The sequence below is a fragment of the Sphingobacterium sp. UME9 genome (assembly GCF_014170215.1).
Lineage (GTDB): Bacteria > Bacteroidota > Bacteroidia > Sphingobacteriales > Sphingobacteriaceae > Sphingobacterium > Sphingobacterium paramultivorum.
Genome location: NZ_LZZP01000003.1, coordinates 634,387 through 749,729, shown reverse-complemented (window position 1 = coordinate 749,729; position 115,343 = coordinate 634,387). Strand labels below are relative to the sequence as shown.

Here is a 115,343-nt window from a genome sequence, read left to right as displayed (position 1 = left end):
AAAATTCAATTGTGTAAGGGATATATTACGTATGCACCACAAGAATAGCGCTAATTTCTTCCGAACAGGGCAAGTCTAATGCCTTAATCCGTGGCAACTAAAGTAAATAGCGATATACAAATAATAAATACGAGGATAATCAAGGTTTTGGCTTATTCCTTATTTAATTGATGTCTATTGGTATTGGATATAAACGCAAATTTATCTAAGTTTGGAGGGTATGATCGAATTATATACAGATGGGGCTTCAAGTGGAAATCCGGGCCCTGGAGGTTACGGAACCATCTTAAGAACTATTTATACAGGCGATAATGAAGCCTTTAAAGGCAAGCTTATCGAAAAAGAGTTTTCGGGCGGTTACCGCAAAACAACTAACAACAGGATGGAATTGATGGCTGTGATCGTTGGCCTTGAGGCACTGAAAAATCTACAGCAGCAAGTTACCGTATATTCTGACTCCAAATATGTCATTGATGCCATCGATAAGAAATGGGTATATGGTTGGATACAAAAAGGTTTTGCGGGAAAGAAGAATAAAGATCTTTGGTTGCGTTTAATGAGTGCCTATAAGCTTCATACCGTACGCCTTGTGTGGGTAAAAGGTCACGCTGGGCATCCGTTAAATGAGCGTTGTGATCGCTTAGCTGTAGCGGCCTCCAAAGATAAGGCAAATTGGAAAATCGATAGTGTTTTTGAGATTGAAGAAGGCAAATAAAAACGGGGCATTGTACAATGCCCCGTTTTTTTATGCCAATGCGATTATTCGCCGCTTTCTTTAGCTGCCAAGTATCTTTCAGCTTCCAATGCTGCCATACAACCTGTACCTGCAGCAGTGATTGCTTGACGGAAAATATTATCCTGAACATCACCACAAGCAAAAACACCCGGTATGTTTGTCGCAGTACTATCTGGTTTTGTGATTAAATAACCTGTTTCATCCATATCCAGTACACCTGTGAAAAGCTCGGTATTAGGCTTATGCCCAATAGCAACGAAGAATCCTGTTACTTCTAGATCTTTTTCAGACTGGTCTTTATTGTTAATAACACGTATTCCGGTCACCACTTGACCATCTCCTAAAACCTCTTTTGCCTCAGAATTGTAGTGAACTTCAATATTTGGCGTATTCATGACGCGATGTACCATTGCTTTAGAAGCACGAAACTCGTCACGACGAACCAACATATGTACTTTTGAGCATAGTTTCGCAAGGTATGTCGCTTCTTCTGCAGCTGTATCCCCAGCACCTACAATAGCAACCTCCTGATTTTTAAAGAAGAACCCATCACATACAGCACATGCTGAAACACCAAAACCGTTGTATTTTTGTTCAGATTCTAAGCCTAACCATTTTGCTGTAGCTCCTGTAGCAATAATGACAGTATCTGCGGTAACTTGTACTGTTCCATCGATCTCAACACGGTGTACCTCACCAGTAAAATCTACTTTAGTCACATATCCAAAACGTACTGAAGTTCCGAAGCGTTCAGCTTGCTCACGCAAATCTTCCATCATCACCGGTCCGGTAATACCTTTTGGATAACCAGGGAAATTGTCCACTTCAGTTGTTTGAGTCAACTGTCCTCCTGGTACAATACCGGTATAAACGACCGGTTTCATATCCGCACGTGCAGCATAAATTGCTGCAGTATAACCTGCTGGCCCCGAACCAATAATCAAACACTGTACATGCTCCACTTCTTGTTTGAATTCCATAATCCTTTTTCTAAGCTATTAATTAAAGTTATTTTTTAAATTTATCTTGCAATCCTTTCAACATATCTAAAGAAATGTTCTGTGGCGCTTCTTCTTTTTGCTGATTGAATTCCTTTTTCGCAAGTTTTTTATCTTCTACAGAATGGGTGGCTGCTGCTGCTTTCGCTTTTTGCTCACTCTTTTCCTTTTTATACCGATTCCAGATATTCTCTAAGACCTTCTTGGTATACAATGGAAAATCACCATTCTGCATCCAAGCGTAGTAACTAGGCTCCTGCTCAAATACTTCGATAATAGGTTTTCCTTTATGTTTACCAAAATTGATCGTTTCCAATCCTTCCGCATTATATACGAGACGCCCGGCAAAATCTACCGGCTTGCTTAGGTTGGTAAACGCATGAAGAGCCTCGACGTCGTTCACTACTGGATAAGATACGACACCATGTTTATCTTCAAATGCTGCCCCTTCATATTTCGTCAACTGTGCTTTCAATACTTCATATGTTGCGCGAACATCAGCTTCAGCCGTATGTGCATTTTCAAGATTTTCATTACAGTAAAACTTGTATGCCGCTTTCAACGTTCGTTGTTCCATTTGATGGAAAATGTTTTGAACATCTACAAATGCCCTTCCTTCCAATGAAAAATCAACGCCCGCCCGCAAAAACTCTTCCATAAGCATAGGGACATCGAATTTATTGGAATTATATCCCGCCAGATCTCCATTCTCAATAAAAGCCGCAAGCTCCACTGCAATTGCTTTAAAATTAGGAGCATCCTTCACATCTTCATCATAAATACCATGAAAAAAAGAGGATTCCGCGGGAATAGGCACTTCTGGATTGATCTTCTTTGTATAGACTGTTTCTTCACCATTGGGCATCACTTTCAAAAATGATACTTCGACAATACGATCGGTCGCCACATTAACACCTGTAGTTTCCAAATCGAAAAATACCAATGGTCTTTTTAATTTTAATTCCATGCTGGATAATACACTTTTTTATCAAAAACCAAAAATACAAAGTAGTATTCGATTTTTGTAGTCTAAGAAATTTAATTTACAACCGCCTGATGAACTGATTCTGCTTGACTGATTTTCCCAACAACAACTTTCACCATTGCATCAAAGTCCAGGTATTTATTGGCAAGATCACGCACCTTCTCTGGCGACATGTTTCTGATCTGTTCCATATAATAGGAATAATACGTTAATGTCATCCCATTTAACAAAACACTTTTAAACTTGTCTGCATGCGAAAAGATACTTTCCAATGAACCCAACATAGAACCTTCCATATAGGTTTTAACGAGATTCACCTCTTCCTCGGAGGCCAATGTTGTTTTCAACAAATTGATCTCCTTTTCTATTTCTGTCAAGGTTGCATGCGTTACATCTACCCCGACTTCGGTTACAATGGTCATAAAACCAGTATGCTTCAAGGTTGCGACTGCCGAACCAATACTATAGGTATACCCTTTTTCTTCACGGATATTGCGCATCAGACGGGAACCAAAAAAACCACCTAATAAAGTATTGACAAACTGTAGTGCAGGATAATCAGGATGTGTCCTTCCAATCGTCTGGCAACCTAAACGAATGGCTGACTGCAATGCATTTTCTTTTTCTTCGTAAACCAGATCATTAGATCCTTGTGCCAAAACAGGCTCATCCAAAGAAGAGTGAATAGCTGCTCCCTTCCAATCTACGCCAAAAATTTGTTCCAGCTCTTGCAATAGCTCATCCGAAACATTACCTGAAACAATTAAGGTACAGTTACTAGGAACAATTTCCTGTTGGTACAATTCGATCAACTGCGCACGTGTAATCGCATCATAATCTTCCAGTTTTGGTGTACGCCCGTAACGATTATTCTTACCGAAGATCAAGTTATAGAATTTACGTCGCGCCAGATAATCATTTTTCTGAATAGAAACTTGAAACTTTTGCTTGTTATTACGCAAATAGGTATCTAACTCCTGTTGCGGAATAGATGCCTCTGTCAGAATATCTTTTACAAGCGGCAAGAGGACCTGACTGTGCCTGTTCAATGTATAAAGCGACAAAGAAGTTACGTCAAAAGAGTATTCAGGGACAAGAAATGCACCATAGAAATCTACTTTATCTGCGATCTCTGCACTGGACATGGTAGTTGTTCCCTCTTTAAGTAAGGCGCTTAAGGCACTATTTAACAACGGGTTTTCAACCTGTCCATCAAGATAGGTATTCTCAAAGATCCATTCTATTCGCACAAGCTCTTGCTCGGGCGACTGGAAAACATAGACAGGCAATCCGTTTGCAAACTGCTTCTTGATTGGCTCTTTCAAACTTATATTTCCAATTTCACGGAACTCAGGTGCTTTTGTTCTATCCAACATGTACAGCCTCCTCTTCTTTTGATTTATACATTAATATAGAAGCATTCTCCGGTCTAAAAATAGCCTGAGCTTGCTGTTGAACTTCCTCCGCACTCACCGACAAATATTTTGAGACCTCCGTGTTAATGCCATCTGCATCACCCAGCAACTCATGGAAAGCCAAGTTCATGGCTTTATCCAAAATAGATAGTTCCGCAAAAACGTTTGTCGATTCGATCTTATTCTTTACTTTATCCAATTCAGCTGCTGGTACCAACTCGGATTTTATGACCTCCAATTCGGCCCAGACTGCACGTTCAGCTTCTTCTAGCGAGATGCCTTCCGATGGTTTTCCTTCAATGACAAAGAGGTTATTGTCAATACTTCCCATGACATAGGCGTTTATTTCACTAAATAACTGCCCCTCTTTTACCAATCGACGATACAAACGTGAGGAAGATCCTCTTGATAAAATATCCGACAAAAGGTCCATTGCGAAATACCCTTCTTCCAATCTTGCGGGGCCATGAAATGCCATGTAAAGTGCATCTAGAGGCACTTCTGCCCAAGTAGTCTCACGCCTTATCTCCTCTTGCGCCGGCTCTTTAGGCAATTGACGATTGTATTTTTCGCCAGCCTCAATATCGCCAAACCACTTTTGGGTCAAAGCCTTTACTTCTTCAAAATGTACATCTCCCGAAACAACCATAATTGCACTCTGTGGATTATAATGTAATTTGAAGAAAGCTTTTACATCTTCCATGGTAGCCTCCTCAATATGGCTTAACTCTTTTCCGATAGTCGCCCAGCGATAAGGGTGTACCTGATAAGCTAATGGCCGCAATTTTAGCCATGCATCGCCATAAGGTTGATTCAAATAACGCTGTTTAAACTCTTCGCTCACGACATTTCGTTGCACCTCAAGGCTCTGTGCTGAAAAAGCCAGACTTAACATCCGATCCGACTCAAGCCACAATGCTGTTTCGAGATTTGAAGAAGGCAAGGTGATGTAGTAATTTGTGATGTCGTTGCTAGTGAATGCATTATTTTCACCACCTACTTTTTGCAATTCGGTATCGAAGTTCGGAATATTGATACTTCCACCAAACATCAGGTGTTCAAATAAATGTGCAAATCCGGTCTGTTCCGGAGACTCATCTCTTGCGCCCACATCATACAAGATATTGACACAAGCCATGGCCGTATTATGATCCTCGTGTACCAATACACGCAGGCCGTTTTCTAACGTAAATTTTTGATAAGAAACCATCTGATTTTTCTTCGATGTTTTTAAATCCAGTTTATACCTTTTCGTAGTAAAGCTAAGGTTTTGGCTTCTTCTGAGCCTTCTTCAGGACGATAATCGTACACCCAATTGGCCTGGGCAGGTAGACTCATCAGTATCGACTCAATTCGACCATTCGTTTCAAGTCCAAATTTAGTCCCCGAGTCCCATACCAGGTTAAATTCGACGTAGCGTCCGCGGCGGATTAATTGCCAATTTTTTTGTTGATCAGTAAAGTCTTTATGTCGATTTTTCTCGACCAAAGCGGTGTAGGTTGGTGCAAACGTACGGCCAAGATCACACGAAAAAGCAAAAATATCTTCCATGCTCATCCCTGTTTTTTCCGTATTCAACTTATCGTAAAATACACCTCCTATTCCCCGTGTTTCCTCGCGGTGTCTGATATAAAAATAATCATCCGCCCAATTTTTAAACTTTTCATAGAATGTAGCATCATGCCGATCACATACATCTTTCAGCTGCTGATGAAAATAGCTGGCATCTTCTTCATTGACATAATGGGGCGTTAAATCGATTCCACCACCAAACCAACGAATCTGATCGTTTAGCTCAAAATAGCGGATATTCATGTGTATAATAGGGACTAAGGGATTATTTGGATGAATGACGATGGATACTCCTGTCGCAAAAAAATCATCTTCTTCTACAGCAAATGATTTTTTAATCGCTTCTGGTAATTTGCCATAGACAGACGAAAAGTTAACACCTCCTTTTTCCAAAATTTGACCATTCTGAATGATCCTGGTACGACCTCCGCCGCCACCTTCACGTTCCCACAATTCTTCTTCAAAGCGCGCCGATCCATCTAATTTCTCCAACGCCTGACATATTTCGTCCTGAATTTCTTTATAAGCTAAAGCAATCGCTTCTTTTGTTATCATCTACTCTATTGCTACTTTATTATGTTAATTTTTCGCTCAATGCTTGAATAATTTTAGATGCAGGAAGGTGTTCATACAAAATTTGGTGCACGGCATCGCATATAGGTAATTCCACTGCATATTTCTTTGCATATTCCTGAATACATGCCGAAGCGTAATACCCTTCTGCCACCATATTCATTTCCAATTGGGCAGATTGTACGCTGTACCCCTTTCCAATCATATTTCCAAAGGTTCTATTTCGGCTGAATTGGGAATAGGCTGTTACCAAAAGATCCCCTAAGTAAGCCGAAGTATTCACATCCCTGGAAGTATCACCGTCCACTTTACCTACAAAACGACGCATTTCGCGAATTGCATTGGATACCAACACCGCTTGAAAATTATCACCGTAACCTAAGCCATGGCAAATACCACCAGCTAACGCATATATATTTTTCAATACTGCACCAAATTCTATCCCTAGGACATCTTCCGACAGAATCGTCTTAATGACCCTTGACGATAGAAATGAAGCGACCAATGCTGCACTATCCAGGTTTTTACAGCCGAAAGTTAAATAAGACAATTTGCCTAAGGCAACTTCCTCCGCATGACATGGGCCACCAACCACACAGATCTGTTCAATATCTACCTCATATCGTTGCTCCAAAAACTCACCGATGATCAAATTATCTTTGGGAATAATCCCCTTAATGGCCGAAACAACAATTTTATTTCTAAAATCTTCCTTCGTAACATTCGCCAGTGCATCCTTCAAATAAGCCGCAGGCGTATTTAAAATGACAATGTCCGAATTAGTAATTATATTTTTTGCATCGGTATCAATCGTCGTAATACTAAGATCAACCGAAACACTACTCAGGTAAGTCGGGTTGTGTTTGAATTTTTGAATATATTCTGCATCTTCTTCCTTTCTTACCCACCAAAAAATATGCTTGTCTTGGTCATTTTCACATAGCATCTTGATCATAGCAGTAGCCCAACTTCCGCTACCAATTATACCAATCTTTTTCCCCTGCATGTCTTTAATTTGTTTTCGATAGCAAATATACTTATTTACTCATTAGATATACGATTCACGCGGTGAGATATGATACTTTCGTTACTTTCTAAGCAAATAAACGTTGCCAAAACCCTATTTCCAGACCAACATAATAGTCTTTATCTTCGAATTTTACGGGGTAAATAGCAATAAAATCATGCTGCTCTGGATTACCTCTTCCTGAAATTAGATCAAATTCATGACGATGAAAAGGACAGATTACTTTTCCACGTTCACACCAGCCATTTTTCAGTGGTGCTCCAGCATGTGGGCATTTTCGGGAGAAAGCATAGAGTTTGTCTTCAAACCACGTTATACAAATAATTTTCCCACCGAATTTATGTTCGCTGATGCCCTGATTTTTCAGAAAATCGGCATGTTCAATTTTGTACCAATGAACCATTCGACAAGATAGCTAAAAATTACAGTGAATTTTCTATCTTTGTGCAATTTCAAAAATTTGCACTATATATGGCTTTACAATGCGGTATCGTAGGTTTACCAAACGTTGGTAAATCAACATTATTTAACTGTTTGTCGAACGCGAAAGCGCAAGCGGCTAACTTTCCATTTTGTACAATTGAACCAAATGTTGGGGTAATTACCGTACCGGATGCCCGTCTCAATAAATTAGCTGAATTAGTCAACCCACAACGCGTTGTTCCAAATACAATCGAGATCGTCGACATCGCAGGTCTTGTAAAAGGAGCTTCGAAAGGTGAAGGCTTAGGCAACCAATTCTTAGGAAATATTCGTACAACCAATGCTATTATTCACGTTTTAAGATGTTTTGACGACGGAAACGTTATCCACGTTGATGGTTCGGTAGATCCGATCAGAGATAAAGAAATCATTGACACCGAATTACAGCTTAAGGATTTGGACACTGTTGTAAAACGTATCCAAAAGGTTGAAAAAATGGCTAAAACAGGCGGTGACAAAGAGGCAAAAAGAACATTTGACATCCTATCGATCGTTAAAGACCATCTTGAGGCTGGAAAATCTGCACGGACTGCAGCAATTGATGCCGAAGATTTTGAGTTTATTCAGGATTTAGCATTATTGACCGCCAAACCTGTACTTTATGTATGTAATGTAGATGAGGGCTCTGTCAACACCGGAAACGCTTATGTCGAACGTGTTAAGGAAGCTGTAAAGGACGAAAAAGCCGAAGTATTGATTATTTCTGCACAGATCGAATCCGAAATTGCACAACTGGAAAGCTACGAAGAACGTAAAATGTTTTTAGATGACCTTGGCTTAGCGGAATCTGGCGTTCACAAGCTGATCCGCGCTGCGTATTCGCTTTTAAATCTGGCGACTTACTTTACCGCTGGCGTACAGGAAGTTCGTGCCTGGACGATTGAGAATGGATTTACAGCCCCTCAGGCTGCAGGTGTCATCCACACAGATTTCGAAAAAGGATTTATCCGCGCTGAAGTAATTAAGTATGATGATTTCGTCACGCTTGGCTCTGAAAATGCAGTAAAAGAAGCTGGAAAATTATCAGTGGAAGGAAAAACATATATTGTCCAAGATGGCGATATCATGCACTTCCGTTTTAACGTATAACCATCCCGCCTGTTCAAACAGGTAAACATAAAAAAGAGGCGAACACTTTTGAAGTGTTCGCCTCTTTTTTATGTTTTATCATCGCCCTTTTTATTGTCAAAACTATGCCCCACCTAGCGGACGGGCTATTATCAAATTCGCCTTGTAAGCACAGTGAGTCCACCATGAGTCCACGTTGAGTCCACCTTTTTATTGTACAGTCACTGTGCGCTCACCGTAGTCGAACCCCGCTCACAGGGCGAAGTAAGTACCGCATTGTTGTCAAGTAGACCCCTAGAAGCCTCCACTAAAAACACTTTTACATTAAGCTAGGGATACAAGGCTTGCTATTTAACAAAATAGCGATGCTCAATCACCTCTACTTTTTTGATATCCTTATCTTCTAATACTTTCTTAACATCACAATGGCCGGTTACGCCACGATAGATCAAAGCTCCACCAAGGGTTAGTCCAGACAATCCAGTAAGTGGGGATTTAAACAGTTTTTTAACACCCAAGCCCAATATGAATCCGCCGGCAATCACCGACAAAACACGCTCAGAGGTGCCAATATTTTCTTCGATACAATCGTCTTCGATCTTCGTTTTTATCTTATCAAATGCAAAGTTTAGTAGGTTACTCATAATTATCTCTATTTTATTTATCGTACATGTTATAAACAAATGGTGCCCTAAAAAAGTTTAGGAATAGAATAATAGTTTTTTATGTTGTTTCTCCGACGACATCTCTTATATTCGTATTTAACAAATTAGAAATACATGCAAATCAAAAAATATTCTGGTGAATTAGTACCCTTTAATGGTGAATCGCTACGCCATTCGCTTTCTCGTTCCGGTGCCAATGCCGACCAGGTTAATCAGGTCTACGATAAGGTACTCAACGAAATATATGATGGCATTTCAACAAGAGAGCTCTATCAGCTGGCCTTTGATACTTTAAAAACAGTACGAAATTCCTTCGCCGCACGCTATAGCCTTAAGAAAGCCCTGCGTGAACTCGGCCCTGAAGGCTTCTACTTCGAAAAATACATTGCTCACCTATTGCGATCCATCGGTTATGAAAGCACCACGGGACAGACCGTACAGGGGCATGCTGTTTCGCATGAATTGGACGTTGTAGCCTATAAGGACGGCAAACTGATTACCGCGGAGTGCAAATTTCGAAACGATATTGACGCTAAAATATCCGTAACAACACCGATGTATTATCTTTCAAGATTCAAAGATATCAGCAATATCAATTATCAGTTTTTTGGAAAGCAGCTGCAGTTTCAAGAAGGCTGGCTGATTACCAATGCTTACTTCACTTCCGACTCGATTGATTTTGCTAAATATTATGATATCAACTTGCTCTCTTGGGATTACCCTAAAGAAAATAGCATTAAAAAAAGAGTAGATAAAGCCGTTTTCTATCCAGTCACTTGTCTAACAACTCTTTCAGACCTTGAGGAACAACAACTGCTCAAAAATCAGCTTATTTTAGTGAAAGATATCGTCAGTAATCCCGAAAAATTGGATCTTCTAAACTTAACAAAAGAACGGAAAGAAAAGGTTTTAAATGAGGCTCGCGAACTCATAAACTATCAAGTGGAAGAAGAGTATTAATAACATACTAAAAAAAGCATTATGTATATCTGTCCAAACAGGTATACATAATGCTTTTTTAGCAACCGATAGTACTCTTACAGCTTGGTTGGATGATAGATCTTGCCATATTTTGCAAGCGCGCTTAAATCTATTTTTTCCCAAAATATGCCATAAATAGCCGCTCCGGAACCTGACATAGAAGCGTAAATCGCTCCTTTTTGATATAAAGTTTCTTTAATTTCTTTCAACAATGGGTAATTCTCGAAAATACCATCCTCAAAATCATTTCGAATATGAAACTTCCATTCTTGGATAGGCAAACGAATCGCTTCTTCCAAATTAACTTCGGGTACTTTAGGTTGTACACCAGCATAGGCTTCAGCTGTAGAAATATGAATATTGGGCATAATGACTGCAATATGGTAGCCATCCAAATTTAGAGTTAAGTCTTTAAAATCAGTCCCAATGCCTGTTGCAAAAACAGGATTATTTGCAATAAAAAAAGGACAATCGGCTCCTAGCTTTGCGGCATACCCCGCTAGTTGCTCTTCTGTAAGATTCAATTGAAAGAGCGTATTGAGCCCTTTCAAAACAAAAGACGCGTCGGCAGAACCGCCGCCTAAACCTGCTCCGATCGGAATTTGTTTGATCAAATCAATTGAAACAGGCGGAATGCCATAATCTTTTTCCAACAATTCAAAAGCTCTTATACAAAGGTTATCACGGAGATTTCCTGGGATACGTTCCCCCTGAATATTTAGTGTTGTCTCCGTAGCAGTCGTATCCAATAATTCGATAATATCGTAAATTGGAAGTGGATAAAAAACACTGTTCAGCTCATGATAACCATCCGTACGCTTGGCAATTACTTGCAGTCCAATGTTTAGTTTAGCGTTTGCAAAAAGTATCATGTGAAATGCTCTAAATCGTATATTTTTAAATTAATAACTTACCAATGAAAAGATATTATCACTGAACCTAGATAATCTTCCTTTCGCCTTTAGGAAGTCTAAAGAGATGATAAAACTATAAGCGACGATCTCGCCACCAAGTCTTTCAATAAGTTTACTGGCAGCAACGACGGTACCCCCTGTTGCTAAAAGGTCGTCGTGAACCAATATGCGGCTTCCTTTTTGAAAAGCATCTTCATGGATTTCAATCGTTGCTTGGCCGTATTCCAGTGCATAAGATTCAGACACGGTCTTAAAAGGTAATTTACCTTGTTTTCGAATTGGAATAAAAGGCAAGCCCAGCCTATTGGCAAGTAAAAATCCAAATAGAAAACCCCGGCTCTCAATTCCAGCAATAGCATCTATCTCTATTCCTTGCAATTGATCAATAATCGCATCAACCATTTCGCTACACAATGCCGCATCTTTCAACAAAGGGGTAATATCTTTAAAGACAATACCAGGTTTAGGAAAATCCACAATATCCCGGATTTCCAGTTTCAATTTATCTTGAATCATTCTCAAATATTAAATAAGGCGCAATCTTCGCAATCGCAAGATCTGAAAGTGTTCCTATTTTTGTCAAATCTTCTATATTGACATAACTTCCATGTTGATCCCGATAATTGACGATTAGTTTCGCATCTTTAGGGCTAAGATACGGATGTTTAGCCAATGAATTTGCATCAACTTTATTAATATTGATTTTTTTGATTCCATCTAAATTAGCTACAACAATATAGTCTTTAATTAGATCATACGTTTCAGCCGTAACTCCATAAACCTCCTTTAACTGTTCTATACGATAGAAACCACCAAGAACATCTTTATATTTCAAAATGCGTTTGGATAGAATTGAGCCTATCCCTTTAAGACTGATTAGTGCCGTGGTATCACAGGTATTAATATCGATAAGTTCAGCTTTATTTCTCTCAAATTTATCATAAAGCAAAGGCGCTCTGTCTTGTTGTTTTGTTCGTTCCGAATCGGGAATTGTTTTTATTTGGATGTAAGGTTCTAATCTCTTGTAAAGTCGATCATTAATGGAGTAGATTTTCTTCAGATCGGTTTTTACCTTAAATCGTCCCCCTTTTTTTTCATAATTTTTCAGTACCGCAATCTGTTTATCAGAAAGTCCTAACTTATGCCAATCAGCGTGAGGTAAATTATTTGGATCAAAATAAAATAGCTTTTCATCATCTAAATCTGTAGTCGGCGAGATGGACACAACACTTTCGTTTTTATTGACATAGGGGCTACTAAACTCCTGTTTGTTGGGTGTACTGGAAATCTCTATAGAATCGTGAAAGGACTGTTCAAAAAGTTTGGCCTGATTTGGAATAGGATCTCTCGTATTACGTTTAATCAGCGTATAAATCGTCGCAAACAAAACGATAATCACCAAAATAATGAAAAATCCATTTTGTTCTGTTTTACTAAATTTAAAATAAGCCAATAGCCTTTTCATAAGCCGCTAACAATTGGGTTGTTTAAATTTAATAAATTATAAGGAAAATAAAAAGGGAATTATTAAAAAACAATTCCCTTTTTATTAATTATTATCTACAAAGAGATTTATAACTTTGACTTATCAACTTTTTCGACTTGACTACCGTCTTTTAAGGTTTTGGAAATCGCATCAAATGGTCTAGAAACGACCTCGTCCCCTTTTTTCAGTCCTGAGGTAACAATGATATTTTTATCATCCTGAATACCTGTCTTAACCAAAATCTGCTTAACTATTTTATCTTTTAGGACAAATACATATTCATCAACTTTCTTATTTGTATTTGTAGAGTCTTTATCATCAGAGCGCACGGTTACCGATTGAATCGGTACAACCAGTCCTTTATCGTGTTTTGTAAATATCTGAACTGTTGCTGAAAGTCCCGGTTTAAATGGCGATGCTACATTCTCTTTCATCAAGTCTTGATACGATTCTGCGCTGATGCGAACTTTTACATTAAAATTTGTCACCTGATCTGTCGATGATGTCGCCGTAGTTGTCGTTGCGATGTTTTTAGACGAGCTAGCGATTTCGGTCACAACACCTTTAAACTTTCTGTCCTTAAAAGCATCGACTTCAATCTCAGCTTGATTCCCTACTCTTACATTGTTAATATCATTTTCATTTACATCGACATTAACCTCCATCGAACTCATATTGGCAATACGCATAATTTCTGTACCCGCCATCTGCGCTGTTCCAACCACACGCTCACCCTTTTCAATAGACAAGAGAGAAATGATGCCATCTGATGGCGCATAAATTGTCGTCCGATTTAAATTGTCCTGTGCTTCTTTTACTGAGGCTTGTGATTGGTCAATACCATATTTTGTAGAACGTACGGTCTCTCTTTGTGCTTGGATAGAAGCCTGTGCTGCATGATATTCTGCCGAACTTTTATCCATTTCTGAGGCAGAAATAACACGTTTTTCAAAAAGCTCCTGATTCCGTTTATAGGTAGCAGCTACATTTTTGAAGTTTTCTTCCTGTTGTTTTAATTGCTGTTGTGCAGCGGCTAAATTGGCTCGCTGAGAATTCATTGCTGCAACAGAGCGATCATAACCAGACTGCAAGATATCGGGTTTGATCCGACAGAGTACTTGTCCTTTTTTAACAAAATCACCCTCTTTAATATTAAGCTCTACAACCTCTCCAGACACCTCCGAACTCAGTTTGACCTCCACTTCAGGCTGAATCTTCCCACTTGCAGAAACTAATTCATCAACATCAGTCTCTTTTACTACATCCACCGCGACTTTGGTAATCTCTCCTTTGCCAAACCAGCCTGCTTTAAAACCTATAAAACCAAGGACTACCAAGAGCACAACTATTATTAATATAATTTTTCCAATGCTACGTTTTTTCTTTGCCATTTCTTTTGTTAAATCAAATAGGTTAATTGTTATCGAATTGAATTGGATTTCCGAGGTAATAATCGATGATCTTTGATCTGAATATTACATTATATTTTGCTTGAATAAGGTCAAATTCGGCCTTATTTCGTTCCGTTTGAGCAGTAAACAGCTCCAATGAATTCGCCATACCAATATCGTAACGCTCTTTTGTCGCCTTAAATGCTGTTTCAGCACTTTCAAATGCTACGGTAGCCGAGCTATAGCGTTGTTTGGCCGCATTCACGTCCAATACAGCCTGATTAACGGCCTTGTTTAAGTTATTTTTTGCCAATTGCTCGGAGGCTTCAGCCTGTTTCAAACCGATCTTTGCCTTTGCCACATTTACTTTATTCTGATTTCTTGAAAAAATTGGAATAGCAAGAGATAAACCGGTAAAAAAAGACTTATTATCCGATATCTGCTGGCCAAAAGGCACCCTAAAAAGGGTCGCAGGATCCAATGGATCTGTTTGCCTTGTTGTTGCAGACGAGTAATTCGTTCCATAATTCACATTCAAATTGAGTGTGGGATAATAGCCCCCCTTTGCAATATCGATTTGTTTCAATGCGACCTCTTTATCCAATGCAGATTTGTGAATATCAGGCTGCAATGTGAGCGCTTTCTGGTAAACATCCACCGCATTTTTATCCACTGCATGAACCAATATAGATTCCAAGCTTGGGCGCTCCAAGGAAATAGGCGTTTCAGGAGGCATTTCCATCAACTGCTTCAAGGTCAACAAAGACATTTCGTATGAATTTTTTAAATTAACTTTGTTCAATTCATTTGTAGCAACCTGATTTTTTGATTTGGCAAGATCGGCAATCGTTTTATTACCAACTGCAAACTGGATGGAGTCCAATGAAAATTGCTGTTTCGACAAAGCGATCTGGTCTTCACTCGCAACCATCATCTCATGATTGGTAATAGCTTCCAAATAATTAACCAACACATTGAGCACAAGGTCATTCTTGATCTTATCCACCTGAGTCGCCGTAGACTCCAGTTGCAATTTATTCGCTTTGATCTGATTGATCTGTTGAAAGCCCTGAAATAAATTGACACTCGATCCAACCGAGCCACTGGTTCCTTTTGTCCAGGTGTTATTGACGATTCGTCCGGAAGTTAAATCGAAGCCAAAGCCATAACGAAAATTTTGATCCACGCTAGCACTCAGGTTTGGCAATAAATTACTTTTTGCCTGAAACAAGTCCTGCTCGGCAAGATCTTTGTTCAGCGCCGCTTGTTTTATTTGTACGTTCCGTTCCAATGTTATACGAATGGCTTCTGCCACCCCCACAACCTGTTGGGCTTGAACCAAATCATTAGTTCCTAAAAATAACCCAGTAAATACTACTGCAGAATAATAAAATCTTTTCATGTCCATATGTAGAACCATACATTTTTTTTTAGATTTGAACTTCATTTATCGGTTATGTATTTTGTCAAATCTCCATTTTTCCTTAGATGGCTATATCCCAAATCAATATGGAATATGCCACGTCATGAAAAAAAAGTCTATCTTACTTTTGACGATGGTCCAATTCCTGAAATTACACCTTTTATACTCGATATCCTAAAAAAATATCAGGCAAAGGCAACATTTTTTTGTGTTGGTGAAAATATTAAAAAAAATCCACATTTGTTTCAACGAATTTTAGATGAAGGGCATCAGGTGGGCAACCATACCTACAACCACCTCAAAGGCTGGGAAACAAATGATGAGCAGTATTTGGCAAATGTTGCGAAATGCCAGGAACTGACCCAAACCGATCTTTTTCGTCCGCCTTATGCCCGAGCAACAAAATCCCAACTCCGTCAACTCTATAAAAAATACCGAGTGATCATGTGGGATATTATGTCGGGTGATTTTGATCCGAATTTAAGTCCCCAGAAATGCCTGGAAAACGTTCTGCCCAACATTAAAAATGGCTCTGTTATTATTTTTCATGATAATATCAAAGCCATTCCTCGTGTCGAATATGTTCTACCTAAAACAATAGAGTTTTTATTAAAAAATCACTATCAGCTTTCGAGAATAGATTAAGGTTTACTTCTAGCAAACGTTACCTCAGATTCGTAATATTTGCCTACACTAGCACTGAAATACCCCAGTGCATTGTTGCTTAAATTTGAAATCGGATTAGACGGTGAAGCCGAACCGGGATTAATCATTTGAAAACTATTCCAGTAATTGTACGCCCCTACATCGATACATTGACGTAGGATACGCACGCGATCACCTACTTTCAAATCTCTATCGCGGTCGACAATATCATGCTGCACCTCTAAGCCATTGTTATACTTATCGTTAAAGACATCAATAAAACGTAGTTTACCCCCATTGACTGACATTTTATACTTATAATAGTTGCCTTTTTCCGGTGGATCGATAAATACGAGAGTCGGGTAGTAAATCGTGTCAGTAAAAATAATTCGCTCTGAAAGCCCTATAGAATCCACATCCACATAGCTGGGAACCGTTGATACCCCTTGGATCTCCCTTCCATCAGCGGTCTTTACCTGTAACTGGTAAGTGACCTTCTCCTGTAACCGTAATGTCTTATTGGTATACACCCCATCAGCCCCTGCTTGAAACGTATAAGTGCGATTATTTTGCATATTCTTAACGCTCACCTCCGCATCTGTTATCGGAGAAAATAGAGAGTCTTTTATGCTCACAACCTTCTGTATACTAATCTCATGTTGTTGATCCGAAACCATCAAATCTGCGGTAATAACCAATTGACCTGTATTTTCGGGCAGTTCCAAATCTATTTTGTCCTCGCAGCCCCCTAAAGTAAATAATGCAACAGCTATAACTCCTAATATCTTCTTCATTCTTTGCTAAAATTTAAAATTCCAAGTAATCGATGGTATCGTCCCAAATAATGCTATCCGATAAATCTCGGTGACGTTGGATTGTCCTTCTTTTTCTCTAAAGTCGATCAAATAAGCATTTTTTCGATTATAGGCATTATAGAGACCAAACGACAAGCTCGAGTAGCTATTCTTTGTCCGCTTAATATCATAAGTTGCTGCCAAATCCAGGCGGTGATAAGCAGGCATCCGCTGCCCATTTCTTTTATCGTAATAGAAGATCGTACGATCATCAACAAAATATTTCCCCGCAGGCATCGTTACAGCGTCTCCTGTATAGTAGACGAAATTGGCACTTAAATTCCACTTCGGATTTAATTGATACTGCGCCACGATGGCTATATTATGCGTTTTATCCTGCCGTGCACGAAACCACTGACCATCATTGATTTGTTCAAATTGGCGCTCACTTTTGGATAAGGTATAACTCAGCCAGCCGCTAAATCGTCCCAGTCTCTTTTTCAGAAACCATTCAATGCCGTAAGCTCTACCTTTTCCAAACAGCAATTCTCCTTCCAGCAATTCATTTGCCTGTAGATCGGCGCCATTCCTATAGTCAATCTGGTTCTTTAAATCTCGATAATAACCTTCGACGGAAAATTCATATCTGTTGGATGCAAAATTTCGAAAGTAACCCAGCGAATACTGATTGGATAGCTGGGGCTTAATCGTATTATTGCTCAGCACATATTGATCTGTAGGAAGACTACTGGTTGTATTGCTCAATTGATGCAGGTACTGAACATTGGTATTAAAAGAAGCCTTTAACGTCGTTAAATCATTGATAGCGTAGTTTAAGGAAACGCGAGGTTCCAGATAGAAGTACTTTTTACCCAACTTGCCATTTCCCACATAGGTAGAATCTATGGCCTCACCTGCAGGATCGAAAGTATAAAATGTCCCTGGCCCTAATGTTGCGTAAGCAGATGCCCTCAATCCATAGTTTAATTTTAAACGATCATTAATAGACCAGTCATCGGTCAGATAAGCAGCAACATCAGCACCCTTGCGATGTTGGATTTGCAATGAATTCACCTTCGAATCTTCTCCCGCTTCGATACTTGCCGGTCGGATTTCCTGCAAGGCTGCCTGTAATCCAAATTTTAGATTGTGACGGTCCGAAAGATTGTATTGAAAATCTTGTTTAAAATTATAATTAAAGATGTCTGAACGGATTTTAAAGTTGTTATCATCCTCAATCTTAACCTGATAATTGAATTTGCTAAAAATAAGCGTAGTATTGCTAAACAACCTATTGCTCCACACATGGTTCCAGCGCATCGTTCCAGTCGCATTTCCCCAATTGAAATCAAACAAATCATGATAAGCCATCGCATCCTTGCCGAAATATCCAGACAAGTAAAGTGTATTCTTATCATTGATACGATAATTTAATTTTGCATTGAGGTCATAAAAAAAGAGCGCGCTCTTCTTAATATTCTCATCACTTGAAAGCTTTAAGAAAAGATCGGCATAGGTACGTCTACCGGAGATCATAAATGAGCTCTTGCCTTTTTGAATCGGCCCTTCCAATTTAAGACGCGAAGCAATAAGACCCAAGCCACCTTCTACATTGAAATGCTGGTTGTTTCCATCCAAGGTGGTAATTTCCATCACCGATGATATTTTGCCTCCATATTGGGCTGGAACACCTCCCTTATAGAAATTCACGTCTTTGATCGCATCGGAATTAAAGGTCGAGAAAAAACCGAACAAATGGGAACTGTTATAGACAGGAGCCTCATCCAGCAAAATCAGATTTTGGTCGCCACCGCCGCCACGCACATAAAAATTGCTGCTTCCTTCCCCCCCGCTGGTTACTCCCGGAAATAGCTGAATGGTCTTGAGAATATCCTTTTCTCCAAATAGTACGGGGACTTTTTCGATTTCCTTAGGGCTAAATTGTGTCAGCCCAGGGGTTAGATCCTTTATTGATTTGCGCCTATTTCCGGTTACGGTAACCTCAGCGAGCTGATTTTCCTCAGGTACCAACTGAATAATATAAGTGGAGTCCTTGTCAAGGTGGACAGAGAATGCTTTCGTTCGATAGCCTACAGATGATACTTCCATCCCTTTGCCGGCATCACGGACAGACAAACTAAAAAAACCATATTTATTTGAAGCGGTGGATTTTTTCTCTGTATCGTTTCGTATGACGGCGCCAATGATATTCTCACCGCTGATACTGTCCCTAACAAACCCAGAAATAGATTTAGACTGTTGACTATACGCTTGCTGCGCGCAGAACAAAATGGAAGAAAAACAAAATACAACCTTTATAGGTTTAAACATAATCAAGTGAAGTCAAAAATTTTGCTGAAAATAATAAAAAAGCCTTACAATTTGTAAGGCTTAATAATAAGTTTATAATTTGTTAGTTAAGGTCTCTGTTTAACAAAAATAGCATTTTATTCATTTATGCCAAATATTTATCCATTTTTCTTTTCACTTTTCTTCGCTTGATCAAAATATCCCTTAAAAAAAGCCATTTGATAAACAATTGACCGAGACCAGTACTCCCAATTGTGTCCACCTTCACTTGTAACAAAGGTATGATTTATATTATGGTACATTAATTTATCGTGCAGTGCAACATTCACGGTGTAGAAAAAATCTTCCTTACCGCAATCAATGATTAGGCGAAGTTTATTATTGACTAATTTGGGAACCATATTAATAACAACACGATTATCCCATTCTTGCGGTACATCAGCATAATTCCCAATGCGATCTTTAATTTCCCAGTTTAAGGGAAAAGGTCTAAAATCTACCCCACCAGCTGTACTTCCTGCAGCGCCATAGCTATCCTGATGTTTTATGGCCAGCGACAGCGCACCATGCCCACCCATACTTAATCCCGTAATTGCCCTTCCGCTCCGATCTTTGATCGTCGAATAATGCTGATCCATATAATCAATCAGCTCTTTGGACACAAAAGTTTCATATTGGTAGTTTTTATCATTCGCGACATCCCAGTACCAGCTTCCAAAACCACCATCGGGACAAACGACCATATAACCGTACTGATCCGCCAATGCGCTCACACTTGAATTTTTAACCCAATTGCTATAATTACCGGAATAACCATGCAACAGGTAAAGGACCGGATAACTGATTTTGTTCGAGTAATTTTGAGGAAGAATTACGACAGTCTTAATTGCTTTACCCATGGATGGGCTCTGAATGGACAGAGTATCCACTTTGGCAGCAAAGGCGTTCGTGAAAGTACATAAAAATAAAACGAAGGCAATTAACATAAGCCTAATTCCTCTTGAACAAAATAGGCAGTTTTTGATAGGCTCGGTTTGATGAAAATTATGCACCGAATAACTGAAAATAGGTCTAGTGTTTATCATAAATTTATTGATTTCTTTCAAAAAAATAAAGATAGGATTTTAAACCAAATGGACGCTCGCTAATTGTATAAAATCCATTTCCCTTGCTATCGAAAGCTATCGCTTCCCCCTGCGGCTCCACCTGATAAGGCAGAATAGCTGGCTTTTGTTGGAATACCTGTTTCCAGGATTCACTTCGGTTCCTCTGCCAATAGAAAATATGGGTAATATTCTTTACAAGCAACTGTGTACCGGTCGGATCTATAGCGGCAGCAGTAGCAAAAGTAAATGGCAGCTCCGCTACGCTATTTAAGGTAAAATACTGCTGTTTAGAATTTGTAAATACCGCTGCGGAATAAACAGTCGATCGAAATTCACGTTTAGATATTACATACAACATTTTGTCTATTGGATCAATCATAATCGATTCGGCATCCAAACGTTGCTGGCCCGGAAATTTAAGAAAGATAGCCCGAATTGACTTCTTCGGAATAAGCCCAGCATCATCAGCCTGAGGCTCAGGAAATACATACAGGCATGTCCAGGTTCTTTTCCCGGCGTTGTTTCCAATGTCCGCAAGGACGAGAAAATAAGTGTCCCCAATTTTCACCCGATCGATATCCTCACAGTCGACTACCGATACACCCTCAAGTGAAAATTTTTTCAGTAGTTTGGCCTGATGATCGATTAAATAAATCGTTGCACCATCACCACTATCATTATGCACCCAAAAATTGCCCTCCAGATAAGCCGGTGTAATGCCAGACACCTCTTCCAGTTGTGGATCCGTCAATTCCCCGAGAGCAATTTGCGTTTTAAAATAATCCTTCCTATTTTGGCCGTAAACCTGCAGACTTAACAGAGAAAATACAAGCAGCAGGCAAAGGTTCACTCGTGCAATATTCATGTTTAAAGATACGTTTTTATTGATATTTACATTCTAATTATGAAGAAGCCTTCCACATACAGTTCATTACTCCTTTTTTTAACACTCTTATTCCCCTCTCACAGCTTACTTGCCCAGAGCTCTTCATTTCGCGTAAAAGTAAAATCAGGTCTTCGGCAAACACCACCCTATCTTGTCAAGTACTACAACAGCAAAGATTGGGAGAAATTCTATGCTGAAATCTTGCAATTTGATTATGACCCCAAATTTGAATACGACATCAAGATCCTCAAACGTCAAAACGGTTCACGTTCGACATACACCTTAGCCAAAACACTTACAAAATCACTATCGGAAAATACAGCAGTGGCCACATGGGAAGTTGGAGAAAACTACGTGAATGCCCAGAGCCTTGGCAAACTGAAATGTCTGCAGGTAAAATCTGATAAAAGGAATAAATGGGAATACCTCACTTCAACAATTCAAGGTTTCGATTACCAGGAGGGTTACCGTTACCGCATTCGGGTAAAACAAACGAAACAAAAAGATACAGACTCCGTCAGTTATAGTTTAATTGAAGTCCTGTCGAAAGAACGTGCAAACGAACTGCCCAGTGTGGCCGCATTTCTTGCTCGTTTTAAATGGAATCTGCTTCAGTTAAATGGAAAGGATGTCAGCTCCAGCAAAGCAAGTATCGGGTTCGATGCCAGAAATAGCACGATTACCGGCACAACGGGATGCAACAATTTTTGGGGAAATTTCGCCATTAAAGACGGCAAAATAAGCTTTCTGCACTTGGCAAGCACCATGCGCGCCTGCAATGGCATAAATATCGAAAATGACTTTTTTCAAATTTTTGAACAAAAACAAATTCAATTTGACATAGCCGAACAAACCTTAAATTTATATAACGACAGAAAACTAGTGATGATTTTTGGGTTGGAGCGAGAATAAAAAAACACCCAAAGTCTGGGAGACTCTGGGTATCTTAGCCATATTATTAACCTATTTTATGAAAAGTATTTATGCCATTTGGAAATGACATAAACAAATGTGTGAAATAAATCGGAAACAATCGAAAGCATAATAAGATTTTAACAAAATTTTAACATTTCAAAAAACAATGAGACAAATGGGCATATAAATGATCCATTTAGACATATCCCAATCAAATCTATCCCGTACCTTACAAGTTTAAACCGACATAATGATTAAAACATTTTTAACATCAACAACCTTACTTTTAACTGCGACACTTTTTGCCCAGAAGAATCCTGTTATCACGGGAAACTACGCTGATCCTGAAGGTATTATCTATGGCAATAAATACTGGATATTCCCAACCTATTCAGCGCCTTATGAAGAGCAGATATTCTTTGACGCGTTTTCATCTTCCGATTTGGCCACCTGGACAAAACATAGCCGTATCTTGGAGAACAGCAACGTTAAATGGGCGAAAAAAGCCATGTGGGCACCTGCGGTATTGGAAAATAAGGGCAAATATTATCTGTTTTTCGGAGCCAATGATGTGCATCAGGGAGAGATCGGAGGCATTGGGGTCGCTGTGGCTGACAAGCCAGAAGGCCCTTATACCGACCTATTGGGCAAACCATTAATCAACGATATTATCAATGGCGCTCAGCCGATAGATCAGTTTGTTTTCAAAGATAAAGACGGCACTTTCTACATGTATTACGGTGGTTGGAAGCACTGCAATATGGTCAAACTCAAACCAGATTTCACAGGCTTGCTCCCTTTTGATGACGGTACCTTTTACAAGGAAATCACCCCTAAGGATTACGTCGAAGGACCATTTATGTTTATAAAAGATGGAAAATATTATTTCATGTGGTCGGAAGGCGGTTGGACAGGCCCCGACTACAAAGTCGCTTATGCCATCGCCGACTCACCCTTTGGCCCTTTTGAACGCATCGGAACAATATTGGAACGGGATCCTGAAGTCGCTGTTGGCGCCGGGCATCATTCCGTCATCAAAGTCCCCAACAAGGACAAATATTTTATTGTCTATCACCGTAGACCGCTTGGCAAAGATGGAGCCAATGAGCGGGTAACCTGTATCGAAGAAATGAAATTTGACAAAAATGGACATATCATACCTGTTAAGATGACCTTTACGGGTGTCAAATATCCATTAAAATAGCAGAATTACTTCTTTTCGCAAACAACAAAAAAGCCCAGATCAATTGAACTGGGCTTCTTTTTATATGAAAACGATTACCGCTTAAATACTAGATATTACATTATTCAATGTTTCAGACGGACGCATTGCCTTAGCTGCCAATCCATCATTCGGGAAATAGTAACCACCGATGTTTTGTGCATGCCCCTGAGCCGCGATCAATTCTTCATTGATTTTCGCTTCATTTTCTGTTAACACGTTTGCAACGGTCGCAAATTTCTCAGCTAATTCAGCATCTTTTGCTTGTGCTGCCAAAGCCTGCGCCCAGTATAATGTCAAGTAGAAATGCGATCCACGGTTATCAATCTGACCAACTCTACGTGCTGGAGATTTGTCGTTCGCCAAGAATTTCTCCGTTGCTTCATCCAATGTCTCCGCCAATACCAGCGCTTTTGGATTATTTTGTGTTTGAGACAAGTGTTCCAAAGAAGCACCAAGCGCCAAGAATTCACCTAATGAATCCCAACGCAAGTAACCTTCTTGAAGGAATTGTTCGACGTGTTTCGGAGCCGAACCACCAGCACCTGTTTCAAATAAACCACCACCATTCATCAATGGAACGATCGACAACATTTTAGCTGATGTACCCACTTCTAAGATCGGGAATAAATCCGTCAAATAATCACGCAATACGTTACCAGTCACTGAAATAGTATCTTCGCCCTTACGAATACGTTCCAAAGAGAATTTCGTCGCATCAATCGGAGATAAAATACGAATATCCAAACCAGTTGTATCAAAGTTTGGTAAGTATTTTTCTACTTTTTTGATGATTTCTCTATCATGTGCACGGTTTTCATCCAACCAGAATACAGCTGGTGTCTCAGATAAACGAGCACGATTTACAGCCAATTTCACCCAGTCTTGAATTGGAGCATCTTTCGTTTGACACATACGGAAGATATCTCCTGTCTCCACTTTTTGCTCCATGAAAACATTTCCTTCCGCATCCACCACGCGGATAACGCCGTTTCCTGCAGCTTGAAAAGTTTTATCATGGGATCCGTATTCCTCAGCTTTTTGCGCCATCAAACCTACATTTGGCACAGAACCCATTGTTTTTGGATCTAAGGCACCATGCTCCTTACAGTCTTCAATTGTCGCTTCGTAAACGCCAGCGTAACAACGATCAGGAACCATAGCAATCGTATCTTCTTCTTGACCGTCTTTATTCCACATCTTACCACCGATACGGATCATTGCTGGCATAGAAGCGTCAATAATTACATCAGAAGGTACGTGGAAATTTGTAATGCCTTTATCCGAATTTACCATCGCTAAAGCAGGACCATTTGCGATAGCAGCGTCGATAGCAGCTTTCACTTCAGCCTCTTTTGCATGACCTGCGATTTTAGCATAAACCTCGCCTAAACCGTTATTTTTATTGATACCCAGTTCTTTGAACAAATCGCCATATTGCGCAAAAACATCTGCAAAATAAGTTTCAACAACAGCACCAAATATAATCGGATCAGAAACTTTCATCATTGTTGCCTTTAAATGTGCAGACAACAATACCCCTGCGGCTTTCGCTTCAGCGATAGCATCAGCTACAAAAGCTTTCAATGCAGTTAAGCTCAACGTTGAAGAATCAATAACTTCACCCGCTTTCAATGCAGAAAGTCCTTTTAATTCTGTTACTGCACCTTGCTCATCAACAAACTCAATTTTGAATTGGCCTTCATTTTCAACGGTTACCGACTGCTCTGAACCGTAGAAATCACCTGAAGTCATGGATGACACCTTTGTTTTGGAATCTTTCGCCCAAGCACCCATTTTATGTGGATTTGCTTTTGCATAATTCTTAACCGCTTTAGGTGCACGGCGATCTGAGTTTCCTTCACGTAATACAGGATTTACAGCAGAACCCAATACCTTTGCATACTTAGCTTTGGCTGACTTTTCTTCATCTGTGGTCGCTTCATCAGGATAGTTCGGAACAGCGTATCCTGCTTGCTGTAATTCAGCGATAGCACCTTTTAATTGCGGAATTGATGCGGAGATATTCGGTAATTTAATGATGTTTGCTTCAGGAGTGGTTGCCAACTGACCCAACTCAGCCAATGCATCAGCAATTTTTTGATCTTCTTTTAAAAATTCTGGAAAGCTAGCAAGAATACGGCCTGCTAAAGAGATATCTCTCAATTCAACATCGATACCAGCTGTAGCTGTAATCGCTTGAACGATAGGCAAAAACGAATAAGTCGCTAATAAAGGAGCTTCATCTGTTTTTGTCCAAACAATTTTTGATTTGTTTGACATAGTAATCTATTAGAAATATGTTTAATTTTTAATGCTATGTGAAATCATTGAAAAATCTGAATTTCTCAAAAATTCGCCTAAAGATAAGAATTAATGCCATAATTAACGAGGAATTCCACCCCTTTTGACAATAAAATTGTGAAAATAAATATATTTTGGCAATATAGAATAAGTCGCTTCACCTCCACCCAAAAGTATCCCTCTTGACATTTCAGTGACGGGATACTACAGGCGAAATCCTATTTTAGCTCAAATTAAAAAACACAACTGACAATGAAAACATTCAAATTGAACAATGGAGTTGAAATTCCGGCAATTGGATTTGGAACTTGGCAAATTCCCGAGGGCGAAGAAGCTTATCAGGTAGTTAAAGAAGCTCTTGCCGCTGGATACACACATATTGACACCGCAGCTATATATGGAAACGAAAAGAGTGTTGGAAAGGCTATAAAAGACAGTGGTATAGATCGTAATTCACTGTTTATTACAACAAAACTCTGGAATACCGAACGTGGATACGATAAGACTATTGCTGCATTTGAACAATCACTCAGCGATCTACAATTGGACTATCTCGATCTTTACCTGATTCACTGGCCAGCCAATGAAACACAATTTGTAAACTGGGCTGACATCAACGCGGACACCTGGCGAGCTTTTGAGCATCTTTATCAACAGGGAAAAATAAAAGCGATTGGTGTGAGTAATTTCCCAAAAGACTACCTCGCCAAATTATTGGAGTCAGCGACAATCATACCTGCCGTGAACCAAATTGAATTTCATCCGGGTTATCTTCAGAAAGATACCGTGGCGCTCTGCCAATCCAATGACATCCTTGTTCAGGCTTGGTCACCGCTGGGTTCGGGCAGAATATTGCGGGATGAAACACTCGTTGCACTGGCTAAGGAAAAGAATACAAGTGTTGGACAACTCTGTATCAAATTTGCCTTATCTCAAGGCATCTTGCCGTTGCCAAAATCAACCAATCCCGATAATATAAAAAGAAATTTAGCTATCGACGATTTTGAGCTGACAGTAAGCGATATCAAAACTATCCTCGATTTACCTGAAATGGGGTTTTCCGGATCGGACCCTAAAAAAGTCGCTTTTTAAGAGCGGTAATACAAAATTTATGGAGTCGCTCTAAGGCTGCTCCATAAATCATATATTGCAGAGCTTCCAGCACAAAAGAAACTGATTGTCCCTTTTTCCTAAACAGTTTATAACAATTTTTTGCTATTATAGCGGTTAAGTTGCCTACGCTATTCCTTACTTTTTTATTGAAAAAATGAATGAAATAGAACTTATAGATCAATCGGAACTTCCTGCGCAGGGAGAAGACTACTACTATCACCCCTTATGGACGACTTGTATCCTGCTGTATAGAGGCTCTATTCAGGTCAATAGCAATGGTACGCCCACCGACCTCCAGGCTGGCAATATCCTCTTTATCGGATACAATAAGTACTACAGCTTTACGGCAATTAGTACCGATGCTATATTTAAAATACTTCATTATGACCGGAATTTTTCCAACCGAATACGATTGTCGATCAGTCGATACGATGCGTATCGGTTAATCAATGCCAATCGTTCCACACCTTTTACTCCCGCCCCCAACGATTTTGAAGCTATCTGGACATTGTTATGCACTTTGCATAGCAACCGTAAAAAACCGATCGATCCGAAGAAGGATTTCCTCCAAAAAGCCAATATCAATATTTTTATGGCGATTATTTACCTTTTGGCCGATGTGATCTATACCGCCGGCGAAAGCTCCGGAAAGACACACAACAAAAGAAAAGAAGAAATTACCGTTCATTTTTTACAGCTTATAGCCGATCATTACAAAGAACAGCGCGATCTAGCATTCTACGCCGACCGCCTCAACATCTCCATCAAATACCTGTCGATCAGCGTCAAGGAGATTACAAAAGAATCGCCCTCTGAAATTATTAGTAACTGGCTAGTCACAGAAGCTAGAGCGCAACTCACCATTTCTACCAAAACAATCAATCAAATCTCACAGGAATTTAATTTTTCAGATCAATATGCTTTTAGCAAGTTTTTCAAAAAACATGTCGGGATAACACCCAAGCTATTTCGTGAACAGCAAGCCAATCTTGTTACCAATTGAACATCATAAAGCAGGAATCAAACATTTCTTGTCCCCCCAAGGCATACTAACTTTGTATCACATATATAAACAAAGTTAAATACCATGAATACGAAGTCAAGAGCCCGAAAAATAGGTTTTTACTTGACGTTATGCTTCTTTACATTCTTTTGCAATCAAACATACGGTCAAGACAGCATAAACAGCCAGAAAATAACAATTGAAAAACTGTTCGAACTTGCTATCCATAACCACCCAAATCTTATCGTTTCGGCATCAGCTGTAAGTATCGCCCAACAAAAAACTGAAGTTGCAAAATTAAGAAGGCTTCCCGAAATCAGCGCTTCGGCATCTGCCTTTTACCTCGGCGATGCTGCGTTGATCGACAAAGACTTATCAGGATCGGAAAAGGTGCCTCTACCCCATTTCGGCAATAATTATGCTTTGGAGGCGAAAGAACTTATCTGGAAAGGAGGTGTGGTAAAAAATAGCATCAAGGCCTCTTCCTTGGGTGAGGAGCTGGCTGAATTAGATCATAAGAATGAAGAACAGAACATTAAAATTTTGGTTTTAGGCTATTACCTTGATCTATTTAAACTGAAAAATCAAGAAGCTGTCTATAATCAAAATATTGAGCTTGCCCACAAAAGGCTAGACCTGACGGAAAAATTATATAAACAGGGCATGATCACTAAAAATGATGTCATCCGAAACCAATTACAAATATCCGAATTGGAACTAGCGAAAGAGGTCATTCAAAACAATCGGAAGATCCTGAATGACGAGCTTATAGTCGCGTTAGGACTACAGGAGGGCACAGTAATTGAGCCGGATGATAAACTATTAGATAGCAGCTTTCAGCTGGCAGACCTCGCGAGCTTGAAACAAGATGCTTATGTATACAGCCCGGGCCTTCAACTTGCGGCCAAAGAGACCGAGCTTTTGCTGACAGAAAAGGCTATTACAAAATCAGAACGATCCCCTGCCCTAAGCATATTCGCGGGAAACAATCTTGTGAAACCCATCACCAATGTGATGCCGGTGATCGACAAATACATGAATACCTGGAATACGGGTATCTCGCTAAGCTATACGATTTCATCAGTCTACACAACAGGAAAAAAGCTTAAACTAAATGATCTACAAATTGAAAAAAACGAGAAATACGCAAGCGCTCTGAAACAAAAAACCAGCGTAGCTGTTAATACTGCATACATTAAATACAATGAGGCCTACTCACAACGTAAGACTTTGGAGTACAATAAAGCGCTTGCAGATGAGAACTATCGTATTATTGAGAAAAAGTATTTGAACCAATTGGCGTTGATCGTCGATATCATGGATGCATCAAACTCAAAACTTGAAGCGGAATTGAAATACACAAATGCAGAAATCAATATCGTGTATGCATATTACAAACTTTTAAAAGAGACTGGAAAGATCTAGTACATTTTCCTTTTGCCTAATTTAATCAGTTTTATATATGTAAGGCCTCGTTAAGAAATTAATGGGGCTTTTTTATCTGCAATATTTTAACTCATTATTATGGCAAATTCATTTTTTAAAACGATCCGGACATCCATCAAGCACTGGTATATCCCATTGATTATCGGTATTCTATTAATTCTTTTGGGTTTCTATACCATTTCCACACCTGTTGCTGCATTTCTCACATTAGCAATTCTATTTTCATGGTCATTTATTATTTCCGGTATTTTGGAAATCATTTTTGCCGTGCAGAATAAAGATGAAGTGGATGGTTGGGGCTGGTACCTCACCGGGGGCATCCTCTATACCCTATTCGGTATATTGCTGATTGCCAATCCGCTGTTATCAGCAAGCACCTTGGCATTTATCGTGGGTTTTTATGCACTTTTTAAATCCTTCCAACTGCTGTCCTTTTCCTTTGATCTCAAAAATTACGGTAGTAAATCTTGGGGTTGGAATTTGTTATTTGCCATTTTAGGCATTATTTTCAGCTTTATCTTGCTTTGGAATCCACTATTTGCCGGTTTCTCACTGGTAATCTGGACAGGAATGGCTATCAGTACGGTTGGTTTCGCAGCCTGTGTATTTGCATTTCAGCTGAAAAGTCTCAAAGATATCCCGAAAAAGCTACCAGACGATTGGAAAGAGCGTTATCAGAAGCTTAAAGAAGAATTTGATCAACATCGTAAATAGAAAAAGGGCAATTAAGCCCTTTTTTTATCAATATTAATTCGGTGGTCAAGGTTATTTACTTATTTCAACAATCTTAAAAGGCACTTTATGAAGTGGATAATCTTGCTTATCCGTTTTTACACGACTTATTTTCATGATCACATCAAAGCCTTCATAAATTTCACCAAAAACGGTAAAATCATGATCGAGTCTTGGCTGTCCTCCGCGAGCTAAGTACTCCTTACGTTGTGCTGCAGTATATTTTATGCCTTTCTTTAATTCCAGACTATCAAGTTCAGCTGCCGTGATTTTCTTTCCAACCACGAAATAGATCTGATTCAAAAAAGATGCTTTCGCGGGATTTCCATCCCGTCCTGCCCCCAGAGCACCCATTTTATGAAAAGCCCGGTCATCGAACTCTGCTGCCAATCGTGGTTTTTTATGAAGGGGATCTGCTGCCTCACGTTTTTCAATATCAATATCATGCTCTCCGCCCTGCACAACAAAATTTTCAATAATGCGATTAAACAATGCTCCCTGATACACAGTATCCCGAATGGATCGCAACATCAAATCGCGATGATTGGGCGTATAGTCATAAAGTACAACTTTAAAATCGCCAAAATCAGTCTTGAAAAGCAGATGTTTTGATTGTGCATAACAATTCCCCAATACAATAAAAAGAAAGCATAGGATGGTCAGAATTTTCCTCATAGTACGAATTAATCAGTTTCTTAGATTTCATATAAAAATACATTAAATTTCGATTTATAAAAGACATTCCCCTGCAGTTTTCCAAATGCGCTTGAAGGACATCTGCATAAGATCCTTTCGAAAGTTGCCCTTCACTAAAAAATTACATATAAAGTGTCTAGTTAAAACTTGCAAATAAGCATAAATTTATCTTAGTTTGGATTAAAACTATTCAAGACTATGCAGTATACAGCAAATCCAGACCGATATCAAGATATGATCTATAATCGTTGTGGTCAATCCGGTCTTCTATTGCCTGCCATCTCATTGGGAATGTGGCATAATTTCGGTGACGACACGCCCCATCAAACCAAAGTTGATATTTGCACAACCGCGTTTGACTTGGGAATTACCCATTTTGACCTCGCAAACAATTACGGTCCACCTGCTGGGAGCGCCGAAAAGGCCTTCGGACAAATATTAAAAGAACAATTTTACGGTTTACGCGATGAAATGATTATTTCATCAAAAGCAGGATATCACATGTGGAATGGGCCTTATGGAGAATGGGGAAGCCGTAAATATCTGATATCAAGTTGTGAGCAATCACTCAAGCGCCTGGGTATCGATTACGTAGATATTTTCTATTCACATCGTTTCGACCCCAATACCCCCTTGGAGGAGACCATGTTGGCACTGGATCAGCTAGTCCGCAGCGGAAAAGCACTTTATGTCGGTATTTCATCCTATAACTCGCAACGCACAAAAGAGGCCTATGCGATCCTGAAATCATTGGGTACACCTTTTATTATTCATCAGCCCAGCTATTCCATGTTAAACAGATGGGTGGAAACCGATGGCTTGCTTGACACCTTGGATGAGATAGGCATTGGTTCTATCGTATTCTCTCCCTTGGCACAGGGCATGCTCACTGATAAATATTTACAGCATATCCCGGAGAATAGTCGCGCTTCGCAGTCCAAATCACTTCAGACGAAATTTCTAAACGAAGAAAATCAAAAGAACATCCAGGCTTTACATGCAATTGCACAGCGTAGAGGACAGTCGCTCGCACAGATGGCGATTGCCTGGGTATTACGTAAGAAGCAGGTTACATCGGCGCTCATTGGTGCGTCAAGACCACAACAGGTTGTTGATTGCGTTGGTGCACTGAAAAATCTGTCGTTTAGTCCGGAGGAAATTCACGAAATTGATCTTTATGCAAAAGATGGGCATATTAATATCTGGGCTAAATCGGCTGAGATCGATTAAGATCAATGCCACAGAAGTTTTCATCCGGGGAACCGCTTTGCGCCCGGTTTGAATTCCATAAAACAAAAAAGAGCCCGGCTGTATCCGGGCTCTTTCCGTTGATTAACCCATTTTTTTCAATATCTTTTCAAAGGTGTTGATATTCCGGCTTGTCATCTTATCTTTAAGATTCTTTTTTCCTAATACCTTTCCAAAACTGGAATCTAAAGTATTTCCCTTGGGCACACGCCAATAAAAGACTGTATTGACAATTTCGGCCTTCTCCCCTGGCACCTGCGTCGAATTGCTGAATTCATCCATCAGTATTGTTTCGACACCTTCTGTCCCTACAAAAGCATATACATGGAAGTCCGTATGCATTTCAAACGGAATGTTTGCCTGCAGCAATTCCACCTCTTCCTGCGACCGGATGAATAAAAAAGCTTCATAAGAAAAATATGCCGACATGGACTCCTCCAATAGCCGCTTGAGCGGGTCGGCCGCTTTGTCCGACGAAAAAACAATATTTCCAGAAGCCAGTACCGAAGTGACATCAGTTACACCGGCATCCTTAAAAACTTGACAGACATCTACCATCTTCATGTTGGTTCCCTTCACATTGACGCCGCGTAGAAAAGCACAGTATTTCATGTTATTAAATTAATCGATTAATTCGTCCATCGGATTCCAAAACAACTTCCTAAAATCCTTGATCCGTAAATTATTCACAACAAGCCCCTCAGCTTCAAGCCGTTCTTGAAATCCAGGCACCGCAAGTGTACCGCTACTTGATATAACACGATGAGCAGGAACATCTTTCGGGCATCCTCCCATCGCTTTCCCGACGTGCCTTGAGTGGTTAGGAAAACCCAAAGCTTTTGCTATGGCTCCATAAGTCGTTACTCGACCTTTGGGAATGAGTTTAGCCACTTCATAAACCTGTTTTTTGAAAATTTCGTCCATACTATATTATGATTTCATTTTTCGGAAAATATCCCGTCTATTATTTTCTAGAACCAAATAAAGATACAAAAAACACCGCTTGAATAAGCTAATATATCATGGTTATCGATAATATACTTTACCCTTGTGAATGTCCTAAAAAATAAAAACAGACCTTTTTGTGACAAAAATGACATTTAAAAACGGGTTTGTTTCACTATTTTTACCTTTAATAAATAATTAACCAAAAGATTAAAAAAGAAAATCATATCCAGTACTTTTCCGATAAGGAATTACTATCTCAATTGCGTAATGGGGATAAAATGGCATTTTCGTCAATCTACGACAAATATGCAGCAATATTGGCAGCAAAGCTTCACAAATTGATTAAGATCCATACTATAGTTGAGGAGCTCCATCAGGAAGCGTTTTTAAGATTATGGAAAATCCGACATGAACTGGATGAAAACACAAACATTAAAGCTTATCTATTCACCACCTGTAGAAATTTAACAATAGATTTTTACAGGAAAGCATCAAAGGATAAAGAGCTAGAAAGACAACTTATCAAACATCTAGACGTCTCCTATGACCCAATTGGACAACTTCTTTCCCAAAAAGAAAGTAAAGCACTTGCCGAGAGTTTAATAGGTCTATTGCCTCCACAGCGACAAAAAGTATTTCGAATGGTCAAGCTAGATGGCTATTCCTATGAAGAAACTTCTATTCATTTTGGTGTTTCCACAAGCACCATAAAAGATCATATGGCCAAATCATCCGAGTTTCTTAAAAACTACATTGCACAAAATCCACACATTACATTTGCAATAGCAGTATATATCGTCTTTAAATAAACTATATTTTTTTTTCACTGAGCCGATACTTTTTCTTTTCTCTTCGTCTATTAGACTAGAAAAGAAACTTATTTGCAGCAGCCATATATGAATAAATTGTTTAAGCAGTATCTAAAAGGTATTTGTAAAGCAAAGGACATGAAACTCCTATTGCATTATTTTGGAAATGAAACCTATTCCGCACAGTTAGAAAAACTTATTCAGGAGGAGTTTTTAAAAAAAGAAAGTCAACCCTTACCCGATTTCCTTACCATCATGCTTAGGAAGAACCGGCATATATTGTTGGAAAAAATAAGTCTACAGACAAAATCACAAAACAGCAGTAACCTACTCTGGGTTTCTATCGCCGCGGCATTAATTGCTATATGTTCCTCAGCATTACAGTCCCATTATCGTCATGATATTTCGATGCCGACTAACATCGAAATACCATCTGATCAGAATGCTATATCAAAAAATAAAACGAAAATTTGCGAGCCCCCACTCCCATCTCCATATTTTTTAGACGAAAAAAACTGGAATACAACTTATAATCCCCAAACAAGTTCGTTATTAATTTCCCTCGATAAAATCATTCACTTATTTAACTAACAATAAATTTCAATGAAAACAGAAGTATTGGTAAATTTTGCAACCAACGCAAAAAAACAATATGAAGCTCCAAAAATTGAGTTCATATTATTACAAACAGAAAACGGGATCGCCGCAGGTTCTACTAAAACATTCAACTCAGGAGGTCTAAAGGACGAATGGGAAACACAAGAATATCAAAATGATCTCTCTTGGTAAATAAAACTCTTGTACAAACCGTAAAACAAATCATGAAAAAGAAATCAATAAATAAAAATAGCATATTATTGGCTACATTAAGCGCCTGTCTATTCTTATTTTCCACCATCGCCTCTTGTAGCAAAGAGCCTAATACCAAAATCGACACAGAGAACGGAGATCTTGCCAATATTAATGTAATTTTCAAGGCTTCAATTTACGAAAATGAAGGCACCTTGGGCACCAAATCAAGCATAGGTAAATCGAACAGCACCCCGAAATCACTACCAATTCAAACAAATACAATTGAGCTAAATAATGACTTCTTACTAGTTGCGGAACTTGCCCCAGCTGAAAATAGTTCAAGTCCGGCAAAAGTTGTAGTTGCAAGTAACAAAAAAGCTGTTGTTGAAAATAATAATGTCGATGCTGACATACGTTATAAAATCGTAGTCTATAACGAAACAGGAAAATATATTCTTGAAAAGGATTATGTGCATGGAAAGGAAAGTTTGGCTGACGCATTTCAGCTTCCTTCTGGTAAGACATATTCATTTATCGCCTACTCGGTTAATAGTACCACCGAGCTACCTTCCATAAATTTTTCCGACATTGCTAACAAAACATTGTCCACTTCTAACATATCTGTTGCTGGTGAACAAGATTTTATGTATTTCCGAAAAGACATGTCTGTTTCTGCGACTTCACAAAACAATCTCGAAATTATACTTAAACACTTATTCAGTCAGATTACAACCAGTATAGATGCTACGCAAACCAAATATGATATCACTCATGTCAGCTCGTCGATTGCTATTTCTCATCAGCCCAATGCGGCAATTAATTTATCTACTGGCGCAGTGTCGCGTTCGGGGTCAGGGACAGATATTAGCTTAACATTTCCTACAACAGGAGGAATGCTATTAACAAGCTTATCAAACATTATTAATGCGGAAGCCAGTAATAATGTGGCATTAAAAATTGCTTCAATTACCATCGGGCCCCTGACTCAAACAAATGTTATTCCGTTTAGCAGTCTGAATATCACACCTGGTGTAAAATACGATATGAAACTTAAGATTGTCCCTACAGACGAATATCTAACACATCGTGGTGTCCCTGCTGTCAGGATAAATGGAAATATATGGATGCAACATAATCTCGGGGCCGATATCAGCATCGACCCTGCACAGACTCCACAGACAGTCTCACTTTTCGGCGACTATTATCAATGGGGACAAAATACTGTTGTCGCTGGTAAAACAGAATCCTACCCCAACTCAAATTGGAGTAGTATTACAGATTTACCAGTTAACTCATGGAATCTTGGTACTGAGAACAATCCGATAAAGGCAAGTGGAGACCCATGCCCAAGCGGCTATAGAGTACCCACAAAGACAGAAATGGAGAAATTAATCAATAGTACCGTTGCAAGCGAAAAAGGAACCTGGTTACCCGATGAAAACAACTTTACAGCAGCAAAAATTTTAACAAGTAAACGTCGTAGAGATGTGGTGATTTACTTCCCTATACAAGGAGGGTACGGATATGGAACTGGCGGCGCAAATGGTATAACTCCTACCAACCTCATTTTTAGAGGAGTTATTGGACTATATTGGCTCAGCACAGCGGACGCTTCAAGTAGGGTTTCACACGTCTATTTTACAAACACAGGTATAAGTCCGATGTTTGGCGGTTCGAACTATGACCAACAGGCAACTAGCGAAAACATCAGATGCATTGCTCAGTAAAGAAAAATAAATGATGCGAATAATGTAGTTGCTGGCTAAATAGTATATTCCGTCGAATTCAGATTAACAGGTAAAGTCTTCTAATAATAGAAGACTTTACCTGTTAATCCAATTATTCAAAACATCACCTTAACACACTTAATATCAACACACATACAAAACAGCTCTACGTAAGAAAAATGTATTTGAAATTTGAAATTTCAACATTATCATATATGTCTTTCGGGGTTCAGATAACTATATTTCGATTCATTCGACCGTTGTGTGGTCAACAGGATAATCAACCGGTTACTTTATCAGCAGCATAGCTTTTCAAGATCGCGCGCTCTCTTTTATATGAGGTTCTGGGGATGATAATTCACTATATAATCCGACATTATTCCCCGGCCAAGAATTGGATTCAATGTTACAGATTCAACGCACATTAAAGGGAAATCAATTACTATTGCTATTTGTGGCAATGTCTTACTCATTAACAGCACAAAAAAACTTAGTCAATTGAGTGATAGAATATTTGAGCTTAAACAGATATTGTTTTAATTAATTATCCGAATTTTTCGCACTTTTGCAACAAGTACAAAGAAAAAAGACCATATTAGATGAAGTACCTTTTTAATTTACCAGACTTTCCAGATTCAAGCTTCGTCATGCAGATCACATTCTGGACGGGTAAGCAAATATTGTTCAAAAACGATGCTCTTGTCGAGCAATCCGGAGAAAAAGGTAAGCCTTTTTTAATACCTGATGGTAATGGAACGGTTGTAAAAGCCTATCCAAAGCCATCCCTTCCCGACTTTGCCCCCATATTGATAATCAATGGTGAAAAACACAGAGTAGTTGCAAAACTCCCTTGGTATCAGCTTGTCTTAGCACTTCTTCCACTTTTACTTTTATATGGCGGAGCTTTGGGTGGCGGCGCTGGAGCAATTGCAGCGATGCTTAATATGCAGGTATTTAGAAGTGAAGACAGCGCAGCTGTTAAATACTTCAAAGTGATCGGCGTCACTTTAGCCGCTTTTGCAGTCTATTTCTTACTGGTTACAGCTATATACAGTGCGATAGCATAAAACAGTATTGTCCCGAAACTTTTAATAAAGAGAAATACCTGAGCGAATAGCTCAGGTTTCTACTCACCGTTTTCTTATTAACAGTAAAGAGACTGGAAAACAGACTATTTACGACATTTCTTATCATTAATACCGTTGACATAAGTGTCTTTTTATGACCTTTTTACGGATAATTATAATCTGAAAACTTTCAAAATATCCTAAGTTACGAAAAGCTCCTGTAAGCAAAAGTTTTTTAATTAATTCCCTTGTTTAATGTTTACTTTTTTCGTTTTCAAGTGACTGCGGGGAAAAAGATCCTTCCAAGTGTCTATACAATCTATCCCAACTTGGACTATTATCAGCATTCAGCTTTGTATATTTTCCACTTTTTGTCTCAATGCTTATTTTAATATCTATTCCATCGTATGGTTGGCGCGATTCCCCTTCTTTAGCATCAGCAAATCTCTCTAATTCAATTTTATTCAATAGTAAGTTCCATTTTTCCTCCGTATTGCTGTATGATTTTAGGGCACTGTGGGCTGTATCAATTGCTGAAAACAGACAATATACACTATCTCTTGTTATCCTCATCGTATAACCGTTTGAAGGTACTGCGGTAAATCCGCCAATAGCAGAAATTGAAACCGCTGTAATTTCCTTTTTAGTATTATCCGTTATTGTCTGCTGCGATTTGTACAAACAGCCCTGTACTAGAAGTACCTGCGCAAACAGAAACGATAGATTTAAAATCAATTTTCCACCCATATTTTATCCTTTCACCCCTAAGAAATAATTAACTGCATAGCGAAAGGCTTATGCAGCAAAAACAACCCCATTACCGCTTTCCTAATTTACAAAAGTTGATAGAATATTACATATCTCTGAATCACTTTGTTCTCACATTAATCAACTGCGCTTAGTGGGCAGCTAAGGCTAAAAAACGGTGAATTTCGATCTGTCAGCCCGAGAAAAAGAAGTTTTTTCTACTATTCACGTTTACCAGTAATATAGGCATACATCGCAGTTGCATGTCCATGCCCTAATTCAAAATCACCCTTTAACCAATTGACTATTTCTGTCGCTTTGACTCCCTTCCTTAGCTTTCCTTCTTCTGTAAACCCTTTTTCAACAGCAAGTTTTTCAAAATCAGAGCGGGATTAGTAATTCATCACCGAACTTTCTAGTTTTAAATAATCCACTTTTTTGGGAACGGTCTTATTTTATAGGAATCGATTTTAACGGTGTATTTAGACTTGGCTATTGGTTTAAATTGTAGAGGTTGCTGAATTACTTTAGTTGCCGTTTTTCTTTGAGTTGCTTATCCAAAAATTCATACACCTCCTCGAAATACTTATCCAGGGTTACCCCATCTTGTACATGGATGTTTTTAATTAGCTTTTGAAGATTCATTTGTTTTAGGTCGCACATCGGATCGATCAGAAGAATAATGCGAGTTAAAGTACTCAAATCAAACTCGTTGTTGGTTGTGTTGAAATTTGAAGGCTCTTCAAATACAGGATTTTTCTTTTCTTTTGCCGCCATAATATCGAGCGATTGATTAGTTGTTAACTGTAATTTTATATGTGACGCTAAAATTACAGCACAAATACAGTACAAAAAATAGTATACGCCTGTAATTTATTGACATAATCATTCGAATGATTACCCTATTTATAACTATTCGGCTACTATACCTAGGTCTAAACAATATTTCACCCGGTTTATTCAATTCAAGTAGCGTGCTGGGGCGCTTTTGGCAAATATCATCGGTTAATTTTTCGCCAAACTGACGTAAATGAAAATGATTTGGAAAACTATTGTTATAAATCCGATAACACAGCATCTTTTCTTATAGCTAGCTTTGCCTCTGAAAATATGTACACAATTGCGCTAATATAACAGACGGGCAGCATCCATCATAGATGCTGAATAAAGAATAAATCACATGTTTGACGAGGTACGCTATGAGCGACTTAAAGCCGAAACGCATCCAACGATTAAGCAATTTATCCATTTAATTGAAAGCCATTGCCATGAACAGCGTGTGACTAAGTTTTATGCGAATAAACTTAAGGTCTCCGAGCAGAAACTCGCCTACCTCATTTTCCTAAATTTTAATATTTCACCAGTGGATATATTGCGATTTTTTTTGGTAAAAGAAATTTTGGATAAATTAGCTACCACTGACTTGCGTCTAAAAGAGTTAACCTATACGTTTGGTTTTAAATCACAGTCAAACTTTACAAAGTTTATTAGGACTTACACTGGTCTCACACCCAGTAGATATCGAGCATTAAAATGCGTTAAAGAGATATTGTTATTTCTAATTATCTCAGTTTTCGAAAGTCACTTGGCGTTAAACTGGTCTGTTGTTTAAAAAAACGGGTAAAATAAGCCGAATCTGCAAATCCTAGTTCAAAGGCAATTTCTTTCACGGACAGATCACTCTGATCCAAAAGTTTTTTTGCTTCTTCGATAATTTGATCATAAATCAACTGAGCAGCAGTACGTGAAAGCGCTTTCTTACAATTATTATTTAAATGATTATACGAAATGTTCATTTCCTTGGCATAGAAAAAAGCCTTTTTTTGAACTTTGAAATTTTCCTTTACCAATCTCCTGAACTCTTCTAAAATCTTATTTTTGCCTTGTTCATCAATTGCTAAATACTTAGAAGCCTCACGGTCAACCATTTCACCTATTATTCTTAAGTGCAATTTGAGAATATTCATATTGCTATCTTCATTGTTTAATTCATTGCGTATAGCCAAAAACTCATTATGGATACGCTGAAATCCAATGTCACATAGTTTAATAACAGGTTGATAATTAAAGAAGGTGTACATAAGCTTAAATTTGCTGGCTAAGGCATTAAAAAGCATCCGGTCAATGACGATACTGTAAAGTATGGAAGATCTATTTAATTGTATCTCCTGCTTTTGACCCGGAAAAACCAGATGAATCTGATGGGCATCCATTGGATATTTAGTTGAATCTATGGTATGATAACCGTTTCCTTTGACACTTAAGATCATGGTAAAGTAGTCAAAATGATCAACTTTTGGCCATTTTTCAATTATATGATTATTCAATTCATTAAAAACAATTGACATATCTAGCCCCTTTGAACTTCGATCAAATGAAGTAAAATTTTCATTCATGATTTATCTATTTTATCCCTTTCCCTTAAAATTTCCGACCCAATTTACACACCCCAGGAGCTATTCTAATGCATCGGAAAAGTCAAATTTATCATATACTTTTAATGTTTTCCAATAGGCAAAAAAGAGGATTTATTGGGAGTTTTATAGATTTCTTAAATAAAAGAATACACTTTTATAACATTGTTTATCAATACATTAAATCTATTTACCATTAAAATGCTGTATAAAAATTTACCCGTATTAAACACTATTTATGTTATAATTTATGCAACGTTTTTCATGATATTGATAACACTTTTTCGTGTTGTCTCCAATGTCCTCCATTGAAAATAACAGGAATCTTAAGACTCCATGCTACAAGTTTATTTGACAACTTTGAGCAACAATTTTGTTTTTAATTTGAATTGTACAGGAGATTGTTCAAATAGTACAAGCAATTCAATTAAAAGTCCTCGTATTAAAGTCTATATCCTTACTAGTTTTGCCAAAGTTAATTTGATAGGTTCTAATTACATTTCCTAATGTATATACCTTATCCTCCATCAGTTAACAGTTTAAGTAATACAATATATAAATGATATGGAAAACAAAACAAAAAGGAAACTAGCGTACCTAGCCCCCAAAATCTTTGTTGAACAAGTTGAAATGGAACAGGGCATTGCCGCTGGATCAGCGGACATCAACACTGGAAAGGACAGCCAGACCCCACGAGAAAGAGAATGGGATAGCAATTGGTCAAATGGTAAGGACTTCGATATTTAATCGTTAAAGAAAAATTATGAAATTAAGTTATTATAAATTAAAATGATCTGTAACGGCCTGTTTAATTACCCTAGTTGCAGCGTCATGTTCTTCGCAGAAAGAGAAAAGTGAGCTTCCATCAGGTGATTTTAATGTTACTATCCGCTCGGTCAAATTCACCGATGATGATAATGTGGTTACTGTTAATACAAACAAAACATCAGAAGGATCAGATAAGCTATCGGCAACTGCCAATGCAACAAACCAGCGTGCTCAAGCCTCATCCGGTATTCAAAGTACAAATGAATTTGACTTCAGTACCGATTTAGTGACAAATGCCCTTGCCAATGATCAGGTCAAATCCATTAAAGCATCAACTACTGGAAATGGAAAACTTAGGGCAGCAGACGTCCCACTGGGAGGTAACAAAAAGTTTAGGTTGATTTTTATGCAGGACGGTAATTCAACACCTGTATACAATGGAATTTTAAGTGCCGGAGAGGATCCACAGCTCAAGGTAGCCGCCAACAAAAAATACTTTTGGTATGCGATCTCCATTAATGATCCGAACACGGCCCCTAATATAGATGGCTCTGGAAATATCGCAGCATCAGCGTTAACGAACAAAGATTTTATGTTTGCTTCGGGTGAAATTACAACCAAAGAGGATGCCAACTACCTGGATATTATCTTTTTGAGACAAATGGCTGCTATCAATGTCACATTTAATACGCGTGGTATATTTGGTGGCATCACCGACAACTCTACTTTTTCGATAGGTTCAGGGACGGGATCCTCTTTTACAAATATCATTCAAACGGGTACCTTTAACGTTTTCAAGGGTAGTTTTTCCAATTTTCAGGATACAGATCCTATTAAAGGATCTGAAATGACAATTGTGGATAGCAGATGGGGAAATGCAGAAAAGACTGCTCTTTTCTATTCAGCCAATACCTCGACATCTATTCCCGCAAACAACTTGCGTGTTCGGTTAAATGCATTGGGTATAAACCTGGACGACGGAACAGTGCGAAATTTTTCTTCAAATACAATTGTTCCCATCGCCAATGGCAGTGCGCTAACTTTGACAAAGGGAACTTTGTCTAAGACAAACGTTAGGCTGATCGAATCTGGAATTAATGTAGGCGGTGTCATATGGGCACGCACGAATCTAATTTACGATGCAAACAAGCTTTACGGCGCGTCATATACTAGAGGCAGCTCTGATGCCTATCGTTTTAGAACGAACAATGAATATGCGAAACCAAATCCGAATATTGAGTTCTGGAATTTTGGAACAACGACACCAACCGGAACCGGATACGCTACAGTGGATCCCTGTTCACGGGTCTATCCGGAAAGCACATGGCGTCTCCCGCAGGAGCTTAACAATCCGAAAGAAATGACCAATCTGGCTAATAATACAAATCGGACCAATTCCATAAAGGCAGTTGCAGACGGTTATAGACACAGTCGCATTTGGCCCGGGTCGCAAGCGACTAATCCTGCCTATCCGGATAATAATCTTATCCTCTCCTATTACGGCTATCGGGCAACAAATGGAACGGTTCAACAACAACCCGCTGGCAATAATGGAACAGGCTGGCTGTTATATCAAAGTAATGAATATGCCCAAAGTGGAAACAATTCAACCTTGCTCCATGGCAAAGTAAGTAATGGTACATTTGGAGCGAATTCAATAGAAACAGTTTCTTATGGCAATGGTACCACAATTCGCTGTGTGAGAAGTTTCGTCAACAATTAATCTGGTATATTTAACATGTAAGATCCCCGGTATATTTGAATAATATGCTGGGGATATTTTTGAACATGATTTTTTCTCTGGTCTTTCTTATAAAAAACGCCCCTCTTAAAGAAGAGAGACAATACCTTGTTCTAATTCAACTGTGAAACTTGAAATTTTTGGTGTTAAATACTCTTTTTTTAATTGTTGTTCCTTATCCATAAGTTATTAATCTAAATATTTGTGTTTAATTATTAGTTACGCAGCTAAATATGTGGTCTTTAGCACCCTCAAAAGGCCCGCGTCTTCCGTATATAAAAATGCAAATTTCCATTTTATAGGGTCAAAACTAGCCCTGATCTTCCGTGAAGGACTGAGCATCGTCAGTCTTTAAGATTCCTATATATTCTCCTGAGCCTGCTGCAATACCTTGTTCTAATTCAACTGTGAAACTTGAAATTGTTGGTACTAAATACACTTTTCTGTCTTGATTTTCCTGATTCATAAAATTTTATTACTTATAAATTATTTATTGGTTTATTGTACGCAAAAATAAATATGTAATCTTTCAAGAAATAGGACTATAATTTAAAAAGCCTACACAATTATCTCTTTTACCTGTACAATCCCACAGGTATACAAGCACAGGTTCTTCATAGCGGGACGATTATTGTATCTAAATTTTTCAAGTACAGCTTCGAGCGAAAACTTCCGCCGCAATTCTGAAATGATTTTTATAATAAAAGGAATGAATTTGAATATAATCAGTAGATAAACTGAAATAATTTTACGGGTATTAACGTAACTAAATTTCCGACAAATCATAAAAACACAGAACACAAACAACCAATCGATTACAAACAACACAGGTTGAAAATTATCCAAAAAGACGGATCAGATACTATTATAACATCTTTTAGCAGTAAAGTTCATATGATTAGCCAGTACCAACTATTATTTCAAGAAGCTCCCATAACGGAGGATATTACAGGACAGCTTCCTGAAGACATCCTATATCCGCTAAATTCTGCTCAGCGTGTAATACAATACACATTCAAAAACGCTAGGCTAATCGGGCAGCAGCTTGGATTTGAAGATTTATTTTTTATAGAAAATTTTCAGCTTGACAGCGATTTGCCTTTTACCATTAAATATGAACTATTTGCGCAACGTATCTTCTTAACTTTCGCCATGCACAATGACATCATGTTCTCGGGCTCCGAAGGTAAAATGGCAACAAAAAAAGATCTTTCATTTCATTTTGCTATGGAAAAGGATGGCATTTATGAAGTTGAATGTGTCGCAGGTACAACGGTCCTGGTCGTCATATCTTTCGTGCCCGAATGGCTGTTAAAGGTCACCAAAGATTTCGGTAAGCTGAACCAGCTTATCCAACAGCTTTTGGATTCAGACTTACCTTATGACGTCCTCCCTGCAGGATCAATTGATGCACATATATTTGACTTTCTATTGAAAGTGCGCGAGTTTGATTTCAATAGCATATTTGCCCGGGAAAGTTTTTTCAGCACTTACCTCATTATGGGGTTCGGCTATCATGAGCAGCAGCTGATTAACTCTGGAAATATCAAAATATATGAATTTAAAAAGTATATCGATGACAATTACGCTGATCCAGATTTATCGTTGCGCCAAATCATTGCCGGCATAAACCTACCGGAACACACCATTAGGCGAAAATTTAAGAAAAGCTATCATGTTACGCCCTATTCCTATTGTCAATGGGTTAGGATGGTACACGCCAAAGACCTTATCCAGCAAAAACTGTTACCCATTAAAGAAGTCTGGCAAATGGTAGGTTTCAAAGACGAAAGTACATTTCGAAAAGCGTATCGAAAATTCCTCCCAGAGGCAAAAATCTAGTCCCAACCCTAGATTGGAAAATATTGACAACTTTCCATAATATGAAGCAAAAGTTGTCAATATTTGCCTTTCCTTAGCCATTCCCGAAAATTAACTTTGATTTATTAAAGGAAGATCAGCTACAAATGCTGCCTGATCAATTGATAAGACCGAACACTTATTATTACTCCTTTAGGGAAATTCACGACTTAAATTGATCATTTTGAAATGAAACAGATTCCAAATCCTAATTATTTAAAGAAATACCTTAACTCGAGCCCCCTTTATCCCTTTATCAATCAATATCAATTGCTGAACAAATTTAAATCGCTCTACCTTAAGCCGGGTCAGAAATGTGAGCTACCAAGCGCTTCGCTTGTATTTCTTGCCGAAGGTTTATTAAAACAATACCATAGAAATAACTCAAATGGAAACAATATACGTTTCATCCAATTTATTATGCCGGATACAATATGGTTATTTGAGCACAATCCCTGGTTCCCCATTGTAAAAGCATTGGAACCCACATGCCTTTTATACTTGCCAATTAATGAGCTGAACCCTTTTATGGCCGACAACAGTTCTTTTCAAATGGCGTTCAATGATGAGCTTAACATGGTATACCAAAGCGGATTCTTTTTATCAACATTCCTGCAGGAACTTAAATCTGCCGAAGAGCGGCTTTGTCTGTTAAATGAAGCATACGGTCAAAATCTTGTACATCTCAGCTGCAGGGAACTCGCCATTTATGCGGGAGTAAGTGAAGCAAATGCCTATCATTTTTTCAAACAATTGATTAACCGAAATTATTGATGAGTGGCATTTGTAGGATTAGCATTCTAATATAAAATGCTATAAATATAGAAATAAGCGTTTTAAGATTGCTCTTAAAACGCCTTGAAGTTAACGTGGTTATTGTACCATAAAAGTGTTCCCAACTTTTATCAACCAAGTCAGGCTAAATTAAAGGTTTTAAAGAAATAAGAGTTATAAATTATATCTCAAAGATTTCAAAATTTATAACGAAATATGTTCGCTACAAATAAACTGAGTTTTATTGGTCACGAAGCTAAATGTATGTGGACAACAGGTGGCCTACGAAGAAAAACGGAATAATCACGATTTTCAAAACATTTGGAATGATTTCGAATACCTCTTTTCAAACATTTTTTCGGAAAATTACAATTGTTATGAAATTGATAGCAATAGTAATGAATTTGATAAACAATATGAAGGGATAGAAATCTATTTTTGATCATTAGATTTCCCCATTTATCTATACAGAAAAACAAGTATTTTATCAGAAAAACCACCTGAAATATCTTAGATAATAACTTATTACGGATATCAAGTATGATTCTGCTAAAGTCTGAATTTCATATTTTAAAATCACAAAATTAAAACAGCTATGGAGAAGTTAAAAACTGAGGTAAAATTGGCAGATGACCAAGTTTCATATAGACAGATAGTAGGCGTAGATGAATTCAACAAAACATTGAACTGTACGTATTTTTTAGTCGTCCTTTTTTGTGAAGGAAGCGGTACGCATTTCATTAATGATATTCCCCATTCTATTGGTAAGAACCAGCTACATTTCCTATTTCCCGGTCAGAAACATCGCTGGACTACTGGACCGGAAACAGTCGCTCATAAAATTGTGGTTGGCAACAAAGTATTGGAAATGCTGTCTGGAATAAATGAATTTAAATTTATAACCAACAACTATGATCCGATTTTTCAATTATCTGCTCCGGTCTTTGAAATCATCAATAGTGAAATAGAAAACATTGAACGCGATCTCCTGTTTAAAGATGAGGAAACCAGAAGACAGGTGATTCATTTGCGCATGGATATTCTATCAGCAATTCTAAAAAAGGAAGCGGAGAATCTGATTGAAAAAAAAGTGGATATGGATACCAAACCACTTCTCAAAAAGTTCTGGAATCTCGTTCAGAAGAATTTTCTTATTGAAAAACAACCTAGCTGGTACGCAGGTCAGTTGATCGTTTCTCCCAATTATCTGAATATTTTATGTCAACGTCATTTAAACACAACCGCAACGGAAGTCATTCACAACCGTCTAACACAGGAAGCAAAAGATCAATTGAGGTATTCCGAAAAAACAATTAAAGAAATAACCTACAGCTTGGGATTCTATTCAGTCTCGGCATTTTCGAGATTTTTTAAAAATAGGACTGGATTTACACCTACAGAGTACCGGAATTAAAATAGCTGAAACTGTATTCTGCTGATATCGCTACATTTTTTGAAATAAAATGATTTCAATAATGAATGATCGTATTAAACACTACTTCTGATCTTATTCAGTCAGAAATGCTTTTAGTCCTGTTAAAACGTTTGATAATTTATATAACCAGCTTAGCCAAATCTGAGTATATTCCTTCCGCTAAGAATCAGGAAGAAAGGTTTCATATGATTCGAATATTCAACTTGCTCGTTGAAGCTAATTTTAAAATTGAGCATTCCGTAAGCTTCTATGTAGATCGATTATACAAACCTCCTAAGACCTTATCCAACCTATTTGCAATATACAATCAAAGTACCCCATCACAAATTATTCAAAAAAATGTGTTGATTCAAACAAAATTTCAATACTCAGTAACTTAGAGGGGATTGGCAATATTTCTTATATTATCAATAAATAAAATTAATAATCAATTTCCAAATTTAGATTATCATAAACAATCACGATTGCACTATAATTTTATGAAGGATTTATATTTTCATTATATTTACTTTTGAGTTAGATAAAACAAACTAATGCACAACACTTTAATTGATTACATAAATTCAAGAGTCTCAAGATCTTTACTACCCAATGAAATTGAGATTTTGAAAAATAACTTTGTTCCTCATAAACTCAAAAAGCGAGAGTTCTTTTTGCAGGAAAATGAAACTAGTAATTATATGGGATTTCTTATCAAAGGCTCCATGAAAAAATACAGTATAGACTCTAAAGGTACCGAGCACATCCTGAGCCTTTATATTGAAGGTTGGTGGGTAGGTGATCGTGAGAGTTTTACAAAACTCAGTCCTTCTTCCTTCAATATTGAGGCTTGCGAAGATACTGATTTACTTGTCTTAACCAAAAAAGCTGCAGACGAAGTATTCTCACTTCCTATCATGAATGAACTCACACGTCAATTGGATGAAAATTATTCTTTTGCAAGCCAAAAAAGAATCAATGCCGCCATAAGTATGACAGCTGAAGAACAATATAATATGCTTATTGACAGCTACCCTGAATTTTCACAGCGATTTCCACAGCACATGATTGCATCATATTTAGGAATCACCCAGGAAACGCTGAGCAGAATCCGATCCCGGGCTGTAAAAAAATAATCAGGCTTGATTGACAATAGGAATTACTTTTGTCCCGATTAATTCAATAGCTCTAAAAATATCATCTTTGCTGAGTCCCGGATTATCCATCTGAAATGTAAATCTTGATATACCACCTAATGCTTCGCTATGTCGTAAAATCTTTTCTGCCACTTCTTCAGGATCTCCAATAACATAAGCGCCTGTATGATCAGCTTGAGCTTCGAACATATCCCGTGTAGGAGTAGACCACCCTCTCTCCTTACCTATTTTGCCCATCATTTCCTGATATCCCGGAAAATAGAGATTCTTTGCTCTAGATGTTGTATCGGCGACGAAGCCTAGAGAATGTAACCCTACTTTAAGTTTATCTCGAGAATGCCCTGCTTTTTCTCCAGCTTCATAATATAAATCTATCAGTGGACGGAAACGATGAGTTTCTCCTCCGATAACTGCCACCATTAATGGTAGCCCCAGTATACCTGCACGTATAAATGATTCTGGCGTTCCTCCAACCCCTATCCAAATAGGTAACTGGCTCTGCACTGGTCTTGGATAAATAGCTTGATCCTTTAATTCAGGACGAAATTTCCCCTTCCATGTTACTGTTTCTTTTTCTCGGATTTCAAGAAGTAATTTAATTTTCTCCTCGAAAAGTGCATCATAATCCTGGGTATTGAATCCGAACAAAGGAAAAGCATCAATAAATGAGCCTCTTCCTGCAACAATCTCAGCTCGACCCTTGGAAATAATATCAAGAGTAGCATATTCCTGAAAAACCCTCACAGGGTCGGCTGCACTAAGCACTGTAACCGCACTTGTCAAGCGGATATTTTTTGTTCTAGCTGCCGCTGCTGCTAATATTACTGCTGGAGATTCATCCAAAAACTCCTTTCGGTGATGTTCACCTAACCCAAAGACATGCAGTCCTACTTGGTCTGCAAATTCTATCTTTGATAATAAGGTTTCCATCGCTTGTATATTTTCTTCCGGGCGCAATCCATCATTATAAGCGCCGGTAGCAATGAAACTATCTATCCCAATTTCCATAATTAATAATTTAATCTGTGTATTTTCCGTCTATTAAAAAGCTATTCAAATTTCCGCTTTTTTGTTAATCAGAACATTGATCTATATCAAAAAAAAGAATTCGATTACCTACCATATAATGTTAAAAACAAACAAAGGTTTTCGCTCAGTTTTATCTACCCTTATTATTTTTAAAGTATTTTATTATAAATTTGAGAGCCTAACACTTAGACAGAACAACCGTAAATCTATTTGGGGAAGCTAACCATATAAAAATGAAGTATAACAATACAATAGATCCTATCGAAGCAGGCAAACAGCTGATAGTCAAACAAAAGGGAAGACAGGGAGCATTGGTGGGTATTTTTATCGGTCATGCCATGATCTTATTAGGAGCTGTATTTATAGCACGGGCCATATTTGGTTTTTTAGAGCAGGATATGATAAATTCAGATGAACCTCCCTTAGCAATTTTTGGAATGGCTGCCGGGCTACCATTTATAATACTAGGCCTGTTTGTGCATATTGGAGCCAGCCGTAGATTTACAGGGAAACTATTTTCATCTCCCGGTATTGGATCCGGCACTGTTCTTTTCACAGGGTTTGCGGTTGGTGCGTGGTGGGGCGCACTATCCTTGCCAGCGCAGGGTGCATTATGGATTATCCCATCGATCCTGACTGTTATTGCCGGATTACTTTTAATAAATGGTATATTATTTAGAATACGTAAATCAGCAAGGCATAGTATGCTGGCCAATATAATAAAAGATGGAAAAATAACTATTGCGGTTATTACAGATATTCCAGAAATTGACGCTAGCTCCGGGGGGCTTATCGGAACAATTACGGTAAAATTCACCGACATGGCTGGTGTAGACCGCTGGGTACAAAAAATCGGGCAATGGAAGCGTGCCGATCTGCCAAAGACAGGAGATAAAGCAACTATACTTTATGATCCTGGATGTCCGGAAAATGTTTCCAGAATCTGGATAGGGCCTCCAGGATCAACATCAATAACAGATTTTACGCTTTGGCACTCATAAGAAATGTATCTTATTATTAGCTGAATTTAGGAAACTTATTAGACTTTTGAATCTTAACACTTTAATTACAATAGCTCAAATCCTGTTTCTAATTTAATGGAGAACTTAAAATAAAATAAGCAACAAATACTCCTGATCAATAAGAATAAAATGATAATGTTTTGTATAATTATGCAAATCTTGCCATAAGATAAGTGTATTTATTTATCCTTTTGATTACTTTGTATAGTACCAAAAGTCACAAAAAATGAACACAAAATTTGAAGCAGGAATTAATATTGCCATAAAAATTCCTAAAAGCAAATATGAAAAGACAGTCGTCTTTTATAGGGATGTTTTAAAGTTGAATGTGGAGGAAAAGCCGATTGACAACCCAACTGTATCCCGGACATGTGAAGTGAAATTCGGTCATAATATTATATGGCTAGACTGTGTCGACAATTATACACATTCTGAAACTTGGTTACAGCTTACGGTTCCTGACGTAGAAGAGGCTACAGCATATTTACTATCCAATGGGGTGGAAACCTGTGATGAAATTGAAGAGCTACCTGAAAATATGCATTGGATTACTGACCCAGCAGGGACAGTATTCAACTTACAACAAGCGCAAAAAAAATCAACGAAATCCACTGGGTAGCGTATTTTACAGATTTAATTGCTAGGGAATTGCAAGCTACAAAATAATGAATTAATTCATAGTAATAACTTACATATTAGGATTTACACGGAGCTTTTTAGAAACTAAAATTTGATCCTTTCAGAAAGTAGTAATTCGTATTAATAAGCGAAATTTGTATTACAAAATTAATGCAAATGGAAATATTAAAATTAAGTACCGAATGGACGAAGTCAGAACTATTCTCCGCTAAGATCGTTGGATTGTTCAGTCTTATCGTCCTTTTTAGCGCAATTGGGTTTGCTCTATGGGGAAAGACAGTAACAGCTAAAGCTTATGTGATTCCATTGATCGTTTCAGGTCTTTTTCTTGTAGCTGTAGGGATTGGCCTATATGCTGCAAATAAACCCCGTTTGGAATTATTTCAAAGAGAATACAACACAAATGCGAATAGCTTTGTTCAAAAAGAGATTGAACGTACCACAAAATCACAAAGTGATTTTAAAACGGTGTTCAAAGTATTGCCTCTAATTATAATTATAGCTGCAATTTTATTTATGTTTTTGCCATCAGCTTCAGCTACCTGGAGGGCAATAGCGGTTACGCTGATTGTCACTGCCGCTTTTCTACTGATCGTAGATAGCAATACTTCAGCAAGGAATGATTCTTATCGCGAACAGTTGATAAAATATACAATATCGTGGAAACAATAATACCCCAAAAAGATAATTCATTTGTTTACTCATGTACCTCAAAAGATCAATGGGGCTATGAACAATTTATATCCGAACATATCCTAGCCTTTCAATTATCAGGGGAGACTCATATTTTTCATCAGCAAGGAATTTTTGTACTGAAGAAAGGAAGAATGCTCTTGGCGCGTCGCAATCAATTTGCCAAATCGCTAAAAATTACTGCGACTGATAACGAATACAAGGCTGTTTCGATTATCCTGAAAACAGAAGATTTAAAAAAATATGCGGCAATCAACAATATTGTCTGTGATAAAAAGTATTCGGGTAAGAATAACATGGTATTAAAACCTGACAGTTATCTGAAAAGTTATTTTCAATCCTTAATTCCTTATTTGGAACAACCTGAAGTCGGCAATAGCAAAATGATTTTTTCCAAAATTACCGAGGCGATAGAACTGTTGTTAAATGTAAATCCTGACTTTAAAAATTTACTATTTGATTTTACTGAGCCACACAAAATCGATCTCGAAGATTTTATGCAGCATAATTATCACTACAATGTTCCCATAGAAAATTTTGCAAAACTTACAGGAAGAAGTATTGCGGCATTCAAGCGGGATTTTATTAAAGTATTTAATCTCTCTCCTGCTAAATGGCTGAAAGAAATGCGGCTGAAAGAGGCATATCGCCTTATTCATCAAGACAATAAAAGACCCCCGGATATCTATTTGGATTTAGGATTCGAAAACCTCTCCCACTTTTATACAGCGTTTAAAAATAAATACGGTGTTACTCCAACTGAAAGTTTAAAAATCAAAAAATAATACCGATGAACTACGAACAAAAAATTTTGGAAGCGGAGGACCGCATAGCCATTCGTGAATTAGTAGATAATTATGCCTTCTGCGCTGATACCAGAGATGCACAAGGTCAAATGGCTTTATTTATAGAAGACACCAATTTTGAAGTTTTTTACGACCCAAAATCAGGTATACCATCACAGGTCATCAATAGCAGAGCAGATCTGTTTCCTGTATTTGACAATCTCAATACATACATGAACACCATGCACTTTAATGGACAGAATTCCGTAAAACTAAGTGGTAATAATGCGACCGGTGTAGTGTACTGCATAGCCCATCATTTAACGATTGAAGATGGCAAACAAAAGTTGATGGTTGCAGCCATCAAATACCATGATACTTATATAAAGCAAAATGAAAATTGGCTTTTTGCAGAACGAAAGTTATTCGTGGATTGGATCGAAAACAGATAAAATGAAGTAAACCTTTAATTTTAATTATTCAAAGACGGGAACTAAAGGAAACGAAAGAAGAAAACCAACAAAATCCGAACAAAATTAGTTTGTTCGGATTTTATTGATAATAGTCTCAATTAACCCTTTGGTACAAATGTATTTCTTAAGACGTTCATATACGCTTCATCAGTTCCTCCATTGCGAATATCGATAAGGGGCTGAAGATCCGAACCAATCACGTAACGCAAAATAGCCGTATCATCTGTAGCTGCTTTGAAAATTTCTGCAGCGACATCTTTGGTGCTTGAACTACCGCCGCTATAAATACTTTTGAATACTTCATCCATATCTTGCAAATACGCGCTGTAATCTGTTAAGGATCCATCACTCGCAAAATTTGCTTTTGTAGTTTGCTCAAAGTTGGTAGCAATGTTTCCCGGTTCAATGATTTTAACCTTAATATTCTGTGAAGCCAATTCGAATGAAAGTGATTCAAAGAAGCCTTCTAAGGCAAATTTGGATGCTGCATAGGTTGAAACCAAAGGAACTGTTACGCGTCCAACGCCAGAGGTAATGGTAATAATACAGCCACTTTTTTGTTTACGGAAATATGGTAACAGTGCACGCGTAACTTCTAATGTACCGAAAAAATTAACTGCAAACTGACGTTGAATCTGTTCAGCTGTCGTGGCCTCAAATAATCCATGCTGCCCAAAGCCGGCATTATTTAGTAGAGCATCTATGGTCCCGAATTTAATAATGGCTTTGTCAATTATATTCTGAATATCTTTTGTATTCTCTACATCCAGAGGTAAAACCAATACATGATCTGTATTTTGTAAAATATTCTGCTTTTCAGGGTTTCGCATTGTCGCAACCACATTCCATCCCTCATTAGCGAAATATAAAGCAGTAGCTTGTCCAATTCCAGAAGAAGCCCCTGTGATAAAAATTGTTTTATTCATGCTATCTTTTTCTATTCTCATTAAATAGTTTATGCATTAATTCATACATTGTTTCCCGCAACTCGAAATTCACAAATTGTGAATCGGTTAAATATCATTTTCAGAAAAATAACGCTATGATTATTTTAATACATAAAGTATGAATGCTACCGATTCAACTGGAAGACCGATTGATTAATTATCTTTTAGAATTCCCTTTTGTGCTTAAAGTTGAAACAAGCTCCTCATATGTCGTGCAAACGTTAGATCATCCATTGACGTACGATCTTTGATCCAGCCTTTTGCATCCTCACCAACACTATAACGGAATTGATCTGAGCCATCTATTGCTGCTCTAAAAATCTCGTCCGCAACTTGTGTTGCAGAAGACACATTTTCTCCCATTTGACCGAGCTTTATCAAAGCAGCTTCACTAAATTCGTTATAATCTGTCAATTCAGGATTCACAGCAAAAGCCTGTGCCGATGTCTTGTGAAAGGGAGTTGCTACACCACCAGGTTCAACAAGTTTTATGCTGATGTTTTGCGAAGCTAATTCGTAAGATAAAGCTTCTGAAAAACCTTCCAATGCAAATTTTGAAGAGACATACATTGAAATCAATGGAATGCCAATTCGACCACCGGCTGAGCTCACGTTGATGATTGCCCCCCTCTTTTGTAGTCTGAATTGTGGTAAAATAGAACGAATCACGTTCATTGTACCGAAAACATTTACTTTAAACTGTTTTTCTATTTGTTCGGGTGTCAACGCTTCAAAAATTCCATATTGGCCAAAAGCAGCATTATTTACCAACAGATCCAAGCTTCCAAATTTCTGCAAACCTGCTTCTAAGCTGTGTTGGATTGAAGGAATATCTTCCAGATCCAAACGAGTTACCAATACATTCTCCAGTTGATTCAACTCATCTTCTGCCTCTGGATTACGCATTGTAGCAATTACATTCCAGTTATTTTTGGCAAAAAGAAGGGCTGTGGCTCTCCCGATTCCTGTGGAAGAGCCCGTAATTAAAACGGTCTTGTTCATATGTGAAATTTATTTTATAATGTCGATGGACTTACACCAAAGCGGTTTTTGAAAGCATAAGAAAAATGCGATAAAGTTTCAAAACCAACCTCCAGGTAAACCTCTTTTGATTTCATTTTTTTGTTCTCAAGTAAAAAGTAGGCTTCATCCAAGCGCTTTTGTTGCAGCCATTTATTGGGTGAGGTTTGAAAAATTTTTTCGAAATCTCGTTTAAAAGTCGCCAAACTCCGACCTGTTAAAAAAGCAAATTGGGATAAAGGTACATTGAACCGAAAATGTGTATTCATAAAAGCCTCCAAATTGATTTTTCCCGGAATGCCAAAATGAAAAAGCACATCTCTCAGAGAATTATCCTGAAGCAGCAGAAGGTGAATCATCTCTAATTTCTTCACAATCGCAAATTCTTCAGTTATGTTTTTTCCGAACCAATGTTCCAAACCTTGGAAGTAATCGGCAATCATCGCATCTTTCTTTAGCTTAAACAGGCTCTCTTTGATATTTTTATCAGCTATAAAGTGATTTTCATCCGCAAATTTTTTAAGCAAGTTTTCATCTAGAATTACCGAAACGGCCTTAAAACCCTCCTCCTTGTAAGGATACTTTACAAATCGAATCAATGCATTTTTTCGATACAGTATCACATCCCCTTTACGATAAACATATTTGGTATTTCCGTCATAAGCTTCCATTTCACCGGAAATAATAAACGAAATACCATGTTCTTTGATGAATTGTTCCCCAGCCTTGCTACTCTTCGTGTAACAAGCTCGCTGTATTCCGTAGATGTCTTCTTGCTGTGTCATACAATTCACCCTATTATTTTTTACTTATACAAAATTACGACCAATACCGTTAATTCAGTTTCTTTAAAAGCTCAATTTCAGTGTCCCAAAAAGCTCATATATCAAATCCCTGAATCACATTTATATTCGTGCTAACAGAACATAATTTTTAAGAATAGTGAATTTCGATTCAACACTAAGTTATTAGAGAATGTCTGAACTCCAAATTGTGAAAAAGCATCTTGCTGACTGATTAAGTTGAGCTAATTAGAAACAAATATTTGATCGTTACAGCAAGTAAACTAACTGATTCGTTTTCGAAATTTGTAATATAAAAGTTAGAAAAAATGAGAACGATTAAAGAGATCTATATCAATGGAGAGTTTGTAGCTCCCAAAGGCACACAGATTTTTGACCTTATTAACCCCACTTCTAATATCAAAGAAGCAGAAGTTGTACTAGGAAACGAAGAGGATGTCCAACTTGCCGTCGAGGCTGCTAAAGAAGCCTTAAAAGCTTTTTCTCAAACATCAAAAAAAGAAAGAATTCAATATCTAAAACAATTACATGATGCAGTGGAGGCCCGAATTCCGGAACTTGTCGATGTAATGGTCAGAGAATATGGTGGTACTTACCAGTTTGCTTCCATGATCAATACCTATTCGTTGGATGACTTCAAAGCTATGACGGAAGTATTGAACGATTTTGAATTTCAACAAAATGTCGGAAAATCAAAAGTAAATTTACAGCCTGTTGGAGTTGTGGGAATAATTATCCCCTGGAATATGAGCAATGGTTTTATTTGTACCAAAATTGCTTCGGCAATTGCCGCCGGATGTACCGTAGTGATTAAGCCTAGCGAAATGAGTGCTCAACAAACGCAGGTTATGGCAGAATGCATCCACGCAGCCGGACTTCCCAAAGGCGTAGTAAATATTGTTAACGGTTTAGGAAATATCGTCGGTGCGGAAATAACAAGAAACCCAGGCATCTCCAAAATCTCCTTTACCGGTTCGACGAATGTAGGACGGATTATCGCCAAAGGAGCAGTTGATACCATGAAGCGAGTCACTTTGGAACTGGGCGGAAAATCGCCCAATATTATTCTGGATGATGCCAATCTTCAAGAGGCAATTCCAATGGCTGTGATTGCTGCATTCCTGAACAGCGGACAGGCATGTGCTGCGGCTACAAGATTAATCGTTCCAGCGACAAAATTAGAAGAAATCAATACTTTAGTAAAAACTACTGTAGCCAACTTTAAAGTTGGAAATCCTGCTGATCATGATACAGCAATCGGACCAATGGTAAGCAAGATTCAATTCGAAAAAGTACAGGATTACATTAAAATCGGTCAAGAAGAAGGTGCAACTTTACTTATAGGGGGCATGGGTAAACCTCAGGGCTTGGAAGCTGGAAATTTCACTAGAGCTACTGTTTTTACCAATGTAAAAAATCATATGAGGATTGCCCAGGAAGAGATTTTCGGTCCAGTCTTATCTATTATTCCTTATGATAATGAGGAAGAGGCTATTGAGATAGCGAATGACACCATTTATGGATTAGCAGCCTATATTTCCTCTTCTGACACAGATAGAGCAAACAGAGTTGCGGCAAGAATTGATGCAGGAAGGATTTGTATCAACGGGCTTTCCCATGATTCAAAAGCACCATTTGGTGGCTTTAAGCAATCAGGTATCGGTCGTGAATATGGTTTATTTGGTTTAGAAGAATACTTAGAACCTAAAGCGATTTTGGGATGATAAATGTCGAATCAAAGATTTAAGTACTCAAGTCGTTAACCTAAGCATATCTTAACATTAAGTACTTAATAATATTTTTTGTGGCACCATTTTTAAAATTCTAAAAGTGCAATGAATGTGCCACAAAAAATATGAGTATTTTTGAAAATTTTAGTAATTCCCATAAACAAAAAAGTCCTGCAAATCATTGATTTGCAAGACTTCTATATTTTTTAGCGCTTTTTAAAAACTTTAAATTTGCACCTGGCGGAGAGTGAGGGATTCGAACCCCCGAACCTGTGACAGTTAACGGTTTTCAAGACCGCCGCATTCGACCACTCTGCCAACTCTCCGCGACAAAAGTACGAATTTCCACTCTCCTACCAAATTTTATTTTATATATTGTGCTTATTGAGCTTTTATAAACTGAATATCAGCACTAAATTTTACATCGTCGCTCACCATTACCCCTCCTGTTTCCAATGCCGCATTCCAATTAAGGCCAAATTCTGAACGTTTGATTTTGCCCTCTACAATAAAACCAGCTTTGGTATTTCCCCAAGGATCTTTTTGGATACCTGCAAATTCTAAATCAAAAACGACCGGTCTAGTGACATCACGAATAGTCAAATTTCCCTTAATTTGTTCATTTTCTAAACTCGTTGCCTCAAAAGTAATGGTGGGATATTTTTCCACATCAAAAAAGTCTGGACTTTTTAGATGTCCATCCCGTTGTTCATTACGCGTATTGATAGATGCCGTATTGATAACCACTTTGGCAAGCGCATTTTTAAAATCTTCGCCATCGGCGTCAACATCTATTTTAAAACTGTCAAAGTTTCCTTTAACGTTCGTAATCATCATGTGTTTTACTTTGAATTCTATCTCGCTATGTGCAGCGTCTAGTTCCCATTTTCCTTGTGCCATAATTTTATGTTTTTTCTATTTGTTTAATAACACAAAGGTAACAGCAGTTTTATTCATTTTGTTTGACCTAGATCAATAAAATAATCTTGTTGAAAAGCAATCAGTTATTGAAAAACCACAAAAAAAAGTTGGCGATATTTTGGAAATATAACACAAATGTCTACTTTTGCATTACCGAAAGCGACGCGCCAATAGCTCAGCTGGATAGAGCATCGGTTTTCTAAACCGACGGTCTCAGGTTCGAATCCTGATTGGCGTACTTAAAAGCCTCTTTGTTCAACGCAAAGGGGCTTTTCTTTTTATACACTATATGGTTTCAAAAGTTAAGATTCATTAAAATCTCGTCGATATGGCAGTCGAGCTTGAAGATGAAAATAAGCTAAGGTTTCTCATTTTTAAATTGACCATATAGAAGAAAAACAACGAAGGCAAGTATGACAATTAAAACAACATTCATATGGTTATATTTAGGTTAATAATAACCTAAATATATAAAAATAGATAAGGCCGAGCAAATGCTTCGACCTTATCAAAAGTAATTTCTAATTATCTGGCGCTGATTGACCCCTGGACCATCTAAATGAACTGAAACTATGATGGTGACTTACATGGTATTTATGGATTAAACCTATTTCTTAACAAACTCGCGCACGCGCTCATCTTTAATTACACCCGACCAGTTCAAACCATAACCAAAATCGTAAGCATGTCCAGCTTGATCAACATATACCTCCATATCAAAGGGCACATCCTCTGCTTGCTTCTCTACCGTAGCCATATTCGCTGGCATTTGAACCGGTAATAGACCAGATGGTTCATACTTTCCAAACATAACATCCAATACAGCCTGTGTCGATACGCCAAAATTCAAGACAATACCAGATACCTCCTTTTCAAACTCGGCAAATACCATCGGCTTGTTGGCAGTTACAGCAACCAGAACTGGTTTATCTTTCATCATATCCTTCGTATCCAATATCGTCTGAAGGTCCATCACATTAGCAGCAGTCACCATTTTATTCTTATAAGATCTATTCTTAATCGATGGATCGATTACTGGATCACCCGCAGCAATACTCTCCGCTCTTGCGTTTGAGGCGGTATAAGTGCCATATTGCAAGGAAATGGGAACATAGCCATTTCCACCATTCTTGCGATCCCTTTCGCTATACCCACCTTCTGCACTGATTGGGCTCTGTACAAACACGATTGCAAGATCAGCTTCATTGGGGTTATCGGTTACATCGGCATATTTTCGCAAGAGATCAATGTTGACGGGGTATTCCAATCGCGCCTGTGTATAGTTTCCCCACCAATCTTTCATTGCTGCCCTATACATCTTCGGAACATAAACTTTCTTCCGTCCACGAATAGGCAATTGCTGATCACTATTCTTTAGTAAAACAACGGACTTTACCTGTGCCTCGTAGCCCTCCTTCATATAGAGCGGATTTCCGACAGTGACACGACTTTCCTCGACATCCAAATATGGATTTTCAAAGAGTCCTATCCGGAAAATATTCAACAGAAGCCTTCTAGCGGAAGCCTCAAATCGTTGTCTCATAAATTTCTGTCCGTGCTCTTTCACACCCAATTCATAGGCCGTCAAAACAGGAGCCTTATCGTTATTGCCTCCAAATTGATCTACACCTGCCATTAATGCTTTATAATGACGCTCTGCCACCGACAGCTGTTCTACCCCCCAGGGTTTACCTGCAAATCCATCTGGCTTAGGCGCTTCATCTCCCGTAATCAACCAGTCCGAACAGATCACACCATCATAACCGTAGGTGCCGCGCAACAAGTCGGTAAGCAAATATTTGCTATAACCATTTCCCACATTTTCACCATTCTTCTTGTCCTGACCAAAAGAAATCGTATAATAGGGCATAACGGCGGCAGCTTTGCTCGTCTTTCCTGTCAACTGAAAAGCTCCATTGACAAATGGAATAATATGTTGCTTCAGATTATCACCTGGATATACCGCAAACTTTCCAATAGCCCAATGGCCGTCCCGACCACCTTCCTCAGGCCCTCCACTGGGCCAATGTTTCACCATAGCATTGACACTCTTATACCCCCAACCTAAGGCAATTTCGTCTTTCCCGCTCGATGTCTGGAAGCCATCGATATAAGCTCTAGCCATGGCTGTGGTCAACTCGGGGCTCTCTCCGAAAGTCATACCAATGCGGTACCAACGCGGCTCAGTACCCAAATCTATCTGTGGCGATAATGCCGTCGTGATGCCCAATGATCGATATTCCGAAGCCGCCACTTGCCCAAAACGTTTAACGATAGCCGGATCGAATGTCGCCGCCATCGCAAGTCCATCCGGCCACATCGAAATTTGTCCCCCTGCCCCTGCATTGAACTCCGCACTGACAACAGCATTATGACGTGGATCGGAACTATTATTCGCCGGAATACCCCATTCCAACCCTTCCACAAAACCCTGCAACTCATTATTCCAGCGGGCAGCGGTTTCCGGATCTTTTACTGCCGTTAACAGGACATGCCTAAGCCCATCCTTCTCCAGAAATTCGCGCTGCTGATCGGTTAGAGCCCAAGGTGAAACTAGACCTTCCTGATAATTTTTCCCTTTATAGGTGCCTGCCATAAATCCAAGGGCCGGTGCTGGTAAAGCTTGATGTCTGCTGTACAACATAAGCCCAGCAATCTGATCAATAGATAATTTTGAGGCGAGATCTTTGGCCCGTTCCTCTGGTGTCAAACGCCAGTCTTCATAACGATCTAATTTCCCATTTCGATTGAGATCCTTAAATTTATTTCCAGCAATGCTTAGGATCTTCACTCCCGAAGTTGTCGAATACCCCAATACAGGGCCGTATTTATTCTCAATCTTTTGGTAAACCTGGGCTTGTGCCGAAAACGTTAAAAATAGACTGAAAGATGAAGCGAATAGTAGTTTCCTTGCGTTCATATAATCTGTTATTTTAATAAATGAGTTCGTAGTCAAAACGTTCGCCTTATCGGCAATAAAAACATTTGGCTTTATACGTTATAATCAGTTACTTATATTGCTTCGTTATGAAGCAATACAATTGTACAACCTTTTTGTTCAAATATAAAATCAACGAAATAACACAAAAAGCTAACTATCAATATATTGATTTAACAAAAAAGCGCCCAATGTAATTTTTGACACAAGGTATTGTTCGACTTTTATCGGCCAACTTGCCTCCCATTGAGATATTTTTTTGTAATATTAAGCCAAAGACAGAAAGTACATGGATTTCAGAACACAGATTATTAACGCATCGGCAGAGAGTTATGAAAAATTTCTACCTCACATTTCTGTAGACACCGTCGTCTTTGGCTTCGACCAAGGTTCTTTGAGAATCCTTTTACTAAAAATGAACTACAATAAAGAGTGGTTTCTTCCTGGAGGTTATGTAGGGAAAGAGGAAGATACTGACGAGGCGGTCAAACGCGTACTTTATGAACGCTCGGGTGTAAAGGATATCTTCTTGGAAGAATTCGCTGTATTTGGAAGCCCGCAGCGCAGCCAGCAATCCTTTGCGGATTACCCCGACACACTGTGGAACAAACAGCGTTTTATTTCAATTGGTTACTACGCGCTGGTAAATTACAAACATGTTGTTCCTCAACCTGATTCCTTAAGTGAGACCTGCCAGTGGATCGATTTTAAGGACATCACTGAAATCAATATCACCATGGATCACCGCAAAATCATCAGCAAGGCTCTTCGGACTCTTCGCGAGCGGCTTTCTTACAAACCAATAGGATACAATTTACTACCAGACAAGTTTACACTGCCCGACTTGCAAGGGCTTTACGAAACAGTACTCGGTAAAAAACTTAATCGAGGCAATTTTTATCGTAAAATGAAAAACATGGGTATCCTTCAAAAACTTGACGAACAGCGGAAAGGTGGAGCCCATAAAGCTCCCGACCTCTATAAGTTCAATGTGGAAACCTATAATAATATCTTACAGGAAGGCTTAAATACCTGGTAGTACAATCACCGATACTTTGATACCAAATTTATAATAGACTACAGCATAGTCACCACTAACACAGGCCAACATTCTACTATCGGCTAAACTATCCCGCAAGAAACTGAAAGTCGCAGTACTGAAGTCCAGCCTTTACAATTGATCTATACAATATATTTATTGACAATATTTTCCAAATCTTCCAAATCAAAAGGTTTAGATAAAAAATCATCCGCTCCAGCACGATCTGCTAGGGATTGAATATCGTTGTTTGCCGAAACGTAAATTACAGGAATATGGCTAAAGCGCTTATCTGATTTAAGCAATCTAGTCGCTTCAACACCACCTATGTTTGGAATCCAGTTATCCATTAAGATAAGGTTGGGCTCTGCAGATTCCACCTTTTGGATAATATCATGTGAAGTTTCCGAAACTTCAACATGGAACCCTAAATCTGTCAAAACAACCGTTATAACCTCCAAAATAATGGTATCGTCCTCAAATATCAATACCGTTTTTGCTTTACTCATATAAAATAGTTTATGTATACCTTCATTGTTTTACATCAGACACAAAAGATTCACGCCTGCCTGCAAACTCCTATAAGGTATAAAGTTTTTTCCAAATTTTTTGATCCCCTACAGGTGTAAAGTTATGCTGAATACCTGAAAATCGTATGGTTTCTTTACTACCTAATGCCAAATATCCTAAATTTTCTAGACTCGCGTCGAATAATTTAAAGACACGCTCCTGCAAGTCTTTATTAAAATAGATCAAAACATTGCGACAAAGGATTAATTGAAAGCTATTAAATGAAGTGTCTGATACCAGATTATGGGTAGATAAAATCATTTTTTGCCTTAGGTCGGCATTGAATTTCGCCCATTCATAATTTGCTGTATAATATTTCGAAAAATCCTGTTTTCCTCCAGACTCTATATAATTTTCAGAGAAAGATTTTATCTGGCTCAATGGATATACACCATTCCGGGCAATATCAAGTACCCGTGGATTAATATCCGTTGCATATATCAATGACTTGTGATACAGATTCGCCTCTTTGAGCAAAATGGACATCGAGTAAGCTTCCTCTCCTGTGGAGCAGCCTGCAATCCACACACGGATCAACGGGTATGTACCCAATTGTGGTAGAATTTCCTCCCGTAGCTGACGAAAGAATAAAGGATCCCGAAACATCTCAGTTAAGTTAACGGTAATCTCTTCTACAAAGTGCTGCAAAAATGCAGGATTGTCCTTTAATACAAAGCGAAGTTCAGCAAAGCTTGCCAAACGGTCATTCGTCATGATCCGATTAATCCTCCTCTTCATCGAGGCACGGCTATACTGCAAAAAATCATACCCGTAGTCTCGATAGATATCTTCAAGCAAAATATCTATTTCATGGTCTTTTATGATACTATAGCCCAACATTTAGATTAACTGTTCAATTTCACCCATCAATTTATCGACATCAATCGGCTTCGAGACATACGACTGGGCTCCAGCTTCCAAGCATTTCTCCCGGTCTCCACTCATCGCTTGCGCTGTCACGGCAATAACCGGAATTTTACCCATCAAACTCGAATTACGAATTAGCTGAATCGCCTCATAGCCATCGATTTCAGGCATCATCATATCCATCAATATCAACGCCACACCTTTATTCGCCTCCAAGATCTCCATAGCCTCGCTCGCACTCGTGCTGCTCAACACCTGATATCCCTTAGCTTTCAACGTCAAACGCAATGCAAAAATATTGCGTTGATCGTCGTCCACAATTAATATTACCTTATTCTGATCCATATATCAGTTGTCCTCAATTTTCATATAACCACACACGCAATAAAGACAAGAGTTGGTCAATATCCACCGGCTTCGAGATATAATCCGAAGCCCCTGCCTGAATACACTTTTCACGATCCCCGATCATCGACTTTGCCGTAACAGCGATAATTGGTAATCTTGCATAGTCCGCATGTTGTCTGATATTCTTAATCGTCTCATAACCATCCATCTCAGGCATCATCATATCCATCAATACAATATCTATAGGTTCTCCGGACATCAATACCTCCAACGCTTCTTTACCATCCATCGCGGGAATTACCTTCACTTGAAATTTCTCCAATGCTTTGGTCATCGAGAAGATATTCCTAACGTCATCATCAGCGACAAGAACCTTCTTGCCCTTCAATACGTCGGTCAGAGCTCCAAGCCCATTGTTCTTCCTCCTAGCGTCGTCTGAATTATTAACCTCAATCAAATGAAGAAACAAGCCTACCTCATCCAGAATCCGTTGATAAGAATGAGCCGTCTTTACAACAACTGAGTCTGCATATTTTTTAATTTTCAACTCTTCAGCCTTGGACAGATTCTTGCCTGTAAAGATAATGATCGGCAGATTCTCCAGTCCTTCATGTTGTTTGATTGCTTCCAACGTATGGTAGCCCATTTCATCAGGTACTCCCATGTCCAAAATCACACAATCCACATCCGCCGTACGTAAAGCTGTAATGCTATCCTCTACATTATCTTTTACTTCAAGTGATATATTAAAACTACTTAAGAAATAGGACAATGCACTTGCATGCTTTGGATTTTCCTCAACAATAAGTACCTTCTTCGGTGAACGACTTAATGCCGATTCAATTCTTTGGAATACCGAAGTCATTTGTTCTAAGGCAACAGGCTTATTAATAAAATCGATCGCTCCTTTTAATAAACTTTCTTTCTTCACCTCAAGCGAAGACATAATATGAACCGGAATATGCCGTGTAGCCTTATCGCCCTTCAACTGATCCATGACAGCCCACCCATCCATAATTGGCAATTGAATATCGAGCAAAACAGCAACTGGGTGATATTTCTGGGCTGCAGGGAGTGCATGGTCACCACGAACAACAACTACACCTTTATAGTTTTGCGTATGTGTATATTTCAAGAGTGCCTTGGCAAAATTAACATCATCCTCCACAATCAAAATCACCTTATCCCCCTCCACAACCGTATCCCGATCATCTGGAATCTCCTCGGGGATCCTAATCGTGACCGGATTATAGGTATCTTCTTTAACAATCTCAATGACCTCCTCTACTTCCGAAGATATCTCCTCAACCAATTGCTGCTCCTTGGTCAATAGCTCTTTGACTTCAACTTTCGACTTCGGAATAATAAACAAAAACGTACTGCCTTTGCCAACTTCGCTTTCCAACCGGATTTCTCCACCCAGTAAGCGCGCGATCTCGCGGCTAATGGAAAGCCCCAATCCAGTACCACCAAACTTCCTTCTGGTTGAGCCATCAGCTTGTTGAAAAGCTTCAAAAATAATTTTCTGCTTTTCAAGTGGTATACCAATACCCGAATCGACTACAGCGAACACCAATCGATCACTATCGCTCGGGTCTTCATAGATTTCCAGACGTACTTCGCCTTCTTTGGTAAATTTAATCGCATTTGAAATCAAATTACGGAGTACCTGATCTATGCGAAGCCGATCTCCCTGAAATCTCCGGCTGACCTTATCGCTGATATTCGTTTTTAGCATCAAGCCTTTTTCCTGTACAATCGGCAAAAACAAACTATTCAAATCCGACAAAATATCATTCAGATCCAAAGACGCATAATCCAAGGTCATCTTACCCGATTCAATTTTGGAAAGATCCAGAATTTCATCGATCAACGTCAACAAACTCGTTCCCGAACTTTGAATGACTTTAGCGGACTCGACCTGATCTGAATTTAAGTTTTCCTCTACATTCTCCGATAGCAAACGCGATAGAAGTAATATCGAATTGAGCGGTGTACGGAGTTCGTGGGACATATTAGCCAAAAATTCGGATTTATATTTAGTACTCAACGCCAACTCTTCGGCTTTCTGTTGAATTTCCTGATTCCGTTCGGCAATCATTAAATTTTTATCTTCAAGCAATCGCGAGCGTTCCTCTAATTCTTGATTCGACTGCATCAGTTCCTCGTGTTGCACCTTGAGCTCTTCCTCTGACGACTGCAAACGCAATGTCTGCGCCTCTAATTCGGTATTCAGGCTTTCAAGTTCGGCATGCTGCGTCAACAGCTCTTCAGACTGTACCTGGGTCTCTTCCAACAGTGCTTGAATCTTCGCCCTTCCCTTTGCTGAGAGCAGGGCGATACCAATCTGTCGGGCACATTCCGTCAAAAATGTCTGCTCTAATACTGTAAAAGGCTCCATCTGGCCAATTTCCAATACGCCCAGCACCTGATCATCAACCAGCATCGGTAAAAAAAGGATATGCTGCACACCGATCTTTCCATTGGCAAAACTGACTACATAATCCTTTGCATTTAGATTATGCAGTGCCTTGGGTTCACGATCCAAAAATACCTGCCCGATATAACCTTCTCCCGGCAGAAAATACTTTTGAGTCTGCATATCCAGGCCATATCCCCCTGATAGTTGCAGCTTCTCATCATTAAAAATATAAATTGCTCCACTGACTGAGTTCGTATAGCCGACAAGACTTTTAATGGAATCCGTAGCAATAATATCTTCACTCTTATTTCCCATCAATCCCGTATAGAGTTTAGCATAACCTGCATGAAGCCAGTCATTATCCGTTAGCTGATCAAATGATTTCTTTAATGATTTGGACATTCTGTTGACCGATTTGGCGATTGCGCCCAAATCATCATCTTCAATCTCCTCAGCCTTCACATCATAATCCCCCAATGCAATACGATTAGTAATCTTCTGAACCAAATTTAGTCGTCTAGAAATACCTTCATCCTTCTCACGTAGTGATTTTTCAAGCGCTGAACGTTTCAAGAAGTCTGCACGTAATCTAAAATAAAAATAGGATGTAATTATAAGAGAAAGCAGCGCACTGATGATAATAAACAAGGTTGTGATAAACGAAGAATTGTCCAGATCAGCCGACTTCTTGTCAATATTATCGTCCTCATAATGAATAATAGCCTTGATAATTGCCCGACACTTATCCATAGCCATCTTACTTTCATCCAAATGTGCTAAACTGACAACTCCACCCTTTCTTTTAATATCAACAGACTCCTTTAAAATAGCTAAACGCCATTGTGCAGCAGTCAATAGGCTATCAACCCGTACTTTTTGTACCGGGTCCGTTTTGGTCAGTGCTTCAACTTCCTGCAATTCTCCAGGAAGGCTTTTAAGTGCCATATTGAAAGGTTCCAGGTAACTTTCCTTGCCTGTCAGAAGAAAACCTCTATTACCCGTCTCTGCCCCTTGCAATGAGCTAAGCAGACTATTCGACGTACTGATAATTTTGCGTGTAACAGCAAGTTCCTGACGGTGTCTATTCTGTTCCTGAATACCTAGATAGGATGCCGTAGAACTGATTAGCAGAATAATCAAAGAAAAGCCTATACCAATCGTTAAATTACTGATTGTCTTATTATTTGGCATCTACAGGTAAATTTAATGGTAAAGTAAAATAGAAGGTGGCCCCTTGCTCACCTGAACTTTCTACAGCGATCGTACCCTGGTGGCTACGGATAATTTCGGCACAGATATATAAACCTATGCCCAGTCCCTGAAAGTCAAATGATGTTTCCTCCACGCGGTAAAATTTCTCAAAAACATCGGCTTGCTTCTCCACAGGTATCCCTATGCCAAAATCAATCACGCTGATTTTCACAGCATCCTCAACGAGAGTGCAATCAACGATGACCTTTTCTGTTCCCGCAGCATATTTATATGCATTTGTTAGAAAATTAACCAAAACCTGCTCGAGACGAATCTCATCGCCATAAATCAGCAAATCGCCAATATCTCCCTGGCGATAAAGTACCATATTGCTCTGATCGTGCGTTTGAATAATCGAATCAATGGCGCTCTTGATCATATGCTCGAGTGAAAACACCTTCTTATTGATCAATAGCTTGCCGTTATCAATCTTTGATAGATCGAGGAGATCACTAATTAAACTATTGAGTTTATCAACCTGCCCCTGAACGCGGTTCACATACTTTGCTTCAGCACTCTCTTCCTCAAGCTTAAGCTTGCGGTCCAGCAATTGCATATAGGCCTTAATGCTCGTCAAAGGGGTTTTCAGTTCGTGACTGGCGATACTCAAAAATTCATCTTTCTCTTTTTCCGCCCGCTTTTGGGCGTCAATATCGGTAAAGGTTCCTACCCAGTTGCTTTCGCTATTTTCTAAGATTGGCCATACGCGCAACAAGTGGTACGAATATTCACCACAAACGCTCTTTTTCAAGCGAACTTCCATCTCCAGTGGTTTCCCCGACTGAAGACTCGCATGGAGCTCCGCTGCAATAGACCGATCACCCGGATAGGTCTGCGGAAAAATAGCGGCATCATCCGAAAACTGAAACCAACGACCATTGACAAAATCAATGTTCCCCCTGTTATCACAGGTAAATGCAATTTGAGGCAAGGACTCTAAAAGAGTATGCAGATAATCCACTTTGGACCGGAGCTCTTTCTGTGCCTGCTTACGCCGTTCTACCTCAAGTTCCAACGTTTGTTGAACGTCTTTCAGGGCCTGGGTTTGCTCATATAAACGATAAAATGTCTTGACCTTCAACAGGAGAATATCTGGATCAACCGGTTTGGTCACATAATCCAATCCACCCGAATCATATCCCTTTGTGATAAAGCGCTTGTCGGTATTCACCGCCGACAAAAATATAATCGGTGTCTCCTTCGTTTTGCTAAATCCGGCAATATTTTCAGCAACTTCAAAGCCATCCATATCCGGCATCTGCACATCCAATATAATGAGTGCGTAATTATATTTTAAGATCTTTTTTAATGCTTCTTCGCCAGATTGAGCGGTATCAACTTTAAAATTTTTGGATTCCAGCAATTTTTGTAAAGAGTAAATATTATCCGGATTATCATCGACAATTAATATCATAGTGTATTAAAACTTAGCATCAAGGTTAACAAATCTAAAAAAATTAACTGAATACCCCCAATATAAATAAGCAATCGCAGCGCCAAATTGAAAACGCGACAAATAAGTAAAACTTTAGCGTACGAAAGCCTGTTTTAATGAGATATGATACGTTTCACATCAAAAGGTATTTATTGCGTTCCGGGCAAGTTTTATCTCGATCCATGGCAGCCTGTAGATCTGGCCGTTATCTCCCATGGACATGCAGATCATGCCCATGTAGGAATGAAGAAATACCTCTGCCATCATTTTACGGTCAATATCCTACGAAGCCGCATAGGTCCAGACATTCAGGTTCAGGGTCTAGCCTACAACGAAGCAATATGCATCAATGGCGTCCGGGTATCACTCCACCCCGCGGGGCATATTATTGGTTCTGCCCAGATACGCCTGGAGTATAAAGGTAAAGTTGTCGTTTTTACGGGAGATTACAAGATTCAGGACGATGGCTTGTCCACGCCCTTTGAACCCATAAAGTGCCATGAACTTATTACAGAAAGTACATTTGGCCTCCCAATTTACCGTTGGGAATCTGTCGCAGCGCAAAATGAACGCCTACAAACTTGGATTAAAACCAACCAAAGCAACAAAAAAACGTCCGTTTTTATCGGGTATTCACTTGGAAAATCCCAACGTATCCTCAATGCTGTTCATGAAATGGGCCCTGTTTATGTCCATTACAGCATTGCCAAATTAAATGAAGCCTACAGTTTGGCGGGAATAAAATTGCCGGACTATCACATCGCCGACTTAAAATCGGACCTCAAACAACTAGACAATCAGATTGTTCTGCTTCCACCAGCCTTGCTGGAAAGCCAACTGCTCCAAAAAATACCACATGTAGCTTATGCGATCTGCTCGGGTTGGATGCAGATCCGGGGGGCGCGACGGTGGCGTAGTGCCGACGCTGGCTTTGCGATCAGTGACCACGCGGACTGGACAGGCCTGCTACAGGCTGTCCGTGGCAGTGCCGCAGAAAAAGTCTATGTCACTCATGGACAAACGGCGACATTCGCCAAATACCTCAATGAAATCGGCGTTGAGGCCGAAGAAGTGACTACACACTATGGTGATGAAGAGGATCCGCAAACCCAGACAACTTAGATAGCCTATGAAAGAATTTGCCACATTGATCAATGCGCTTGATAGCAGCAATAAGACCAATTTGAAAAAAGAGGCTATATTGGACTTTTTCAGAACGGCTACAGAAAAAGACAAAATCTGGTTCCTGGCCCTGATGACCGGTAAAAGGCCCAAACGCAGCATCGCAATAAAGGACCTCAAAACATGGACTTTAGAAATTACAGGGATCCCAGAGTGGCTATTTATCGAATCTTATGCCGCTGTCGGCGATCTCGCCGAGACCCTGTCCCTGCTGCTACCACCGCCCGCAATGCTGATCGAAAAAAGTCTGGGTGAATGGATGGACGAGATCATCGCACTCCAGGATGCCACCATAATGGAAAAGAAAGCTTTTGTGCTCCGTTCCTGGAATACATTAAACACTGTGGAGCGCTTTATTTTCAATAAGCTTCTCGGCGGCAGCTTCCGGCTCGGTGTTTCCGCCAAGGGACTAATCAACACCATCGCACATTATGCGAATACCGAAGCAAGCGCCGTGGCGCATAGTATTATGGGGCAATGGAATCCACATGAGGTTGAATTCGACAAACTAGTCAAAGGTGCTTACAGCAATACCAACCGCTCCAAACCTTATCCCTTCTGCCTTGCTTATCCTTTAGAAAAAACACCCGAAGAACTTGGCCCGATAACGGAATGGCAAGCGGAATACAAATGGGACGGTATACGTGGCCAACTTATCAAGCGCGAAGACGAGATACATATTTGGTCTCGCGGCGAGGAACTCGTAACCGCACAGTTCCCCGAAATTACCGAAGCTCTCAATCAGTGGAAAGGAAATTTTGTGCTCGATGGTGAGATCCTCGCTGTCAAAGATGGCCGTGTGTTGAACTTCTCCGAGCTACAAAAACGGATCAACCGAAAGACCATCCCCAAATCACTACGCGAAGAAGTCCCTATTTCTGTCTATCTATATGATATCCTGGAACTGAACGGCATCGATCTGCGCAATGAGCCCCTGACCTATAGACGTGCGCAGCTGGAGCAATGCTATGCAGCAAACCCTCCAGGTGCATTACAGCTGTCACCTTTGATACATGCGGCAGACTGGTCCCCGCTCCAGCATATCCAGGCAACATCCCGTACGCTAAACAGCGAGGGATTGATGCTGAAAAAGAAAGACTCGCCCTATTATACAGGACGCAAAAAGGGTGGCTGGTGGAAATGGAAAGTCAACCCCATGAGCATTGATGCCGTACTCATTTATGCACAGAAAGGAAGTGGCCGTCGCAGTGCACATTATACCGATTATACTTTTGCAGTACGGGACGGTGATCAGCTTGTAACAATTGCCAAAGCCTATTCGGGGCTTACAGATCAAGAAATTCTGGAGGTGAGCCGCTTTGTAAAACAAAATTCACTGGAAAAATTCGGCCCTGTAAGAACGGTCAAACCGGAGCTTGTTTTTGAGATTGCCTTTGAAGGCATAGGATACAGCAAACGGCACAAATCGGGTATTGCACTGCGTTTTCCAAGGATATTGCGCTGGCGAAAAGACAAAACAGCAGCAGAGATCGACGATCTTGAAGATATTAAGAAATTGATACAATAAAGAATAGAAACAATAGATATTGAACACAACGTTAGCACATAGTGAAGGGTTTCGAATTGTCAACGGCTATTTCGAAACCCAAGGAAAAACCCCCTTTAGCTTTCAGACCAAGGCCTGGGAAAAGTATGCCCAGGGATATAGCGGACTGGTTATTGCCCCTACGGGTTTCGGAAAAACCTTTTCCCTTTTTATGGCGGTACTGATGGACTTCCTCAATCATCCGGAACAATACCATAAGGGGCTAAAGCTGCTTTGGATTACCCCTCTACGCTCCCTGGCCAAAGATCTTGCCCGGGCCATGCAAACAGCAATAGACGAAATTGGACTCGACTGGATCGTACAGGTCCGTAATGGTGATACCGACCCAAAGATCAAAGCGCAGCAAACCCGCTCCATGCCCGACGTTTTGCTCGTTACTCCAGAAAGCCTGCACCTACTGCTTGCTCAAAAACAACGCGACAAATATTTTAAGAATCTGCGATGTGTGACGGTAGATGAGTGGCATGAACTTATGGGCAACAAACGGGGCGTGATGGTCGAGCTGGCACTTTCCTTCCTGAAATCGTATACGAAAAACCTGCGCGTCTGGGGTATCACAGCGACCATCGGTAACCTTGATGAAGCCATGGAAGTTTTGCTTCCACAGGCCACCAAACGTATCCAGATCGTTGCCAAGGAGAAAAAGAAAATTGCCATCAAACCGATATTCCCCAGCACAGTGGAACTCCTTCCTTGGGCAGGGCACCTCGGTGGAAACCTCGTCGATCAGGTCGTCCCGATTATACTAGCAAGCAAAAGCACGATCGTCTTTACCAACACGCGTAGTCAAAGTGAAATGTGGTACCAATTGCTACTGGAGGCCCACCCCGATTTTGCCGGACAAATCGCCTTACACCACAGCTCCATTGACGCCCATATCCGCGAATGGATCGAAGACAATCTCAGCAGTGGCAAACTTAAAGCAGTTGTATCGACCTCCTCCTTGGACTTAGGGGTAGATTTCAAACCCGTTGATACAGTCATACAGGTTGGCTCTAGTAAAGGTGTAGCCCGATTTATGCAACGCGCTGGAAGAAGCGGACATAGCCCTTTCGAAACCTCTACGATTTATTTTGTCCCCACGCACTCCCTGGAGCTCATCGAAGTCGCCGCCCTTAAAGAGGCCGTAAAAACGCAGACGATTGAAAACCGGGACCCCATGGTTCAAACTTTCGATGTGCTTGTTCAATTCATGGTAACCATCGCCTTGGGCGGGGGATTTCGTTCGGAAGAACTGCATGCAATCGTCGCCAATACCCATGCCTTTCGCTACATGGATACGGAAGAATGGCAATGGTGTATGTATTTTATTACCGCGGGTGGAAAAATAGGCAAACGCTACGAAGAATTTCACAAGGTTATTCAAGATGAAGAAGGCAAATGGATCATCAAAAACCGTCGTCTTGCACTGCTCCACAGACTCAATATTGGTGCCATTGTCGGTGATGCCATGATGCGCGTGAAGTTTCTCTCCGGTGGTTACATCGGCATGATCGAAGAATATTTTATCAGTAAACTCAAAAAAGGTGAACGCTTTATTCTTGCGGGGCGAATACTCGAACTTGTGATGGTCAAGGAAATGACCGTATTCGTAAGAAACTCGTCGGGTAAAGCCATTACTCCAAGCTGGCTCGGGGGCAGACTTCCCTTATCATCCAATTTAAGCCATTTCCTTCGTAAAAAATTGGCTGCAGCAACAGGAGCTCCTTCCAGTGAAAAAGAGCTTCATTTCCTAGCACCATTGATCGAAAAACAGGCCGAACTTTCGGCCGTGCCTAGCGAAACGGAATTTCTTGTCGAACATATCAAAACAAGAGAAGGACATCATCTCTTTTTCTACCCTTTGGAGGGTAGACTGATCCATGAGGTCATGGCAGCACTTATCGCCTACCGCATCAGCAAGTTGTATCCCATCAGTTTTTCCATGGCCATGAATGACTATGGCTTCGAACTCTATTCCGACAAAGAGATCCAGCTCAGCCAACCGCAGCTCGAACAGCTCTTGAGCCGGACTAATTTGATGGATGATGTGATCAGCAGTATAAACGCTGCAGAGATGGCCAGTCGCAAATTTAGGGATATCGCCGTCATTTCGGGACTGGTTGTCCAGAACTACCCAGGCACACAGCAAAACAACAAATCATTGCAGGCCTCCTCAGGGATTATTTTCCGTGTACTAATGGAACACGATCCCACCAACCTTTTGCTTAAACAAGCTTTTTCCGAAGTGTTCAACCAGCAACTGGAAGAACATCGATTAATAAAAGCATTCGAAAGGATCAATCATAGTAAAATACGCTATACCTTTGTCGAAGAGTATACGCCATTGAGCTTTCCGATAAAAGTGGATAGCCTCCGGCAATCCCTGTCGAGCGAAGCCTTGATTGAACGGATTCAACGCATGGAAAAGACCAATGCTCAAAAAAAGAAGCGCAGAAAATGAAAATCGGAGAACAAACAATTACCTTCAATAAACAGGAATTAACCCTTAACACACAGCGATCTATATACTGGAAAGACCAAAAAACATTGATCTTGTCCGACCTGCATCTGGGTAAAGCAGCGCATTTCAGGAAGCATGGCATTTCCATCCCCATGGATATAGCCATAACCGACCTCAATCGACTAGAATCCCTCATAGCGTACTATCAAGCCAAACAAGTCATCGTTGTTGGCGATCTTATTCACGCAGGCATCAATCAGGAAGTACTTTTGTTGGAATCATTCAGACAACGACACCCGGAGCTCCAGCTTCATCTTGTGAAGGGCAATCACGACCGCTTATCACAACAAATGACCAACCGTTTCGGTATAGTGCATCACAAGGAAATTTTCGAAACACAACAGATTCAGTTTAAACACCATCCCGCTGATGCAGCAGATTCATCTTCTTTTCGGATTAGTGGGCATATCCATCCAGGTATCAGCCTCGTTATTCCACCGAAACGACAGGTTCGCTTACCTTGTTTTCTCGTATCTGATCATCAGATTATCCTTCCCGCTTTTAGTACTTTTACGGGATTGGACAGTAAAGACCTGTCTTCCCTATATCAAAGCTATGCTATTTCGGACGATCACATCTTCCCGATCAGAAAAAACTAATCCAAGGTACAGTTTATATTACATCTTGAGCTCTCCAGGTGAGATACCGTAATACTTTTTAAAAGCACTGCTAAAATTATTTTGGTGGCCATAACCTGTCAACAGGGCCACCTCATAGACCGTCATTTTATCTTCGAGCAGATAACTTTTAGCTTTTTCCATACGCACCCGTGTGAGGTAGTCGTGAATGGTCACTGAAAAATATTCCTTAAAGTCTTTACGTAGTTTACTTTCACTTGTCAGCACCTCTGCTGCAAGTTCTTTTTGCGTCGGCGGATTGGCAATACGCTGTTCAAGAATCTGTCGCGCCATCTCCAGCCTTTGCACATCCTCCTCATGAAAGAGCGAATCACTGCTTTCCGTTTTCTCATTGTATTGCTCAAACTGATACATCAGCAGCTCAACAACACGCGACTCGGTATGTAATCGACGGATCTCCCCTTTCTTTTTAGATTCAATCAGCTCAGTTATGGTATGCTGCATCTCGTAGGTTGCCATCAGATCCTCCTCCGAAAATGACACATACTCTCCCTTTTCGATCTCATGCACAAATTGCTGATGCAATAACGAATCGCGTTTGATCAGATTGAGGTAATACTCTTTGGAAATAACAGCTATAAAATACGTGTATTCAATACCGGGTTCCACTTCATGAATGGATTTGACAGAAGGAATGTAGCGTATATTATGCCGGCTCATGCCATACGGCAATTTGCTATCTGTCGGCTTAAAGAAAATAAACTGGCTGGTTATGGTCTCGCCCTCGATCTCCGTAAGCACCTGCACTGGCCGATCAAACTGCATTTTCGAATGCAGGATAAACAATCCTGAAGTCGATAGCTGAAAATTCTCCATATGGACAGGATCTTTGGATATGGATATCCTATTTTCCACCAAAGGTTTGTTGGGAACATAGCCATCCGGAATTTCTTCTTCAAAAAGCCAATCTGCCAACTCTACTATTTTACTTTTCACCAACATGATTACAAATCCTAAATAAGCCTGAAGCAGTTAAAATTAACGAAATAAGATGGTATTCTAAAATTATTTATAATCTTTCTAAATAACATGATTAATCCAAGTCAATATCCATTTCCTCCAACTGAACATAAGGTTTCAATGTTCTTGGATTCATAATGACATTGGACTCGACCGAAAAGATGGTATAGATCTCCTTTTGGGCCAATACTTCCACCGGGGTACCATGAAAGAGCTTTCGGCCATTTTTGAGCATCAGAATACGATCGGCATACATGGCGGCAAAATTGACGTCGTGCACAATCAGCACCACCATAAATCCTTTTCGGGCAAGTGCCCGTGCAATGGCCAGTACTTTCTGCTGATAGTGCAGATCCAATGCCGAAATCGGTTCATCCAATAACAACAAGGCATCCGGATTATCCCATATCTGCGCCAGGATTCGTGCAAGATGAACACGCTGCTGTTCACCACCAGAAAGGCTCAAAAAATCCCGTTCAGCAAAAGCTGATACCCCACAAAGTTCCATGGTTTCGGCCACGATTTTATAATCCTGTTGCTTGGGCGTATTCTTATAATGCGGATACCGCCCCATCAGCACAATTTCTTCCACATTAAAACTCAATGTCATCTGCTGCTGTTGGCTCAGTAAAGCCCTGCATTTGGCCAAAGCCGCAGGCTCGTATGCCGACAGCGCCTTGCCATTGAGATGAACAGCTCCCGAATCAGGCTTCTTTTCACCACAAAGCACCCCCATCAGCGTCGATTTACCAGCGCCATTGGCGCCTAGGATTGCCAGAATTTCCCCTTTGCGCACCTGAAAGGTAATATCCTTCAGGAGCTTTCGTCCGTTCACTTCGTAGTTGATCTTCTCTACACGTAGCATAATGCGATTATTTTTTAAGCCTCTGCCAAAAGACTATTTATCTTTGATTAAAATATACAAGAATACCGGTGTACCCAGTAAAGCTGTAATCACGCCGATGGGCAATTCGATGGGTGCCACGGCGACCCGGGCAATCACGTCTGCCAATGTCAACACCAGTGCCCCTAATAGTAATGAACCAGGAAGCACAAATCGGTGATCTGCCCCACCCATCAGGCGAACTGTATGTGGAACAATCAATCCCACAAAACCAATAATACCCGATACCGCAACGGATGCTCCCACAGCAAGCGTGGATAAGACAACCACCCAGCGTTTGACGCGATCGGTACGCATACCCAAAAGATCCGCCTGCAACTCCCCGAGGGAAAAGGCATTCAGCGACTTTCCAAAAAAAGGCAAGATCAGCACCGGGATCAAAATAAATGGCGCCAAAGCCCTTAGGTTATCCCAAGTAGCCCCGCCAAGACTTCCCAACATCCAAAATGTGATGGTACGCAACTGTTGCTCCGTCGACATATAAGTCATCAAACCCGTCAGCGCACCGGCAAAGGCATTGATGGCAATGCCCGCCAACAACATCGTCGTCACATTTGGACGGCCATTTTTACTGGCAATACGGTAAACCAAAAAAGCGGTTAAACCAGCGCCCACAAAAGCACCAAAAGCCAATATATAATATCCAATCCATGCCGCTAAAGAGGTGAAAAGAAAAGTCTCAAAGGCAATAATCAGTACCGCAAAAAGGGAAGCTCCAGAAGAAATCCCGATCAATCCGGGCTCCGCTAAGGGGTTTCGGAAGATACCCTGGATCGCAGCACCCGATATACCAAGTGCTGCACCCACCAAAAGTCCGAGCAAAAGACGCGGCATACGAATCTCAAAAAGAACATCTCCTTGCATATTGTGCACAGCTTCGGCACTCCCCAAGTGCAATTTTTGCGTCAACATCGTTAAGATATCAGCGGACGGAATATGGTAGGCCCCCATCCCCAAGGCAACAATACTTACAACACCCAAAACCAGGCCCAAAGCCAATAGGATAAATTTCTGTTTCTTTTGCACTGGCTTTATTTTGAATCCATCACTTTTCCAAATCCACGGTGCAATTCTAAGATTGCGTCTGGCAGCCGGTTACTGAAATTTACCAGTAGTGAGGCATTCATCACCAAGATACGGTCGTTTTTACCCGCATTCGTAATACGCATGCCCGGCAATTTGAGGATAGCATCCTCTCCGCCAAGACTACTCGCGCCAAAATCAAATAGCAACACAATATCTGGATTGGCCTGCACCAGCGCTTCCGTCGTATAGGGTTTGAAATCCGAAAATTCTTGAACCGCATTTTTACCACCAGCCAGATTAATCATCGCATCCAGGCTACTGCCCTTACCTGCCACACTCATGGTACCCGTACCACGCGCATATAAAAACAATACTTTGGGCGCCGCTTTACCCTGATTTTCCTTCTTTACTAATTCCATGGTATGATCCAAGCTTACTTTCGTGCGGGAAACCAGATTTTTACCGGCAGCAGATTCACCGACGGCATCTGCGACCTCCTGGATGTAACGAAGTGCACCCGGAACAGAATAGTTTGGTTTAATGGAGACAAACTTCACACCAGCTGCACGAATCTGCTGAATGACCGATTTGGATACATCGCCTTCATTCGCAATGACGATGCTTGGTTTAAAAGATAACAGACCTTCGGCCGAAACCGACCGATTTTTGCTTACCCTCGGCAAGGCCGCCGCTGCTTTGGGCGATATACTTGTCACATCGGTAGCGACCATGCGCTCGCCTACTCCCAGTCCGTAGATCGTTTCGGTCAACGAACTGTTTAACGTAATGATTCTCTGCTGTGCCGTCGCCCATCCACCGATTTGCATCACAAAACACAGTATAACAACATAAAATCTACTCATTGTAATTCTTTATCTCCATGATGGCGATAGCGGATTTCCAGGAATGGTTTTCGCATCTCGCCGTTCAACTTGAGTACAAAACAAATCAATAATCAGTCTAAATACAAATTATATCGAATCTTTTAGAATAGCACTCCACAACGTAAAATGAACTATAAAGCACTACTAAACAACAATATACCCCATAAAATAAACTACTTTTCAGTCCACAAAAAACGGATTAAATAGAATTTATGACATTTTGCATAGAGAAAAATTCAGACGGATTACCGTTTTTTGTAACATTATTTAGAATTAGTAAAAATAAAAATAGTGTTTAGAAGCATCTCATCTATTCGAACAAGCACCCTGATCGCCTTATGTGCCTGCCAGGTTTATACCCTGCAAGCACAGGAAAAATGGAAAATCTCCGGTGTATTGAAAAACGAATCCAATAAAGGCGTAGCCAATGCGACCGTATATCTTTATCCGGACAAATATGCTTTTAAAACAGATACTGCGGGGAGATTTCAATTCAGTCAGCTCTATGCGGGGCGCTACGAATTACAGGTACAGGCCATGGGTTATCAGCAGTACCGCCAAGTTATCGATTTGGAAGACAAAAATCAGCAGTTGAACATTGTGTTAAAAGCTGAAGAACGACAGATGGATGTAGTTGATGTGCAGGGTAAAGCGCAGGCTGTAGACAATCTCGTTAAGGCCGAAAATGCAGCTATGCCCGTAAAAGTCATCACCAAACGTGAAATTGAGCTTATGGGCAGCCGCCGTCTGGATGAAGTTTTAAAAGAACAGACGGGTATCGCCATCGTCAACGATATTGCCGGGGGCTCCAGAGCCGTCGGTGTACAGATCCAGGGATTCAGCAGCAACTACGTGATGGTACTTGTAGACGGGCAACCTATGCTGGGACGCAACAGTGGCAACTTTGACCTGTCCCGTATCTCGGTGACCAACATCGAACGTATCGAAATCATCAAAGGCGCATCCTCCTGCTTATACGGCAGTGACGCATTGGGTGGTGCGATCAATATCATTACACGCCATGGTGCAATCACACCACAGGCACAGGCATCGCTTCTTTATGGCAGCCTCAATACCGTTGATGCAACACTGGAAGCAGAAACACCTTTTGCTAATCAACGCGGGAGCGCCGTCTTTTCGGGCAATTACTACCGTACGGATGGTTTTAATACCGACAAGCAGTATCTGGAATCCAAGAGCACCACTTTTCCACCCTATACCAACTATAGTTTCCAGGGGCGAGTACGTTATCGTACAAGCAAAAATGGCACTTTGGGCGTTACAGGGCGTTATGCAGCCCGAGAATCTGAAATGATCAATGCATGGTCAGAGTCGGCCACACTACAGGATAAACAAAAAGATCAGGACATCAACCTTTCGGCGAGTTACGACCATAATTTCGAGTCGGGACTGCGCAGTATGACGCGTTACTATTTCTCGCGTTTCCATTCCCAGATTGCCGCACAATGGTTGCAACAAGGTATTGTTGCAAGTGCCGAGCAATTCGGTCAGAATGTACACCGCATTGAACAGCAGTTTGCGTATAGCCCCGCACAACAGGTTAAACTTACCGGTGGTATAGGCGGCAGTCTTGAACTGATGGACAACCAGGATCTGGATGCCAAACGATCTTTAAACAGCGCATTCGCCTATTTGCAGACCGAATGGAAACCTGTCGACCGCTTATTGACGACGCTGGGTCTACGCTACGATCAGACCAATGTCTACAATGGCCATCTGAGTCCAAGTTTGGGTCTACAATACCATGTCAGTCCTAAGCTTTTGATCAAAGGAGGTATCGGAGCAGGATTTAAGGCGCCCGACTATAAGATGCGCTATCAGGTCTTTTTCAATCCAGCAGCCAACTATTTGGTCGTCGGTTCAGAGCGCGTAGCCGATGTGATTGCAGCCATGGATCAAGCCGGAGAACTGAGTTATAAAAACAGCTATATGCTCAATTTGGTGGCGGGTAACCTCAAAGCCGAAACCAGCATTTCAAACAATATTGGGCTTACCTGGAGTCCCTCCAATAGATTTCAGGCCGATTTCTCGGTCTTCTACCATCGGATCAACAATCAGATCAACACAGTTAGTGTGGGTAACGGGACCAAAGTAGCACAGATCTATAGCTACCGCAACCTGCCCAAAGCCATGAATAAAGGTTTTGAAGTTTCATTAACCTATCAGGCGACCAAAGATCTGCAATTGTCGATGGGCTATCAATACCTGATTGCCAAAGACTTGAGTGTTTTGGATAGTATTGCCAAGGGAAGTTATCCCTATAACCAGATCAACGATCCCGCTACTGGCGAATATCGCCAGAGCAAAAAATCAGATTATTGGGGTATTGAAGACCGTTCGAGACACATGTTCAATGCTAAAGCCCAATATGAATATAAACCCTGGGGCGTCAATGTCAATGCGCGGGTCAATTTCAGAAGTGCCACACCTTTTCAGGAATACAATGGCAACCAGTTTATCGACAAATACGACATCTTTATCCCCTATCACACACTGGTGAATATGACTGTGGAAAAGAGTCTGATGAACCGCAGATTGACACTGCGTCTAATCGGTGACAATTTATTCAATTTTACAAGCCGTTATTTACTCGGGCAACCTGGACGTGTTATTATGGGCGGCGTGAGCTACCGTTGGATAAAAGAATAATAAGGACTAATGAACAAGAATTTAGCACACAAAGTACAAGATAAAAGATGAGAACGATTCGCATGATTATTGGAGAATGTAGCATCTGGCTTTCCTTTCACAAGATTGGCCGTTGTATTTTTTCAGCACTATTGTTATTGACAGTGGTATCCTGTGGGAAAGACAAAGACTATACGATCGGATTAGAAGATGGCAAAAGTACCTTGATCAAAGATCTTGCTGGCGATACCGATGCAGCCATGGGAGAAGGTACTGAAGGAAAAGAGCAAAGACCATTTTTTATATTTCTTTTTCGTTTTAAAGACCAAAAGCAAATATGGGTTAAGACCAAAGCCGATTCTGCGCAGTGGCTTAAAACAAAAGATTGGGATATTGCCTTTACAGGTCCTTACAATTCGGAGATCTATGTGAACAATTCCCAGCATGAATACAATCCAGGTTATGGCGGCCAGGCAAATAATACCGCTGTGGTTTTATTGCGACAAGCCTATCAGAGTGTCACTGTAGCCCCTTCGGATGAAGAGTTTAATAAAAGTGAAGTAAACAAAATTGGCTGGGCAGCAACAGATGGTTCGGATGGCTGGTTTCGTTATAGTTTGAGCACCCATATTATGCAGGCGCTCCCCAATCGTACCTATGCGATTCGCTTACCCGATGGCAAATATGCCAAATTACAACTGATCAATGCCTATAAGGGAAATCCCGCGGCGGTAACCAACCTCAATTGGCCTGCCCCATACTATACATTTAAATATTATGTACAGCAGGATGGCAGCAAAGATTTAAATACAAACACATTATAATAAGGAAAAATTACACAATTAAATTAAAGATGAATAGATTATTTACAACAGCAGCACTACTATGTGCATTGAGTTTAGGTTTTACTTCTTGTAGCAAGGATGATGATAAAATAGAAGAGAATAAATTGAGCGACGCAACTGCTGTTTCTGCAACTGCAACAATAGCAGTTCCTTCTGGCGTAAAAACTTTTTATGACTTTAAAACGAATACTGTTCAGGAAGAAGCTAAGAGTATGATCAATCTTTCTGGAATGTATGGATCTACATTACAAAACACTTCTCCAGAAAATTATAAGATGGGTTACTTTGATCAGGCTAACACTAGTATAGAAAAGCTGACACTAGCATCTGTATTAGCTGCCAACATCACTTTGACTGATAAACTAGGCATTGACGCATCCAGTGCTGGAATTCCCGCAACAGGCCCAACATGGATTATCTATGATTATCCAAGTAATCATGCAGTGTACCCTACTGCCAATCGTTATATAGTTATGTACAAAGGTGAGAAATTAAGCAATTTGTCGGATGAACTTTATCTGATTCAGGCTGGAGGTATTACTGCCGCTGGCGGAAATGCAACCTATAACATCAATTTTAAAAAATTTATTAAACAGTAGTAAACTGAAGTATAAGTTTGAGAAGGTCTATTGAGAAGGCCTAAAGAAACATACTAGCAAATCAGCTGGTTAAAATTCCAGCTGATTTTGTTAACCAAAAATCAAAAACCGAAAAAAATATATTAAATACCAATTTTCATACACACTTTATCAGCAAAAGATTTTATCTTTACTATTATTTAGAATCAATTTAAATAAAAATAACATACTAACAACCCTACTACATGTATAGAAAAGGGACAAGGTATCAACTAACACAAAAAAACTAGTAACAATGAAAATAAAGAAACGCAGCAACCTATTAAAATTCATACCGGTATTGGCATTTTTAATTGTGTTGGGGTCCTGTAGCAAAAGCGAGCCCACAGTAGTAGAGCCTGAACCAGATCCTGTTGCACCAGAAGCTATGTTCAACCGCTTGATTACTGTTAAGAATTTTGGCGAAGACTTACCTGCTGGAAGTGCACCAACCACGGCGCAATCACCAATATATTACAGCTTGGAACAGAACAAAGCTGTGACACCGGATTATAAACTAACCGCACGATGGGACATCTCTTGCTCAGAAATATACCGCAGTTTTATCAATTGCAACAATACAGCAAACGGATTTGGTAAAGGTGGTCCAGGGAAAGGCGGTATCCTAATTGTCAAGAAAAAGTTCGAAGATGTAATCGATATCCCTTCAGATGCCGAGTTCCGCAAAGGTGAAAAAGCATATGGTACGGATGATTCAGGAGCTTTTGGTGAAGGCTTGGGTTGGTATTTATATGATTTTGATGGCGTAATCAAAGGTGGTGGAGCGGAAAACAAAAAACACGTTTGCTATCCAATTGAAAGCAATACACTGATCGTCCGTACAGCCCAGGGAAACTATGCCAAGATCAAGATACAAAGTATCTATAAAGACCTCTTGGACCCAAAGGATTGGTTTAAAGATTCACCAACACCATTCTTTACATTCCAATATGTACTTGCCAAAGCTGGTAGTACCAAATTTGTCATTGCTAACTAAAAAAAATAAGTATAGCTTACTTTTATTAGACACTAAACTAACATGAAAAGATTATACAGCATTTTAAGCTTCCTTTTTTTAGGATTGCTGCTAACCCGCTGCACCAAAACGGAAGAATTAGCCTTACTTCCCGCAGATAAGATACTCGAATATAAGGTCACCAACCTCCCTAATGATGAGGTTATCTATGGCGCCATAGACAATGAAAAAAATGTCATTACGGTATATCTCCCTTATTATTATGGGTTGCTCGTCATCGACCCTACTATTAAAGTCGCGAATGGTGCCAGTTTAACAGAAGAAATTTTGCCTGTTAAAACAGATGAAAAGAGCCAGACGTATACCGTAAAATCTGCTACAGGTACCACAAGAACCTATAGCTTAAAAATTGAATTACAAAGTACGCCATCTTTTGAAGCGACTTTTGCATCGACATCTTCTATTTCGCTTACAAAAGGTCCTGGCGCTGGTTTCCCGGCGATTAATGGAACCTTTATGCATACCAATCCTTCATTGGTGAGTATTGCACTGATTAATCAGGAGACCAAACAAAGGTATCAAATGGCTACGCCGAATAGCCTGAAAGTATCGGGGATTGGATACCAATTAAGCTATACGGGCACCGAACGGGAAAACCGCATTCCATCCGATATTAAAGCAGGTACCTATGATGTAGAGGTAACCAACATCAACCATACCATTACATTAGCCAATCCGCTCAAAATTACATATCGTCAACCTGACGTAATTGTTAGCTTATTGGGTCTAAATCTCGCAAAAAATAAAGATTGGACCATAAAAGCTGGCCTAGATAAGGTTATTCTAGATCCTACGGCCGTTATCATGACACTCAATGGAAAAGATTATCCATTGACTATTAAATCTTATAACCGTACCGAAATGACAGTTTCATTACCAGCGACTCTTCCAATCGGAACCTTTGATAATTTGCAGATCAAATTCCAATTTAAAGACTGGGCCGATGTTGTAAAGACACAGTTGTCTCCAAGTACAATAACGGAATCATAAACAAGCATCCACAGTATGCCATGGTGGCATCAAAATTAAATAAATTAAAACAAGAGGAGATCTCAACATGAACTCAAACATCAAAACTATCTTAAAATCAGCGATGGCCGTGACTGTGCTATCGGCAGCAGTATGGGCAGCAGCCCCAACAACAGAATCAGCAACAGCTCCTTTAGCGCTGAACCAAGCTAAAGCAAATAGTAACTACACTGTTGTAGGTCAATGGTGGAGCCCAGCAGCTGCAGCAACTTGGCCTGCAGTATATGTCGACCTTGCTACAGGTGCACAAAGCTTGAGTAGCTCTGGTCAAGTTGCATTCTTTAGCCATGTAAATGGTTCGATCAAGGCTAATGGATCTTATTCGATCAGAACGGTAGCAAAAGACATCGCTTCCGTTACAGCATCAGATTGGGCAACAGCGACTTCAGTATCATCACAGGGTAGTGGCGAATGGTATGAATATGATTTAGATAGCCATGCAAACCAAGCAATCCAACCTTTGACAGTGTTGGTCGGAAATTCTTCCGGAGCTTCGTATGCTGTTAAGTTAATTAATTTTACAAATGTTGGCCAACAAGTAGTGGCAGGTCAATTACAAGTAAAAGCAGATACCAATATCGAAGTTAAGGCATTATAGTCCTTCCTATTTAATGAATGAAAGATTCCGCAACCTGGTGGATGGGTTGCGGATCTTTTTAGCCTAATCAACATCCGCATAACGATTTTTTTAACCAAAAAAATTATGCAACACTCATTTTTGAAAAAACAAATACATATCCTTCAATTTCTAGCGATTTTTATGCTAGCACTAACATGCTGGTCCTGTAAAACGGAATACCCCAGCCTGCCCTACAATGACATTGAATCTTTTAGCATTCAGGATGCTGATGGCAAAATCTTGTCAGCCAGCATTGTGAATGACCAGATTATCTTATATTGGCCTCCATTGGTGGAGCAGCCCGAAAACATTACACCTACGATTAAAGTTTCGGAATTAGCGACTATTACGCCTGCATCGGGTACACCGATAAAACTCCAATCCGAAAAACCCATCACCTATACTGTTCGGGCACAGGACGGATCCAGCAAAAACTATACATTGACCTTCCAATACAATCAGCCCATAGTACAAGCTACATTTAACAGTTTATCGTCTGGTCAATACTATATCACTGATCCGAATACTTTTACTTTTATTGGAGAAAACATTATACCCAACGAGACACAAACTAAAGGCTATTTAATAGATAAAGATGGAAAAGAAACATTACTTTCGTTTAGCAAAAATATAGTACCCACTAATTTTGCTGTCACTTTTACGGCTCCAGATGACTTCAAAGCAGGTACTGGCTATAAGGTCAAATTGGTGTCAGGCCGTTATTCCATCGTAAGCGATTCATTTGAGGCTGTCTTACCTAGCATCCTCAATCTATTAATAAAGAGTAATCTCTTATATAGCGTTAAAAAAGGAGAAAACTTTGTGGCTCCTTTGCAAAGTAAAGTCCTTTACGAGCGTTATTTTAAAAGCGATTTTGACCATTTCATCGCGGTGGACAATCTGAATAAAGAATATACTATAAACAATGCGGTATTTGATGTGAACGCAATGACGGTTACCATCCCTATACCGTCCAATGTAGCGGGTAGTGGAATCAACAAGCTAAAAATGGTAGACAAATCAGGAAAAGTATTATTAGAGGATACTTATTATATCACGCTAAACTAATACGCTTTACCAACTCATTTTAATCGTGTTTGTCACTAATCAAACAAAACAGTTTATCGTGATCGCATTAGTAGCTATCATTGTATACAGCTGCAGCAAAAGTAAGTCTACGCCAGAAGAGCCGACGATTGTCCCTCAACCTGAAGAAACCTTACGTCAACAATATAGTAAATCGGTAACGCAATGGCCAGCTGCCACTTGGTACAACAATATCAAGATACGTGAACTGGCCGCTTTACCCGAAAACCCATCGAAAGATAAGGCCGAGCTAATAGCACTTGGCAAAGCCTTATTTTTCGACCCCCGCACCGGTAATGGCATGAAGACTTGCGCTTCATGTCATAATCCGGACACCTACTGGATCGACCAAAAAACAACGGCAGATGGTATCGCACTGCATCACCGCAATACACCTTCCATGGAAAATGCCTGGTACCTGGAAGGCAAACTCTTCCACGATGGCCGCGCAAAGACTTATCGAGAGCAGATTGCCGAAGCCATCAACTCCCCGATCGAAATGGGCGGCAATACAGCTGCTTTACCCGCTAAGCTGCAAGCTATACCAGGCTACCTCGGTTTATATGAGGCGGCTTATTCGAGCCAGACGATGAGCGTCGAAGGATTGCTAGATGCCATAGCAGCGTATTCAAGATCAATTAGCAGTGGTGAAACCGCCTTTGACCGTTTTATCAAAGGAGATTACCAGGCATTAAACGACGTACAGCTTGAAGGCCTCCATCTGTTTCGCACAAAAGGGAAATGCATCAACTGCCATAATGGTGCCTTCTTTACAGATCTCGATTTTCATAACCTGGGCTATGCTGTTACCAGCAAAGGTGCCTTGGACAATGGTCGCTTTGAGGCGACAGGACTGGAAACAGACAAAGGTAAATTTCGCACGCCGGGTCTGCGCAATGTGATCCATACTGCACCCTACCTGCACAATGGTAGTATTTCGAGCTTAAGTGAACTGATCAACCTACTGAGTCAGGGCATGCCCCAAAAGACAGAACAACAGATCAATGGCACCTTATCGCCGCATATTCAAAATGTCCGATTAAGCAGTAAAGAACAGGAAAATATCTTGGCTTTTTTGGAGAGTTTATCCAGTGTACCAAACAAAACAGAACGACCTGTATTGCCCTAAAATAAAAAATCCCAAAGGGGATACCTTTGGGACATTTTGAGTGCTCCACAGTAGCGGAGGCATCAAAAATTAAATAAATTGGCACAAAATTAGGCTTTTATATTAAATAAAAAAGTAAAAAAGTATTAAATTTCAGATAATTATCCATTTTGTAGCGAATCAACTACAAGGATGAGGAACAAAATGCGCATTATATAATGAGTCGAATCCGCCAAATAGTTGGTCTATTAGTTGCAATAACTGCTATAACAGCTTGTCAGAACGGCAGTAAAACAACAACTCTGCCCGATGAATTTATTAGTCCAAAAACAGGAACAAAAAAAGAATTGACTCTCGACTCAATCTACCTGTATGCCAAACAGCTATACCGCTGGCAGGAATCTCTCCCTTCATATAACACGTTTGATCCGCGGACGAAATATGCACAAATAGAACCCGAGCAAACGGCTTATGAGCGGGCACTTTTTGCCCTCAGCCAATACGCTTTGCACAAGAAAGATAGACCCTACGAATTGTCGACCATAGCCAATAAACCCAAATATTCATATTTGGAGCGTCGTCGTAACGACAAGAAAAGTAGTGGTCACATGGCCAGCATAGAAACACCTTACAGGTATGCTACACACCTTTCCTACTGGTCTGCGGGAAACAAACGGATTGCTTATGTTTATATCCCCTCTTTTCCCCAGCTCCAGACAGTGAAGGCCGAACTGGATCAACTTGCAGCCGAACTGGCGCAAAAACAAGTTACACATCTCATCCTCGATCTACGTCATAACGGTGGCGGTTATGTGGAGACCGCAGAATATTTAACCAACCTCATTAGTCCAGCCAAACTGGATAAAAAAGTTATGTTCAGCGAGCAATTTCATCCGAATGTACAGAAAGGCAAAGCAAAACTACTCCTTAAACAACCCTATCTGGATGCAAATGGCAAAGTGGTCCAATACAAAGGACGCCCTGCCACCCTCGCCGATGTGGACTATAGTGAAAAAGCCAATACGCATTACTTTATCAAAAAGGGACATTTCAATTCACTACAGCAGCTGTCATGCATTGTATCTGAACGCACGGCTTCGGCAAGTGAATTACTGATCAGCAGCTTCAAACCTTATATTCCGATACGCCTCATCGGTCAGCGGACATTTGGCAAACCCGTAGGTTTTTTTTCAGTCCACATTGGAGATTTCGATGTATACCTGGCCTCATTTCTCATCCGGAATGCCAATGGCTGGTGTGATTATTTTGATGGCATACCCGTCGACCTGGCCTTAGCTCCGATAGAAACCTCCCGCCATCCCGGGGATCCACAGGAAGCCTGGCTTGCAGCAGCGCTAAAAGACATTACAAAAGACGAAAATCTCACAGCAATTTCGTCGGTTACTTATTTTTCGATGCCAGCAGACGAAAGTTTGCTACTTAAAACAAATTTTAGGTTAAAGTAAGAAATTTATTGCAGCTGGATTTTGTCATACTTATGTTTAAATTAAAACCATTTTTCATAGATGATAAAGCAGAAAACAGCATAAATTTGTGGAAATAAATACGAATCTTTGTATAGAATCGTTATAAATAAAAATAAGAACATGTTAAGTCAACATATCAAAGAGCAAACGCACGCAGCTCACCAAAACGTAGAAGGAACGATCGTGCGCCAATTGAAAAATATTCGTTCAGAAGCAGATTACGCAGAAGTATTAAAAGGCTTTTATGCTTATTTCCGCGCCGTAGAAGATAGCATCGCTCCTTTTGTAACCGCAGAAGTATTGCCCGATTTGGCCGAACGCCGCAACTCATCTTACATCAAAAGCGATATCGAAGCTTTGGGTGGTAACGTAGATAACCTGCCAGAAGCAAATGCTCCAGCTGTAGCAAATATACAAGAAGCACTTGCATCATTATATGTTTTGGAAGGTTCAATCATGGGTGGTCCGTATATCGTGCAGATGCTCAACAAATATGGCCTTACCAAAGGAACTTCTTTCTTCGAAGGTTATGGCGAAAATAGCCGTGAGATGTGGGCTGGATTTACAGCGGTATTAAACAAATATTCAGAAGATCCGGCGACTTATGATCGCGCAGTAGAGATTGCAAACCAAACTTTTTATAACTTTGGCGAAGTATTCACTCCTATTGCCAGTGCGAACTAAAATTGGAGTGTTCGTGTTTAATCCCATAAATGGAGCAAAAAGACAACAAATCTAAATGGCTTAAGCGTGCCGGAATTGGAGCATTTCTCTTCTTTCTGGCTAAAGGACTCGTATGGCTCGCTGTATTCTTTTTCGCAGCGAAGTCCTGCAGCATATCTATTTAACACAAAAAAGAAGCATTCCTCTATCGCACAAAAAGTGCATCAGAGGAGTGCTTCTTTTTTAGCCCAGGCTAGCCTGTGTTTTTTTACCTCGAGCGCCAATGTATTCGGGTTGTGTTCGTACTGTGTTCGGACCACCTTCGGAGCTCAACAATCTGGTGATCATTATTGACCAAATTCCAACCAGTTAATTCCTGTTCAGGGTCTGTACGATAGCTGTACAGCACCTGTACAATATCTGTATCGCATCCGAATAAGGTACGAAGCAGGTACGAAGCAGGTACGAATCTGCTCCATACCGCCTGCCCTCTTACCTTATACTTTTGTAACCACTGTCCGATAAAGCTCCATCCCCTCATGGCTGATAACCTGACAAGCTATTTCTTCGCTACTGATCGAGAAAGAGAAGAACCCGTATTGATCTTTCGCAAAACGACTATACGGCAGATCGGTTTTTACAGGCGTTACCTCTGATCCTGCTCCGGAGATAAACTGATGAAACTTCTTGCCTTCTACTTTTAAGTGCTGCAGCGAATGTTCATGTCCTGAAAGGTAGATATCTACTCCTCGCTTTTCAAAGATAGACTCCAAGACTTTTCGAACCGCCAGGGTGTCGTAATTCGTCGTACGCGGCCCCGCCGTATACAAGGGATGATGACCGACGACAATTTTCCAATGGGCGTCCGAATTTTCCAGTAGCTGATCTAGCCAGGCCAGCTGTTTCTCGGGTTGCTGTCCCGCAACATGTGGCCCATACTCGCTGTTACTGTAAAATTCAGGAATCATCGGATTAGTATCGATAAAGGCCATCAGTACTTTTTTTCCATCCTTAAGCGCAAATGTCTTGCTGTAATAACGCGCAGGCATCTTCCAACGTCTGCTGATCGTACTATAACGCACCTGTGCATCGGGATCTGATTTATAATCGTGGTTTCCCAAAATGGGATACCAGTCCCATTGCAGCGAAAATGCGGTATAGATATTTTCAAACGAATAATGCCACAGGGGATCATGTTCACTGACCACTCCGGAAGGGTAAAAATTATCACCGGTAGAAATGATAAAGTCATTGGGATGCTGATCGGCCCATTGACCCATCTGCCCCGCTACAGCCAACTGATGGTCGGCACCATTGCGGCCCCAGTCGCCTACAGCTATAAAATGAAGATCATAGGCATCTCTGGGTTTCAAAAGCTGTTGTATATCTTCGCTTTCAAGTTGCGTAGGTTTTGTCAGACCGAAACTACTGAGCGTAATTCCGCCCAGGCCGGCTGTAATCGCCGTGCCCAGTGAATTTTTCATAAAAGTTCTGCGTTTCATCAATAGATTTTAATAACCAGGATTCTGTTCCCAGTGGGTGTTTACGTTTAATACAGTTGTTGGTACAGGGAAAATACGACGGAACTTCTCGCTCATGCCGGCAGGATACAGCGATCGGAATCCCCAGTTATCTTCAAATTTTCCGTAACGGATCAGGTCATTTCTACGCCAGGACTCATCAGCGAACTCACGTGCCCGCTCATCCAACACATCCTGTAGACTTGGGGTAGCCGTGAGCACAGGTGCATTGACATAGGCTCGGATCTGATTAACCAAAGATTGTGCGGTCTGACCATTGGTCGCGGTAGCCCCACGGAGTATAGCCTCCGCTTTCATCAACAGGATATCGGCATAGCGAAATACCGGTACATCATTGCTCTGATTACGCTGATTGGCTGATGTAACGGCTACGTCCATATAAAACTTAATGGATCTGTACCCCATTGAGCGTCCCTTTTGGTCGTTACCTACATTCAGCGTGGCCGCACCATCCGAACGCAAAGTAATTTCTTTAGTGGTCTCCAGTTGCCAATCAAACTGCGCATCTGCATCCGCAGCATTATAATCCTGATCTATGCCGCGTTTGGAAGTTCTGATTAGAAAAGGACGAGTCTTATCTTCTGAATAATTTGACCAATAATATTGCTTACCGCCGATGTATGAGGCATTCCTTTCGTCGCCTGCCAGATTAAATTTCTCCAAATAGCTTGGTAATACACGAAAAGTCCCCCCAACACTTTGAGGCAATGTTGCAAACTGATTTTGGGCACTTCGATGTATCCAGAAGCGCGAATAAGTCATACCCTGCTGTTTTTCACGATCATAGGGTATGGCAAATATAAAATCCTTTACCTGATAACCATTATCGGGGCGAAACTTGGCCATAAACTTGTGGCTTGTCAGGTTAAACTGTCCTGAGGAAATAATCTGGTCGCACATCGCAACCACATCATTTAATTTTTCATTTTGTGCACTTGGATTGTAATTGGCTACGTCCGTAGCCGTATAAACAGCCCAGTTGAGGTACAACTTAGCCAGCAATGCTTCGGCCATATATTTCGTTGCTTTTCCATAGGTTGCTATAGAAACTGTGGTAGGTAACAAATCCTTCACAGCAAGCAATTCGGCCTCAATAAAACGGCAAATTTCAGCACGGCTTGAACGTGCGGGAACGGCATCAACAGGCCCTGTGATCAACGGGGCACCGCCAAAATTATCCATCAGTATAAAATAATAATAAGCACGGATTGCGCGGGCTGGTGCCGTCAGCTTTTCTTTATCTTCCCCGAATAATGCAATGGCATTATTGGCCAAGGTGATTCCAGTGGAAGCATCGTTCCAGATACTTGGTAAGAGGCCATTGTCTGCATTCCAATTGTGCAGATGGAATTCGCGGTATCGACCGCCATCAAACCAGTCTGTCCCCATGGAAACACTCACTGCTTCATCCGCCGAGAGTGTTTGGGCCATCCAATGATCGCGCCCCATTGCGCCTCGATAAGCTGCATATACATCGGCAAGAATCGCCTCGGCGGCACGTTCCGAATCCGGAAATTCCGTCAGCTGTGATTTTATATCAACATCCAGATCGGTACAAGATCCCAGTGAAAAACTCAATGCTGATAAGGTTAATAAACGAATTAATAGTGTTGGTTTCATATAAATTATTTCTTGTTCTATAGGCCATGTGGCATGCACCATTTATGTCAACAGGATTGTTTCGATAAGAAGTTTTCCATCCCACAGGTCTGTCTTATAAATTAAAGTTAAGGCCAAACATAAACGTTCGCGTCCGTGGGTAGGTCTGACGGTTATCAATTCCCGGTGTTAGGCCTCCCAAGCCCACCTCGGGATCAATACCTTTATATTTCGTCAGCACAAATACGTTGTTCATCGTTGCATATACTCTTAGGTTTTTAATCGGTATATTTTTCATCGGTATCGTATAGGCCAACGTAACATAAGCCAAGCGTAGATAGCTTCCATTCTCCAGGTAACGATCCGATAGGTAATGTGCATTGATATCCGTCATGCGCTCGGTTTCCACAACGCTGGCAAGCACGTTTTTTTGCCCTGCATTACCAACAACGTTTGAATGGCGCGCTCGGGTAGCGTTCATAATTTTCTGTCCAAAAGCACCTTGGAACATTCCATTTAAAGAAAAATTCTTATATGAAAAGCTATTGTTCCAACCCAGTGTCAACTTGGGCTGTGGACTTCCCGTCACAGCCTGATCTTTCTTCTGTGGCGTTGTGGTTGTTTCGCCTGTACGCTCGCCCGTTTTCTCATCTCTGGTATAGAATACCGACACCCCTTCATCGTTGTAGCCTGCCCATTCCCAGGTATAAAACTGACCTATAGGTGCTCCCGGTGTCAGCCTCTGCTGAAATACATTGGTCTGCCCAGCCCCACCCAGATCCGACAATTCGATATAACCCTGCGTAAACTGCTCGTTGGCAATGCTCACCACCTTATTGCTATTGTGCGACAGCACCAATCCGGTATTCCATTTGAAATCCTCTTTATCAATGGCCTTTGCATTCAGACTCAGTTCAATCCCCTTATTCTCTATTTCACCAACATTGGCAGTCAGCGTTGGATAAATATATTTCGATTTGCTTACCTGATAATCATAAATCAGGTCACTCGTTTTCTTTTTATAGACCTCCAAAGACCCTGTCAGGCGATTTTTTAGAAATCCGAAATCCAGGCCTAGATTAATCATACTGGTCGTTTCCCATTTGAGGTTCGGATTGCTATTGCGCAGCACCATCAAAGTACGTAATGGGCTTACCTGGCCATCGGCATTTACATAATCGAAAAACTTGGATGAGGCACCACGTACAGACTGCGCTGTAAATGCGTCAAAGCCCAATGAGTTGCCACTCACCCCGAAACCTGCACGCAGCTTTAAGTCATCAAAAATTCCGGTTTCACGGATGAATGATTCCTCCGAAAGGCGCCACGCCGCAGACACCGAAGGAAATGTCGCCCAACGATTGTTGGTTCCGAAAGCCGAGGAACCGTCGCGTCTTACCGTCGCCTGTAGGAGATACTTGTTATTATAGGCATAATTCACACGACCATAAACAGATATCATACGCAAGGTGGAAAGATAATAGTTCCCAAAGCCCAACAAATCAACTACATTGGCCATACCCGGATTATAATAACTCAAATCGTCACTGTAATAATCGGAAGTCGTCAATTGAAAGCCATCGTTATTGTTGTTCTCCTCCCATGAATAACCTGCCAGTGCAGCTACCTTATGTTTTCCGGCGAATGTCCTTTCATAACTCAGGTTCATTTCCATCACTTTCCGTTCATCTTCTACCGCGGCACGGATAGATTTGCCATTCTGACCACGTGCTGCCATCGAAAACATGGAGTAGTACTGAGCATTGTTAAACTGCCTATTTTGCAGCGAAAGATCAATATTATAGGTTAACCCGGGCAAGATCTCATAGCCCAGTTTTGCATGCGCCTGGAGCACCTTAGTTTTAGAAAAATTTGTATTCTCTTCAATTAAGGAAAGTGGATTGGCATATTGCGAACGGTCGGCTTTTTCAAACCAGGAACCATCGGTATTTCGGACCGGCGATACAGGCAGGTAATAATACATCGCATCATAAACGCTGAGTCCCTGATCCAAAGCAAGCACATCATTCTGCTTGGTGATACTTGCGTTGATATTGAAAGAAGCCGTCAGCCGATCATTCAGCGCCTTGGTCTGCAAAAACGCTCGAGCAATCTGCCGCCCCATATCAGTCCCTTTGATAACCCCATTGTTTTTGATGGTATTGAGACTGATGCTATACTGTGTTTTTTCTGCACCTCCAAGAATGGATATATTATGGTTGTTCGATATCCCTGTCCGCTCCACAGCTCTTTGCCAATCGGTATCTGCCCCCAAGTCGTCCGTTGGTTCCATCGAAAATCCATTATCATTGACATAAGACCGGTATTGCGCCGCATTCATCATCTCATAATGCTTAGCCACTTTATCGATCGCCAGATAGCCGTTGTAATTGATATTGGTCTGCCCTGATTTTCCACGCTTCGTTGTAACGATAATAACGCCATTGGCCGCTTTTGAACCATAAATTGCGGTCGCTGAGGCATCGCGAAGCACGTCAATAGACGCAATATCATCGGGCGCTACCAAAGCCAGCGATGCGCCCGGAACCCCATCGATCACATAGTAGGGTTCCATCGCTTCACCACTACGTAACGTTGACGCTCCCCGGAGACTAACGGAAGGCGTAGCATTGGGATTACTGTTGTTGCTCGAAATCGTCAGGCCGGCAACTTTCCCCTGCAGCATCTGTGCTGGCGAAGTAAATACGCCGACGTTCGCATCTTCTGCTTTGATGGTGCTGATGGAACTCGTCAGGTCCTTTCTGGATACACGGCCATAGCCAATGACGACCTCATCCAGTTTAACGGCACTCTGCTGAAGCTTCACACTCAACGACAAAGGCTTTCTTGCTTCAACGACATAACCCGATAACGTATCGGACTGAAATCCTACCGCCGAAAACACAAATCGATACCCTGCATGTTCTACTAAATTCTGAAAATGGAATAGCCCCTGGCTATTTGTACTGGTGGTCACACTTGGACCTCCATTATCCTGAATGGCCTTAACGCTGACTCCAGGGAGAAACTCGCCCTTTTCATTTTGTACAGCTCCTTTCACTTGTTGCTGCTGCGCATGTACATGGGTAAGTCCAGCGGAAAGCAACGCAAAAATAAGCAGGTTCTTTTTTTGTGGATTTTTCTTGTTGAGCATATCTGTTAGTTGTTTAGATGTTCAGTAATTGTATTTTCCTGTTTGTATAGCGTATAACTTCCATCCGCATTGGCGACAAAGCGCAATTCATTGATCAAGCAGATTGTTGTCAAGATATCCTTCAATGAATCGTGATGTACATCAATCTCACCTGTATAATGGATGGCGGCAATACCCTTGTCACCCAAATGGATCTGTTTTTCAAATGCTGTTTCTAACGCCTTTAACACAGCAGGCATCGGTGTATTTTTCAGATTTAACAAATCCGGGGCAGACAGATCAGGCATGTTCAATGGCTGTTTTTTATTGACGGCTTCAATTCTTGTTGCACCTCGTGAATCAACCGTCAGCTTTTGGCCCGGGTCAGCTAAAAAAATCTGTTTGAAACCGTTTGTAAGCGAGGATACAAGCACCTTACCTGTATGTAATGCCACAGTCACAGCCTGACGCTTCAATTTGGTATTAATGGTAAAGGATGTACCAAGCGCCGTTGTTTTAGTCCCGCTGGCAAACACCGAAAATGGGCGTTTCGGATCCGATGCTACATCAAAGTAGGCTTTACCGCTAAGTTCAATATCACGGGCATTGACAACAAAATTTTTCACATAGCGAATATGGCTTTGTGCGAACAACCGCACATGGGATCCATCGGGTAGATCCAGCGTTATACTATAGGGATTTTTATTTTCTATTGAAGTCCAGACTGTATCTTGATGCGCTATAACTGGTTTAGCAGCGGACCGCTGAGCATCTGGCTGTACAACTGAATCTTTTGTCCACCAGGTAACGAAATGGAAGGAAAAGAAAAAGAGAACTGCAGCTGCGGCACTGTATCGCAGTAGCTTTACCAACCGATACCGATGTAATGCCTTTCGATCCTGCGCTTTTTCCTGATTTTGAATGGCAGTCTGTATAAACGTTTTCATCGTTTCAGTAGGCACAGGCTCCTCCATTGCTGTGCTATCAAATTTCTCCCAATCTTCGTCCTTGAAAAGTTCGTTCACGAGGAAGGGCATTTTCCAGATCTTCTTTTTGATCTGATGCTGCTTTTTATCATGCTTCATACTCCTATTACGCAGGCCAGCACGACATCCCTTAGTTCTTAACAATTATTTAATAAAGGGCGCCGATACTTAACATAAAGGACTTATAGCATAATGGAATAGAGATGTTGTTTGAGTTGAAGAAGTGCTTTACTGATATGCTGTTCCACGGTTTTTGTGGAAATTGAAAATTGAGCAGCAATCTCTTTATGGGAAAGACCTTCTTTACGGCTCAGTTCAAAGACCTTCCGACGCATCGCCGGCATATTCTGGATATCTTTTTCCATCATACGCAAAAGGTCTTTATTTTCAATTGCCCGGATCAGACTATCGGTAAAAGGTGTCACCGCTGTCTGCCCTTCATATTTGAAACGTGTAGCCTCCTTGCGCAGCAGATCGATCATGACTTGCCGCGCCATACCGAAAAGCTGCAACAGAATACTGAGCTGCTCGTCGAGCTTCTCCCTTTGGTTCCAGAGTTTGATAAAGGTCAGCTGCGTTACCTCCTCTGCAATATAATCCGATTGCGTACGCTTGAGTACAAAACCGTAAATCTGTCGATGGTACTTTTCGTATACGAGATTGAAGCTTTTCTGATTGGAAGATTTGATAGGCTGAATGTGTTCCATTGCGCTGTCAAAAATAAAAGCACAAGGTTTCCTCTGTATTAAGTTAAGATCAATATTAAATTAAACAAATTGAATATACAACCTCTTCAATTAGCAGAATTCACTTCTGATTGTACAAATTTTATTATAAAACAAGCAGAAAACTCCCTATAATTGCAGTCGGGAATATTTCATTTCATAGTGAAATCCCCAATCAGACATGACCATAACCGGTAAAACGTTACGCTATCAGCAACATGTCTTATCAATAATTATATGAAATAACGATACGATGAAAAGGAATATCTTTTTTATTTTAATATGCTTTGTATTACTAGCTAACCTGGCCATCTGCCAAGAAAAAGACGTCGATTTTAGCAAAGCTTATATTGCCCAAAACGACGGCAAGACAACTGTTGAAATCAATGAGGCACAGGAACTCATCTATATTATCTTTGCGATAACTGACTTTGGTAAGGAAAATCCAAACATGACCAAGCAGAATACGGCGTATTTTGAAGAGGTCAAAGCGCATTTTACCCCATTTTCCAATCTGCCTATCGTAAAGAAATTTGACCAGCAGCTGCGAGAGAATCTAACCAACTATTTCCTCTTAGCGGCCAATGTATATGGCTTTAAGTTCAAAAATGACCAATTAGTACCTACAAACATCTATATTTTTCCAGCAAGAGGAGTTGGAAATTATCAGGTGAAATCTAATCCTATCCCCGCTTACAAAAACGACCTGGAAGAATTCGCCAGACAGAGTGGATACCGGACATTCTACAAAGAGCATCAAGGCTATTACGACAGCCTTCGTACAGCATATCAGGAGTATGCTTCCATTGCCGAGCAAAAAGAATGGTTAGAAAAGAAATTCGATTATACAATCAATAGCTATCGTGTATTGACTTCCCCCCTGATTGCCGGAATGAATGCGACCCACACCTTCAAGTACAAAGGTTTCAAAGAAATTTTGCTTTTTTTACCCACCCTCCGCGAAGACGAATCCTGGAGCCCCAAATTCAAAAAAGCACTCAATACACGCATTATTTTTACGGAGATAGACCACAACTACGTAGGTCCATTGAGCGAAAAAAACAAAAGACAGATTGATACAATATTCAATAATAGGGACTTATGGGTCGATATAGAAAACAAAAGTACAGTTCATTATCCAAGTCCGGTAAAAGTATTTGATGAGTATCTAACCTGGGGACTTTTCATCTTATATTGTTACGATAAGTTTGGAGATGATCATGATCTTTTTGGCCAAATTGTTGAAAACGTCAACGATATGATGGTCAATAAAAAAGGATTTCCCAAAGCAGATGAATTTAACGCCGAATTGTTCCGCCTGTATAAAGACAATAACCCGAAAGATATTCAGAGCTTATACAAGCCACTGTTGGACTGGTGTGAGAAAGAAAATTAGTGCCATCCCGATAATATTTAGTAAATTAAAGCTGAGAAGGAAATAAGCCGCTAGAAATGTGAATGTATACGACCATAAGGAATTAGCATAGCACAAGGGGATGATCGTCGAAATATATTTAAACACAATACGTACGGAGAAACAATTATGAACATTAGATTTATCGGTTCTGGCAGTTATATTCCACCCCATAAAATAACCAACGCAGACTTCGCCGACCATCTTTTTTTGGATGAAAATAGGCTGCCGTTCAAGGAGCCTGCTTCTGTCATTGAAAAATTTAAGGCTATCACTGGTATTGAGGAACGTCGCTACGCCGATCCTGACCAAGTGGCTTCAGACCTTGCTTTCCTAGCTGGTCAACTTGCCATTGAAGACGCCGGTATAGCTGCGGAAACATTGGACTATATTATTGTTGCACATAATTATGGCGATGTGCAAGCTGGCAAAATCCAATCGGATACTGTACCAAGTTTAGCAAGCAGGGTGAAGAAAAAGCTCGGGATCAGCAATCCTAAATGTGTGGCTTATGATCTACTATTTGGTTGTCCGGGTTGGAACGAAGGCGTGTTGCACGCCAACGCTTTCATAAAATCAGGTATGGCAAAGCGCTGTATGGTCATTGGCGCAGAAACGCTTTCCCGTGTTGTAGATCCTTTTGACAGAGATTCGATGATCTATGCGGATGGCGCTGGCGCTGTAATCATCGAAGCCACCACGTCAGAGCAAGGGCTCCTGTCGCATGAAAGCGCAACTTATGCGCTTGAGGAAGCGAACTATATCAATTTCGGAAGCTCCTATCAACAAGAGCAGGACCCTGATATACGGTATATTAAAATGAAAGGACGCAAAATCTATGAGTTTGCACTCAGTAAAGTTCCTTTAGCCATGCAGGCTTGCCTCCAAAAAGCGCATATCGATATCACGGCAATCAAAAAAATACTGATCCACCAAGCCAACGAGAAGATGGACGAAGCCATTCTGATGAGATTCTATGCACTATACGATACAGTACCCCCGCCCGATATTATGCCAATGACCATACATACATTAGGAAATAGCAGCGTGGCAACCATTCCTACCCTCTATGATCTCATTGCTCGTGGTCAGATAGACAATCAATCCCTACACGAAGGCGATATCATCCTATTTGCGTCTGTTGGCGCTGGCATGAATATCAATGCTTTTACCTATCGGGTCTAATGTAATTTTGCGACTATATCGTGCCGCTATTAAGCTAATACAGAGCCTAGATGGGATTTATTTTATAAAAAATAACAAAACACTGTATATATCAATATTTTATACTTAAATTTGTATTATAATCGGCTCCGCCTTTGCTTATCTGAAATCGTCAAGTTATACTTACAACTCAGTTTTCGCATTTTCAGAAGCTTTTTTGTTAGCAAAACGGAGGTAAAGACCTTTTTGGACTTGAGTCAATTCAAGATCATCAAAATCAGATCCTATTTCTTGCAAAAAATCGATTAGCTATTGTTGATATTCATTTGTCACAATAATGTAGTACAGATTACTTTAATATAATTTATAAAACAATGCAAGAAGGAACTATTAAATTCTTCAACCAAACAAAAGGTTTTGGTTTTATCACGCCTGCTGGTGGTGGAGACGACATTTTCGTACACGTATCTGGTTTAATCAACGAAGTACGCGAAAATGACAGTGTAACATTTGATGTAGAAAACGGTAAAAAAGGCGTTAATGCAGTTAACGTACGTATCGCATAATTAAGTAAACACACAAGAGGATAATTTATTTATCTTCTTGCGAAGTGTAACGGGCAGCCGTTACACTTTTTTTTATCCATTCCATACCGAAGTAACGCCAAAAACCAGACGATCTATCGGTCCGGCATATGGAAGACTTTTACAATCCAGCCAACATCACTTCTTCCTGTCGCAGAAAATATGGACTGCTATCTTTGAATCTCCCGCGCTTCCTGGAATACTTTCTGATGATATCAGCAACAACATCATCGGTGAGTTCATGTCCCTCTAACGTCGGAAAACCCTCCCAGCGTACAATGCCATCCGGATCTACTAAAATACAGTGTGGGATTCCCTGTACTTCGAGCTGTTTCTTCAACTTCGCTTTCGTATCGATCGCTGAGAAATAATCTATTTTAATCTCCTTCGCCTTTTTAATGACCTCTGCTTTTTCATCCGAAAGACCGATGATCACGAGTTTATCACCATACTTCTTATGCCATTCATTGAGTTCGGGAATTACTTTTCGGCAGGGTCCACACCAAGTAGCCCAAAAATCAATAAGGATAAACTTACCCTTTGTATCAGGTACATCTGTGAGCCACTGCTCCACCTCAAGTTTTGGCGCCTTTTGATTCAAAATTGATTTTGCCCACAATTTCTTATTGTTGTTGCTTTCCTGCGTATGACCGATTACATGGATCAGGCAAAGCGCAAATAATAAGAAAGCTTTTAGGATAACTTTTACATTCATAAAACAGCTTGTTTAGTTCCCCTAATTTATGGATTTTTTTCCACAATCATTTCATCCTTTCATCCCACACATCGTCTTTTCAAAGACACCTTAGCGGCCTTTATAAGGCAAAATAACACCTGTACTTTTAATTGATATAAAACATACAATACGCTGTATATAAATAATTAGTATATTTATTAAAAACACAACAACTCCAATTTATTTGCTGTACGGCTCATGATTTTCCGAATCGAGCCAGCCTGACATCCCTATAAAATAACAGCGCACCATCGACATTTCCACGGCAAAAACCAGATCCTAATCCATCCTCACAAAAGCTAAATTGAGGCGCTTAGCATACAAAAACAACGAAGTGGGCCGGCCCTCTATCCCATTCGTCAAGATAATGCACAAGTTGACCGCATTATACTGTAGCAAAGTGTAGGATAGCCCTATTTACAAACACTGCTTTCGGAAATCAAGACACTCCTGTAAAGCCTATTGAGTACCTACGTATACGGCTGACAAACTGGCACAACACCCAATAAAGTAAAAACATAAAACTATGCACATAAGACATTTAACAATATAAATATAAACAGATAATTAAACATCATAATCTTTATAACGCATCAACTTCACCCATCGGATACCATCCATCTGTAGTTCGCCCTGCGATGGCAATATGAACTTTTGCCTGGCCCCTCATTTTTCCACTTCTGTATAACCCAGCAGACCGCTAGACTTTTTGGAGCCTTTCTCCAGGCATCCTGCATACCGAAACCAACAATCCCCTATGGATAATAGTCATACATATGAGACCAGTTATCGTCAAAACTGCCCAAATTACCCAAACAATCAATACGCCTGCCCACCGGTCTTTTTGAAAGGGTATATTGTTAGGTTTTACGATCGGTCAATAAGATGATTATAGGAGTTTCCATAAAGTTTTCGGTATACGCATAGACCAGGTTCTCGCGCGTAGCCTTGGATAGCTTATCTTCTTGTTCTCCGAAGTAAACTATTTTTAGTATTTCTATTTTTGATAAGTTAAGATGAATGCCCTTTATAATCAGATGGCGAATAATCCGTGATGTTTTTAAAGAATGTAGAAAATGCCGATAGAGATTCAAACCCCAAATGAAATGCAATCTGCTTTATACTTTTATCTGAAAATTTTAAGAGCCCCTTGGCCTCTTGTATTATTCGCTGATAAATTACGTTGGAAGCAGTAATATGGAGGTGTTTTCTGCACAGAATATTCAGATAATTACTCGTTACATGTAATCTCTCCGCATACCAAGTCACTCGTTTATGGGCAGCGAAATTTACATTGACAAGATCCCAAAAAGAGTCAATAATTACATTTGAAGTTCCAAGAAGATTTTCCTTTAAATAATCTCCAGCTTCCTTTTTTATCAAAGAAACTAGAATATCGATTCTTAAGCGCACTATTTCGTTCCACTTTCCATCCGATTCTTGCGCCAAGAGATCGCGTTGGATATTTTTCATTTCATTGAATATCACCTCAAATAAAGCTGTACTGAGTTTAAAAACGGGGTGCAAATTGTGACGGATGAAATAAATCTCACTAAGACTGGAGAAAGTTTCGAATACTTTCTTTCCCACGACAATTTTCTGCGCATTCGTTTCCGGACCGGTAATCCAGTGGTGATGCTGCCCTGGAAATAAAAAATGAAGCTGGTTCCCCTTGATCGGATATTCCGCAGCGTCAATGTAATGCGTACCACTTCCTTCAGAAAATAGCACCATTAAAAAGTACGTGCATTTTGTCGTCTTATTATAATCCTCAGCACCAATTATTTCTTTGTAAAATACCCCCTCTTCCGTTAGCGTAATTGGCAGTTTTTCTGTTTTCATTAAAGGTAAAATTAAAGTAAGTCTAAGTGTTTGCAATCGGCTAAAACACCACTATTATGTAGTCGCACTAGACTATTTTAGGTAGTCTCGCTAGGATTATTTCTGCAATTTAAATACCAATTATATTGCTCCTAGCGTACAGGTATCTCCTCTTTCTCCCGAAAAGCACCTAAAAAATTCGCTATTATATCACTATTTTCTCATTTTCCTTTTATAGCTACAACCGGTCATCTCAATAAACTGATCCTGACTAAATGAATCAATATTTTGCACAGACTGTAAAATTGAAGGTATAAAAATAGGGGTAAATTCCAATTTTTCAACAGCAGAAACATTAGCTGCAAAATAGTAACAATAATGATCAATACTGAATTAACGGTTGATTAACGATAACAGTTTCGATCTATAGTATAGAAATGACTTTTTCAAAATAAAAACTGTAAGCCACTCATTTACTGTACCAACCAAAGATTCTCCATCCGATATTTTTTAGATCGCAAGACAAGACATTGGCTGCATTAAAATAAATACTGAACTTAAGATGAAAGTCAAGATGTTCAATTTTAGGCTTTATTCAGTTATAATTTTATAAAGTGATTTAATAATTATATAAAACGTTTTTTACATCAAATCAGTATCAGGCTCTTAGGGCCATCCTATCATAGCCATAATTTCTTTCTATTCGGTATTTAGCGATAGAAAAAGCAACATCGAAACCGATATTACCATCATAAATATTGACCTGGGATATTGTCTACATACTAAAGGGGGAATTACATACTAAAGGGGGAATTACATACAAAAGGCCAAGAAATTATCTTGGCCTAATGCAACATATTATTTGGGGTGTTTTCGTAGCCCTATATAGCAAAAATACTGCCGAAATTACAAAAACACACCCATTAGCTTATTTTTTCTAAAGACTTTATGCTGCAGAAAAATAAAAAACGACTAAAATCACTTGTTCCGCGGCAACTGGGCAAGTACAGCTTTCATTTCAGGAGAATTTATAGCTCCCTGGAATAACAGATTGTCCTTTATCCTAAAATCCAAGTTAGGTATTCCCTTCCAGCCTGTAGCCACAGGATCCACAAATAGAGGCGGATAAGGAAATACTTATTCGGTATGGTTTACAACAGCAAACCGAAGTGTTCCTTGAGCGCTGTACGTGCAGCATGATATCCGCACATGCCATGCACCCCACCACCCGGAGGAGTCGATGATGAACAGAGATAAATCGTGTCGACCGAGGTTCGGTACGGATTTAGGGCCAAAATGGGCCTACTGTACAGCTGCGAAATATCCATAATACCGCCATTGATATCACCACCGATGTAATTTGGGTTGTACTCTTCGAGCTCCATGGGAGAAAAGGTATGCTTGGCCAAAATGGTTTCTTTAAAACCCGGCGCAAAGCGCTCAATCTGATTTTCGATCGCTTCGGTATAATCGACCTTACTCCCATTAGGAACATGGCAGTACGCCCATCCCGTATGCTTGCCTTCGGGAGCACGACTGGGATCGAACGCACTCTGTTGCGCAAACAGTACAAAAGGCTTACCCACTTGCTTTCCAAGATGGCTCAACCGCTCGCTTTCGGCAATTTCGGCGTAGGTATTTCCCAAATGTACTGTAGCGGCCTGCTGACAGCGCAGATCTTTAAAAGGCGTCTTTTCTGATAATGCCCAATCGACTTTAAATACCCCCATTCCCTGCCTAAAGCCTTCGAGGCGTCTGCGGTAGCCGCTAGCAAGACCTATACCTTTGAGCTGCAACAACTGCCGGGGCGTGATATCACAGATTAGGACTTTATGGGATGGTAGATCGCGAACATCCTCTACCCAAAAGCCCGTTTGGATCTCCCCACCCAACGATTGATAGTAGCCTAAAAGCGCATTGGCAATGGATTGCGAGCCGCCAATCGGTATCTGCCAACCATATTTGTTGCCTACCGCCGCGAGCACAATGGCAATTGCAGAAGTTGTCCAGTTATTTAGGGGCTGAATTCCATGAGCCGCCATCCCCGCCCATAAAGCCTGTGCCTGCACGGAAGTAAAGCGCTTTGCGGTCCAGCTTGCCGGCTGAAGTGCATCCAGTCCAAACGAGGCTAAAGACAAAGGATGCTTCGGAAAGGATAATGGCCCCATAATATCGGCCGCAAGGCGCACCCAATGTGTCACGACCTTTTCCACCAGCTTACGATACCTTTCACCATCCGTCCCCAAACCCTTTACCGTTTCGGCAAGACTATGGTAAAGAATTCCCGTTTCCCCTTCGTCCAATGGGTGTGCCGCTGCATACTCAGGCTTAACAAAAGATAGCCCAAATGCTTCCAAAGGTAAACTCCTGAAAAATGGCGATGCCATAGCCATGGGATGAATCGCCGAACAGACATCATGTTTGAAACCCGGAATTGTAAGTTCCTTGGTTCGCATTCCCCCACCGATTGTATCGGCACCCTCAACCAGCAGCGTGCTCAGCCCCTGCTGCTGAAAGGTAATCGCTGCAGCCAGTCCATTTGGTCCCGAACCAATAATAATTGCATCAAATTTTCGCATAAGCTAGTTTTTAATCACTCCTAGTCGCAGCCTGTATTGGGTTGTTCCTTTTTTGAGCGCTTTGACGAAGTAGAATCGGACAACGATTTGCTATTATCCTTTTTTTTACCTGCAGATCCGCAGGAGACTGTAAATGTCGTTAAAACAAACGCTAAAAGTCCAAGATTGATTATTTTTTTCATATGTTATCCATTTAATTTACGATAATGTTGACACCATGTATCCTTATGGCTTTTTCAGCTATTGATTCCCTTACTATAACCTATGCCCTTGGATACAAACTTTTACATGCATTGAAAGGATTTATTTTCCGGGCCGCACCCATCTTTAGAACTCATATACAATCCTATCAAACAACTTTATAAGAAATATCATTTATATAATATGTTCATCCAAAAAATAGGCGCGATACCGTTGTTTTAGCTCCTTTCGCTGTGTACTATCGAGCTTGATTTTCGGATCGGTCTGTGATACGACCGTAGAAACAACCTTATGCACGCCTTTACCTTTTTCAATAAATAATACCGTCGGCGAAGAAATCCGTTTAATGGAATCAATCCCCACAGCTGTATAAGGATTTAGGACATCGTGAAATTTGGCCAATATAGCTTCATAACCCGGGCTCCCGGCCTTGGTCGTGATCACTTTACCGTCCTTATCTTTCTCCTTAAGATCCCGGATATCGTGAATATTGAGGTAATAAATAGCCGCCTTTTCCTCCTGGGCAAATTCCAGCAGCGGCGTTATGGCATTCCGAAACCAGGGACAGCTGGGCCATCCAAAAAGGACAATACCATTTTCCAGCTCCAACACATCCTGTTCGGTCGCATAGACGATCCGCGGATTGTCTGGAATTTGTACCGGCACTTTGTTCGTTTTATTCAGGCTTTCAAGTTCCTGCTTAAAGCGAACTCCTTCTTGCTTTTTAAATGAAACCTGACTATTTTTTACGGCTTCCTTCGTATCCTGCCTAGATTGGCAGTTGGTCACATTGAGCAACACCACCACCGCTAATAACATGCTAGCCAATAATTTTAAATCTTTCATATCATGTATGCATTTAAGTGTAATCCTCTTGTTAATTCACCGATTGCTTGTAGCTTTTAATATGTTCACCGATATCCCAGACCTGCGCTTTTGGCACCCATTCATTGATGAGGCTGCTTGCAATGGCCGAGCGATAACCCGAAGCGCAGTGCACCACGATAGGTTTATCCACGGGTAGCTCGGCAATATGCGCCTTCAATTCGGCCAGCGGAATGTTATGTGCCCCTTTGAATACTGGTCCAGTCTTAGCTTCCTCGGCCGTACGTACATCGACTATAAAATATTGCTCTTGCGCCCTGTCAAATGCAGCCTGATCAAAAGCTGTCGAAGGCTGTCCCGCGAAATCCCCATACAACACGACACCTTTAACAAACTGTTCATAGCCAATTTTAGCCAGCTTTTCGAGCTGCACCTGACCGTGTTCTTTCGTATCGACAACAAGATAAAAGCCGTCTTTCGGTTCAATAAAAGTCCCAACCCAAGATTCTGACTTGCTACGTTCGGGAATATTAATGGCCTCCGGAAAATGTGACGCCTTAAATTCTGAAGCGGGGCGGGTATCGAGGACAGTGCTCAGCGCCTGGGGCACCGCCGCTGCCGAAACCACTGAAATACCCGACAAAGAAGCCAATAATGGCTTTGCTCCCCGACGATTCAATGCTACATTATAAGGGAAGTAAATCGGTACAGGCGGACGGTCTGCCAGAATCTGCTGGACAAACGCTTCTTCCGATTTTTGCTGAAAGGCCAAATTATGGGTTCTTTCAGCGCCAATGGTACTTTGCTTAGCACCCTTTATTGCATTTCCGCACAGTGACCCAGCGCCATGAGCTGGATACAAAAGCACCTGATCGCCTAACGTTGCATAGATATCATGGACGGTGTGGTAGAGCTGCCGCGCCAGTTTTTCGCGCTGCGTAGCCTGTTCTCCCGAATACTCGCGCAGATCGGGCCTTCCAACCCCACCAATCAATACCGCATCCCCCGAAAAGATCGCCACATCGCGACCATTTTCTTTTAGCAAAACAGATATGCTATCTGGTGAATGACCGGCTGTATTGATGGCATGCAAAACAATATGGTCCGAAATCTTTAAGGTATCGCCATCGTCAAAAGTATGGTGGGGATAGGTCGCACGCACAAGCTTGCTGACATAAACGGGAACTTTCAGATCCTGATGAATCTCCAGATGGGAACTCACAAAATCAGCGTGGGGATGTGTTTCGACAACCGCAATGATTTTCGCTCCCTGCTCCTTTGCATAAGCATAATAAGGCCTCGGATCGCGGGCAGGGTCCACAAGTACAATTTTCCTATCGGCCAAAATCGCATAGGAAAACTGTGCCAGGCCTTCATCTTCGAACTGTCTGATGCTGTAGCCATTCGCAAAATTATTGGTATTTCCAAAACAGGATACGCCCTGACCTGCCGAAGCAAGGGTAAAAAGTACAGCTGAACGGTGGATAAATGATCTTCTATTCATAACATTCTTTTTTTAGACAATTAGTAAGTAAAGAGTGTATTTTTCATATACCATTCCTTACCGGTGAGATAGGATTCTTTAATGCGATTGAGGGTAATTTCGAGGTTATTGCCACTGGCATCCAGCCCCTTGAGTTTGATCTGTTCGGCTGTTGGTCGTTCGTAAGCCCATTTCAGCACATGCAGGCTATCGCCCTGCGCTTTTCCATATAGGGCTTTCAGTCCCACATCTAGTTTTTCATCTAGTTTCTTACGTTGTTCCTTACTGAATTTCTGATTTTTATCGATCAGATACAATGCGTGTTCTGTCGAGTCTATTTCATAGTAGAGGTAGTTCTTCCCTCCGGCCCGGCCTGTAAACTCGTAAGTTTTGAGCACATCATTTAAAGCCGGGGTACCATTGCCAAGATCGATCGAATTGGCTTTATTGACTTTGTAGACCAAGGTCGAATAACGTTCGAAAAAGGCCTCATGCCAGCGTACCGAATCGGCAGGTGAATAAGCCTGAGACTTTCCATTCAGCAGAAAACTCGAAACCTCATAATGTCCTGCAGCTTTTGCCAGCCCAGGAAGTACAGGTTCTTTTAGACGCCCTTCATCATAGAATCGCTCATAGCGATAAAAGCCGTAAACGAAAATAAACAGGACCACAATGGTCGCCTTTAGGCCAAAGTAAAATGGCTTATTCCACTTCCTGACAAACTTGGGCACATAGTAATAGGTGCTTACTGGTTCGCGCAGGATAAAAAGCTTCCAGATCGCAGGCAGATACTGCAGCAATAGAAAAAGGGAAAGCAATACAAAATATGAACTGTATACATGAACTGCGCCATCGTAGGCAATATTGGCGTGGGCAATGTTAAAGAGGACTCCAGCATTGATAATGGCTCCTATGACGACCGTGGGTCGAAAGAAGAGCAGGCTTCCCGCCGCTATCTCCAAAAAGCCTAAAAAGATCTCATATTTATAGGATACACCGACGATTTGCCAATACAACTTAAAGGGGGCATATTCACCGATATCGGTATTCAGATTGGCAAGGGATGGAAATGGCATCTGCATGGGAAAGAACTTGATAAATCCGAAAGCGATCAGCCCCAGTGCAATGCGGTAGCGTACCAATACCCGCAACCAATAGTACAGCGCATCATAGCGCTGCACCTTACTATTTCGGGCCAATATCGTCCAGATGGAAGCACCAAGCACCGCTATCAGGCCATTGAGCCACCAAGACGTATACGATGCGAAACCCCATTTGCCACTTTCGCTGTCTATTTCTATCCAACCCGTGCGCGACCCACCGGCGATCGTTGCCATCCAATCATATAATGATTCGGGTTTAAAAACTTTTTCGTACCATTCCCAATCCAGGGGTACCACCATCAGGATAAAGAAAATAAAAGTAAATCTAAATCCTACTTTCTCCCAGTACTTCCAACCCTGCTCCTGCTGGCTGGTAGGAATACTTTCCAAATATTGAATCGTTGCCATAAACTTAGTCTAAATTTGAATCGTTAATAAATACGGATCGGTTTTCTGCGGCCTTCCTGCAACAGATATTTCTTGTTCACTTTCTCCAGCCGCACATGCAATGAGTCGCCCAGCTGGTTGACTCCATTAAGTAAAACTGTCCGTTTGTCGGGTCTTTTGACAATAAAGGCAAAAGTGTGGCCTTTACTTACTTTTCCGGTAAGTTTGATTGTGGTTGTGCTCTTATCACTTCCCTGCTTGCTCGTATAGCCAAAGAATTCACGCCCACCATTGCCCAGGTATTCGTAGTTACGCTCGCGATTGAAGGCGATACGCGGTTTGAGGCTATCGACCTTTACAGAACGGTTTCCACGGATGCTGAGCGTATTCCATTTTTCAAAAACCACATCCTTCCATCGCAATGTATCGGTTAGCGAATATGGAATAGTATCTCCTTTCCAGACGAAGTCTTTTACATCGTATACGCCCGCTGCTCCTTCCAATCCCTTTTCATCGGGGAATGGGTAATCGGAATTCTTCCAGCTCAGGTAAGCCTGTACGCTAAATACGGCGATCAGCAGCAGAAACAAGGCCTGCAGATAAGGGCGACCCCCCGCAACTCTTCGGCCATAGACAGGCCAAAACCCATCGGGAATAGTTACTGCCTTTTTAATTAAAAGCTGATAAAAACGGGGCCAGTCGTACGAGAAGATAACGACCGCAAGCAATAGTAAAAACGAACTATAGACCTGTTCACCGATCTCGTATACATAATTAACGATCACGACATTGAGCAATACGGCAATAAGTAATCCCGAACCGATGATTGCTGTACGGCGGTTCAGTAAAAAGAGTCCACCCACAATCTCTAGCGCACCAATTACCGGTAAATATCCCGCGGTTGCAATGCCGTTGGTCAGGTAATAGAGCTTCCAGAGCAGGAAATCACCGTATTCGGTATGCAACTCGCTAATGGTCGGCTCGGGAAGTTGTATAGGGATAATTTTGACAAGACCTATAAAAGTAATGGCCAATGCTAAACGATAACGCAACAGCACGCGGAGCCAGTAAAATACACGATCGTCATCGGCCTTAAAAGTCTGCCTGATTTTACGGCCAAAGGCCCAAAATAGCAAGAGTGCGAGCGCCAGGGCAATTGCCCAGTTGTAGTATCCGCGCACATCGCTACCGACGAAAGGGCTTTCGGCGATAAAAGAAGTGCGGTAAGTCGCCAATCCAAACCAGTTCTCCAATGAAAACAAGTCAGCAAATGAACTCCCCGTAAAAAGATTGGGGTCATACGGGATGCTGAGTATCAAAAAAAAGATCAGGCCGATGTATAAAATAGCTGAGCGATAGCGCTTAAAAAAATGAGAGTCTGCAAATGTTGTCATTTCAATCCGATTAAATAAAAAACAAATGATTCATCCGATCAATCCAAACCTGGATTTTGTTGTAGATTCGGGTCTATCGAAACCTGAGCGTACGGTATCGGCAGCAGTAACCTATTCACGGAGGAAATATTGAGCACCTGTTGCGCGCGTCCTGTCCGCAGCAGATCATACCAGCGATGATTTTCCAGGGCAAATTCAACGCGATTTTCATCTTCCACGGCCTGCAGGAGCGCTGCCGCTCCGAGACTTTGCAAGGGTTTGATGTTGGCGCGTGAGCGTATGGCATTTAAGTCGGCCAAAGCAGCTGTCACATCGCCAGAGCCATTCCGTTGCGCCAATGCTTCGGCGCGGATTAGGTAAAGCTCGGCCGTACGGATCAAAAAGACGGGGTCTGTTCGGTCTGTTCGGTAATACAGATTGCCGATCAGGATATTCGGATCTGTGGACGAAGAGGTCTTGGATACCAATGCCGTCCGATCCCCACCAACAGCTGGATCTACCAGCAGGTCATAGATGGCCTGAGAAGGTCTGATCCAAGCGGTCCCCCCATTATTGCCCGACAACCATTGACTGGCCTGACCACTAGTATTGTTGATATCAAAGACCAATTCGAAGACCGATTCTTTGGTATTGGAGGTATTGTTGGCATAAAACGAGCGGTATGGGCTCACCAAACTATAATTGGTATTATCATCAATAATATACGAGGCATATTTTATGGCTTCAGACCAGTTTTTCTGATACAGGTAGAATCTTGCCAGCAGCGCCCGCGCGGTCTTTTTGGTAGCGCGTATACGGTTGGTTTCATTGGGCAACAGCTGTTCGGCCTTTTGCAGATCCTGCAGCACCTGTGCGTAGGTGTCAGTCAGGGAGCTCCTTTGGACCTGGGGCAGACTGCTGGCCGAAGTCGTTGGCTGCAGCACGATCTGTACACCACCCCAGGTTCTGGCCAGATCAAAATAGGCCAGTGCACGCACAAAATAGGCTTCTCCCACAAGCTGGTTGCGATAGGCTTCGGTAAAAGTGGTCGTCAGCGCCAGATTGGGTACTTTGGTAATCACATGGTTGGTCCTGTTGATGGTGGCATAGACCTGGTTCCATGCCGTAGCAAGCACAGCGAGGTCAGATTTTACCGTATGATTGGTCAAGGTCTGATGGACAGTTTGGCTACCGCGATACACGATATTGTCTGCCGAAAAGAATCCCAGTAGCTGAAAGCTATAGCCATAATAATCGTTGGACCGAAGTGCTGAGTAAATACCGCGCACGGCTGTTGCGGCAGAACTCCCGTCAACGATAGTCACTTCATCAGACACTGAATTCTTGGGCTCGACCTCCAAAAAAGAGCTGCAGCTACTTAGTTGAAAGGCAAGAAGCGGAAAAAGGAAATATATAATTTTTTTCATGAGCTTTACGGATTAAGGTTAACGTTTATAGGGTGACATTGAGCCCAAGCTGAAACGTGCGCGGCTGTGGTGGAGTTCCGAAGGATCCTATCCCCTGTGCATTTGGGTTGCTGGTCACATTCGATTCAGGATCACCAGTGTATTTGCTCCACACAAAGAGATTAGACCCTACAAAATAGATACGTGCAGCAGTCAATTTTGCCCGCTCGACCAGCTCTTTCGGCAATTTATAACCAAAAGACAGCTGTCTGAGCTTTAAAAACGAGGCATCTTCCAGATAGCGGCTATTGGCATCGATGGTATAGTTGAGTCCTTCCGATGTCAGTCGAGGCACATCGGTGATATCACCGGGCTGTTGCCATCTGTTTAGCACATTTTGAAATACGCCACCGCTGCTCGGGTTACGCTCCCGAAAGTAGCGGTTGAGGTTAACGGCATAGTTGCCATATTGGAAACTAAAGTCTACACCCAAATCAAAGTTTTTATAGGTAAAGGTATTGCCTATACCTCCATAAAACTTGGGATAAGCATTCCGAAAAACTTTACGTGCCGAAGTAGGCAAAGAACCATCGCTCAGCTGTCCGTCAAACACGGCTTTTCCGGTCTGTGGATCGACCGACAGCTGTTCGTAAAGCCAGAATGAGTTGAGCGAATAACCTTCTTTCAGGATAACCCAATCGCGGGTATACTGGGTAATCTGCGTGGGCAGTTTCTCTATTTTATTCTTATTTCCCGAGATGTTGAAGCTTGTATTCCAAGCAAAGTCTTTTGTTTTCACGTTGAGTGAGTTGATCAACACTTCATAGCCTTTATTGCTGATCTCGCCCACATTGGCCCAGTATTTTGAAAAACCAGAACTGCCAACAATAGGTCGCTCGAGCAGAAGATCGGAGGTATATTTATGATAAAGATCTACGGTAATGGACAGGCGGTTTTTAAATAGCGCCACATCCAGCCCAAGGTCTGCCTGCGCTGTTTTCTCCCAGCGCAGATTTTCGTTGCCCAACTGGAAAGGACCTGTACTTGGCAACACCTTGCCATAGCTGTCGGCATATTTTTCATTGCCCGACCAAAGACCTCTAGCGGCGAAATTGCTGATTCCAGCCTGATTGCCCGTCAATCCATAGGAAGCCCTAATTTTCAGGTCGTTTAACCAGGTTTGATCTGCCAGAAAGGCTTCTTGGCTAATCCGCCAGCCTGCCGAAAAAGCCGGAAAATAGCCCCATCGGTTGTTGGCACCGAACTTGGACGAGCCATCTGCCCGCAGGGTTGCCTCCGCAAAATAACGGTCTGCATAGCTATAGCCTACTCTTCCAAAAAAGGATGCAATCGTATATTTAGTCCAATTGTCGGATGCAATGATATTGGCTGCCGATGAGATCTGTTTAAAGGAATCATTCGCAAAACCATTCCCCTCCAGGTATTTGTAATCAAGTACGTTGCTCTGCAAGGTATTTCCCACAATAGCATTCAGGCTATGCTTGCCGAAGGTATTCTGGTACGTCAGGGTTTGTTCGTTGATCCAGGTTGCATTTCTCGATATTCCCGAGGTCGCCTGATTGTTATTCGCAATGCCGATACTGGTTTTACTGTTCCAGTACTGTGATTCATCGTATAGGTTATAGTCGGCACTAAAACTGGATTTGAATTTCAGTCCTTTCACTAGATCAATTTCCGCAAAGGCACTTCCAACATAACGCAGACTTGTAGTATTGACATCGTAGTTGTCCACCAGTGTATAGGTATTATCGGTACCATTGAGTGATCCATCGGTATTGAATATAGGGACATTCGTTGCCGAAGAAACGGCGGAATTGAAAAGACTTACCTGAGGGCCATCACCTGTACGCGCCTGATTGCGGTAGGTTCTGGAAAAATTATTTGTCAGGCCAATCTTGACACGATTACTGATCTGATGGTCGAAATTAAATTTGAGATTGGTACGGGAGAAATCAATGACCTTTATAAAAGCTTCCTGTCCTGTGTAGCCTGCGCCGATATAGAACCTCGATTTGTCACCGCCCCCCTGTATACCGATGTTATAATCCTGCAGCTTCCCATGGCGCAACAGGAAACCAAGGCGATCATAGGTAGGCTGATCTTCAGGATTTCCTTTCCCGCCTTCCGAAACTGGACGATAAGGCCTGTTGGCGAAAGTCTGTTTCAATGCCG

103 protein-coding genes, 2 tRNA genes and 1 pseudogene (1 of these 106 running past the window's edge) are annotated in these 115,343 nt (G+C 40.6%); 48 read left to right on the top strand and 58 right to left on the bottom strand.

Going from position 1 to position 115,343, the window contains the following annotated elements; all coding sequences use genetic code 11:
* Window positions 1-220 precede the first annotated feature (220 nt).
* Window positions 221-715, top strand: coding sequence for a ribonuclease HI (gene rnhA / locus A9970_RS04595; protein ID WP_153845903.1), 495 nt, complete (start codon window positions 221-223; stop codon window positions 713-715).
* A 44-nt stretch (window positions 716-759) separates the two neighbouring features.
* Here the strand turns inward: rnhA and trxB are convergent, their stop codons facing one another.
* From trxB to A9970_RS04560, 7 genes are all read right to left on the bottom strand, one after another.
* Window positions 760-1,716 carry a thioredoxin-disulfide reductase gene (gene trxB / locus A9970_RS04590; RefSeq protein WP_075992486.1) on the bottom strand — a complete coding sequence of 319 codons (957 nt, stop codon included), beginning with the start codon at window positions 1,714-1,716 and terminating at the stop codon, window positions 760-762.
* Between the two features lie 28 nt (window positions 1,717-1,744).
* Window positions 1,745-2,701, bottom strand: coding sequence for a 3'-5' exonuclease (locus A9970_RS04585; protein WP_153845901.1), 957 nt, complete (start codon window positions 2,699-2,701; stop codon window positions 1,745-1,747).
* Window positions 2,702-2,772: 71 nt separating this feature from the next.
* A complete protein-coding gene (locus tag A9970_RS04580; protein WP_182981479.1) occupies window positions 2,773-4,095 on the bottom strand; it encodes a pitrilysin family protein in 1,323 nt (440 codons plus the stop codon).
* The gene (locus tag A9970_RS04575; protein WP_182981478.1) at window positions 4,085-5,344 is read right to left on the bottom strand and encodes a pitrilysin family protein; all 1,260 of its coding nucleotides are present in this window, start codon (window positions 5,342-5,344) and stop codon (window positions 4,085-4,087) included. Before A9970_RS04575 ends, A9970_RS04580 begins: the two co-directional genes overlap by 11 nt.
* 20 nt (window positions 5,345-5,364) lie before the next feature.
* The gene (hemF, locus tag A9970_RS04570) at window positions 5,365-6,261 is read right to left on the bottom strand and encodes an oxygen-dependent coproporphyrinogen oxidase (protein WP_182981477.1); all 897 of its coding nucleotides are present in this window, start codon (window positions 6,259-6,261) and stop codon (window positions 5,365-5,367) included.
* A gap of 19 nt (window positions 6,262-6,280) precedes the next feature.
* Window positions 6,281-7,285 (bottom strand): NAD(P)H-dependent glycerol-3-phosphate dehydrogenase, encoded by a 1,005-nt coding sequence (locus A9970_RS04565; protein WP_153845897.1) that lies wholly within the window; start codon window positions 7,283-7,285, stop codon window positions 6,281-6,283.
* 88 nt (window positions 7,286-7,373) lie between these two features.
* Window positions 7,374-7,709 carry a Rieske (2Fe-2S) protein gene (locus A9970_RS04560; RefSeq protein WP_153845896.1) on the bottom strand — a complete coding sequence of 112 codons (336 nt, stop codon included), beginning with the start codon at window positions 7,707-7,709 and terminating at the stop codon, window positions 7,374-7,376.
* 68 nt (window positions 7,710-7,777) lie between these two features.
* Here A9970_RS04560 and ychF point away from each other — a divergent pair, with 68 nt between their 5' ends.
* Window positions 7,778-8,878, top strand: coding sequence for a redox-regulated ATPase YchF (gene ychF / locus A9970_RS04555; protein WP_153845895.1), 1,101 nt, complete (start codon window positions 7,778-7,780; stop codon window positions 8,876-8,878).
* Window positions 8,879-9,204: 326 nt separating this feature from the next.
* Here ychF and A9970_RS04550 read toward each other — a convergent pair whose 3' ends face one another.
* Window positions 9,205-9,501, bottom strand: coding sequence for a DUF2892 domain-containing protein (locus A9970_RS04550; RefSeq protein WP_046676248.1), 297 nt, complete (start codon window positions 9,499-9,501; stop codon window positions 9,205-9,207).
* A gap of 135 nt (window positions 9,502-9,636) precedes the next feature.
* On the opposite strand from A9970_RS04550, the gene A9970_RS04545 reads away from it, so the two are divergent.
* Complete coding sequence (locus A9970_RS04545) at window positions 9,637-10,482, top strand: ATP cone domain-containing protein (RefSeq protein WP_182981476.1); 846 nt, start codon at window positions 9,637-9,639, stop codon at window positions 10,480-10,482.
* Between the two features lie 77 nt (window positions 10,483-10,559).
* On the opposite strand, the gene ispE is transcribed toward A9970_RS04545, so the two are convergent.
* The 5 genes from ispE to A9970_RS04520 form a co-directional block, all read right to left on the bottom strand.
* On the bottom strand, window positions 10,560-11,375 hold the full coding sequence (gene ispE / locus A9970_RS04540) for a 4-(cytidine 5'-diphospho)-2-C-methyl-D-erythritol kinase (RefSeq protein WP_182981475.1): 816 nt from the start codon (window positions 11,373-11,375) through the stop codon (window positions 10,560-10,562).
* Between the two features lie 30 nt (window positions 11,376-11,405).
* Window positions 11,406-11,933, bottom strand: coding sequence for an adenine phosphoribosyltransferase (locus A9970_RS04535; protein ID WP_182981474.1), 528 nt, complete (start codon window positions 11,931-11,933; stop codon window positions 11,406-11,408).
* Complete coding sequence (locus A9970_RS04530) at window positions 11,920-12,882, bottom strand: helix-hairpin-helix domain-containing protein (protein WP_182981473.1); 963 nt, start codon at window positions 12,880-12,882, stop codon at window positions 11,920-11,922. Before A9970_RS04530 ends, A9970_RS04535 begins: the two co-directional genes overlap by 14 nt.
* A 107-nt stretch (window positions 12,883-12,989) precedes the next feature.
* Complete coding sequence (locus A9970_RS04525; RefSeq protein WP_182981472.1) at window positions 12,990-14,294, bottom strand: efflux RND transporter periplasmic adaptor subunit; 1,305 nt, start codon at window positions 14,292-14,294, stop codon at window positions 12,990-12,992.
* A 22-nt stretch (window positions 14,295-14,316) separates the two neighbouring features.
* Window positions 14,317-15,696: a TolC family protein gene (locus A9970_RS04520; RefSeq protein ID WP_182981471.1), complete on the bottom strand. Its 1,380-nt coding sequence runs from the start codon at window positions 15,694-15,696 to the stop codon at window positions 14,317-14,319.
* 114 nt (window positions 15,697-15,810) lie between these two features.
* Here A9970_RS04520 and A9970_RS04515 point away from each other — a divergent pair, with 114 nt between their 5' ends.
* Entirely contained in the window at window positions 15,811-16,362 is a 552-nt protein-coding gene (locus A9970_RS04515; RefSeq protein WP_376747311.1) for a polysaccharide deacetylase family protein, read from the top strand.
* Here the strand turns inward: A9970_RS04515 and A9970_RS04510 are convergent.
* From A9970_RS04510 to A9970_RS04495, 4 genes are all read right to left on the bottom strand, one after another.
* Window positions 16,359-17,156, bottom strand: a complete 798-nt coding sequence (locus A9970_RS04510) for a DUF4249 family protein (protein ID WP_153845888.1) — start codon at window positions 17,154-17,156, stop codon at window positions 16,359-16,361. The two genes, A9970_RS04515 and A9970_RS04510, sit on opposite strands and share 4 nt — an antisense overlap.
* Window positions 17,157-17,162: 6 nt before the next feature.
* Window positions 17,163-19,487 carry a TonB-dependent receptor domain-containing protein gene (locus A9970_RS04505; protein ID WP_182981470.1) on the bottom strand — a complete coding sequence of 775 codons (2,325 nt, stop codon included), beginning with the start codon at window positions 19,485-19,487 and terminating at the stop codon, window positions 17,163-17,165.
* 137 nt (window positions 19,488-19,624) lie between these two features.
* Window positions 19,625-20,365, bottom strand: coding sequence for an alpha/beta hydrolase family protein (locus A9970_RS04500; protein ID WP_259655328.1), 741 nt, complete (start codon window positions 20,363-20,365; stop codon window positions 19,625-19,627).
* Window positions 20,366-20,555: 190 nt separating this feature from the next.
* Window positions 20,556-21,437 carry a hypothetical protein gene (locus tag A9970_RS04495; protein ID WP_182981468.1) on the bottom strand — a complete coding sequence of 294 codons (882 nt, stop codon included), beginning with the start codon at window positions 21,435-21,437 and terminating at the stop codon, window positions 20,556-20,558.
* Between the two features lie 39 nt (window positions 21,438-21,476).
* On the opposite strand from A9970_RS04495, the gene A9970_RS04490 reads away from it, so the two are divergent.
* The gene (locus A9970_RS04490) at window positions 21,477-22,370 is read left to right on the top strand and encodes a DUF4377 domain-containing protein (protein ID WP_182981467.1); all 894 of its coding nucleotides are present in this window, start codon (window positions 21,477-21,479) and stop codon (window positions 22,368-22,370) included.
* Window positions 22,371-22,623: 253 nt separating this feature from the next.
* Window positions 22,624-23,577: a glycoside hydrolase family 43 protein gene (locus tag A9970_RS04485; protein ID WP_159726893.1), complete on the top strand. Its 954-nt coding sequence runs from the start codon at window positions 22,624-22,626 to the stop codon at window positions 23,575-23,577.
* Between the two features lie 81 nt (window positions 23,578-23,658).
* Here the strand turns inward: A9970_RS04485 and A9970_RS04480 are convergent, their stop codons facing one another.
* Window positions 23,659-25,878: an NADP-dependent isocitrate dehydrogenase gene (locus A9970_RS04480; RefSeq protein WP_182981466.1), complete on the bottom strand. Its 2,220-nt coding sequence runs from the start codon at window positions 25,876-25,878 to the stop codon at window positions 23,659-23,661.
* 273 nt (window positions 25,879-26,151) lie between these two features.
* Here A9970_RS04480 and A9970_RS04475 point away from each other — a divergent pair, with 273 nt between their 5' ends.
* The 4 genes from A9970_RS04475 to A9970_RS04460 all read left to right on the top strand — a co-directional run bounded on the left by A9970_RS04475 (window position 26,152) and on the right by A9970_RS04460 (window position 30,175).
* Window positions 26,152-26,991, top strand: a complete 840-nt coding sequence (locus A9970_RS04475) for an aldo/keto reductase (protein ID WP_182981465.1) — start codon at window positions 26,152-26,154, stop codon at window positions 26,989-26,991.
* A 175-nt stretch (window positions 26,992-27,166) separates the two neighbouring features.
* Window positions 27,167-28,015 carry an AraC family transcriptional regulator gene (locus A9970_RS04470; protein WP_147420975.1) on the top strand — a complete coding sequence of 283 codons (849 nt, stop codon included), beginning with the start codon at window positions 27,167-27,169 and terminating at the stop codon, window positions 28,013-28,015.
* 84 nt (window positions 28,016-28,099) lie between these two features.
* Entirely contained in the window at window positions 28,100-29,440 is a 1,341-nt protein-coding gene (locus tag A9970_RS04465; protein ID WP_182981464.1) for a TolC family protein, read from the top strand.
* 99 nt (window positions 29,441-29,539) lie between these two features.
* Entirely contained in the window at window positions 29,540-30,175 is a 636-nt protein-coding gene (locus A9970_RS04460) for an HdeD family acid-resistance protein (RefSeq protein WP_182981463.1), read from the top strand.
* Window positions 30,176-30,226: 51 nt separating this feature from the next.
* Here A9970_RS04460 and A9970_RS04455 read toward each other — a convergent pair whose 3' ends face one another.
* Window positions 30,227-30,868, bottom strand: coding sequence for a peptidylprolyl isomerase (locus tag A9970_RS04455; RefSeq protein ID WP_145329154.1), 642 nt, complete (start codon window positions 30,866-30,868; stop codon window positions 30,227-30,229).
* 219 nt (window positions 30,869-31,087) lie between these two features.
* On the opposite strand from A9970_RS04455, the gene mgrA reads away from it, so the two are divergent.
* The gene (gene mgrA, locus A9970_RS04450; RefSeq protein WP_159726905.1) at window positions 31,088-32,119 is read left to right on the top strand and encodes an L-glyceraldehyde 3-phosphate reductase; all 1,032 of its coding nucleotides are present in this window, start codon (window positions 31,088-31,090) and stop codon (window positions 32,117-32,119) included.
* A 102-nt stretch (window positions 32,120-32,221) separates the two neighbouring features.
* Here the strand turns inward: mgrA and A9970_RS04445 are convergent, their stop codons facing one another.
* Complete coding sequence (locus tag A9970_RS04445; protein WP_182981462.1) at window positions 32,222-32,749, bottom strand: DUF1697 domain-containing protein; 528 nt, start codon at window positions 32,747-32,749, stop codon at window positions 32,222-32,224.
* Between the two features lie 9 nt (window positions 32,750-32,758).
* Window positions 32,759-33,061: an MGMT family protein gene (locus tag A9970_RS04440; protein WP_120336020.1), complete on the bottom strand. Its 303-nt coding sequence runs from the start codon at window positions 33,059-33,061 to the stop codon at window positions 32,759-32,761.
* 215 nt (window positions 33,062-33,276) lie between these two features.
* Between A9970_RS04440 and A9970_RS04435 the strand changes: the two genes are divergently transcribed.
* The 5 genes from A9970_RS04435 (at window position 33,277) to A9970_RS04415 (ending at window position 37,480) form a co-directional block, all read left to right on the top strand.
* Complete coding sequence (locus A9970_RS04435; RefSeq protein ID WP_310889272.1) at window positions 33,277-33,894, top strand: RNA polymerase sigma factor; 618 nt, start codon at window positions 33,277-33,279, stop codon at window positions 33,892-33,894.
* An 87-nt stretch (window positions 33,895-33,981) separates the two neighbouring features.
* Complete coding sequence (locus tag A9970_RS04430; RefSeq protein ID WP_220801513.1) at window positions 33,982-34,485, top strand: hypothetical protein; 504 nt, start codon at window positions 33,982-33,984, stop codon at window positions 34,483-34,485.
* A 12-nt stretch (window positions 34,486-34,497) separates the two neighbouring features.
* Complete coding sequence (locus A9970_RS04425) at window positions 34,498-34,683, top strand: hypothetical protein (protein ID WP_182981460.1); 186 nt, start codon at window positions 34,498-34,500, stop codon at window positions 34,681-34,683.
* 32 nt (window positions 34,684-34,715) lie between these two features.
* The gene (locus A9970_RS04420; protein WP_182981459.1) at window positions 34,716-36,413 is read left to right on the top strand and encodes an FISUMP domain-containing protein; all 1,698 of its coding nucleotides are present in this window, start codon (window positions 34,716-34,718) and stop codon (window positions 36,411-36,413) included.
* Window positions 36,414-37,012: 599 nt separating this feature from the next.
* Window positions 37,013-37,480, top strand: a complete 468-nt coding sequence (locus A9970_RS04415; RefSeq protein WP_182981458.1) for a hypothetical protein — start codon at window positions 37,013-37,015, stop codon at window positions 37,478-37,480.
* Window positions 37,481-37,732: 252 nt separating this feature from the next.
* On the opposite strand, the gene A9970_RS04410 is transcribed toward A9970_RS04415, so the two are convergent.
* From A9970_RS04410 to A9970_RS04400, 3 genes and pseudogenes are all read right to left on the bottom strand, one after another.
* Window positions 37,733-38,227 (bottom strand): hypothetical protein, encoded by a 495-nt coding sequence (locus tag A9970_RS04410; RefSeq protein WP_120336026.1) that lies wholly within the window; start codon window positions 38,225-38,227, stop codon window positions 37,733-37,735.
* A gap of 221 nt (window positions 38,228-38,448) precedes the next feature.
* Window positions 38,449-38,598: pseudogene (locus tag A9970_RS04405) on the bottom strand (DUF4287 domain-containing protein); the annotation flags it as partial.
* A 151-nt stretch (window positions 38,599-38,749) separates the two neighbouring features.
* On the bottom strand, window positions 38,750-39,004 hold the full coding sequence (locus A9970_RS04400) for a hypothetical protein (protein ID WP_182981457.1): 255 nt from the start codon (window positions 39,002-39,004) through the stop codon (window positions 38,750-38,752).
* 403 nt (window positions 39,005-39,407) lie between these two features.
* Between A9970_RS04400 and A9970_RS29005 the strand changes: the two genes are divergently transcribed.
* Window positions 39,408-39,839 (top strand): helix-turn-helix domain-containing protein, encoded by a 432-nt coding sequence (locus A9970_RS29005; RefSeq protein WP_182981456.1) that lies wholly within the window; start codon window positions 39,408-39,410, stop codon window positions 39,837-39,839.
* On the opposite strand, the gene A9970_RS04390 is transcribed toward A9970_RS29005, so the two are convergent.
* A complete protein-coding gene (locus tag A9970_RS04390) occupies window positions 39,790-40,623 on the bottom strand; it encodes a helix-turn-helix domain-containing protein (RefSeq protein ID WP_182981455.1) in 834 nt (277 codons plus the stop codon). The two genes, A9970_RS29005 and A9970_RS04390, sit on opposite strands and share 50 nt — an antisense overlap.
* A 582-nt stretch (window positions 40,624-41,205) precedes the next feature.
* Here A9970_RS04390 and A9970_RS04385 point away from each other — a divergent pair.
* Both A9970_RS04385 and A9970_RS04380 read left to right on the top strand, forming a co-directional pair.
* Window positions 41,206-41,388, top strand: coding sequence for a hypothetical protein (locus A9970_RS04385; RefSeq protein WP_182981454.1), 183 nt, complete (start codon window positions 41,206-41,208; stop codon window positions 41,386-41,388).
* A 172-nt stretch (window positions 41,389-41,560) separates the two neighbouring features.
* Complete coding sequence (locus A9970_RS04380) at window positions 41,561-43,132, top strand: hypothetical protein (protein ID WP_182981453.1); 1,572 nt, start codon at window positions 41,561-41,563, stop codon at window positions 43,130-43,132.
* A 328-nt stretch (window positions 43,133-43,460) separates the two neighbouring features.
* Here A9970_RS04380 and A9970_RS04375 read toward each other — a convergent pair whose 3' ends face one another.
* A complete protein-coding gene (locus A9970_RS04375) occupies window positions 43,461-43,616 on the bottom strand; it encodes a hypothetical protein (RefSeq protein WP_182981452.1) in 156 nt (51 codons plus the stop codon).
* A gap of 365 nt (window positions 43,617-43,981) precedes the next feature.
* On the opposite strand from A9970_RS04375, the gene A9970_RS04370 reads away from it, so the two are divergent.
* The 4 genes from A9970_RS04370 (at window position 43,982) to A9970_RS04355 (ending at window position 48,334) form a co-directional block, all read left to right on the top strand.
* Window positions 43,982-44,992 (top strand): AraC family transcriptional regulator, encoded by a 1,011-nt coding sequence (locus A9970_RS04370; RefSeq protein ID WP_201671231.1) that lies wholly within the window; start codon window positions 43,982-43,984, stop codon window positions 44,990-44,992.
* A gap of 207 nt (window positions 44,993-45,199) precedes the next feature.
* On the top strand, window positions 45,200-45,784 hold the full coding sequence (locus A9970_RS04365) for a hypothetical protein (RefSeq protein WP_182981450.1): 585 nt from the start codon (window positions 45,200-45,202) through the stop codon (window positions 45,782-45,784).
* Window positions 45,785-46,379: 595 nt separating this feature from the next.
* Entirely contained in the window at window positions 46,380-47,198 is an 819-nt protein-coding gene (locus A9970_RS04360) for an AraC family transcriptional regulator (protein WP_182981449.1), read from the top strand.
* A 554-nt stretch (window positions 47,199-47,752) separates the two neighbouring features.
* Window positions 47,753-48,334, top strand: coding sequence for a Crp/Fnr family transcriptional regulator (locus A9970_RS04355; protein WP_182981448.1), 582 nt, complete (start codon window positions 47,753-47,755; stop codon window positions 48,332-48,334).
* Here the strand turns inward: A9970_RS04355 and A9970_RS04350 are convergent, their stop codons facing one another.
* Window positions 48,335-49,363, bottom strand: a complete 1,029-nt coding sequence (locus A9970_RS04350) for an LLM class flavin-dependent oxidoreductase (RefSeq protein ID WP_182981447.1) — start codon at window positions 49,361-49,363, stop codon at window positions 48,335-48,337.
* Window positions 49,364-49,617: 254 nt separating this feature from the next.
* Between A9970_RS04350 and A9970_RS04345 the strand changes: the two genes are divergently transcribed.
* The 5 genes from A9970_RS04345 to A9970_RS04325 all read left to right on the top strand — a co-directional run bounded on the left by A9970_RS04345 (window position 49,618) and on the right by A9970_RS04325 (window position 52,975).
* Entirely contained in the window at window positions 49,618-50,385 is a 768-nt protein-coding gene (locus tag A9970_RS04345; RefSeq protein ID WP_182981446.1) for a hypothetical protein, read from the top strand.
* A 247-nt stretch (window positions 50,386-50,632) separates the two neighbouring features.
* A complete protein-coding gene (locus A9970_RS04340) occupies window positions 50,633-51,025 on the top strand; it encodes a VOC family protein (protein ID WP_182981445.1) in 393 nt (130 codons plus the stop codon).
* 176 nt (window positions 51,026-51,201) lie between these two features.
* Window positions 51,202-51,717 (top strand): hypothetical protein, encoded by a 516-nt coding sequence (locus A9970_RS04335; protein ID WP_182981444.1) that lies wholly within the window; start codon window positions 51,202-51,204, stop codon window positions 51,715-51,717.
* A complete protein-coding gene (locus A9970_RS28880; protein WP_182981443.1) occupies window positions 51,705-52,523 on the top strand; it encodes an AraC family transcriptional regulator in 819 nt (272 codons plus the stop codon). Before A9970_RS04335 ends, A9970_RS28880 begins: the two co-directional genes overlap by 13 nt.
* Window positions 52,524-52,528: 5 nt before the next feature.
* Window positions 52,529-52,975 carry a nuclear transport factor 2 family protein gene (locus A9970_RS04325; protein ID WP_182981442.1) on the top strand — a complete coding sequence of 149 codons (447 nt, stop codon included), beginning with the start codon at window positions 52,529-52,531 and terminating at the stop codon, window positions 52,973-52,975.
* Between the two features lie 119 nt (window positions 52,976-53,094).
* Here A9970_RS04325 and A9970_RS04320 read toward each other — a convergent pair whose 3' ends face one another.
* From A9970_RS04320 to A9970_RS04310, 3 genes are all read right to left on the bottom strand, one after another.
* Window positions 53,095-53,922 carry an SDR family oxidoreductase gene (locus tag A9970_RS04320; RefSeq protein WP_182981441.1) on the bottom strand — a complete coding sequence of 276 codons (828 nt, stop codon included), beginning with the start codon at window positions 53,920-53,922 and terminating at the stop codon, window positions 53,095-53,097.
* A 204-nt stretch (window positions 53,923-54,126) separates the two neighbouring features.
* The gene (locus A9970_RS04315) at window positions 54,127-54,945 is read right to left on the bottom strand and encodes an SDR family oxidoreductase (RefSeq protein ID WP_182981440.1); all 819 of its coding nucleotides are present in this window, start codon (window positions 54,943-54,945) and stop codon (window positions 54,127-54,129) included.
* A gap of 14 nt (window positions 54,946-54,959) precedes the next feature.
* Window positions 54,960-55,748, bottom strand: coding sequence for an AraC family transcriptional regulator (locus A9970_RS04310; protein WP_182981439.1), 789 nt, complete (start codon window positions 55,746-55,748; stop codon window positions 54,960-54,962).
* 326 nt (window positions 55,749-56,074) lie between these two features.
* Between A9970_RS04310 and A9970_RS04305 the strand changes: the two genes are divergently transcribed.
* Entirely contained in the window at window positions 56,075-57,490 is a 1,416-nt protein-coding gene (locus tag A9970_RS04305; protein WP_182981438.1) for an aldehyde dehydrogenase family protein, read from the top strand.
* Between the two features lie 244 nt (window positions 57,491-57,734).
* Here the strand turns inward: A9970_RS04305 and A9970_RS04300 are convergent.
* Together A9970_RS04300 and A9970_RS04295 are read right to left on the bottom strand one after the other, a co-directional pair.
* Window positions 57,735-57,822, bottom strand: a tRNA-Ser gene (locus A9970_RS04300).
* Window positions 57,823-57,877: 55 nt separating this feature from the next.
* A complete protein-coding gene (locus A9970_RS04295) occupies window positions 57,878-58,396 on the bottom strand; it encodes a YceI family protein (protein WP_088161416.1) in 519 nt (172 codons plus the stop codon).
* Between the two features lie 185 nt (window positions 58,397-58,581).
* Here A9970_RS04295 and A9970_RS04290 point away from each other — a divergent pair.
* A tRNA-Arg gene (locus A9970_RS04290) sits at window positions 58,582-58,655 on the top strand.
* Between the two features lie 369 nt (window positions 58,656-59,024).
* On the opposite strand, the gene A9970_RS04285 is transcribed toward A9970_RS04290, so the two are convergent.
* Complete coding sequence (locus A9970_RS04285) at window positions 59,025-61,337, bottom strand: glycoside hydrolase family 3 N-terminal domain-containing protein (RefSeq protein ID WP_182981437.1); 2,313 nt, start codon at window positions 61,335-61,337, stop codon at window positions 59,025-59,027.
* Between the two features lie 307 nt (window positions 61,338-61,644).
* Between A9970_RS04285 and A9970_RS04280 the strand changes: the two genes are divergently transcribed.
* A complete protein-coding gene (locus tag A9970_RS04280; RefSeq protein WP_182981436.1) occupies window positions 61,645-62,394 on the top strand; it encodes an NrtR DNA-binding winged helix domain-containing protein in 750 nt (249 codons plus the stop codon).
* A gap of 143 nt (window positions 62,395-62,537) precedes the next feature.
* On the opposite strand, the gene A9970_RS04275 is transcribed toward A9970_RS04280, so the two are convergent.
* From A9970_RS04275 to A9970_RS04255, 5 genes are all read right to left on the bottom strand, one after another.
* Window positions 62,538-62,903: a response regulator gene (locus tag A9970_RS04275; RefSeq protein WP_153847546.1), complete on the bottom strand. Its 366-nt coding sequence runs from the start codon at window positions 62,901-62,903 to the stop codon at window positions 62,538-62,540.
* A 70-nt stretch (window positions 62,904-62,973) separates the two neighbouring features.
* Window positions 62,974-63,804, bottom strand: coding sequence for a protein-glutamate O-methyltransferase CheR (locus A9970_RS04270; protein WP_159726913.1), 831 nt, complete (start codon window positions 63,802-63,804; stop codon window positions 62,974-62,976).
* Window positions 63,805-64,176, bottom strand: coding sequence for a response regulator (locus A9970_RS04265; RefSeq protein WP_153847548.1), 372 nt, complete (start codon window positions 64,174-64,176; stop codon window positions 63,805-63,807).
* 13 nt (window positions 64,177-64,189) lie between these two features.
* Window positions 64,190-67,792: a response regulator gene (locus A9970_RS04260; RefSeq protein WP_182981435.1), complete on the bottom strand. Its 3,603-nt coding sequence runs from the start codon at window positions 67,790-67,792 to the stop codon at window positions 64,190-64,192.
* Window positions 67,782-69,266 (bottom strand): ATP-binding protein, encoded by a 1,485-nt coding sequence (locus tag A9970_RS04255; RefSeq protein ID WP_159726919.1) that lies wholly within the window; start codon window positions 69,264-69,266, stop codon window positions 67,782-67,784. The genes A9970_RS04260 and A9970_RS04255 overlap by 11 nt, the downstream gene beginning before the upstream one ends.
* A 144-nt stretch (window positions 69,267-69,410) precedes the next feature.
* Here A9970_RS04255 and A9970_RS04250 point away from each other — a divergent pair, with 144 nt between their 5' ends.
* The 4 genes from A9970_RS04250 to pdeM are packed head-to-tail and all read left to right on the top strand — an operon-like array spanning window position 69,411 to window position 75,138.
* A complete protein-coding gene (locus tag A9970_RS04250) occupies window positions 69,411-70,409 on the top strand; it encodes a ligase-associated DNA damage response exonuclease (RefSeq protein ID WP_182981434.1) in 999 nt (332 codons plus the stop codon).
* Window positions 70,410-70,416: 7 nt separating this feature from the next.
* Window positions 70,417-71,997: an ATP-dependent DNA ligase gene (locus tag A9970_RS04245; protein ID WP_182981433.1), complete on the top strand. Its 1,581-nt coding sequence runs from the start codon at window positions 70,417-70,419 to the stop codon at window positions 71,995-71,997.
* Window positions 71,998-72,016: 19 nt separating this feature from the next.
* Complete coding sequence (locus A9970_RS04240; protein ID WP_182981432.1) at window positions 72,017-74,479, top strand: ligase-associated DNA damage response DEXH box helicase; 2,463 nt, start codon at window positions 72,017-72,019, stop codon at window positions 74,477-74,479.
* Window positions 74,476-75,138 carry a ligase-associated DNA damage response endonuclease PdeM gene (pdeM, locus tag A9970_RS04235; RefSeq protein WP_182981431.1) on the top strand — a complete coding sequence of 221 codons (663 nt, stop codon included), beginning with the start codon at window positions 74,476-74,478 and terminating at the stop codon, window positions 75,136-75,138. The genes A9970_RS04240 and pdeM overlap by 4 nt, the downstream gene beginning before the upstream one ends.
* Before the next feature lie 18 nt (window positions 75,139-75,156).
* On the opposite strand, the gene A9970_RS04230 is transcribed toward pdeM, so the two are convergent.
* From A9970_RS04230 to A9970_RS04215, 4 genes are all read right to left on the bottom strand, one after another.
* Window positions 75,157-76,119, bottom strand: coding sequence for an AraC family transcriptional regulator (locus tag A9970_RS04230; RefSeq protein WP_182981430.1), 963 nt, complete (start codon window positions 76,117-76,119; stop codon window positions 75,157-75,159).
* Between the two features lie 91 nt (window positions 76,120-76,210).
* Window positions 76,211-77,002, bottom strand: coding sequence for a heme ABC transporter ATP-binding protein (locus A9970_RS04225; protein ID WP_153847555.1), 792 nt, complete (start codon window positions 77,000-77,002; stop codon window positions 76,211-76,213).
* Window positions 77,003-77,035: 33 nt separating this feature from the next.
* Window positions 77,036-78,067, bottom strand: coding sequence for an iron ABC transporter permease (locus A9970_RS04220; protein WP_286849486.1), 1,032 nt, complete (start codon window positions 78,065-78,067; stop codon window positions 77,036-77,038).
* 5 nt (window positions 78,068-78,072) lie between these two features.
* Entirely contained in the window at window positions 78,073-78,930 is an 858-nt protein-coding gene (locus A9970_RS04215) for a hemin ABC transporter substrate-binding protein (protein WP_145330214.1), read from the bottom strand.
* 312 nt (window positions 78,931-79,242) lie between these two features.
* On the opposite strand from A9970_RS04215, the gene A9970_RS04210 reads away from it, so the two are divergent.
* The 10 genes from A9970_RS04210 to A9970_RS04165 all read left to right on the top strand — a co-directional run bounded on the left by A9970_RS04210 (window position 79,243) and on the right by A9970_RS04165 (window position 90,111).
* Window positions 79,243-81,621 (top strand): TonB-dependent receptor, encoded by a 2,379-nt coding sequence (locus A9970_RS04210; RefSeq protein WP_310889265.1) that lies wholly within the window; start codon window positions 79,243-79,245, stop codon window positions 81,619-81,621.
* A 47-nt stretch (window positions 81,622-81,668) separates the two neighbouring features.
* A complete protein-coding gene (locus A9970_RS04205) occupies window positions 81,669-82,424 on the top strand; it encodes an HmuY family protein (RefSeq protein ID WP_227550295.1) in 756 nt (251 codons plus the stop codon).
* A 29-nt stretch (window positions 82,425-82,453) separates the two neighbouring features.
* Window positions 82,454-83,044 (top strand): hypothetical protein, encoded by a 591-nt coding sequence (locus tag A9970_RS04200; protein WP_182981429.1) that lies wholly within the window; start codon window positions 82,454-82,456, stop codon window positions 83,042-83,044.
* A gap of 274 nt (window positions 83,045-83,318) precedes the next feature.
* Window positions 83,319-84,059, top strand: coding sequence for an HmuY family protein (locus tag A9970_RS04195; RefSeq protein WP_182981428.1), 741 nt, complete (start codon window positions 83,319-83,321; stop codon window positions 84,057-84,059).
* 42 nt (window positions 84,060-84,101) lie between these two features.
* On the top strand, window positions 84,102-85,088 hold the full coding sequence (locus tag A9970_RS04190) for a hypothetical protein (protein ID WP_182981427.1): 987 nt from the start codon (window positions 84,102-84,104) through the stop codon (window positions 85,086-85,088).
* 67 nt (window positions 85,089-85,155) lie between these two features.
* Window positions 85,156-85,725: a hypothetical protein gene (locus tag A9970_RS04185; RefSeq protein WP_182332226.1), complete on the top strand. Its 570-nt coding sequence runs from the start codon at window positions 85,156-85,158 to the stop codon at window positions 85,723-85,725.
* Window positions 85,726-85,830: 105 nt separating this feature from the next.
* On the top strand, window positions 85,831-86,814 hold the full coding sequence (locus A9970_RS04180; RefSeq protein ID WP_182981426.1) for a hypothetical protein: 984 nt from the start codon (window positions 85,831-85,833) through the stop codon (window positions 86,812-86,814).
* A 58-nt stretch (window positions 86,815-86,872) separates the two neighbouring features.
* On the top strand, window positions 86,873-87,961 hold the full coding sequence (locus A9970_RS04175) for a cytochrome c peroxidase (protein ID WP_310889264.1): 1,089 nt from the start codon (window positions 86,873-86,875) through the stop codon (window positions 87,959-87,961).
* A gap of 197 nt (window positions 87,962-88,158) precedes the next feature.
* Window positions 88,159-89,406, top strand: coding sequence for a S41 family peptidase (locus tag A9970_RS04170; protein WP_182981425.1), 1,248 nt, complete (start codon window positions 88,159-88,161; stop codon window positions 89,404-89,406).
* A gap of 141 nt (window positions 89,407-89,547) precedes the next feature.
* Window positions 89,548-90,111: a biliverdin-producing heme oxygenase gene (locus A9970_RS04165; RefSeq protein ID WP_153847562.1), complete on the top strand. Its 564-nt coding sequence runs from the start codon at window positions 89,548-89,550 to the stop codon at window positions 90,109-90,111.
* Window positions 90,112-90,358: 247 nt separating this feature from the next.
* Here A9970_RS04165 and A9970_RS04160 read toward each other — a convergent pair whose 3' ends face one another.
* The 6 genes from A9970_RS04160 to A9970_RS04135 all read right to left on the bottom strand — a co-directional run bounded on the left by A9970_RS04160 (window position 90,359) and on the right by A9970_RS04135 (window position 98,056).
* Window positions 90,359-90,631: a hypothetical protein gene (locus A9970_RS04160; RefSeq protein ID WP_182981424.1), complete on the bottom strand. Its 273-nt coding sequence runs from the start codon at window positions 90,629-90,631 to the stop codon at window positions 90,359-90,361.
* The gene (locus tag A9970_RS04155; RefSeq protein ID WP_259655327.1) at window positions 90,588-91,574 is read right to left on the bottom strand and encodes a metallophosphoesterase; all 987 of its coding nucleotides are present in this window, start codon (window positions 91,572-91,574) and stop codon (window positions 90,588-90,590) included. Before A9970_RS04155 ends, A9970_RS04160 begins: the two co-directional genes overlap by 44 nt.
* A gap of 27 nt (window positions 91,575-91,601) precedes the next feature.
* Window positions 91,602-93,251 (bottom strand): RagB/SusD family nutrient uptake outer membrane protein, encoded by a 1,650-nt coding sequence (locus A9970_RS04150; RefSeq protein WP_182981422.1) that lies wholly within the window; start codon window positions 93,249-93,251, stop codon window positions 91,602-91,604.
* 94 nt (window positions 93,252-93,345) lie between these two features.
* On the bottom strand, window positions 93,346-96,384 hold the full coding sequence (locus A9970_RS04145) for a SusC/RagA family TonB-linked outer membrane protein (protein WP_182981421.1): 3,039 nt from the start codon (window positions 96,382-96,384) through the stop codon (window positions 93,346-93,348).
* Between the two features lie 5 nt (window positions 96,385-96,389).
* The gene (locus A9970_RS04140; protein ID WP_182981420.1) at window positions 96,390-97,448 is read right to left on the bottom strand and encodes a FecR family protein; all 1,059 of its coding nucleotides are present in this window, start codon (window positions 97,446-97,448) and stop codon (window positions 96,390-96,392) included.
* An 83-nt stretch (window positions 97,449-97,531) separates the two neighbouring features.
* Window positions 97,532-98,056: an RNA polymerase sigma factor gene (locus tag A9970_RS04135; RefSeq protein ID WP_120336057.1), complete on the bottom strand. Its 525-nt coding sequence runs from the start codon at window positions 98,054-98,056 to the stop codon at window positions 97,532-97,534.
* Between the two features lie 271 nt (window positions 98,057-98,327).
* Here A9970_RS04135 and A9970_RS04130 point away from each other — a divergent pair, with 271 nt between their 5' ends.
* From A9970_RS04130 to A9970_RS04120, 3 genes are all read left to right on the top strand, one after another.
* Window positions 98,328-99,470 (top strand): DUF4932 domain-containing protein, encoded by a 1,143-nt coding sequence (locus tag A9970_RS04130; RefSeq protein WP_182981419.1) that lies wholly within the window; start codon window positions 98,328-98,330, stop codon window positions 99,468-99,470.
* A 147-nt stretch (window positions 99,471-99,617) separates the two neighbouring features.
* Window positions 99,618-100,673 carry a 3-oxoacyl-ACP synthase III family protein gene (locus A9970_RS04125; protein WP_182981418.1) on the top strand — a complete coding sequence of 352 codons (1,056 nt, stop codon included), beginning with the start codon at window positions 99,618-99,620 and terminating at the stop codon, window positions 100,671-100,673.
* 353 nt (window positions 100,674-101,026) lie between these two features.
* A complete protein-coding gene (locus A9970_RS04120; protein WP_070566486.1) occupies window positions 101,027-101,218 on the top strand; it encodes a cold-shock protein in 192 nt (63 codons plus the stop codon).
* A gap of 139 nt (window positions 101,219-101,357) precedes the next feature.
* On the opposite strand, the gene A9970_RS04115 is transcribed toward A9970_RS04120, so the two are convergent.
* From A9970_RS04115 to A9970_RS04070, 10 genes are all read right to left on the bottom strand, one after another.
* Window positions 101,358-101,951: a TlpA disulfide reductase family protein gene (locus tag A9970_RS04115; RefSeq protein WP_182981417.1), complete on the bottom strand. Its 594-nt coding sequence runs from the start codon at window positions 101,949-101,951 to the stop codon at window positions 101,358-101,360.
* Window positions 101,952-102,983: 1,032 nt separating this feature from the next.
* On the bottom strand, window positions 102,984-103,814 hold the full coding sequence (locus A9970_RS04110) for an AraC family transcriptional regulator (protein WP_182981416.1): 831 nt from the start codon (window positions 103,812-103,814) through the stop codon (window positions 102,984-102,986).
* A gap of 1,130 nt (window positions 103,815-104,944) precedes the next feature.
* Window positions 104,945-106,372 (bottom strand): NAD(P)/FAD-dependent oxidoreductase, encoded by a 1,428-nt coding sequence (locus tag A9970_RS04105; RefSeq protein ID WP_182981415.1) that lies wholly within the window; start codon window positions 106,370-106,372, stop codon window positions 104,945-104,947.
* A 20-nt stretch (window positions 106,373-106,392) separates the two neighbouring features.
* Window positions 106,393-106,554: a hypothetical protein gene (locus tag A9970_RS04100; RefSeq protein WP_153847574.1), complete on the bottom strand. Its 162-nt coding sequence runs from the start codon at window positions 106,552-106,554 to the stop codon at window positions 106,393-106,395.
* 193 nt (window positions 106,555-106,747) lie between these two features.
* A complete protein-coding gene (locus tag A9970_RS04095) occupies window positions 106,748-107,419 on the bottom strand; it encodes a hypothetical protein (RefSeq protein ID WP_182981414.1) in 672 nt (223 codons plus the stop codon).
* Between the two features lie 31 nt (window positions 107,420-107,450).
* A complete protein-coding gene (locus A9970_RS04090) occupies window positions 107,451-108,902 on the bottom strand; it encodes a rhodanese-like domain-containing protein (protein ID WP_182981413.1) in 1,452 nt (483 codons plus the stop codon).
* A gap of 20 nt (window positions 108,903-108,922) precedes the next feature.
* Entirely contained in the window at window positions 108,923-110,392 is a 1,470-nt protein-coding gene (locus tag A9970_RS04085; protein WP_182981412.1) for a hypothetical protein, read from the bottom strand.
* 23 nt (window positions 110,393-110,415) lie between these two features.
* Window positions 110,416-111,765, bottom strand: coding sequence for a beta-carotene 15,15'-monooxygenase (locus A9970_RS04080; protein WP_182981411.1), 1,350 nt, complete (start codon window positions 111,763-111,765; stop codon window positions 110,416-110,418).
* A gap of 38 nt (window positions 111,766-111,803) precedes the next feature.
* Window positions 111,804-113,171 carry a RagB/SusD family nutrient uptake outer membrane protein gene (locus A9970_RS04075; RefSeq protein WP_182981410.1) on the bottom strand — a complete coding sequence of 456 codons (1,368 nt, stop codon included), beginning with the start codon at window positions 113,169-113,171 and terminating at the stop codon, window positions 111,804-111,806.
* A gap of 25 nt (window positions 113,172-113,196) precedes the next feature.
* Window positions 113,197-115,343, bottom strand: partial view of a TonB-dependent receptor gene (locus A9970_RS04070; protein ID WP_159726974.1) — the 3' portion only. The gene runs 907 nt beyond the window's last position; only the last 2,147 of its 3,054 coding nucleotides appear in the window; the start codon falls outside the window, past its right edge; the stop codon is at window positions 113,197-113,199.

Bases quoted from the DNA above. Each gene is read 5' to 3' on its own strand.
- rnhA (WP_153845903.1), top strand. From the start codon at position 221: ATGATCGAATTATATACAGATGGGGCTTCAAGTGGAAATCCGGGCCCT.
- trxB (WP_075992486.1), bottom strand. From the start codon at position 1,716: ATGGAATTCAAACAAGAAGTGGAGCATGTACAGTGTTTGATTATTGGT.
- A9970_RS04585 (WP_153845901.1), bottom strand. From the start codon at position 2,701: ATGGAATTAAAATTAAAAAGACCATTGGTATTTTTCGATTTGGAAACT.
- A9970_RS04580 (WP_182981479.1), bottom strand. From the start codon at position 4,095: ATGTTGGATAGAACAAAAGCACCTGAGTTCCGTGAAATTGGAAATATA.
- A9970_RS04575 (WP_182981478.1), bottom strand. From the start codon at position 5,344: ATGGTTTCTTATCAAAAATTTACGTTAGAAAACGGCCTGCGTGTATTG.
- hemF (WP_182981477.1), bottom strand. From the start codon at position 6,261: ATGATAACAAAAGAAGCGATTGCTTTAGCTTATAAAGAAATTCAGGAC.
- A9970_RS04565 (WP_153845897.1), bottom strand. From the start codon at position 7,285: ATGCAGGGGAAAAAGATTGGTATAATTGGTAGCGGAAGTTGGGCTACT.
- A9970_RS04560 (WP_153845896.1), bottom strand. From the start codon at position 7,709: ATGGTTCATTGGTACAAAATTGAACATGCCGATTTTCTGAAAAATCAG.
- ychF (WP_153845895.1), top strand. From the start codon at position 7,778: ATGGCTTTACAATGCGGTATCGTAGGTTTACCAAACGTTGGTAAATCA.
- A9970_RS04550 (WP_046676248.1), bottom strand. From the start codon at position 9,501: ATGAGTAACCTACTAAACTTTGCATTTGATAAGATAAAAACGAAGATC.
- A9970_RS04545 (WP_182981476.1), top strand. From the start codon at position 9,637: ATGCAAATCAAAAAATATTCTGGTGAATTAGTACCCTTTAATGGTGAA.
- ispE (WP_182981475.1), bottom strand. From the start codon at position 11,375: ATGATACTTTTTGCAAACGCTAAACTAAACATTGGACTGCAAGTAATT.
- A9970_RS04535 (WP_182981474.1), bottom strand. From the start codon at position 11,933: ATGATTCAAGATAAATTGAAACTGGAAATCCGGGATATTGTGGATTTT.
- A9970_RS04530 (WP_182981473.1), bottom strand. From the start codon at position 12,882: ATGAAAAGGCTATTGGCTTATTTTAAATTTAGTAAAACAGAACAAAAT.
- A9970_RS04525 (WP_182981472.1), bottom strand. From the start codon at position 14,294: ATGGCAAAGAAAAAACGTAGCATTGGAAAAATTATATTAATAATAGTT.
- A9970_RS04520 (WP_182981471.1), bottom strand. From the start codon at position 15,696: ATGAAAAGATTTTATTATTCTGCAGTAGTATTTACTGGGTTATTTTTA.
- A9970_RS04515 (WP_376747311.1), top strand. From the start codon at position 15,811: ATGCCACGTCATGAAAAAAAAGTCTATCTTACTTTTGACGATGGTCCA.
- A9970_RS04510 (WP_153845888.1), bottom strand. From the start codon at position 17,156: ATGAAGAAGATATTAGGAGTTATAGCTGTTGCATTATTTACTTTAGGG.
- A9970_RS04505 (WP_182981470.1), bottom strand. From the start codon at position 19,487: ATGTTTAAACCTATAAAGGTTGTATTTTGTTTTTCTTCCATTTTGTTC.
- A9970_RS04500 (WP_259655328.1), bottom strand. From the start codon at position 20,365: ATGGGTAAAGCAATTAAGACTGTCGTAATTCTTCCTCAAAATTACTCG.
- A9970_RS04495 (WP_182981468.1), bottom strand. From the start codon at position 21,437: ATGAATATTGCACGAGTGAACCTTTGCCTGCTGCTTGTATTTTCTCTG.
- A9970_RS04490 (WP_182981467.1), top strand. From the start codon at position 21,477: ATGAAGAAGCCTTCCACATACAGTTCATTACTCCTTTTTTTAACACTC.
- A9970_RS04485 (WP_159726893.1), top strand. From the start codon at position 22,624: ATGATTAAAACATTTTTAACATCAACAACCTTACTTTTAACTGCGACA.
- A9970_RS04480 (WP_182981466.1), bottom strand. From the start codon at position 25,878: ATGTCAAACAAATCAAAAATTGTTTGGACAAAAACAGATGAAGCTCCT.
- A9970_RS04475 (WP_182981465.1), top strand. From the start codon at position 26,152: ATGAAAACATTCAAATTGAACAATGGAGTTGAAATTCCGGCAATTGGA.
- A9970_RS04470 (WP_147420975.1), top strand. From the start codon at position 27,167: ATGAATGAAATAGAACTTATAGATCAATCGGAACTTCCTGCGCAGGGA.
- A9970_RS04465 (WP_182981464.1), top strand. From the start codon at position 28,100: ATGAATACGAAGTCAAGAGCCCGAAAAATAGGTTTTTACTTGACGTTA.
- A9970_RS04460 (WP_182981463.1), top strand. From the start codon at position 29,540: ATGGCAAATTCATTTTTTAAAACGATCCGGACATCCATCAAGCACTGG.
- A9970_RS04455 (WP_145329154.1), bottom strand. From the start codon at position 30,868: ATGAGGAAAATTCTGACCATCCTATGCTTTCTTTTTATTGTATTGGGG.
- mgrA (WP_159726905.1), top strand. From the start codon at position 31,088: ATGCAGTATACAGCAAATCCAGACCGATATCAAGATATGATCTATAAT.
- A9970_RS04445 (WP_182981462.1), bottom strand. From the start codon at position 32,749: ATGAAATACTGTGCTTTTCTACGCGGCGTCAATGTGAAGGGAACCAAC.
- A9970_RS04440 (WP_120336020.1), bottom strand. From the start codon at position 33,061: ATGGACGAAATTTTCAAAAAACAGGTTTATGAAGTGGCTAAACTCATT.
- A9970_RS04430 (WP_220801513.1), top strand. From the start codon at position 33,982: ATGAATAAATTGTTTAAGCAGTATCTAAAAGGTATTTGTAAAGCAAAG.
- A9970_RS04425 (WP_182981460.1), top strand. From the start codon at position 34,498: ATGAAAACAGAAGTATTGGTAAATTTTGCAACCAACGCAAAAAAACAA.
- A9970_RS04420 (WP_182981459.1), top strand. From the start codon at position 34,716: ATGAAAAAGAAATCAATAAATAAAAATAGCATATTATTGGCTACATTA.
- A9970_RS04415 (WP_182981458.1), top strand. From the start codon at position 37,013: ATGAAGTACCTTTTTAATTTACCAGACTTTCCAGATTCAAGCTTCGTC.
- A9970_RS04410 (WP_120336026.1), bottom strand. From the start codon at position 38,227: ATGGGTGGAAAATTGATTTTAAATCTATCGTTTCTGTTTGCGCAGGTA.
- A9970_RS04400 (WP_182981457.1), bottom strand. From the start codon at position 39,004: ATGGCGGCAAAAGAAAAGAAAAATCCTGTATTTGAAGAGCCTTCAAAT.
- A9970_RS29005 (WP_182981456.1), top strand. From the start codon at position 39,408: ATGTTTGACGAGGTACGCTATGAGCGACTTAAAGCCGAAACGCATCCA.
- A9970_RS04390 (WP_182981455.1), bottom strand. From the start codon at position 40,623: ATGAATGAAAATTTTACTTCATTTGATCGAAGTTCAAAGGGGCTAGAT.
- A9970_RS04385 (WP_182981454.1), top strand. From the start codon at position 41,206: ATGGAAAACAAAACAAAAAGGAAACTAGCGTACCTAGCCCCCAAAATC.
- A9970_RS04375 (WP_182981452.1), bottom strand. From the start codon at position 43,616: ATGAATCAGGAAAATCAAGACAGAAAAGTGTATTTAGTACCAACAATT.
- A9970_RS04365 (WP_182981450.1), top strand. From the start codon at position 45,200: ATGAAACAGATTCCAAATCCTAATTATTTAAAGAAATACCTTAACTCG.
- A9970_RS04360 (WP_182981449.1), top strand. From the start codon at position 46,380: ATGGAGAAGTTAAAAACTGAGGTAAAATTGGCAGATGACCAAGTTTCA.
- A9970_RS04355 (WP_182981448.1), top strand. From the start codon at position 47,753: ATGCACAACACTTTAATTGATTACATAAATTCAAGAGTCTCAAGATCT.
- A9970_RS04350 (WP_182981447.1), bottom strand. From the start codon at position 49,363: ATGGAAATTGGGATAGATAGTTTCATTGCTACCGGCGCTTATAATGAT.
- A9970_RS04345 (WP_182981446.1), top strand. From the start codon at position 49,618: ATGAAGTATAACAATACAATAGATCCTATCGAAGCAGGCAAACAGCTG.
- A9970_RS04340 (WP_182981445.1), top strand. From the start codon at position 50,633: ATGAACACAAAATTTGAAGCAGGAATTAATATTGCCATAAAAATTCCT.
- A9970_RS04335 (WP_182981444.1), top strand. From the start codon at position 51,202: ATGGAAATATTAAAATTAAGTACCGAATGGACGAAGTCAGAACTATTC.
- A9970_RS04325 (WP_182981442.1), top strand. From the start codon at position 52,529: ATGAACTACGAACAAAAAATTTTGGAAGCGGAGGACCGCATAGCCATT.
- A9970_RS04320 (WP_182981441.1), bottom strand. From the start codon at position 53,922: ATGAATAAAACAATTTTTATCACAGGGGCTTCTTCTGGAATTGGACAA.
- A9970_RS04315 (WP_182981440.1), bottom strand. From the start codon at position 54,945: ATGAACAAGACCGTTTTAATTACGGGCTCTTCCACAGGAATCGGGAGA.
- A9970_RS04310 (WP_182981439.1), bottom strand. From the start codon at position 55,748: ATGACACAGCAAGAAGACATCTACGGAATACAGCGAGCTTGTTACACG.
- A9970_RS04305 (WP_182981438.1), top strand. From the start codon at position 56,075: ATGAGAACGATTAAAGAGATCTATATCAATGGAGAGTTTGTAGCTCCC.
- A9970_RS04295 (WP_088161416.1), bottom strand. From the start codon at position 58,396: ATGGCACAAGGAAAATGGGAACTAGACGCTGCACATAGCGAGATAGAA.
- A9970_RS04285 (WP_182981437.1), bottom strand. From the start codon at position 61,337: ATGAACGCAAGGAAACTACTATTCGCTTCATCTTTCAGTCTATTTTTA.
- A9970_RS04280 (WP_182981436.1), top strand. From the start codon at position 61,645: ATGGATTTCAGAACACAGATTATTAACGCATCGGCAGAGAGTTATGAA.
- A9970_RS04275 (WP_153847546.1), bottom strand. From the start codon at position 62,903: ATGAGTAAAGCAAAAACGGTATTGATATTTGAGGACGATACCATTATT.
- A9970_RS04270 (WP_159726913.1), bottom strand. From the start codon at position 63,804: ATGTTGGGCTATAGTATCATAAAAGACCATGAAATAGATATTTTGCTT.
- A9970_RS04265 (WP_153847548.1), bottom strand. From the start codon at position 64,176: ATGGATCAGAATAAGGTAATATTAATTGTGGACGACGATCAACGCAAT.
- A9970_RS04260 (WP_182981435.1), bottom strand. From the start codon at position 67,792: ATGCCAAATAATAAGACAATCAGTAATTTAACGATTGGTATAGGCTTT.
- A9970_RS04255 (WP_159726919.1), bottom strand. From the start codon at position 69,266: ATGATATTAATTGTCGATGATAATCCGGATAATATTTACTCTTTACAA.
- A9970_RS04250 (WP_182981434.1), top strand. From the start codon at position 69,411: ATGATACGTTTCACATCAAAAGGTATTTATTGCGTTCCGGGCAAGTTT.
- A9970_RS04245 (WP_182981433.1), top strand. From the start codon at position 70,417: ATGAAAGAATTTGCCACATTGATCAATGCGCTTGATAGCAGCAATAAG.
- pdeM (WP_182981431.1), top strand. From the start codon at position 74,476: ATGAAAATCGGAGAACAAACAATTACCTTCAATAAACAGGAATTAACC.
- A9970_RS04230 (WP_182981430.1), bottom strand. From the start codon at position 76,119: ATGTTGGTGAAAAGTAAAATAGTAGAGTTGGCAGATTGGCTTTTTGAA.
- A9970_RS04225 (WP_153847555.1), bottom strand. From the start codon at position 77,002: ATGCTACGTGTAGAGAAGATCAACTACGAAGTGAACGGACGAAAGCTC.
- A9970_RS04215 (WP_145330214.1), bottom strand. From the start codon at position 78,930: ATGAGTAGATTTTATGTTGTTATACTGTGTTTTGTGATGCAAATCGGT.
- A9970_RS04205 (WP_227550295.1), top strand. From the start codon at position 81,669: ATGAGAACGATTCGCATGATTATTGGAGAATGTAGCATCTGGCTTTCC.
- A9970_RS04200 (WP_182981429.1), top strand. From the start codon at position 82,454: ATGAATAGATTATTTACAACAGCAGCACTACTATGTGCATTGAGTTTA.
- A9970_RS04195 (WP_182981428.1), top strand. From the start codon at position 83,319: ATGAAAATAAAGAAACGCAGCAACCTATTAAAATTCATACCGGTATTG.
- A9970_RS04190 (WP_182981427.1), top strand. From the start codon at position 84,102: ATGAAAAGATTATACAGCATTTTAAGCTTCCTTTTTTTAGGATTGCTG.
- A9970_RS04185 (WP_182332226.1), top strand. From the start codon at position 85,156: ATGAACTCAAACATCAAAACTATCTTAAAATCAGCGATGGCCGTGACT.
- A9970_RS04180 (WP_182981426.1), top strand. From the start codon at position 85,831: ATGCAACACTCATTTTTGAAAAAACAAATACATATCCTTCAATTTCTA.
- A9970_RS04170 (WP_182981425.1), top strand. From the start codon at position 88,159: ATGAGTCGAATCCGCCAAATAGTTGGTCTATTAGTTGCAATAACTGCT.
- A9970_RS04165 (WP_153847562.1), top strand. From the start codon at position 89,548: ATGTTAAGTCAACATATCAAAGAGCAAACGCACGCAGCTCACCAAAAC.
- A9970_RS04160 (WP_182981424.1), bottom strand. From the start codon at position 90,631: ATGAGGGGATGGAGCTTTATCGGACAGTGGTTACAAAAGTATAAGGTA.
- A9970_RS04155 (WP_259655327.1), bottom strand. From the start codon at position 91,574: ATGAAAAATTCACTGGGCACGGCGATTACAGCCGGCCTGGGCGGAATT.
- A9970_RS04150 (WP_182981422.1), bottom strand. From the start codon at position 93,251: ATGAAACCAACACTATTAATTCGTTTATTAACCTTATCAGCATTGAGT.
- A9970_RS04145 (WP_182981421.1), bottom strand. From the start codon at position 96,384: ATGCTCAACAAGAAAAATCCACAAAAAAAGAACCTGCTTATTTTTGCG.
- A9970_RS04140 (WP_182981420.1), bottom strand. From the start codon at position 97,448: ATGAAGCATGATAAAAAGCAGCATCAGATCAAAAAGAAGATCTGGAAA.
- A9970_RS04135 (WP_120336057.1), bottom strand. From the start codon at position 98,056: ATGGAACACATTCAGCCTATCAAATCTTCCAATCAGAAAAGCTTCAAT.
- A9970_RS04130 (WP_182981419.1), top strand. From the start codon at position 98,328: ATGAAAAGGAATATCTTTTTTATTTTAATATGCTTTGTATTACTAGCT.
- A9970_RS04125 (WP_182981418.1), top strand. From the start codon at position 99,618: ATGAACATTAGATTTATCGGTTCTGGCAGTTATATTCCACCCCATAAA.
- A9970_RS04120 (WP_070566486.1), top strand. From the start codon at position 101,027: ATGCAAGAAGGAACTATTAAATTCTTCAACCAAACAAAAGGTTTTGGT.
- A9970_RS04115 (WP_182981417.1), bottom strand. From the start codon at position 101,951: ATGAATGTAAAAGTTATCCTAAAAGCTTTCTTATTATTTGCGCTTTGC.
- A9970_RS04110 (WP_182981416.1), bottom strand. From the start codon at position 103,814: ATGAAAACAGAAAAACTGCCAATTACGCTAACGGAAGAGGGGGTATTT.
- A9970_RS04105 (WP_182981415.1), bottom strand. From the start codon at position 106,372: ATGCGAAAATTTGATGCAATTATTATTGGTTCGGGACCAAATGGACTG.
- A9970_RS04100 (WP_153847574.1), bottom strand. From the start codon at position 106,554: ATGAAAAAAATAATCAATCTTGGACTTTTAGCGTTTGTTTTAACGACA.
- A9970_RS04095 (WP_182981414.1), bottom strand. From the start codon at position 107,419: ATGAAAGATTTAAAATTATTGGCTAGCATGTTATTAGCGGTGGTGGTG.
- A9970_RS04090 (WP_182981413.1), bottom strand. From the start codon at position 108,902: ATGAATAGAAGATCATTTATCCACCGTTCAGCTGTACTTTTTACCCTT.
- A9970_RS04085 (WP_182981412.1), bottom strand. From the start codon at position 110,392: ATGGCAACGATTCAATATTTGGAAAGTATTCCTACCAGCCAGCAGGAG.
- A9970_RS04080 (WP_182981411.1), bottom strand. From the start codon at position 111,765: ATGACAACATTTGCAGACTCTCATTTTTTTAAGCGCTATCGCTCAGCT.
- A9970_RS04075 (WP_182981410.1), bottom strand. From the start codon at position 113,171: ATGAAAAAAATTATATATTTCCTTTTTCCGCTTCTTGCCTTTCAACTA.